This is a genomic window from Nocardioides koreensis (assembly GCF_039531775.1).
Classification (GTDB): Bacteria; Actinomycetota; Actinomycetes; order Propionibacteriales; family Nocardioidaceae; genus Nocardioides; species Nocardioides koreensis.
Window position 1 is genome coordinate 1 of the sequence record NZ_BAAAQR010000005.1, and the last position, 112968, is coordinate 112968.

A 112968-nucleotide genomic window follows, 5' to 3' on the forward strand; every position below is an offset into this window, starting at 1 on the left:
CGCTCAGAAACCGAACGCGCAGCCGCCTACCCCGCCTGGCTGCACACCTACAATCACCACCGCGGCCACACCGCACTCCGCGGCAAGTCACCCATCCAGCTCGTGCCCAACCTGCGTGGACAGAACAGCTAGGCCGCGAGCCCAGGCAAACTGCTACGTTATTCCAAAGATCTTTGGAGGATGCGGTGGAGCGCAGCGTGCAGCAGGACCAGCTCTTCAGCGAGCTGGCGGTCGTCGGCAAGGCCTTCGGCAGTGCCAAACGACTGGTGCTGGTGGAGCTCCTCGCCCAGGGCGAGCGCACCGTCGAGGCCCTGGCCGCAGCTGCGGGCATGGGCCTGAGCACCGCCTCGGCGCACCTCCAGGTGCTCAAGCTCGCGAACGTCGTGCAGACCCGCCGGGAGGGCACCCGCATCCACTACCGCCTCGCTGGCGACGACGTCGCTGCGTTGTACGACGCGATGCGGACCGTGGCCCGCACCCGCTCGGCCGACGTCGGTCGCGCCCTCGACGCCTACCTCAACGTGCCGGACGCGGACGAGGTCGCGCTCGTCTCCCGCGACGAGCTGACCCGGCTGCTGGAGACCGGCCGGGTCGACGTCATCGACGTGCGCCCGCGCGAGGAGTTCGTCGCGGGCCACATCCCCGGCGCGCGCAGCCTGCCCTTCGAGCAGCTCACCGCCGCCGCGGAGTCCCTGCGCACCGAGGCGCCCGTGGTGGCCTACTGCCGCGGCGCCTATTGCGTGCTGGCGCACGACGCGGTGCGGTTGCTCGGTGGCGAGGGCATCGCGGCGCGCCGCCTCGAGGACGGCATGCTCGAGTGGCGCACGCACGGCCACCCGGTGGAGGTCGGCGCCTGATGCTCGCCGCCCTTCGTGCGTGGCCACCACGCCGGTGGCTGACCGCTGTCGCGACCACCGCCGGCTTCGTCGTGCTGGTGGCCGTGCCGACCGACCTCCTCGACACCCCGCTGTTCAGCCGGGCGGTGCCGCCGACGTGGTGGGCCTGGCCGTCGCTGCTCGTGTCGGCGGCGCTGGCCGGGCTGCTCACCGCGTCGTACGTCGCCCGTCCCTCGAGCAGTCCCGCCGATCGCCAGCAGGCCCGCGGAGGGTGGGCCGGGAGCGTGCTCACGTTCTTCGCCGTCGGCTGCCCGGTGTGCAACAAGCTGGTGCTGGTGGCGCTCGGCAGCGCCGGCGCCCTGACCTGGTTCCAGCCCGTCCAGCCGCTGCTCCAGGTGGCGGCCGTCGTCCTCCTGGGCTGGGCCCTGCGCGCCCGGCTCCGCGGCGAGCTCTCCTGCCCGACCGACCCCGATCGAGAGGCGCTCCATGTCTGACCGTCGCAAGAGCCCGGCCATCCCCCTGGTCGTCGCCGTGGTGGCAGCGATCATCACCGCCGGCATGCTCGTCAACAGCTGGGGCTCCGACCAGTCCCCGGACGAGTCGGCGCCGGCACCCGCGCCCACCGCGGACAGCTCCAGCACGGACAGCGACGACCCGTTCGCCGACATCGTCCGCCGCGACGAGGGTGACCCGCTGGCCAAGGGACCGGCGGACGCTCCGGTCGTGATGATCGCCTACTCGGACTTCCAGTGCCCATACTGCGGCAAGTTCGCCCGCGACACCGAGCCGGTGCTGGACCAGAAGTACGTCGATGACGGCACCCTGCGCATCGAGTGGCGCGACTTCCCCTACCTCGGCAAGGAGTCCGACCTCGCGGCCCGCGCCGGACGGGCCGCCGCCATCCAGGGCAAGTTCTGGGCGTTCCACGACGCGATGTACGAGCACCAGCTCCCGCCCAACAGCGGTCACCTCGACGTCGACCACCTGGTCGGCGTGGCGCAGGACCTCGGCCTGGACCCCGACCGCTTCCGCAACGACATCGACGCCGACGAGACCCGCTTCGCCGTCGGACGCGACTTCGAGGAGGGTCGGCGGATCGGCGTGACCGGCACCCCGGCGTTCATCATCAACGGCAAGCCCGTCATGGGCGCCCAGCCCACCGAGGTCTTCGAGTCGATCATCGAGAAGGCGGCCGCGGAAGCCGGACGATGAACGACGTCGGCCTCCTCGCCGCCTTCGCAGCCGGGCTGCTGGCGCTGCTGTCCCCGTGCAGCGCCCTGCTGCTCCCGTCGTTCTTCGCCTACGCGTTCGCCAGCACGCGGGCGCTGCTCGCCCGGACCCTGCTCTTCTACCTCGGACTGCTGCTGACCCTCGTCCCGCTCGGCACCGGGGCGGGCGCCGCGTCGTCCCTGTTCTACGGCCACCGCTCGCTGCTGATCAGCGTCGCCGGCTGGGCGATCGTCGGGTTCGGCCTGCTGCAGATCGTGGGCAGGGGGTTCACGATCCCGTACGCCGCGGCGCTGCAGGGCGCCCTCGCCCGCCGCGGGGGCACCGGCTGGCTGTCGACCCTCGCCCTCGGCGCGGTCTACGGACTCGCCGGCTTCTGCTCGGGTCCCGTCCTGGGCGCCATCCTCACCGTCGCCGCCACCCAGCCCACCCCGTGGCAGGGCGGCTTCCTCCTGGCCGTCTACGCCCTCGGCATGGCGGCACCCCTCTTCGCCCTCGCCGCGCTGTGGGACCGCTTCGACCTCGGCCGCCGGCGCTGGCTGCGCGGCCGGATGCTGACCCTCGGTCCGGTGCGGGTTCACACGACCTCGCTGGTGGCCGGGCTCCTGTTCGTCGCCATCGGGGTGCTCTTCCTGCGCTACGACGGGACCGCCGGCGTCGTCGGGCTGTTCGGGCTCGGCGACACCACCGACCTCGAGTTCGACGCCCAGCAGGCCGTCACCCGCTGGACCTCCCACGTCCCCGCCTGGGTCGTGCCCGTCGCGGTCCTGGTGGTCGCGCTCGCCGTCGCCGGGCGCCGGCTCCGCGCCCCGCGGGACCGGTGAGACCTACAGCAGCCGCGAGAACAGCCGACACACGGAGTTGCGCACCCGCTCCCAGGTGCTGAGCGCCGACAGGTCGGCGAGGGTGACCTCGGAGCAGTGCTCGAGGTCCCGCTCGTACTGGTCGGCGCAGCTCCGGGCGATCTCCCCGGAGTAGAACACCGAGACCACCTCGTCGTGCAGGATCAGGCTGCGGATGTCCCAGTTGCAGGTGCCGATGATCGCCACCTCCGCGTCCACGGTGACGGTCTTGGCGTGCAGGAAGCCCGCGTCGTACTTGAAAACACGCACCCCAGCCGCCAGGGCGGTCGGGAAGTACGCGTGGGCCGCGTTGAACGGCAGCTTCTTGTCGGGCAGGCCGGTCATCATCAGCCGGACGTCCACGCCGCTCGAGGCCGCGACGCACATGGCCGTGAGCAGCGGCTCGTCGGGCACGAAGTACGGCGACTGGATCCAGGCGCGCTCCCGGGCGGTGGTCAGCGCCACGACGAAGACGTCCCGGATGGTCGGGAACGGCGTGGACACGCTCGAGTGCAGCACCTGCACCGGGATCCCCTCCCCCGCGGTCGCCGGGGCCGGCGGGGCCCAGCCGGCGAAGAGGTCCTCGTCGCGTCCGTTCATCGACCAGGTCGCGGCGAACAGCTGGAGGTACGGCGCGACGACCGGGCCGGTCATCCGGAAGTGGGTGTCCCGCCAGGTGTCGAAGCGGCGGCCGCCGTCGACGTACTCCTGTCCCATGTTCATGCCGCCGGAGTAGACAACCGCGCCGTCGATCAGCGCCATCTTCATGTGGTTGCGGTAGTTGAGCTGCCGCGCCCGCTTGTAGCACGGCACCACGGCCGCCCCGGCCTCGGCGAGGCGCTCGAGCTCCTGCTTGCGGTACGGCAACGAGCTGAGCCAGTCGTAGATGACGTTCACCCGGACCCCGGCCGCCAGCCGGTCCAGGAGGATCTCGGTCACCTCCGCGGTCAGCTCGTCCTGCTCCCAGATGAGGTACATCAGGTCGATCCGCTCCCGCGCGCCGCGCAGGTCGACGAACAGGTCGCGGAACTTGTCCGCGCCCGTGAAGTAGAGCCGCACGTCCTGCGCCGGCAGCGGGACGGTGCCACCCTCGCGTCGGCCGGCGGACTCGACGCGCTGCCCGGGCGACCCGCTGAGCGTCGCCACGGCGGCCGTGGAGAACCCCTGCGCCGAGGCCAGGACCGGGTCGAGGCTGCGCTCGCTCCGCGCCTCGACGCGCTCGCGCCGCTCACTGTGGCGGCGGGACTCGCGGCGGTGGTTGCGGCCGATGAAGAAGTACGCCACGACGCCGAGGACGGGGATGAGCAGGATGACGAACAACCAGGCCAGCACCACGCTGGGGTCCCGGTCGTCGGTCAGGAGCGCGGCCACGACTCCGACGATCACGACCGCGAGGACCGTGACGACGACGATCGTGACGACGGTCAGGATCACGGGTCCAGACTCCGCGACCGGTCCGGCCCGCGCATCATCCGTCACGGGTGACCACTCGAGCCGCAACGTGGGGCACAGTGAGCACGGGTTCCGCCACCGGGAGGTCGAGTTGTCCGACGCGCTCGCGACCGACCTCTACGAGGTGAACATGGCGCTCGCCTACCTCGACACCGGCATGACCGGGACCGCCACGTTCAGCCTGTTCGTGCGCCACCTCCCACCGGACCGCGGGTTCCTGGTCGCGGCGGGCCTGGAGTCCGCCCTCGACCACCTGGCCTCGTTCCGCGTCGACGACGAGGACGTGGCCGCGTTCGCCGACGCCCTGGGTCGCCCACCGTCCGAGCTCGAACCCCTGCGGGGACTCCGGTTCAGCGGCGACGCCTGGGCCGTCCCGGAGGGCCGGATCCTGTTCCCGGACACCCCGCTGCTCGAGGTGACGGCACCCATGCCCGAGGCGCAGCTGGTGGAGACCCACCTGCTCAACCAGCTCAGCCACCAGAGCGCGCAGGCCAGCAAGGCCGCCCGGTGCATCCTCGTGGCCGGCGGCCGGCAGGTCGTGGACTTCTCGTTGCGCCGCTGCCAGGGACTCGAGGCCGGCCTGCACGCCGCGCGCGCCGGCGCCGTCGTCGGCTTCGCCGCGACCAGCAACGTCGCGGCCGCCGCGCGGTACGGCATCCCGGCCACCGGCACGATGGCCCACTCGTTCGTGGAGGCCTTCGACGAGGAGACGGAGGCGTTCCGGGCCTTCGCCGGCAGCACGAGCGGGCCGGTCACGCTGCTGGTCGACACCTACGACACCGCGCGCGGCGTCGACCACGCCGTCGAGGTCCTGCGCGGCCTCCCGGACGTCCGCCGGATCGGCGTACGGCTCGACAGCGGCGACCTCGCTGAGCTGGCGCACGCGGCGCGACGGGTGCTCGACCGGGAGGGGCTGCCGCAGGCGCGCATCGTGGCCAGCGGCGGGCTCGACGAGTACGCCATCGAGGCCTTCGTCGCCGCCGGCGTCCCGATCGACGTGTTCGCGGTGGGCACCAAGGTGGGCACCTCCGCGGACACGCCGTACCTCGACGCGGCCTACAAGCTCGTCGAGTACGACGGTCGCCCGGTCATGAAGCTGTCGACCGAGAAGGTGAGCGAGCCGGGCGCCAAGCAGGTGTTCCGGCAGGCCGGCCTCGACGACGTGCTGGGCACGCGGGACGAGCCGGCACCCGCCGGCAGCGAGCCGCTGCTGCTGCGGGTGATCGCCGGCGGCAGGCGGGTCACGCCCCGGCCGTCCGAGGCCGAGGCGGTCGCCGCCGCCCGGAAGCGGTTCCGGTCCGACCTCGAGCAGCTGGACCCCTCGCGGCGCCGGCTGCGCGGCCTCCCGGACCGCCGGATCCCGCGCTCGGCGACGCTCGCCCGGCGGACCGAGCAGGTGCGCGCCGAGCTGCGGGGGCGCGCCTGACGGCGGCGGCCCGACGGCTGCCGCCTAGGCCGTCCGCTCCTCCAGCGCCTCCGTCAGCAGCGCGACGAGCGCCTCGAGCTGCACGTCGGCCGACGAGGAGACCTCCTCGTCCGATCCGTCGAGGGCCCGGGCGGCGAGCCCGGCCTTGCTGTCGATGAGCTCCGCGATCTTCGTGTCGATGGTCTGCGAGGCGATGATGCGCCACGCGGTCACCGGCATGTCCTGGCCGATCCGGTGGACCCGGTCGATCGCCTGGGTCTGCTCCGCGTCGGTCCACGAGAGCTCGGCGAGCACGACGTTCGAGGCGACCTGCAGGTTGAGCCCGACGCCGGCGGCCGTCAGCGAGCAGACCACGACCGAGACGTCGGGGTCCTCGACGAACGCGTCGATGTTCTTCTGGCGCGCCGTCCGGGTCTGGTCGCCGCGGATCGAGGCGTAGCGCATGCCGCGCTTCGCAAACGTCTCCTCGGCCACGTCCATCACGTCGACGTGCTTGGCGAAGAAGACGACCTTGCCCACGCTGCGCGCGAGCTGCGCGGCGTAGTCGGCGGCGAGGCCGGACTTCGCCTGGCCGATGCGGCGCATCATGCCGAAGACGTTCTCCTCCGACTTCGACGTCGTGGTGTCCTCGCGCTCCCAGGTGGCGACCCGGCGGACGAGCTCGTGGTCGATGCCCTCGACGACCGCGCCGGACTTCCGCGTCGCGAGCGCGTTGTCGTAGCGCTCCACCAGCCGGCGGGCGAGCTCGCGCTCGGCCTCGCGGATCGAGCGGCCGGCCTCGTCGTCGAGCTCGACGGGCAGGTCGGCGATGCGGCGGGCCGGGATGTCGGCCGCCACGTCCACCTTGCGGCGCCGGACGATGCCCATGTCGATGACGCTGGCCCGGGCCGCGGGGTAGAACCCGAAGTCCGCCGGCGTCAGGCCGGTCTCCTCGAGCCGGTCCATCAGCTCGGCGAGCGGCTTCTTGTCGTCGATCCAGCCCAGGAACTGCCAGATCGCCCGGAAGTCCTCGATGTCGTTGATCAGCGGGGTCCCGGTGAGCGCCATCAGCAGGGGTCGCACGGTACGGGACCGGACCCGCTCTGAGAGCTGCAGCACGTGCTGCGAGCGCTGGGAGGTCTTGTTCTTGATGAAGTGCGCCTCGTCGACGACCATCCCGCGGAAGCCGAGGTCGCCGAGCCAGCCGACGTGGCGGTCGAGCACCTCGTAGTTGACGACCACGATGTCGGCGAAGCCGTCGATGGTGTCGCCGTCGCCGTGGATCACGGTCGCCGGGCGGTTCGGGGTCCACAGGCCGGCCTCGCGCGCCCAGTTCATCTTGACGACGTTCGGCACGACCACGAGCAGCGGGTAGGCGTCCACGGCCTGGGCTGCGAGCAGCGCCTGGGCAGTCTTGCCCAGGCCGGGCTCGTCGGCTAGCAGGAAGGTCCGGTGGCCGTCGGCGGCGGCGGCCACGACCTGGGCCTGGTGCGGCATCAGCTCAAGACCGCCCGGCGAGCGCTGGTGGGTCGGCTCGGGCAGCTTCATGCACGAGGAGGCGCCACCGGAGGCGTTCTCGAACGACCGGAACAGCGGGCCGAGCAGCTCCCAGGTGGCCAGCCGGCGCGGCCCCGCCGGACGCTTCGGCGCGTTGGAGAAGTCGGGGGCGAGGAACGGGTTGGCCAGCTGGCGGGAGATCACGGCCTGCGGCACGACCCGACGCTGGGTGGTGGTGGCGACGGGCGCGGGCTCCACGGGCGCGACCACCTCGGGCACCTCGACGCCGGCCGCCCGCAGCATGTCGCGCTTCAGCGATCCCGCGGCGTCGGAGACGACGACGTCCTCGGCCAGCAGCTGCAGCAGCGAGGTGTCGCGGGCCGCGGTCTTCGCGAGGATCGTGGCAATCCCGTCGAGGCGCTTGAGCTGCGCGGCCCGCTGGGCCTCGGTGCTGTCCTGGTCGGTCTTGACCTGGGCCCGCTCCTCGCGGACCAGCAGGGCGACGACCTGGAACTTGGTGCGGTTGCCCGGCGACACGGGTCCGCGCTGGGCGGCCGCCTCCACCTCGCGCACGGCGCGGGCGAGCACCGGGATGATGCCTTCGTTGTCGAGGTCCCGCACGCGTCGTTGCTGACGCGGGGCGGTACGACGAGCGCCGGTCTGGCGCTGGCCTCGTCGGGCCAAGGACTCCTCCTCTGGAGCGCCCGGCTCGGGCTTCCGCGACGGGATCGGAACACCCGCTCACGGCCCCGGCCGGGACATCGTGCGTCGAGCGGAGCAGGCCTGGTGGCCACCCCGCGACTCGGTCCCACGGATCTGCGAGAGATCGACGTGTCGGACCCGGACGGTCCGCCCACGATGTGGGACCTGCGACCGTCGGTCGACGGTGCTGGCTCCACTGTAGCGCGCGGCGACCGATCGGGTCAGGAGGCGTCGGTGATCGCGAAGATCGAGGAGAGCTGGGTCTCGGGGTGCTTGGTGATGACCAGCAGCTCGTCCATGTGCGGCTCGAGCCCGGTCACCTTGTCCAGCGGCACGCCGATCACCAGCTGGAAGCCCAGCCCCTTCCAGGCACCCACCGCGCGCCCGGCGAACTCCGAGTCCGCCTTCACGAACCCCTCGTCGAGGAACACCGGCGCGAACCGGGGCCGCGACCGCATCTCGTCACCGAGCCGGAAGCGCAGCGCGGAGCCCACGATGAACGCGACGAGCTCCTGGCTCTCGCCACCGCTCTTCTCCCCCAGCGTCCGGTACGTCGCCTTCAGCTCGCCGGTGAGCCGGTCGTACCGCTCGGCGCTGATCTCGACGTGGCGGCGTACGTCGAGCAGCCGGTCGCGGTCGGAGCCGCGGTCGCCGTCGTACGCGTGCTCGGGGCGGCGCAGCTGGTCCATGAAGCGGCGCAGCTGGGTGAACCGCGCCTCCATCTGCTCCTCGGTCAGGTCGCGGGTCGTCCCCCGGGAGAGCTCCCGCAGGTCCCGCACGAAGACCTGGACGTGCGCCGGGGCGAGCCTCCGCAGCCGGATCCGGAGCCGGTCCTTCGCGGCCCCGAACTCCAGCCGGCGCAGGATCGCGTTGATCGGCTCGAGCCGGTCCTCGATCTCCTCGACCGACGCCGACATGGCGCCCGCGAGCGGCACCAGGTCCTGGCCGCTCCACTCGGTCAGCCGGCGGCGCCACTCCGAGCGTCGCTGGGCCAGGCCGGTCGCCTCGATGTCGGAAAGGATCCGGGCGAAGTCCGGGTAGGACTCGACCCCCGTCCCGAGGTTGGGGTCGGCCCACTGCAGCTGGTAGGCGCGGAAGATGCCCGCGAGCTCCCGGTCGACGTTCTCGACCTCCACCTGGGCGGTGGAGACCGCGGCGTTCAGCCGGGCATGCAGGCGGCCGGCGTTCTCGTGGAACCGGGCGAGGTCCTCGGGGTCGTCCGGCGCGGCCGCGGCGGCGAACTCCTCGTCCAGCCGGGCCGCCTGCTCCTCGGCGAGCGCGACGCGCCCGGACCGCTCGATCCGCTCGAGCTCGTCGTTGACCTGGTCCTCGGACTCGACCAGCTCCCCGTGCTCGGTGTCGAGACGGACCTTGAGCTCGTCGAGCTGGAACCGGTGGCGACGGGCCTCGTCCAGCTGCGTCTCCAGGTCGGCGATGTGCTGCTCGAGGGTGTTGAGCTGGTCGTCCGCGGTGAGGATCTCCTCGCGGCGCCGCTCGAGGTCGGCGATCCGGCTGTCGCAGGACGCCACGTCGAGGTCGTCGAAGCCGTGGCCGCGGACCGCGTCGTAGGCGACCCGGCGCTGGTCGAGCAGGTGGGTGGCGGCCTCGACCTCGTGCAGCCGGTCGTCGAGCCCGGTGAGCGAGGCCTCGATCGCGGCGAGCTCCTCGTCGATCTCCGCGAGCGAGTCGGCGTTGCTGAAGCCGATGATGTTGCGGCGGTCGCCCCGGCCGTGCGAGCCACGTCGTCCCGACCGGGTCTGGCCGGCCGGCGTCACGCGGAAGCCGCCGCCGGAGAGCTCCTCGGGCGACTCCACGCACAGCGCGTTGCGCGGGGGCTCCGCCAGGTGCCGCTGCACCCAGCCGCGGAACGGCGAGTCCTGGAGGAGCAGCTTGCCGGCCACCCGGTCGGTGTCCGCGGCGGCCGGGGGGTCGAGGTCGAGCTCGGCGCCCTCGAAGGTCAGCCGGCCGCGCAGGTGCACCGAGTCGATCGACGCCGAGAAGTGCTCGAGCCGGTCCAGCGGCACCAGCATCAGCCGGGCGGTGCCGGCCAGCACCGTCTCGATCGCGAGCCGCCAGCGGGACTCCTCGGGGGCCACGTCGATGAGCTCCGCGACGAACGGCAGCTCCGCCGGCGACAGCCCGCTGGCTCGCGCCACCTCGGCGCGCAGCGCGTGCAGCTGCTCGGGCACCCGGCCGGCCCGTCCCTCCAGCGAGGCGCGCTCGGCCTCGAGCTCCTTGCGCCGCGCCAGCAGCGGGTACCGCGAGCCCATGACCTCGTCGCGCTCGGAGACCAGCCCGGCCGCCTGCTCCGGGTGCTCGGCCAGCCAGCGCTCGGCCCGGGCGACCAGCCCGGTGAACGCCTCGCGGGAGCCCAGCGCCTCCTCCTCGTCGTCCGGCAGCGCGACCATCCGCGCCAGCAGCCCGTCGCGGCGGCCGAGGCGCTCCTCGCGGAGCAGCTGCTCCCGCTCGATGTCGACGGCGAGCCGCTCCAGCGTGGCTCCGCCGGCGGCCCGGTGCTCCTTCTTGGCGGCCTCCAGGTCGGTGTCGAGCGCGGTCAGCGTCCGGCCGCTCGCCTGGAGCTCGCCGGCCACCCGGGTCCGTCCCTGCCGGTTGGCCTCCACCGCCGCGCCGAGCAGCCGCGCGTGGGTGCGCAGCAGCCAGAGCCGGACCGGGGTGTCCCCCTGGGCCGCGACGCCGAACGCGTCCAGCTCCTCGGTCCGCGCCAGCGCGGCCACCTTGCGGTCGTGCAGCTCGGTGATCGGCGCCAGGAGCTCCTGCTTCTGCTCCTCGGTCCGCATGGCCGTGTAGGCCGACTCCAGGTCGTCGAAGTGCTCGACGGCGCGGTCGGCGGCGGCGAACGTGGTCGGCCGCTCGAGCACCATCTCCTTGTAGAGCTCGTCGACGCTGCGCACCTGGTTGCCCGCCTGGATGCGGGCCAGCAGCCGCAGCGCCTTCGCGCCGTCGCCGTTGGCACCGATGCCCAGCCGCGCGTGCAGGATCGCGGCGAACTCGGCGTACGTCCGGTGGACCCGCACCCCGGGGTAGAGCTTCTTGAGGGTGTTGGCGTGGAAGCGGTCGGGCACGGCCGACTCGAGCGTGGCCAGGTCGACCGGTGCGTCGAGCGTGGCCAGCTGCATCTGCACCTCGCTCGAGCGGGTGGCCCGGCGCGGCACGTAGTAGGTGCGCAGCGCGGTGAACCGGCGCTGCTGGTCGTTGACGAACGTCATCGAGACCGCGCCCCAGGTGTCGCTGCCCTGCCCACGCAGCAGCGACTCGACCGGCCGGCCGGTGCGCGGGTCGTCGACCACGTCCACCGCGCCGCGCAGGTAGGAGAGCAGGTTGCGCTGCCCGACCCCCCGGGCCCGGCCCGCGACGGCGTCGTTGGAGGCGCCGTTGAACTTGGTGTCCGAGGGCATCATCAGCGCCGTGTAGGCGTCCAGCACGGTGCTCTTCCCGACGCCGGAGGCCCCCGAGATCATGGTGGCGTCGCCGTGCAGGTCGACCTCGACGCGACCCGAGAAGCCGCCCCAGTTGACCAGCTGGAGGTGCTCGGCGCGCCACTGCAGCGTGTCGTCGGACGGGGTCGCGACGACCCCCTGCTCGAACAGGCCGTCGCCCTCCAGGGCGGCGTCGGTCGTGGTGTCGACGTCGGTCGTCATCCCTGCTCCTCCTCGTCCTGCTCCGCCGGCTCGGGCTCGTAGCCGCCGAACAGCGGGTCCTCGGCCTGCTCGGGCTCGTTGGTCTGCTGCAGGCTCACCAGCAGCTCCCTGAGCAGCTCGAGCGGGAGCAGCGGCTCGATCGCCTCGCTGATCTCGAACCGGTCGTCGGTCGGCGCGCCGATGAGCAGCCCGGCCCGGTTGACGTTGCCCACCGCGTTGCGCGCCCGCTTCTCGTCGCCGGCCACGTCCGTCGCGTGGGGCGGGCGGAAGCCGGCGACGTACTCGACGATGTCGTCCCGGTCGACGAAGACCCGCGCCTCGCCGGCCGAGGCGGCCGCCCGGAAGCGGTCGCGCAGGTGGACCAGCACGATCGTCTCCTCGCGGCTCCAGGCGGCGTCGTAGAGCAGGGTGGGGAACTTCTGGCCGGTCTCGGACACGGCCTGCCGCTTCCACGCCACCTCGCGGACCGGGTCGATCTGCAGCTCGAGGAAGAGGTCGTTGAGCCGCCCCCGGATGACCCGCTCGTTCTCGGTGAGCGCGCGCCAGTCCCGCGGATGGGTGCGGGCGCTGATGAAGCGCTGCTTGAGCAGCGTGACGAGGGCACGGCGCTCGTCGTGCTCCAGCCCGCCCTCGTCGCCCTCGAACAGCGAGACGGACGTGGTCGCCTCGCGCCCGGGGTCGTCGGGGTCCAGCGCCGCGAACTCCTCCGTCCCGGGGTCGCCGGCGACGTCGTCGTGCTCGTCCTGGAGGGTGCTCATCGTCGGTCCTTCGGCCTGGAGGGGAGGTCGGGGTCGTCGAGCGGTACGCGGGGCACCGCGAAGGTCCGCCCGGAACCGTCCGGGCGCAGGGCGTGGTACCGCTCGAGGGTCGGCTCGGCGGGCAGCTCACGGTCGGCCGCGAGGTGGAGGAGCCCGAAGATCTCCACGGGGCGTCGCAGCGCGGGGTCCAGCGAGTCGAACACCTGGCCCAGCGACGCGGCCGGGTCCAGCGAGGCCAGCGCCTCGTCGAGCCGTCGCCGCAGGGCCGTGATGGAGGGGCCGCCCTGGGCCATCACCGCCGCGAAGGACGGCGGCACGTCGTCGGCGGTGGGCGTGTCCGCGAGCCGGGTCGGCGCCACGTCGTCGGCGGGGTCGTGGAACCGCTCCCGGAAGTGGTCGACGTCCACCCGGGCGGGCAGCAGCGGCAGGTCGAGCGTCGCCCGCGGCCCGGACGTCGCCATCCAGCCCATCAGCCCGGACTCGATCTGCCGCAGCGTCTGCTCCAGCTCACGGTCCCGGGCGGCGTCGTGGGCGACGATGTAGTCCTTGAGCGTCGAGGTGACCCGTGAGCGCTGCGAGAGCACCCGGTCGAGGCCGTCGCGGATCAGCCGCACCGTGCCGCGCAGCTCGGCCCGGTCGCCGTCGGCCAGCAGCCCGTCGGAGAGCGGGTGGTCGAGCAGGGCGCCGAGGTCGTCGCGCAGCTGGGCGACCATCGCGTCGTCGCGGAGCAGCGCGAACGCTCCCTCGAAGGCCCGCCCCTCGGGGGTGGCCGTCAGCAGCGAGTCGGCCCGGGCGAGGTAGGCGTCGATCACCTCGCCGGCCGGCCGGTCCTCGGCGCGGAACGAGGCCAGGATCTCGGCCCGGATCTGGGCGAACCGCTCCTCCACCCGGGCGAAGTCGCTGGGCAGCGCGGAGATCAGCGACTGGAGCTCGGTGAACCCCTCCAGCATGTAGTCCTCCGAGGGCGCCTCCATCTGCTCGCCCTCGACCAGCCGGTCCCGCTCGGCGGCCAGCCGGGCGATCTCGGCGTTGAGGATGCCGACCCGGGCGGAGCGGTCGGGGTTGGCCTCGCTGTTGAACCGCCGCACCGTGGTGAGGATCGTGGCGATCCGGTGCTCGCTGAGCGTGGCGCGGTCGCGCGAGAGCGTCTTCACCAGCTCGAGCGCCTGCTGGGCGTGCGAGGTCAGCGAGTAGACCTCCTGCCCGCTGTCGTCCAGCGCCCGGACCAGCCACTGGCCGCGCATCCACCGCTGGCACAGGTCCCTGCCGCTGCCGGTGGGGACCTCCGCCTCCCCCGTCAGCCGCAGCTCGGCGAGGTGGTCCTCGACCTGGGCGTGCAGCCGGGCGGTCGGGATCGGCCGGTTGTCCCGGCCGAACGCGGACCGGAACACCGCGATGACCACCGGTGCCTGGCGCTGGTGCAGCAGCGTCAGCGTCGGCTGCTCGAACGCGCGACGCACGCGCGCGAGCTCACCTGCGACGTCGCTCATCCAACCCTCCCAGCGCGTCCGGAGTGCCCAGCAGGGCACAGCGGCGAGACAGCATGCCATCGGAGGCGGCCTCCCCCATAGACGGGGTGGAGGCGCGGGCCCGCCCGGCGGGCACTTGGTCACCGTCATCGTGGTCGCCTGCCCCATCCGCCGGGGCGTCCCGGGAGCTGGGATGGACCCGAGCTGGAGGGCGGGTCGTGGACGCAGGTGTACTTCTCTACTGGGTGCCGCTGGGGGCAGGCGGCCACGTGGTCCGCCTCAACGGACGGCTCTACGAGGCCTGGTGCGCCCGGCGGGAGCATCGGCCCCCGACGCCGCTCTTCCACGCCGCGCTCGAGATCCACCTGGACGACTGGAGCTACGCCGTCGAGATGGCTCCTGCCTGGGGGAGCTCTGCCGGTCAGGGTGGCGTCGTCGCCACGGGGCCGGTGGGCCTGCGCCCGCTGGGCCGCTCGCGGTTCTTCCGCTACGAGGTGCGGGCCTGGCGAGGCGGGACGATCCCGGACGCGTCGTACGCCGTGGCGAGTCCGGTGTCGGTCAGTGCGGACCGCGACCGTGCCGCCGCGGTGCTCGACCTCGCCCCGCAGGTACCCGCACTCACCTGGGGTCGTGACGAGCTCGGCACCGGCGAGATGTGGAACTCGAACTCACTGGTCGCCTGGCTGCTCGCCGGCACCGGCCACGACGTGAGCGCCCTCAGCCCTCCCCGGGGCGGTCGCGCCCCCGGTTGGCGCAGCGGGCTCGCACTCGCCACGAACCAGGCCTCCGTCCCGGCGGCGGGGTCGCGACGCGGTCCTACACTGCAAGTGAAGCGCGGTTTCTCGGCTTGTCGGAAGGTCGCGAGCATGGCCCAGGGTGAAGCATCGAACGGCAGGACCCGAGTCGAGTACCTCCTCGGCGTGCCCCTTGACGCGGACGTCGTCCGGCAGTGGCCGCAGATGCGGGAAGCGGTGCACGGGAGCCAGCTGATCGGCGATGTTGAGGGGAGCTTCGAGGAGCTCACGCTCGAGGTGGGGCGGCGTCTCGAGCTCGACGACGTGATCGTCGTCGAGTGGACCTGCAACTACGGGGACGGGCGGCTCTATCGCAACGTCACGATCGGCGAGCTCGAGGGAGGCCGGGCGGTGAAGGTGACCGACTACTGGGGCGAGCCGACCACCACCCCGCAGTGGCGCAGAGACCTGACGAGCCCGCTGGAGATGCCGGCGGACGGGATCTGGCCCGACAACGAGCACCTCGGGCATCATTGACCTCTTCCGAGGACGGGCCCGAGTCGGCGAAGAGACGGTCCGGCGGTTCGACCGGTAGATTCGCGCGATGCCTGACACCCGCCCTCGACGTACCTTCGCCGTCATCAGTCACCCCGACGCGGGCAAGTCCACGCTGACGGAGGCACTCGCCCTGCACGCGCGGGTGATCACCGAGGCGGGAGCCGTCCACGGCAAGGGCGACCGGCGCGCCACGGTGTCCGACTGGATGGCGATGGAGAAGGCGCGCGGCATCTCGATCACCTCTGCCGCGTTGCAGTTCGTCTACCGCGACCACGTGATCAACCTCGTCGACACCCCCGGCCACAGCGACTTCTCCGAGGACACCTACCGCGTGCTGTCCGCGGTCGACTCCGCGGTGATGCTGGTCGATGCCGGCAAGGGCCTGGAGCCGCAGACCCTCAAGCTGTTCAAGGTCTGCGCGCTGCGCGGCATCCCGGTGATCACCGTCATCAACAAGTGGGACCGTCCCGGGCTGTCGGCGCTCGAGCTGATGGACCTCATCCAGGAGAAGATCAAGCTCCGCCCCACTCCCCTCACCTGGCCGGTCGGTGAGGCCGGCGACTTCCGCGGTGTCCTGGACCGCCGGACGGGAGACTTCGTGAAGTACACGCGCACCGCCGGTGGCGCCACCCGGGCCCCCGAGCAGCGGGTGAGCCCCGACCTGGTCGACGAGAGCGACGCGCACGTGTGGGCGGAGGCGGTCGAGGAGCACGAGCTGCTCACCCTCGACGAGGCCGACCACGACCAGGTGCGCTTCCTGGCGGGTGAGACCACGCCCGTGATGTTCGCCTCGGCACTCCAGAACTTCGGTGTCGCGCAGCTGCTGGACCTGTTGCTCGACCTGGCACCGGCCCCCAACGCGACAGCGGGCGTCGACGGCTCGGTCCGTCAGGTCGCCGACGACTTCAGCGCGTTCGTCTTCAAGGTGCAGTCCGGGATGAACACCGCCCACCGGGACCGGCTCGCCTACGCCCGGGTCGTGTCCGGGACGTTCGAACGCGGCATGGTCGTCACCCACGCCACCACCGGGCGCCCCTTCGCGACGAAGTTCGCCCAGTCGGTGTTCGGCCGGGAGACGAGCTCGGTCGAGAGCGCCGAGCCGGGCGACATCATCGGCTTCGTCAACGCGCAGGCCCTCCGGGTCGGGGACACCGTGTACGCCGGGGACGCCATCGCGTACCCACCGGTACCCAGCTTCGCCCCCGAGCACTTCGTGACCGCCAGCGCCGGCGACATCGGCCGCTACAAGCAGTTCCGCCGAGGCATCGAGCAGCTGGACCAGGAGGGCGTCGTGCAGGTGCTGCGGTCCGACCTGCGCGGAGACCAGAGCCCCGTCCTGGCGGCGGTCGGCCCGATGCAGTTCGAGGTGGTCGAGGACCGGATGACCAACGAGTTCAACGCCCCGATCCGGTTCTCCCGGCTCGACTACCAGGTCGCCCGACTGACCGACGCCGCCGGCGCCGCGGCGCTGGCCGGGATCCGTGGTGTCGAGGTCCTCGAACGCAGTGACGGCACTCGCATGGCGCTGTTCGTCGACCAGTGGCGCGCCAAGGTCACCGCGCGGGACAACCCCGACGTCATGCTCGAGTCCCTGCCCGCCGGTGGCAGCTGAACGCCGCCGGGTCCCGCCGCGGGGATGGCCACCCCGCCGTTGCTCCGTCGAGAGCAGCTGCGTCGAGGTCTCACCGGCACGCGACGCCCGACCTGCGGGCGGACATGTGGTAGCCCGGTCCCCTCACGCGGATGGCGGTGAAGAACTGGCTGCCGCAGAGTTCCCGAGGTTGCGCCAGGCGCACGGTGACCCGGTACGTGGTGTAGTGACCGTCGGCGCAGTCCGGGATGCAGTCGTTGACGTGCGCGATGCCATCGCCAGCCGCTCGGCGGTCGTCCCAGACGGTCCACTGCATGCCTCGGACGTACAGCGATCCGTCAACGGACGGGTTCAGTCGGCCTGGCTTGTACGCGCGGGTGCTGACGCCGTACTGGGCGAAGTACGTCGTCTGGTTCGTGGGCCGGTCAGTGACGTGGGCATGGTGGGGGGCCGAGCTCTGGCAGGCGACCGCCGAGGCTGCCGCAAGAAGTAGGCAGGCCGGTGCGCCGAGCAGATGGCGGAAGGTCGAGGTGCGCATGGTGGGGAGCTCCGGATCCGGGCGTCTCGTCGCCTGCACGGGTCGTGAGCTCGCGGTGCGCCTGATCAGGCGCCGTGTCTCCGTCGGGTGCTGCGCCGGACACTTCCGTTATACCGCGGCGCAGGCAGGACGCGTCTCGGCGAGCCCGGTGCTGGGCATCCCAGCTGCTGAGCTCGCGACGACGGGCGGAGTCGGGTCACGTGTTGGACCTGGCCGGTCCGTGGCTCCACGCCCAGCGCTGTGCCGTCGACCGTTCAGGCACAGTCTCTGCAGAGGTCGGCCGCCGGTGAGGAACGCCGGGAGTCGTGCTGGACGAGGAAACATGCAGCGCAGGTGAACTCGTCGGCCTGCTTCGGCGTCACCTCGATGGAGAGGGTCTCGTGGGAGAGATCCGCGCCGGGCAGCTCATACGACTCCGCTGACTCGGTCTCGTCCTCGTCCACCTTCCCTGAGGTCTTGTCCTGATCACCCGAGGTCAGGCGACGGGCCTCCAGGCTTTCTTCCTTCTGTTCCTCTTCTGTCTTGCGGGATGCGTCGTAGTCGGTTGCCATGTGCAGGTTCCTCTCGGGGCGGAACCGCGAATGCTAGCCCCCGACGCCGTCGTGGCCTGCAATCACGGCGCCGGTGAGACGGCCTGCCTGCGCGCTGCGACCGGCCGGTGGTGGTCCGACTCTCCGCTGCTCCGGGCTGGTGCAGAAGATCTCGGAGCGGTACAGCGAACCGACGACGCCTTCATCGAGGTCCGGCCGGTGAACCTGGAAGACACGTCCAGCAGGCCCGCCGTGGTCCTGTTCCGTCGGGTTCTCGTTGGTTCCACCCATGAAACCGGTCCGAGTGGAGATGACGCCTTCGGGCTCGGCTGATCAATGGCGGAGCGACCAACCCGACGACCTGAACCCGCAGGCTCATCCGGGCGTTGCGTGCGACGAGTGGAGAAGTGCCACGATGACGTCGTGACGCTCCACGCCGTGCTCGAATCCACCGAGTCCGAGTCATGACCGCGCTGAACCGCTTTCCGGAGCTCGGTGTGCCGGATCGCGCGGCCCTGGATGCTTTGCTCGACTCGCAGTGGGCGGGGGTGCTGTGCTGCGCGGTGGACGGCGAGCCGCTCGCCGTTCCGATGTTGTACGCCCGGGACGGGGACCGCGTCCTGCTGCATGGCTCGACCGGCGCGGGCGCGCTTAGACACGTCGCGGCCGGGGCTTCCGCCGTGCTGACCGTGTTCACCCTGGACGCGCTCGTGGTTGCGCCGACGACCTTCGAGTCGTCGGTCAACTACCGCTCTGCCACGGTCCGCGGACGGCTCAGTCCGGTCGAGGACCGGGACGCTGCGCTCGACCTGTTCAGCGACGTGGTCATTCCCGGGCGGATCCACGAGGTGCGGCGTCCCAGTCGCAAGGAACTGGCCGCCACTGAAGTGCTGTCGCTGCCCATCGCCGAAGGGCACTGGTTGCTCAAGGTCGCGAGCGGCTGGCCGGCGACGCCTGAGGAGGCAGGCGCCGACCCCGGCGTATGGAGCGGGGTGGTGCCGGTCCGACGCGTCCTGGACCAGCCGGTGCCGGCGCCATGGGCGTCGAATCTTCCTGTCCCGACATCGTTGCGCAGGCTGCTCGAACAGCACGGTGAGACGGACGAGCCCGGCGTGGACTGAGCCCGCCGGGAGTTGCGGCGCACCCATTTCCCATGGCATCGGGTGCGCGTCGATCGTCTGGGGCCTGACTATTTCGGTCATTGCCGGGTGCCGACTGGCCTCCCCATGAGCGTCGAGCCCCGCGTGTTCCCAGTGACCCGATGCGGCATGGCGTTGTCGCGGGACGACATTGGTTCGCGGCGGATCCGCACGTCCACAGCGCAGGGAAGTCACCCGACGCGGGCTCTTGGCGTGCGGCCCGGTCCGGGGGTAGGGGCCTCACGGTGACTCGAGCTCGTCCATCGCGTGGTCGAAAGCGCGGCCAGCCGCCCGCCACGGTCCCGACGGCCCGTCATCACCGGCCAACCCGAGCAGGAGCGGGGTCAGGTCAGCGCTGAACCCCTCGCTGGCCTCGCGCGGAAGCAGCGAGGGCAGGTTGTCGATGGCGATGACCTCCAGCGGCGCGGTGGCGTGCTCCGAGGTGCCGCCATGCAATCGCCGTACCGGCTCCAGCCACGTGGTGATCTCGGTGTTCACCGGAAGCATGTTGGTGGGTCCGGTGACATCGCAGGTCACGTCCGCGAGCACCCGCAGCCGGCGCTCCTGGTCCAGGTCTGCCTGCTCCACGAACGGAGTCGTCGGGGTGTGCGTGACGACGCAGTTCACCAGCAGGTCGTGGCCCAGCAGCGCCTGCTTGTGCAGGTCCCGCGTCTCCTGGCGATCCCACCGGGTGGTCGGCACGCCGGCATTCATCAGCGCCTGCCGGGCGCCGCGACCGGATCGCCCGAGCGCCCCGGTGACCAGCGCCAGCAACTGGTCGGCCCCCGCCTTACCGGCCCCCTCCAGCTCGGCGTCGAGCTCGTGCTTGGCCATCGGGGCGAGCGGCGCGGCCAACCTGCCGGCCAGGTGCAGCACGCCAAGTGCCGCGCCCACGTAGCCGGCCCAGTAGCCGAAGGCGACCACCCGCCTGCCGCCGTGGTCGATGAGGTACTCGATGTCGAGCAGCCGACCTCCGCCGCAGCGAAACCGCTCGAGGGTGCGCCGGGCGTCCTCCTGGCCCTTGAACGCGTGCGCGAAGTAGATGTGCCGGTGGAACAGCGACGCCGGCTCGTCGGAGAGCTCCTTGATTCCGAGGACGTAGGCGTCACGGGGAGCGTCGGGCCACGTGCCCTCGGCCACGACGGACGCCCCGGCCGCGGCGTACTCCTCGATGGCGAAGATGCGTTGGGGCGATTCCTCGACGGTCACCTCGAACCCCGCGTCCAGCAGCACTGGAACGTCGCCGGGTACGACGGGCGCACGCCGCTCCGTGCCGCGGGACTCGGACCGGATCCACACATGGACAGGCTGCATGCGGCAAGGATCGCACTGTCGGGCGCGGAGAACGCGCGACCCCGGTCCTGGTCGTGGCCCGAGCGTCGGTCAGGTGCCGTCCTCGCTGAGGGTCGTGGGCGGCAGCCAGTCAGCCCCGAGGAGCTGGGCGAGGTCGGCGAGACCGGTGGTGTCGCTTCCCACCGTGTCGGAGGCTGCGGCGATCCGCTCCACCATCACCTTGCCGACCTGCTCCTCGACCGTGCCCTCGGCGTACGCGATGTGCCACGGTGAGACCTGGTGGTCGCGGTGGGTGCGGCCGGTCACCTGCCGTCCGGCGATTCCCGAGAAGCGGGCCTGGTGGAAGACGCCGACCCGCGGCTCGGTGCTCGCCCGGCGGCCGTCGGCGAGGGTCTCGCCGGCGTGCAGGCTGATCGACGCGACCGTGGTGAACACGCAGACCTTCGCCTGCCCGGTCTGGAACCGGAGCCGCTCGGCCTCGGAGTCGAACCGGCCGCGGCCGTAGATCGTGGCCACTTCGATGCCGGTGTCACGCAGCCGGTCGGCGATCGGGTCGGCGGCGGTCGCGACGAACTCGACCGAGCAGGCCACCTGTCGCTCGGCCTGGACCTGCTGGGCGATCCAGGCGACCGTCGAGTCGACACGGATCAGCCCGGCCTTCTGCCGGAAGCGCAGCAGCGCGGCCCGGCCCTTCGCGACACTGCGGCCACGTCGCGCGATTTCCATCTCCCGACAGAACTCCCCCCACTCGGCCTCGTACGCAGTCCGCTCCGCCGGCGTGAGCGCCACCGGCATTCCGGAGATCGGCACCGGCCCCCACGGCGCGGCGCGGTGCAGCATCGCCGGGGGCCGCTCGTCGGCGAGCCAGCCACGCACCAGCTTGAGGTCCGCGGCGCGCCGCGCCGCGTCGGTGGTCCATGTCGCCCCGTAGCGCCCCTGCTCCACCCCGACGCCGTGGCGTTCGAGCGCGGTGGCAAACGCGGCCCCGGGCTGCGCCGCCGACGTCCACTCCTGCATCGGCTCGCCGAGCACCTGCGCATATGCCGGAGCGAGGTAGGGCAGCTCCAGCGGCGTGTGTCCGGGCGTCGCGGTCGTCGCGATGACGAACGGCGCCTTGTCGTGTGGCCGCCCATGCCCCGAGATCCGTGCCCAGTGCTTCCACCGCTTCGTCGTCGTACGTCGCAGCGCGTGGGCCTCGTCCGCGATGATCACGTCCCACGTGTGGTCCTTGACCTTCTCCAGCCGGTCCCACGTGATCACGACCCATTCCAGACCCCCGTCGCCCAACGCCGTGATCGTGCGGCACCAGTGGCCGATCGTGATCGCGGCGGGCCGGTCGGCCACGACGAGCACCCGTCGCGCCCCGCGGAGGTCGCCCACCGCCGTCGCCCCGAGGACCGCGGCGATCGTCTTGCCTACGCCGGGCTCGTCGGCCAGCAGGAACTGCCGTCCGCCCGCCGCGGCGCGCGCCGCGATCGCATCGGCCGCTTCGAACTGGATCCTCCGGGGCTCGAGCGCGTCGGTCGGCTCTGGGCTGGGCGTCGGGTTGCCGGGGTTGAGGGTGTTCTCGATGAACCGACCGAGCGTGTACGGCCCCGCCGCGTAGGGCGTGAGGTGCGCGGGCAAAGCGGGCCCGACGTACAGGTGGGTCTTGACGGCCGGGTGCCAGGTGGCGCCATCGACCTGTGTCCCGTAGGGGACGTCGAGCACCCACAGCCGCTCGCCCGGCCCGGCGGCCGGCAACGGCCGCTGTCGCGTCCCGCTCCGGCGCGGTGACGCGCTGCGTCGACGAGCACTGGATGGACGACGACCGGGCATCCCCGGACGCTATCGGGGTCTCCCTCTCGAAGAGCGCCGCCTCGCCCACGTCCGCTCGTGGGGACGTGAGCCCACAACGCCGGTCTGTGTCAGCGGGGAGATCACAGCGGCTGCCGGGCTCCGGCTTCGGCAGATGGAGCGGACGCGAGGATTTGAACCTCGACTCCTTCCCTGGAAGGGAAGCGTGCTGCAACTACACCACGTCCGCGAAGCCAGCCTCTGACGAGCCTGACGCACTCGTAGTATGGACCAGCAGACTGCGAGCGGGCGGAGTGGGTCGGATCGTGACGGCAAGCAGAGGTAGGCCGTTGACACGACATGACGGTCAGGAAGTCGTGGATGCTCCCGAGACCGGCGGATGGCGTGCGGCCTTCAGCCCGATTCTCGCAACGAAATACCGCCGTTCGGTGCCCCGGCGGAGCCCGAAATAAGTCACTGCCGCTTCTGAATCAGTACGACGTAGGCCAAAGCGACGCCCAGGCCTGCAACGATCGGACCGAACGACTGGGCGATGCCCGAGGCTGCGAAAGTCCAGATCGCCCCGAGGACAATCATTGCCAGCGCGACCAGCGACCACAGGATCTTCATCGCGACGTTCGGGCTGCCGTAGCGGTTCCCCAGATCTGGCTTGTTCATCGCGGCAAGGCTAGCCCGGTCAGCTACATCCAACCGCCGTCGCGCGCCTGATCAGTCCCCGATGGCCACGTCGATCACCGGCCTTGCGTCCGGCTCGCGGCTAGTCGACGATTCCGGTAGGACCTACGCCTTGGCGGCCGCCAGAAGCGCTCAGGTTGTCGACTCGAGGGTCGCGCGGATCCGCTGTGTCACGGGACGGAACTTCGCCATGGTTGAGACGAACCAGTCGAGGAACTCGCCGCGTGAGTCAGCGTCTAGTACGTCGCCATGAAGCCGGTCGATATGGATGCGGCACGCCTTCTTGCCGGGAAGCGGGTCGAACTGAATCGACCCACCGAACCCGTCGTCCAGCAGCTGGCGGTGCTCGGTGAACCGCTCGAACTCCGCCAGGTTTGCCGCGGCATCCGGACCGCCAAAATACAACTCAACGCGAGGGCCAGTGCTCGTGAACGCCATCCCGTACCAGGTGGTAGATGTGCCATACGGCAAGGTGATCCAAGACTGTGTCGAGCCTGCCGTCGATCTGGTCCACGTTGGATACTCGGCGCGGATTTTGGCGAGCATTTCGCTCCAGGACTCCTGATACGCCAAGGATTTCAGAAAGAGTGTGACTGCTCAGGCTCTCCGCATTGGATTCCATCGGGTTCCTCTCGAACGCCAATCCGTCTCGCCCACGCTGTCACGTTCGAATGGCGTTGACGCGGGAACGCGCCAGTCCCGTCGGCTGAGTGAGGCGTCCTGCAGGGGGCGGTATGGCGCAGGTTGCGGAGCGCCCTCTCCGCGGCTAGATCCGGTCGCGTGTGTGCCGTGCGTTCTAGCCTGTCTGAATGCGACGCTTTGACGACGAGGACCTGACCACGGCGGAGTTCCGCGAATGCGACCTGAGTGGGGCGCGAATGGTCGGTGTTGTCATGCAGAACGTTGAGATCGACGGCCTCGTCACCAACCTCAAGGTCAACGGTGTCGAGGTGATGCCGTACGTCGAGGCGGAGCTCGACCGCCGCCACCCGGTGCGGCTGCTCATCCGCTCCGATGAGCCGGGTGACCTGCGAAAGGCGTGGCGACAGCTGAGGGATGACTGGGCCACGACACTCGAGCGAGTCCGGTCCATGCCCGAGGGCAGTGAGCATCAGGGTGTCGACGGCGAGTGGTCGATGGTCGAGACCCTGCGGCACCTGGTCTTCGTGCACGACTCGTGGTTCCGGCGCTGCGTGCTTGGGCTGACCGAGCCGTTCACGGCGATGGGACTGGCAACTCCGTTCGTGCCGGATCAGGAGGAGCTGGGTCTCGACCAGTCGGCCCGGCCGGGTCTCGACGAAGTGCTCCTCGTGCGCAACCGGCAGGCGTCGGAGATCGAGGCGTGGCTGGCCGAGGTCACACCCGAACAACTCTCACAGCCCGCGCCGGTCCCGGACGACGACAGATGGCCGCCGTATGCCAAGGGCCGACGCGTGCAGCAATGCCTCGTCACTGTGCTCAACGAGGAACGGGAACACCACGGTTTCTGCATGCGCGACCTGGACAAGTTGTCGCGGCGGGGGGCCTTGTAGAACGTCTCGAACCATCACCGCACACGATGTCGCGGCTCGTATCTCGTACCCCTGGTCTTCGGTTCGCTGGACATCAGCACAGGTGGATGTCTTCAGCAGCTCGAGGGCACAATGCCCCGACACGAAACAAGGGAACGATCATGGCTCAGGGAACCGTCAAGTGGTTCAACGCCGAAAAGGGTTTCGGCTTCATCGCGCAGGATGGCGGCGGCGAGGACGTATTCGTCCACTACTCCGCTATTCAGTCCGGCGGCTACAAGTCGCTCGACGAGAACCAGAAGGTCGAGTTCGACCTCGCCCAGGGCCCCAAGGGCCCGCAGGCTGAGAACGTCCGCGTCTCCTGATTTCACCACGAAGAGCCCCGACCCGCATGTGCGGTCGGGGCTCTTCGTGCGTTGGTTCGGGACCGCGCGTCCAAGCGGCGGAAGGACGCACCTGTCGGAACCGCACTCAACGCGGCTGTCCGGATGAACGAACGACGACCAGCGCGTGGCGATCAGTCGCGCGTGAGTCCCCGGGCGCGAGCCTGCAGGACGAGCGCACACACGACCATGGGGACGACTGCGAACCAGTAACTGCCCGGGAAGTCCGGGGTGTCGGCCCACATCGCCGAATAGATCCAAGACCCCATCATCAGGAGAACCTCGGCCGCTGAAGCGGCCAGCAACGCGAACGCGAACGCGAACGCCGAGAGGACGCGAGCCGCCACCAGCTTCGTGTTCTCGGTCTGAGCCACGTGAAGTTCGGTCGTTCTGTCTGCCATGGATCCTTCTCGGGGTATCTGCATAGCTGGGACTTCTCTGGCCAGGGGCACGCAGAGTATCCCCGTCCCAGGACGCCGCATCGATATAAACGACGCCGACAGGCCTGGCGCAGATCGCAGAAGCGGACGCTATGCCGGGCCCGAACAGGGGCATGAGAGTCCGGGATCAGCAGCCGACCCAGTCCGGCCGTCCACTCTCGTGGAAGGCACCGTTGGAGTCGGTCCAAGAGACATCGAGCGGGACCGACACGTCCCACCCGTCGTTCAGCGTGCATCCGATCTGCGCCTGCAGCGCAAGACACCTGACTTCCTCGGTCGCTACCCGCGAGCGACCCGCCCTGAACCCGACGAAGGCGACCGCCACAAGCAACAGGACGAGACCCAGGACTGCCCAGCGATACCGAACCAGCACCTCACCTAACGCTGTCGTCGCCATGAGCGGAGTGTGGCAGCCCGGCGCGCCCTGCGTCCGCTCATCGGCTATGAGCGGATGGGTCGACGCGACCCGCAGGCGGCGTATAGACGCACCTCCGGTTGTGCCAGCGGCAGCTGCTACCCGATTCGGGCGATGTAAGTCACCCGCTTCGGCTTGCGACTATGGCTTCTACCGCCTGCCAGGAGGAGAGTCGATCATGGACTTGCGCCGGACCGGCCGAATCTTCGGATGGCTGTTCATTGGGACCTTCGTTACGAGCATTCCCGCGCGTCTTCTCTTCATCGACGGGGCGGGTGCAAGCTGGACGAACATGCGATTCGTCGCCGCAGATGCCTCCTCCACGAGTCTGAAGTGGGGTGCGCTTCTCGAGTTCGGCCTGATCGTCACTCAGCTCGGGACGGCTCTTGTGTTGTATCCGATCGCTCGTAGGCAGAGCGAGACGATCGCGCTCAGCTACGTGACCGCCCGCACCATGGAGTCAGTATTTGCCGCCATCGGCCTCGTCAGCATGCTCTCGCTGGTATCGGTCATCAGCGCCATGAACGGGGCGAGCGGCATCGAGGCGGTCGCGCTCCAGGCCCAGGGCGACAGCCTCGCGCACACCTACGAGTGGGCCTTCGAGTGGGGGCCCGGACTCGTGGCCGGCATCGGGAACGGGTTGCTGCTCGGCTACCTCATGTACACCTCTGCCCTCGTGCCCCCGCGGCTGGCCCTGTTGGGTCTGATCGGCGGCTCGATACTGATCCTGTCCTTCCTGATGATCCTGGCTGGGGTCTACAAGAACGGCGAGGGACCCTCGGGCCTGCTGACGCTCCCGGAGGCCGCCTGGGAGCTCTCGCTCGGCATCTACTGCGCCTGGAAGGGATTCCGTTCGTCGAGCCCACTGGCCGAACGGGTCCGCAAGAGCGAGGCGCTCCTACCCGGCTGACGGCGCAGGACGACTCACACGTGGCGCTTTGACCGGTCTCACCATCGCGAGCATCGTGCGACCGATGCCGCGCCGTAGGCCGGCGCCCATGGGAGCGGTGGCGCGGCGGAGCCGCAGAAGGAGGCGGACACGGCGGAAAGACGCACGTTCCAGAACGCGCGGATCGGGGCTACTTGACCGCGAGCACGTCGATCGGCTTGATGTCGGCGGCGGCCGCCAGCAGGTCCGAGCCGACTTCCTGGAGCGCCGCCGGGATCTGGCCGTTCACGTGTGCCTCGCGCGCCTCCTCGCTCTCGAAGGTGTCGAAGATCCCGTATGTCGTGTCGTCGAGTCGGAATGCGTACCAGTTGACGGTGCCCGCTTCTTGTGCGGCCAGCTCGCGGCCCTGCTTCAGGAACGCACCGAGCTCGTCGCCCTTGCCGGGCTTGGCATTCAAGATCGCGAGCAGCCCTCGGTCGACGGTCATGGGATGGGTCCTTTCGTCGGGATGTACTCGACGCTACGACCGCAGTGGTCGTAGGCAGGCGTTACCGCTGATCACACCCGGCGGCCCGCCGGCGCGTTCGGCTCCTGCGTCGACCTTTGAATACCCCCACCGTCGCGCGCCTCGGCGTACCGCGAGCCATACCTGGAGCGACGCCCCGATCCGACACCTCGACCACGCCGAGGACCACGCCCACGGTGGCCCCACCGACGCCGTGTACGGCCAGGGGCTCGGCGAGACCTGCAGGCCGCCGGCCCGGGTCGACATCGCCTACCGAACCGCGGGGGTGCGCAACAGCTCGGTGACCCGGCTGTGCGCGTTCCTCCAGGTGGTGCGGGTCAGCCAGTCGTTGGGCAGGGAGAGTCGGAGCACCTTGTGCCAGGCGCTGGCGACCTGCTGCGGCAGCGGGGCGCTGTGATACCGCAGCTCGAAGCGATCGAAGAGCTCGCGCACCCGCGGCGCGATCTGCCGGTACCTGTTGGACGGCAGGTCCGGGAACAGGTGGTGCTCGATCTGGTGGGAGAGGTTCCCGCTGAGCAGGTGGACCAGAGAGGGCCCCGAGATGTTGGCCGAGCCCAGCATCTGGCGCAGGTACCACTCGCCGCGAGTCTCATCGGGATCGAGGTCGTCGTGCTCGAAGGTCTCGACGCCCTCAGGGAAGTGGCCACACATGATCACCGAGTGGCTCCACACGTTTCGGACCAGGCCTGCGGTGAGGTTGGCGGTCAGCGTGGAGCGGAACCCCGGCCCGGACAGCGCGGGGTGGACGAGGTAGTCCTTCATCGCCTGGCGGCGCACCTTGCGCAGGGTCTTGCCCAGACGGCTCCTGAGCTCGGGGGTGACCCCGCGCTTCTGCCGCAGGGTCTCACCGAGATCGAGGTCGTACATCGCGATGCCGTACTCGAAGATGCAGGCGTTGACGAGGTTCCACAGCGGCTGCGCCAGATGACGGCGCTGCCAGGGCTGGTCCTCGTCGACCCGCATGATGCCGTAGCCGAGGTCGTTGTCCTTGCCCAGGATGTTGGTGTAGCGGTGATGCGTCTCGTTGTGCGTGCGCTTCCACTCCGAGGCCGGCGTGGCGTGGTCCCACTCCCATGTCGTCGAGTGGATCTTCGGATCGCGCATCCAGTCCCACTGGCCGTGCAGGACGTTGTGGCCGATCTCCATGTTGTCCAGGATCTTGGCCAGCGCCAGCCCGAGGGTGCCCAGGATCCAGGCCGGCCGGTGGCGGGAGAACAGGAGGACCACCCGGCTGCCCAGCTCCAGCGCGCGCTGCGCGCCGATGAGTCGCCGGATGTACCGCGCGTCGATGGCGCCCCGGCAGTCGATGACGTCCTGCCTGATCCTGTCGAGCTCGATCGACAGCTGCTCGATGTCGTCGGCCGACAGGTGACCGATGGGGTCGACCCGTCTTCTCTCCACTGCGGTCACCCGGCGTCCGTACCCGCCTCGGGACGACTCACGCCCACTCGCCTCCCGGGTTGGGGGTCAGGCACGGCCGCGGCGCTGGCGCACCTTGGCGATGGCGCCGTTGATCCGAGCCTTGTTCTCCGGCTTGCGCGACTCGTCGTACAGCTTCTTGGCGATCCCGGCGATGGCGGCGACTCTCATCAGCTTCATGGCTCCTCGTACCGCCTCCGGGCCTGCGACATGCGCCTCATCGGTCGAGACGCCTGACACAGCGAAAGCCCATGTGGCTGGTCGAGCTGTCCAAGGTCTGCGGTTGACGGGCTGCGGGCCGGTACCTCAGGCAGTAGCTGGGGGCGCACAGGTGGGAGCCGCCCTTGATGACGTTGCGGACCGGCGACGTCTGTCTCTCGGCCTCGTGCCCCTGGCCCTCGATCGAGGATCGCCCGGAAGGCCCGCAGCACTGATGGCCGGAAGACCTGCTCGCGCCGCTGGCCATGGCGTGGTCCTGCGTGAAGCGGTCGGCGGTCCACTCCCAGACGTTCCCGCACACGTCGACGAGGCCGTAGCCGTTGGGAGGGAACGCCCCGACGGGCGAGGTGCGCTCATAGCCGTCGGTCCGGAGGTTCTCGTGCGGGAACCTCCCGTGCCAGGTGTTGGCCATGATCCGGCCGTCCACCAGGAAGTCGTCTCCCCAGGCGTACGTCGCCGCGTCGAGGCCGCCGCGGGCGGCGTACTCCCACTCCGCCTCGGTGGGGAGTGCCTTTCCGGCCCACGAGGCGTAGGCCACCGCGTCGAGGTGGGAGACGTGCGTGACCGGGTGCAGCTCGCGGCCGTGCAACGTGGACCCCGGACCCTCGGGGTGGCGCCACTGCGCCCCGGGAACCCACGACCACCAGGCCCGGAAGTCATCCAGCGACACCGGGTGGCCCGGCGGCGTGAAGACCAGCGAGCCCGGCACCAGCTGGTCCGGCGACGCCTCCGGATAGTCCTCCGGGTCGGGTGGAACCTCGGCGGTGGTGACGTGCCCGGTGTCCTTGACGAACCGCCGGAACTCGGCGTTGGTCACCGGATGGACGTCGATCCAGAATCCACCGACCTCTCGCCGGTGCACGGGGCCTTCCTCGGCGTAGTGGTCGGCGGAGCCCATCGTGAACTCGCCGCCGGGGATCCACGCCATGTTCTTCGGTCCGAACGACACGTTCAATCGTGACACGTCCCTGGCCCGGGTGATCTCGTCTCGACGGGGTGATGCCAGGACCGTGGCGGAGTGCGCAGAGTGGCGGATCGAGGCGATGTCCGCCTGGCGTGCTCGCATGAGCCCGTCAGCAGTCCCTGGGTGACCCATGACGCAACGGAGGAACCGATGGCCAAGCCATTCGCCGGCAAGATCGCCCTCGACATCCGGGACTCCGAGCCGGACTGGGCACCGTACGTCGCGCCGAAGGCCCCCGAGCACGCCCCCAACGTGCTGCTGATCGCGTGGGACGACGTGGGCTACGGGACGATGGACGTGTTCGGAGGACCCGTGGAGACGCCCACGATGCGCCGCATCGCGGACGCCGGGGTGCGGTACTCCAACTTCCACACGACGGCGCTGTGCTCGCCGACCCGGGCCTCCCTGCTGACCGGACGCAACGCCACCTCGAACGGCATGGCCACGATCGCGGAGTTCAGCTCGGGGTTCCCGGGGATCTCGACCCGGATCCCGTTCGAGAACGGGTTCGTCTCGGAGGTGCTCGCCGAGCGCGGCTACAACACCTACTGCGTCGGCAAGTGGCATCTCACGCCCGGCGAGGAGACCAGCATGGCCGCGTTCAAGGGACGCTGGCCGCTGGGCCGGGGTTTCGAGCGGTTCTACGGGTTCCTCGGTGGGGAGTCGAGCTGCTGGTACCCGGACCTCGTCCACGACAACCACCAGACCGATCCGCCGGCCACGCCCGAGGAGGGCTACCACATCGCGAAGGACCTCTCCGACCGCGCGATCCAGTTCATCGGCGACGCCAAGGTGGTCGAGCCCGACAAGCCGTTCTTCATGTACCTCTCGCTCGATGCCGCGCACGCCCCGCACCACGTCTTCCGGGAGTGGGCGGACCGGTACCAGGGCCGGTTCGACCAGGGCTACGAGGCCATCCGCTCGGAGATCCTGGAGCGCCAGAAGGAGCTCGGCATGATGCCGGCGGACACCGAGCTGTCCGGCATCAACCCCCACGGCGAGCCCGCGGCCACCGGCCCGGACGGCCAGCCCTGGCCGATGCTCGACACCGTCCGCCCCTGGGACTCGCTGAGCCCGGACGAGCGGCGGCTCTTCGCACGGATGGCCGAGGTCTTCGCCGGCTACGTCTCCTACACCGACGACCAGGTGGGCCGGGTCATCAGCTTCCTGGAGGAGTCCGGCCAGCTCGACAACACCCTCGTCATCGTCGTCTCCGACAACGGGGCGAGCGGCGAGGGCGGCCCGAACGGCACGTTCAACGAGTGGCGCTTCTTCAACGGCCTCGACACGCCCACGGAGCTGTCCCTGGAGCACATCGACGACCTCGGCGGGCCCTCGTCGTACAACCACTACAACACCGGGTGGGCGTGGGCGTTCGACACCCCGTTCCCCTACTGGAAGCGCTGGGCCGGGTACGAGGGCGGTGTCGCGGACATGTGCGTGGTCTCCTGGCCCGCGAGGATCCCGGCCCAACCAGACGTCCGGCACCAGTACATCCACGCCGTCGACGTGGTCCCCACGATCTACGACCTCCTCGACGTGGAACCGCCCGCCGTGATCAAGGGCCATCCACAGAGCCCGATCGAGGGCGAGAGCTTCGCCTCGTCGCTGACCGACGCCGGCGTGCCGGGCAAGGCGACCCAGTTCTACGCGATGCTCGGACAGCGCTCGATCTACCACGACGGGTGGCTGGCGTGCACCGTGCACCCGCCGCTGAGCGGGTGGGGCAGGTTCGAGAACGACGTGTGGGAGCTGTACGACCTGGTCCACGACCGCGCCCAGGCGCACGATCTCGCCGAGCAGGAGCCGGCCCGCCTGGAGACCATGAAGAGCCTCTGGTTCTACAACGCGGGCATCTACCACGGGCTGCCTCTCGACGACCGGACCGCCCTCGAGCAGACGCTGGCCGAGCGCCCGCACGGCACGCCCCCGCGGGATCGCTACGTCTACTACCCGGACTGCGCCTCGGTCCCCGAGCAGTCCGGCGTGCTGATCGGCGGCCGCTCCTACACGCTGGCAGCCGGGGTCGAGGTGGACAGCACCGACGCCGAGGGCGTCCTGTACGCGCACGGCGGCGTGGCCGGCGGGCACAGCCTGTACGTGAAGGACCGGCGGCTGCACTACGTCTTCAACTGGGTCGGGACCCACCTCCAGACCGTGCAGGCGGACCGGGACATCCCGGTCGGCAAGCACCTGTTCACCGCCGACTTCACCGCCAAGGGTCGCAGCGACGACCCGGCCATGCCCGGTGCCGCCGGCACCGTCACGCTGTTCATCGACGACGAGCCGGTCGGCAGTCGGGACATCGTCACCCAGCCCGGACTGTTCTGCGCGGTCGGGGACGGCATCTGTGTCGGCCGCGACGACGCCTCACCGGTCACTCCGGACTACACCGCACCGTTCCGCTTCACCGGGGGCCGGATCGAGAAGGTCGTCGTCGACGTCTCCGGCGACCGCTTCATCGACCACGAGGCCCAGGTCCGAGGCTGGTTCCTCCTGGACTGACTGTCGTCCCCGATGGGGGACCCGTCATCCGAGTCGGGTAGGCGAGGACGACGAGCACTGGCGCCCGGACTCGCCGAGTCGTAGATTGCTGGAAAGCCAGACAACCTGGCCGACCGACCAGCCACCGACTGCCTCGTCGGCCCGGCGGACCCGAACGGGGAGGGTTCCCGGCCCCCGGACCACCCGACAGCCGCGCACCACGGGGATGCGACGTGCCAGATGACGGGCCCGACCGGACTCACTGACCGCCTCAGGCGACGGGTCACCCTGCGCGGGGTCGTGCAGGGCGTCGGCTTCCGCCCCCACGTCTACTCGCTCGCCCGCTCCCTCGACCTGGCCGGTGCCGTCCGGAACACCGCCGACGGGGTGGTGGTCGAGGTCGAGGGCCGCGCCGCCGACGTCGACGCCTTCTGCGACCGGGTGGCCGCGGAGGCGCCCCCACTGGCGGTCGTCACCGACGTGTCGGTCGGCGACCTGCCCACGTCCGGCGGCACCTCGTTCACCATCGGGGACTCCGAGCGGTCCCCCGGCCGCACGTTCGTCTCCCCCGACGTGACCATCTGCGACGACTGCCTCGAGGACCTCGTGGACCCGGGGAACCGCCGCCACCGCCACCCGTTCGTCACGTGCACGAACTGCGGGCCCCGCTTCACCATCACCACGGGCCTCCCCTACGACCGGCCCACCACCACCATGGCCGGCTTCGCCCTGTGCGCCGCCTGCGCCGAGGAGTACGCCGACCCGGCCGACCGGCGGTTCCACGCGCAGACGGTGTGCTGCCCCGGGTGCGGCCCCCGACTGTCCCTGGCGCGGCCCGGCCGCGACACGACGTACGACGAGGCGGCGCTGGCGGAGGCGCGCAGCCTGGTCGCCGCCGGGGCGGTCCTCGCGGTCAAGGGCATCGGCGGCTACCACCTCGTCTGCGACGCCACCAGCGAGCCCGCGGTGAGCACGCTGCGCAAGCGCAAGCAGCGCGGCGACAAGGCCTTCGCGCTCATGGTCCGCACGCTCGAGGACGCCCGGGGCCTGGTCGCCCTGGACGCCGCGGAGGCCGACCTGCTGGCGAGCCGGGCGCGCCCCATCGTCCTCGCGGCGCGTCGTCCGGACGCCGCGGTCGCTGCGGCCGTCGCCCCCGGCAGCCGCGACCTCGGGGTGATGCTGCCCTACACGCCCCTGCACCACCTGCTCCTCGGCCTGCCCGGGGACGCCCCCGGACCGGCGGCGCTGGTGATGACCAGCGGGAACCTCGCGGGCGAGCCCATCGTGATCGACGACCGGCAGGCGCGGCGGCGGCTGGCCACCCTCGCCGACGCCTGGCTCGCGCACGACCGCCGGATCCACGTGCCGTGCGACGACTCCGTCAGCCGGGTCGTCGCCGGGCTCGAGTCCCCGGTCCGCCGGTCGCGTGGACAGGCGCCGCTGCCACTCGACCTGCCCTTCGAGGCCCCGGCGGCCCTCGCGGTGGGCGGCGACCTGAAGAACACCTTCTGTCTCGCCGAGGGCCGGCTGGCCTGGATGTCCGGCCACGTCGGCGACATGGACGACCTCACCACGATCGACGCCTTCACCGGCGCCACGGAGCACCTCCAGCGGCTCACCGGTGTCGCTCCGGTCGCGCTCGCGGCTGACCGGCACCCGGCGTACCGGTCCCGCCAGTGGGCCCGGGCGCACGCCGACGGCCGCGACGTCCTCGAGGTCCAGCACCACCACGCGCACGTGGCCTCGACCATGGCCGAGCACGGGGTGCCGTCCGGGGTCCGGGTGCTCGGCGTCGCCTTCGACGGCACGGGGTACGGCGACGACGGTGCGGCGTGGGGCGGGGAGTTCCTGGTCGCGGACTACGCGTCGTACGAGCGGCCCTCCCACCTCGGCTACGTCCCGCTCCCCGGCGGCGACGCCGGCGTCCGCAACCCCTGCCGGATGGCGCTCGCCCACCTGCGCGCCGCCGGCGTCGACTGGGACGACCGGCTGCCCTGCGTCCGGGCCTGCGCCGACGACGAGCTGGCCCTGCTGCAGCGGCAGCTCGAGACCGGGCTGCGGTGCGTGCCGACCTCGAGCATGGGCCGGCTCTTCGACGCCGTCGCCTCGATCGCCGGCATCCGCCACCGGATCGGCTACGACGCCCAGGCGGCGATGGAGGTCGAGTCGCTCGCCCGCACGGCCGACGGCTCCCGCGGCTACCGGTTCGGCCTCGACGGGGAGACCGTCGACCCGGGCCCGGTGGTCGCCGCGGCGGTGTCCGACGTGCTCGCCGGCGTGGAGCCGGCCGTCGTCGCCGCCCGGTTCCAGCAGGGCGTGGTCGACCTCGTGGTGGCGGTGCTCGACCGGCTCCGCGAGGCGACCGGGCTCGACCGGGCGACCCTCAGCGGCGGGGTGTTCCTCAACGCGGCACTCACCGCCGGGTGCGCCCGCGCCCTCGACGACGCGGGCTTCGAGGTGCTCCGGCACCACCGGGTCCCGGCCAGCGACGCCGGGCTCGCCCTCGGCCAGATCGCGGTGCTCGCGCACCGCACCAGCTCGTCCGACAGGCAGCGACCCACGCTGCCGGAACAGGAGACGCCATGTGCCTAGCCGTCCCGGGACAGGTCCTGGAGATCACCGAGCGCGACGGGACACGGATCGCGCAGGTGGACTTCGGCGGGGTCACCAAGGAGGTCTGCCTGGAGTACGTCCCCGACCTCCAGGTGGGCGAGTACACGATCGTGCACGTCGGGTTCGCCCTGCAGCGGCTCGACGAGCAGTCCGCCCTCGAGACGCTCGAGATCTTCCGGCAGATGGGTGAGCTCGACGCCGAGTTCGGGGACCACTGGGGCAGAGCCGCCGAGCAGGCCGGACTCCCCCGACCCGACCAGGACATCTCCCAGCAAGGAGGAGCGCTGTGAAGTACCTCGACGAGTTCCAGGACCCCGCGCTGGCCGAGCGGCTGCTCGACGACATCCGGGCCACCGTCACCCAGCCCTGGGCGATGATGGAGGTCTGCGGCGGGCAGACCCACTCGATCATCCGGCACGGGCTGGACCAGCTGCTGCCGGAGGGCATCGAGCTCATCCACGGCCCCGGCTGCCCGGTCTGCGTCACCCCGCTGGAGGTGATCGACAAGGCGCTCGAGATCGCGGCGCGGCCCGACGTCATCTTCTGCTCCTTCGGCGACATGCTGCGGGTCCCCGGCAGCGAGAAGGACCTCTTCCGGGTCAAGAGCGCCGGGGGCGACGTCCGGGTCGTCTACTCCCCGCTGGACGCGCTCAACCTGGCCCGCGAGAACCCGGACCGGCAGGTGGTCTTCTTCGGCATCGGCTTCGAGACGACCGCACCGCCCAACGCGATGACCGTCTACCAGGCCAAGAAGCTCGGCATCGAGAACTTCAGCCTCCTGGTCAGCCACGTCCGGGTGCCGCCCGCGATCGAGGCGATCATGACCTCGCCGGTCTGCCGGGTGCAGGCGTTCCTCGCCGCCGGTCACGTGTGCACCGTGATGGGGATGGGTGAGTACCCCGGCCTCGCCGAGCGGTTCGGCGTACCCATCGTGGTGACCGGGTTCGAGCCGCTGGACATCCTGGAGGGGATCCGGCGCTCGGTGCACCAGCTCGAGGAGGGGCGGCACGAGGTCGAGAACGCCTACCCCCGGGTCGTGGCAGCCGACGGCAATCCGGTGGCCATCAAGATGCTCGAGGACGTCTTCGAGGTGGTCGACCGGTCCTGGCGTGGCATCGGGATGATCCCGCAGAGCGGCTGGCGGCTCTCCGAGCGCTATCGCGAGTACGACGCCGAGGATCGTTTCCGGGTCGGGGACATCCACACCCAGGAGTCCACGGTCTGCCGCAGCGGCGAGGTGCTGCAGGGGCTGATCAAGCCGCACGAGTGCTCGGCGTTCGGCACGCTGTGCACCCCGCGCAACCCGCTCGGGGCGACCATGGTGTCCAGCGAGGGCGCGTGCGCGGCGTACTACCTCTACCGGCGGATGCAGCTGCCCGCCTCCGGGGACGCCCGGGAGGTGAGCTCCGTTGGCTGAGCCCTTGACCCTCCAGGACATCCGGGGCGCCGAGGCACCCGGGGACGAGCCCAGCTTCGAGGGCTGGACCTGCCCGCTGCCGCTGCGGGACAGCCCCACCATCGTGATGGGCCACGGCGGCGGCGGCGCGATGTCCGGCGAGCTGGTCGAGCACGTCTTCCTGCCGAGCTTCGCCGACGCGTCGCTGGCGCAGCTCGGCGACTCCGCCGTGCTCGAGCTGCACGGCGGCCGGATGGCCTTCTCGACCGACTCCTTCGTCGTGCGCCCGCTCTTCTTCCCCGGCGGCTGCATCGGCGACCTGGCGGTGAACGGGACCGTGAACGACCTGGCGATGAGCGGCGCACAGGCGCTGTTCCTCTCGGCGGCGTTCATCCTCGAGGAGGGCACCGACGTCACCCGGGTGGGCGCGGTCGCGCAGCGGATGGGCGCGGCGGCGACGCAGGCGGGTGTCCGGATCGTCACCGGCGACACCAAGGTGGTGGAGTCCGGCCACGGCGACGGGGTCTACATCAACACGGCCGGGATCGGCGTGGTGCCCGAGGGCGTCGACATCCGCCCCGACCGTGCCGAGCCGGGCGACGTGGTCATCATCAGCGGCCACATCGGGGTCCACGGGATCGCCATCATGAGCGTCCGCGAGGGACTCGAGTTCGGCACCGAGGTGCTCAGCGACAGCCAGCCGCTGGGCGGCCTGGTCGCGGCGATGCTGGCGGTCACCCGGGACCTGCACGTGCTCCGCGACCCGACCCGCGGCGGGGTGGCGACCTCCCTCAACGAGATCGCCAGGTCCTCCGGCGTCGGCATCAGTCTCGACGAGCGCAGCCTGCCGGTCCCCGAGGTGGTCGCCAACGCCTGCGCCTTCCTCGGCCTCGACCCGCTGCAGGTCGCGAACGAGGGCAAGCTCCTCGCCTTCGTGCCCCGCGAGCAGGCCGACGAGGTGCTCGCCGCGATGCGGGCCCATCCGTCCGGCTCGGACGCCGCGATCATCGGCGAGTGCGTCGAGGACCACCCGGGCATGGTGTCGGCGCGGACCGGCTTCGGTGCCGCCCGGGTCGTGGACCTGCCGATCGGCGAACAGCTCCCGCGGATCTGCTGACATGAAGTTCCTCGTCCTCTGGCAGCTCGAGCAGGCCCTGCTCTCGGACGCGATGGTGCGGGCCATCGCCCGCATGCCGGAGTACGGCGCGCGGCTCGAGCGCGAGGGCAAGGTGCTGATGAGGCAGCACATCGTCGGGGCGCACGGAGGCGCCTGGATCTACGACGTCGACTCGCACGAGGAGTTCGAGAGGCTCCTCGCGACGGCGCCCGTCTTCAACTTCGCGAGGTACACCCTCCACCCCCTCGCCGACATGACCGGAGGCGGAGATGACAGCTGAGGCGAGCCGGAGGCTCACGTCCTACGAGGAGCTGGGGGCGCACCGTCACCTGGTCGTCAGCGAACGGCTGCGGCTGCGCCGGCGCGAGCTCGGCCTGACCCAGAAGGAGGTGGTGAGCCGGCTGCGCCGGATCGGGGTGGCCACCACCAACAAGGCGCTGTCCAGCCTGGAGCACGGCGCCGGGCTGGACGTCGGGAAGCTCCCGGAGATCGCCCGCGCGCTCGAGTGCTCGCTGACCTACCTCGTGGGGCTCACCGACGACCCCACCAGCTGGGAGCCGGACTACGAGCACTGGCCCGGGCGGCGGCGCACCGTCCCGCGACCGGCCGCCGCCCGCGCGGCACCGTCCGGGGTGCCCCGGATCCTCGGCCCGCTCGGGTGAGGGCCCGGCCGACCCTCACATCCGGCGGATGGCCAGGTAGCGCTTGATGTCGGGCATCGACGCGGCGACGACCGCGGCGGCACCCGCCCCGACGAGCAGCAGGAACAGCTTCCTCACGTCATCCTCCTCAGCTCCCGGTCGACCACCCGGCAGACCAGCTCTGCAGCGGGCTCCACGGCCGCCCGCACCTCCCCGGTGAGGCCGATCCCCTCCTCCAGCGAGCCCGGCTGGCAGCCCACCACGACGATCCGGTCCACCGACCCGCCCAGCGTCGGGACCAGGGTCATCACCCCGCCCGGCGAGAGGTCGTGCGCGTCGAGCATCACCTCGGGCAGCGGGTCCTGACCGTCCCGACTCGACGACAGGTCGGGCTCGATGACGTAGAGGGTCCCGGCCGGCCCGTCCTGCTGGGCCACCGTGTCGACCAGGACCAGCACGTCGTACCCGTTCAGGAGCTCGTAGACGAGGTGCACCGAGCGGATCCCGAAGTCCTCGACCCGCACCTCCTCCGGCAGGCCCTGCCCGCGCGATGTCCGACCTCTCAGGGCCGCCGCCACCTCGGTGCCGAAGCCGTCGTCACCCAGGAAGATGTTGCCCACGCAGGCGACCAGCACGCGCGCCATCAGCCACCCACCCCCGACGGTGGTTCCTGGGTAGGCGACGAAGGAGCCGTGTCGAAGGGCTCGACCTCGTCGGGCGCGAAGTAGAGGAACCGGCCGTGCGCGGCCTTGAGGTCCGAGCCGGGGTCGTCGTCGACGGTGACGGCGAGGTGCTGGTGGCCGTCGACGTCGTGCAGCACGGCGGCCACCGTGGCGGGACGCCCGGCGAGGAACAGGTCGTGGGCATCCGCCCGGCGCGCGCCGGGCCGCAGCAGCACCCGGCTGCCGCGCCGGACCTCGACCGGACCGATCCGGACCGCGTCGTGCTCGGGGTCGACCGAGCCGTCCGACCCCGGGTCCCACCAGGGCACGTCCGGTGGCGCCGCGGGCTCGGTGACTCCGGCGGTCATCGCGTCGACGTACCGCACCGTCCCGTGCAGTCGCTCCCACAGCTCGGGGGGCATGTCGTCGACTTCGCGCAGCAGCGCCGCGGTCCGCGGGTCGGTGCCGCGGACCTCGCGCTTCTCCTCCTCCGACAGCGTCATGGTGCGCAGGCTCAGCAGCTCGTCGATCTCGAGGGCGTCGAAGAACGAGGTCTCGCTCTGCGGCGCCAGCTCGGGGTGGTCGTAGAGGATGATCGGCGAGGCGAGCACGACGTGCGCCTGGCCGACGGGGCCGGCCAGGACCGGGAAGAGGCCGTCGTTCACGCACTCCCCCACCAGGCCCGAGGCCCACTCCGCCGGCTCGAGCTGAGAGACGAACGACGCGTCGGGGCTCTCGAGCAACAGGTGGCAGGCGACCAGGGCGCGCCGCAGCCACGCCGGCCGGTCCGGCGCCGGGGTCGCCGGCGCGCCGGTCGCGTTCGCGACCCGCACCGACACCAGCCGCACCGGGTACGGCGAGACCGGGCGGACCGTCGAGACGTCGACCCGGACCCGCAGCGGCTCACGCACGCGGACCAGTCGTCCGGCGCCGTCCGGCAGCTCCTCGGTGGTGGTACCGCCGGGCACGTCCACCGTCGTCGACAGGCCCGCGTCGAGGGGCACGTCGAGCGCCACCTCCTGCTCGCGCGCCTCGTCCCAGGGGACGTACGTCGCGTCCCCGGCGTCGAGCCGGTCGACCCGCTCGCCGTCGGGGCCCTCGACGTACCGCTGCTGGACCTGGAGGAAGCGCACCGTCACCCGTAGCGAGGGGTCGCGCCCGTCGAGGACGACGTCGGTGCGGCAGCCCGCGCGCTCCGAGGGGTCCGCCGCGACCGCGTCCTCGGGCATCAGCACACCCCACTGCCAGCGCACCTGGTTCTTCGACGAGGAGGCGCGGTACGGGTAGAGCACGTAGCCCTCGTAGAGCACCGCGTCGGCCACCGCGCGCGCCGCGTCGAGCCCGCTCATGGCCCGTCCGGCTCACCGTCGAGCAGGCGGGCGACCACGTCGTCCCAACCCAGCAGGCCGTGCCGGCCCCGGTACTCCGCCAGCCGGTCGTACGTCGACCGGTGCACCCGCAGCCAGGCCTGGTCGGGAAAGTGCGCGTCCATCGCCTCGCGCCAGACCGCGACCGGCAGCCGGGCCGTGGCCTCCTTGTGCCAGGGCACCGGCTGCACCGCGATCGAGCCCGGACCGCCGGTGAACACCTGGCCGCTGAAGAGCAGCAGCAGCGGCACCTCCCCCTGGTCGAGGCCGGCGAGGAACTTGTGCGCGGCGACGTCGACGTCGTAGCTCACCGGGAGCGCGAGGTCGAAGGAGCACTCACCGGTGAAGCCGGGCAGCACCTGCGCCAGGAACGCGAGCTGCAGCGGCTGCATGGTCCGGCCCCAGCGCGGCCGGTCGCCGAAGAGGTCGACGACGCGCGCCGCCTCGCGGTCGTCGTAGGAGCGACGCAGCGGCTCGATCCGGACCTGGCAGCGCAGGGCCAGCGCGTGGACGCGGACGCCGGAGCGCTCCTCGGCGCGCATCCGCAGCACCACCGTCGGCCCGGCGGCGTACCGGTCGGCGACCACGTCGCTGCAGGTGAAGTCGACGTCGACCGGGGCTGCCGGACGGGACGCCGGGCCGGGCGCGGTCATCGGGCGCCGTCCCGGGCGATGGGGGCTGCGCGCGCCTCGAGCGCGGCGAACCAGGCGTCGATGTCGCGCCAGACCTCGGGGCCGCCGCCGAGCCCGGTCCAGGAGCGCCGGACGATCCCGACGAGCTCGTAGCAGACGTCGATGGGGACCAGGTGGCAGGAGAACTCCCCGTCCTGGCGGCGCAGCAGCGCCCCCTCGACGTCGGTGCGGAGCCGGCCGAGCACGGGGTTCTCGCGGACGACGTCGACCCACGCGACCAGGTCGAGCAGGGACTCGGTGGCACCCGCCGGCCCGGGGTAGAACGCGAGCGTCTGCTCGGCGCCCGACTGCTCGAAGAAGAACGCAACGTCCACCGGGATCCGCAACGCGTCCCACCGGACGTCGTCGAGGACCAGGTCCGCAACGCGGAAGACCTCCTCGCCGACGCCCCGGTAGCGACCGCCGCCCGCTCCTTGCGGGGCGAAGAGCAGGTAGCAGGGCCGGCACACGCACAGCAGCCGGTGCTGGTCGACGTCGGCGACGTGCCCGTGCCGCTCCCCGATCCCGGCCGCGCAGAACTCGCAGCGCTCCTCGGCAGCCGGCGCGGCCGGCTTCGGGGCGCTGATCCGGCGCAGTGAGCCGAGCCCGCTCATCGGGGGCTCCCCCGGCTCATGCGACCACCCCGCCCGGTGCGGTCGCGGGCAGCGACACCTTCCAGGCCCCCCGTTCGGGCAGCAGCGGCAACGGGGTCAGGTGCTCCCCGCCCGGCACGAGCGCACGGCCGGCGAGTCGTACGTCGTACTCGTGCCGGGCGGGGCAGGTCAGCCGGTCGCCGGCGAGGGACCCCGCGGACAGCGCGGCCCCGCAGGCCGGGCACCGGTCCAGGTAGGCGACGAGGGTGCCGTCGAGGTTGGCGACCAGGACGGCGTGCCCGGCGACGTCGACCGCCGCCGTCGTGCGCGGGGGCACGTCGAGGTCCAGGTGCTCCCAGCCGGACCGGTCCGGCTCGGCGTGGGCGCGGAACGGCTCGATCTGCAGCAGCGCCGGCCCAGCCTCGACGCTCCCCTCGACCATGCCCTCGGCCTCGACCGCCACCACGTCGGGTGCGGCCACCAGGATGGCGTCCTCGATCGCGCTCCTCACGGTGAGCGCCGAGGAGGGGCAGCCGTCGCAGCTGCCCTCCAGCCGCAGGTGCACGACCCCGCGCTCGTCGACGCCCGACAGCGAGACGCCGCCGGCGTGCGAGCCGAGGTAGGGCCGGACCCGCTCGAGGGCCTGCTGGACCCGGGTGTCGACGTCGTCGGGATGCAGGTCGTGGAGCACCAGCAGGTTGCCGACCACCTCGTCGTCGGCGAGCCGGCGCACGGTGGCGTCGTCGACCGACCCGAGGATCCGGCCGAGCCCCTCGCCGTAGAGCGCCAGCACGCACTGCACCAGCTCCTCGACCCGCTCCATCACCGGCGCCGGCGCGCCGTTGCCGAGCTCGTCGAGCAGGGTGTCGATGCGCTCGCTGACCTCACGGACCGACAACCGCTCCATGGGGCTCTCCCTCCTCGAGGCCGGGCGCGAGCGAGTCGAGCCAGGCGTACCAGTCCCGGACCCGCTCCCCCGTCCGCACCGACAGCGGCAGGACCGTCACGTCCCGGTTGAGGCTGCGCGCCTGCTCGTGCAGGCGGGGCAGGTCGAAGTCGACGTAGGGCAGCAGGTCGATCTTGTTGACGACGACCAAGTCGGCGGCGGCGAACATCGTGGGGTACTTCAGCGGCTTGTCGTCGCCCTCGGTCACCGAGATCACGACCACCCGGGCGTGCTCGCCGACGTCGAAGAGCGCCGGGCAGACCAGGTTGCCGACGTTCTCGACGAAGAGCAGCGAGCCGGGCTCGGGGTCGAGGGCCTGCAGCGACCGGCCGACCATGTCGGCGTCGAGGTGGCAGCCGGAGCCGGTGTTGACCTGGATCGCGCGGGCGCCCGCCCGGGTGATCCGGTCGGCGTCGAAGGCCGTCTCCTGGTCACCCTCGACGACGCAGATCCGCCGGCCCTCGCCGAGCTCGGCGATGGTGCGCTCCAGCAGCGAGGTCTTGCCCGCACCGGGCGAGCTCATCAGGTTGACCGCGGTCATCCGGCGTACGGCGAGGAAGCCGCGCACGTGCTCGGCGAGGTGGTCGTTCTTGGCCAGCAACCGCTCCTCCAGCACGAGCGTCTCGTGGTCGTGCTGGTGGTCGTGGTCGTGGGCGCCGCTGCCGCCGCCGCACCCGCAGGTCAGGCACATGACGTCTCCCGGACCAGCTCGACGCGGGTCAGCGTCAGCTCCTGGCCGGCCACGATCGCGACGTCGGCGCTGCCGCAGCCGCACACCAGCAACAGGTCCTCGGTCGCCGACTCCGCTCCGCAGGTCCGGCACGAGATCCGCCCGGGCACGCGTTCGACCAGCAGGGCGGCTCCGTCCAGCGGCCCGCCGGACGTGACCACGTCGAAGCAGAACTCCATCGCCTCTGGCACCACCCCCGACAGCAGGCCGACCCGCACGTGGACCGCGCTGACCCGGCGGCCGGCGGTCGCGTCCGCGACCCGGTCGACGAGGCTCTGGGTGAGGGTGAGCTCGTGCACGGACGCCCCTCAGTACGGCTTGACCGGCATCGACGGGGTGTGGAGCTGCTCGACGACCCGACCACCACCGGTGTACATGTGCACCCCGCAGGGCAGGCACGGGTCGAAGCTGCGCACCGCGCGCATGATGTCGATCCCCTTGAACGTCTCGGGCGGGTTCTCCTCGAAGATCGGCGTGTTCTGGACGGCGTCCTCGTAGGGGCCCGGGGTGCCGTAGGTGTCCCGGACGCTGCCGTTCCACGGGGTCGGCGGGTACGGGTGGTAGTTGGCGATCTTCCCGTCGCGGATCACCATGTGGTGGCTGAGCACCCCGCGCACCGCCTCGGTGAAGCCGACCGAGACCGCGGTGTCCGGGACCTCGAACGACGTCCAGGTGTCGGTGCGCCCGGCCCGCACCTCCGCCAGCGCCATGTCGGTGAAGTGCAGCGCCAGCGCCGCGGCGTACGCCTGGAAGTAGGTGCGCGCCCGGTTCCGCTCGATGGCGTTGCTCCACCTCGGCACCTTCCACTCGAAGGTGACCTCGGGCTTCAGCGCGGTCCGCGGCAGGTTGATGACCACGCTGTTCCCGGTGGCCTTGACGTAGCCGCAGTCGACCAGGCCGCTCAGCGCCGTCGACCACAGCCGGGCGATCGGGCCGCCGCCGGTGTCGAGCGCGAGGTGGTCGGTCCCGTCGAACCAGCGCGGCGACATCGTCCAGGAGTACTGGTTGTCGAAGTCGCGCTTGGCCGGCTTGGGGATCGTGTGCTGGTTCCAGGGGTGGCGTACGTCGACGGGGTTGCCGAGCGGGTCGCGGTCGACGAAGACCTCCCGGCCGCTCTTCACCCAGTCCTCGTAGTAGGAGCTGCCGAGCAGGATCCGGATGCCGAGGTTGATGTCCACGAGGTCGTTGGTGACCAGCCGGCCGTCGACGATCACGCCCGGGGTCACGAACATCCGCTTGCCCCAGTCCGACATGGTGGCGTAGCGGAAGTCGCAGTAGGCCGGGTCGTTGAGGCTCCCCCAGCAGCCGAGCAGGATGCGCCGCTCACCGACGTGCTCGTAGCCGGGCAGCGCCTCGTAGAAGAAGTCGAAGAGGTCGTCGTGCAGAGGGACGACCTTCTTCATGAACTCGACGTACCGCATCAGCCGGGTCAGGTAGTCGGTGAAGAGCTGGATGGTCGCGGTCGTGCCCACCCCGCCCGGGTAGAGCGTCGAGGGGTGCACGTGCCGCCCCTCCATCAGGCAGAACATCTCGCGGGTGTAGCGGCTGACGTGCAGCGCCTCGCGGTAGAAATCGCCCTCGAGCGGGTTGAGCGCGCGCATGATGTCGCCGATGGTCCGGTAGCCGTGGATGTCGGCGTGCGGTGCCTCGGTGGTGTTCGCCCGATCCAGGACCCCCGGGTTGGTCTCCTTGACCATCCGCTCGCAGTAGTCCACCCCGACCAGGTTCTCCTGGAAGATGTTGTGGTCGAACATGTACTCGGCGGCCTCGCCGAGGTTGATGATCCACTCACCGAGGTGCGGAGGCGCGATGCCGTAGGCCATGTTCTGGTTGTAGACCGAGCAGGTCGCGTGGTTGTCGCCGCAGATGCCGCAGATCCGGCTGGTGATGAAGTGCGCGTCGCGCGGGTCCTTGCCCTGCATGAAGAGGCTGTAGCCGCGGAAGATCGACGAGGTGCTGTGGCACTCGCGGACCTCCTTCTGCTTGAAGTCGATCGAGGCGTAGATCCCGAGGCTGCCCACGATGCGGGTCACCGGGTCCCACGACATCTCGACGACGTCGGTGTCCTGGGTGGAGGTCTTCTGGGGCTCGGTCATCGTCATGGCTGGTCGCTCCTCACCAGGTCCTGGTGAAACCGGTCTTGAGCTCATGGCCCCGGGTCCGCCAGCGGGGCTCCTTGTCGAGGGTGTCCATGGTCAGGCCGCGCAGCCGCTTGACCGCCGTCCCGTAGATCGCGCTGCCCTTCGAGGACAGCTTGGCCCCCGGCGGCTCGTCCATGAACGGCATGAACTTGTCGGGGAAGCCAGGCATCGTGCAGCCGATGCAGATGCCGCCGACGTTGGGGCAGCCGCCGATGCCGTTGATCCAGCCCCGCTTGGGCACGTTGCACTTGACCACCGGTCCCCAGCAGCCGAGCTTGACGATGCACTTCTCCGACCCGTACTCGGTCGCGAAGTCGCCCTGCTCGTAGTAGCCGGCCCGGTCGCAGCCCTCATGCACGGTCGCGCCGAACAGCCAGCGCGGACGCAGCGCCTCGTCCAGCGGGATCATCGGTGCCTGGCCGGCGACCTGGTAGAGCAGGTAGGTGATCGTCTCCGAGAGGTTGTCGGGGTGGATCGGGCAGCCCGGCACGCAGACGATCGGCAGGCCGGCCTTGGACTTCCAGTCCCAGCCGAGGTAGTCGGGCACCCCCATCGCCCCGGTCGGGTTGCCGGACATCGCGTGGATCCCGCCGTACGTCGCGCAGGTGCCGACGGCGATCACGGCGGTCGCCCGTGGCGCCAGCCGGTCCAGCCACTCCGAGGTGGTCATCGGCTGCCCGGTCATCGGGTTGTTGCCGAACCCGCACCAGTAGCCCTCGTCCTTGATCGCCTCGTTCGGGATCGAGCCCTCGACGACGAGGACGAACGGCTCGAGCTCCCCGCGGTCGGCCTTGTGCCACCACTCGATGAAGTTGTCGGCACCCTGCTCGGGCCCGCACTCGAAGTCGATCAGCGGCCAGTGCACGGCGATCTTGGGCAGGCCCGGGAGCGCCCCGAGCACGATCTCCTCGATGCTCGGCTGGGTCGCCGCGGTCAGCGCGACGGAGTCGCCGTCGCAGCTCAGGCCGCCGTTCATCCAGAGGATGTGGACCACACCCTCGTCCGTCTGGGTCTCGGGCTCCGCCACGCTCGTCATCTGTCCATCCTGCGCAGATCGGGCCCCCGGGTCAGCGGCCACGGCCGCCTCACTTTCGCGGCAATCCCCGAGTCCGCGATCCCACGAACTCGCGACCGTCGCCGGGGCTTTCGCCTCTGTCAGCCGTCGGACCGCGGTGCTGCGCTGGCACGACGGGGCCACGCAACTGGGAGGAGGAGCGCATGTCCACGACGCTCGAGAGGAAGCGCAACATCGACACACCTGACGAGACCCGTCCGTTCAAGGCGCACGGTCGCATGGACGTCGTCACCCTGGGCGACTTCACCCTCGGCCGCGGTGTCTTCGAGGCCGGCTGGCGCTGGTCGGAGGACGTCAAGCCCATCGCCGGGACCGAGAGCTGCCAGACCCGGCACACCGGGTTGTGCCTCTCCGGGCAGATGACCATCCGGTACGACGACGGCACCGAGCTCGACATCGGCCCCGGCGACGTGCTGGTGATCGAGCCCGGCCACGACGCCTGGGTCGTCGGTGACGAGCCCTGCGTCATGTTCGACACCGGGGTCGCGGCCTACGCCAAGCCCCACTGACCGGCGGCCAGCAGCCGCCACCCGGGCCTTCCTGGGCGGCGGCTCCTCGTCAGTCCGCCGAGGCCCGGAAGCGCTCGATCGCGGCGATGATCTCCGGGCGCAGCCGGGCGGCCGGGATGACCGCGTCGACCGAGCCGACCTCCACCGCGCGGTGGATGTTGTGGATCCCGTCGAACTCGGCGGCCACCTCGCTGATCTTCTCGGCCCTCGTCGCCGCCCGCAGCTCGGCCTGCTCGACCACGAGCGCGCTGCGCTCGGAGCCCGAGGCCTCCGCGATCCGGGCCTCGAGCTCGCGCATCGCCGGGCTCGCCGCGGTCCGCTTCTCGACCTCCCCGGTGAACACGACGGCGGCGGCGGGTGCCCCGCCGATCACCGAGGCGTAGGAGCCCTCAAGCGCCAGCACCGTCATGTTCGGGTTCAGCGCCTTGGAGAACACCACGAACGCGCCGCCGTGGTAGCGGGAGATGACGCAGAAGACGATCGGGCCGCGGAAGTTCACGATCGCGCGGCCGATCTCGGCGCCGTACTCCAGCTGCAGGTTGCGCATCGAGTCCGGTGACCCGTCGAACCCGGAGAGGTTCGCGAGCACGACCAGCGGCCGGTTCCCGCTGGCGGCGTTGATCGCCCGGGCCGCCTTCTTCGACGACCGCGGGAACAGCGTGCCCGCCGTGTAGGTGTCCGGGCCGTCGGTGGGCGGGAAGCCGCGCCGGCGCACCGGCCGGGACTCGATCCCGAGCAGGCAGACCGGGTGGCCGCCGAGGTGGGCGTCCTGGACGACCGCGGTGTCGGCGTCGGCCATCCCGGCCCAGCGCTCGAGCGTGTCGTGGTCCTGGTCCGCCACGGCCCGCATGACGGTGCGGATGTCGAACGCCTTCTTGCGGTCCGGGTTGGTCTCGGCGGAGAAGATCTCGCCGACCGTGCGGAAGTCGCTGCCCTCGGCGTCGTGCGGGTACGCCGAGATGTCGCGGTCCGCGGGGTCGGTGGTGACCGCACGGCGCGGGCCGGCCTCGCCGGGCACGACGTAGGTGTGCTCGTAGTGCGCCGTCAGCACCTCGACCGCGCCGGCGAGGTTCGGCGCCCAGTACTGCGCCTGCCCGTTCGGGCCCATCACCCGGTCGTAGCCGCCGATCCCGTAGTTGTCCTCCGCGGACACGCCTCCGGAGAAGTCGAGCGACTGCTTGCCGGTCAGGACCATGGCGCTGTCCGGCGTCATCACCAGGATGCCCTTGGTGTGCATGAGCATCGTCGCCTCGGCGTTCCAGTACGGCTGGGCGCCCACGTTGATGCCGGCGACGACGACGTTGATCTCGCCACCGGCCTGCGTGAACTCGACGATCCGGCGCAGGGCCGCGGCGACCCAGTCCATGTTCTCGGTCCCGGAGTCCATCGAGATCCGGGCCCCCGCCGACAGCGCGAACCACTCGACGGGGACCTGCATCCGCTCGGCGAGGTCCAGGGCGGCGATGACCCGGAGGCACTCCGGCTCGGAGACCGAGCCCAGTGACCGGGTGGGGTCACCGCAGAGCACGACCCGGGTGACGCCCTCGGGGTGGATCGGCGTCGGCGTGGTGACGACGGCGGCGAGGATGCCGGCCTTGTTGAGCCCGCGGGGCCGGTCGACCGGCACCAGGACACCGGTGTCGTCGAGGTCGTGCTCCACCAGGGTGCCCCCCGGGCCGGTGAGCACGGTCTCGAGCTCGTAGGGGTACACCAGGCCGCGGCGCCGGGCGCGCACGACCTTGGCGGCGTAGTCGTCCAGCGGCGGCAGCAGCTCGGTGGGCGGCAGCTCGACCGAGGACACCACGCCCGCGCCCGGCTGGGCACCGAAGCGCACGACCACGGGGACCGGGCCCTCGGGCCCGGCGACCCGACCCTGGGCGAGGACCTCCTCGATGCCGGCGCCGTCGGTCAGCGGCCGGATCTTGTCGCCGAGGGCCTGCAGGCCGTCGGCGTCGATGTCGACGACCGGCCAGACGTGCACCCACACGTGGTTCATGTCGAGCTTGGCCCCGGCGGCACCCCGGCCGACGCGGGCCCGCCGGATCGCCTCGAGGCAGTTCTCGACCGCGCGCTCGGCGTGCGGCAGCCCGGTGACCCGGCCCTCCTCGTCGCGGACCACGGCGAGCTGGCGCACCTGGGCCAGCGCCACCAGGCGCCGGTCCGCCGGGTTCTCGCGGGCCACGCACTCGTAGAGCAGGACGTCCTCGGGGGCCTCGATCCGGGTGACGTGGAAGTTGCGCAGCCGCCACAGGTTCAACCGGCGGCCCACCATCGGGTGGACGCCGCGGGTCAGGTCGTCCTCGACGACGCCCTCGTCGGTGGGCCGGAAGGCGTAGTAGCCGACCGGACGGCCGCCGCCGGCGCACACGGCGACCGAGACCCGGCGTACGTCCCGGGCGAACGGCAGCGCCTCGACCAGCGGCCGGAGCTGCTCGCTGGCGGCGTCCGCCGACTCCGGGGCCTCGGGCCAGTGCAGGTACAGGTCGACCACCGCCTCGTCCCCGGGCGCTCGCTCGGCGAGGTGGGTGGCGACCGAGGTGGCCAGGTCCCCGGAGGCGTCGGCCAGCTCGGCCTTGGTGCCGACCGTCGAGACCACGCGCGTCGGGCGCTCGTCGAGGGTGTAGTCGGCCACCACGAACGGGCGGCCGTTCTCGATGGTCCTCAGGTCGTGCAGGTCGAAGTCGCGGTAGTGCCGGCGGACCAGTACCTCGAGCATCGGTTCCTTCGCGGGCACGCCGTCCTCGAGCCGCTCGGCGAGGAACCGGACGATCTGCTCGGGGATCGCGGCCAGCGCCTCGATCCGGTCCGCGCGGTCGGCCAGGCCACCGTTGGCCACCAGCGCGTTGAGCTCGTCGCGCACGCCCGCGAGCACGTCGGCGCGCTCCGCGTCCACGGCCGGCTGGTCGAACCACCGGAACCGGACGCTGCGGGCGAGGTCACCGACCACCGGGTAGCGCAGCTGGGTGGCCCGGCCGAGCCGCTCCAGCAGCTGCCGGGCCGCGACCGCGAGCTCGCCGGCCGGCGGCGTCTCGTCGATCCAGCGGCCGAGCACCGCGGAGGCCAGCGCGACCTCGGGGGCCGAGCGCTGCTGGGCCAGGAAGATGCGGAAGACCGCCTCCTCCATGGCCGGCGTGCGCTCGAGGCCCTCCACGCCGTAGTGGCTCAGCACCCGCAGCAGCCGGTCGTGGAACTGCTCGGGCAGGCCACCGCGCTCGACGTCGAGGCTCTGCAGGAAGGTGTGGAAGTGCTCGCGGGAGCTGTGCACCCGGAGCTCGGTGTGCCGCTCCTCGTCGGCCGGGCGGTTGCGGCTCAGCTCGGCGAGGTCGGCGAAGGCACCGAGGAGGGTCATCTCGTCGGCGAGGACGGCGACGCCCTCGGCCCGGAGCTCGCCGCGGGCGGCGAGGTACTCGGTCAGGGCGCCGTCCTGGTCCTGCGGCGGCACGTCGTACCCGAGGACGATCGCGCTGAGGGCCGCGCGGGCCCGCTCCGCCCGCACGGCGGCCGACTGTCCGTCCTCCGGCGCCGGCAGGTCGAGCGAGGGCCCGTCCTGGGCGACGACCGCTTCCTCGGAGCCGTCCCCGAGCGGCTCCAGCCGGACCAGGGCGGCCCCGGTCTCGACCTGGCTGCCGGTGATCACCAGCAGCTCCTTGACCCGGGCGGCGAACGGCGCGTAGAGCACCGTCTCCATCTTCATCGACTCCAGCACGAGGACCGGCGCACCGGCCTCGACCTCGGCGCCGACGGCCGCGGGCGTCGCGACGACCAGCGCCGGAGCCGGGGAGCGGAGGACACCGCCCTCGTCGCGGCTGACCCGGTGGACCACACCGTCGACCTCGACGAGGGTGCTGGGGCCGTGGGTGGCGGTGACGAGGTGGTAGCGGCGACCGCCGACGACGAGACGGCGATGGAACTCGTCGATCTGCTCGAGCCGCACGTCGACGGTCTGCTCGCCACTGCCCGACCCGACGGTCACCCGGTAGCGCGACGGCCCGGTGTTCACCGTCGAGACCTGGTACGTCGTGCCGCGCAGCTTGAGCTCGACCGGACGGCCCGCCTGGTGCTGTGCCTGGGGCCGGCCGCCGTGGGCGGTCTCGAGCAGCCGGGCGACCTCGAGCCGCAGCCCGTCGACGTACGCCTCGATGGCGGCCGCGACCACGGCGATGCCGGCGTGCGCCTGGGCGACGAGCCGGCCCTCGCCCCGGACCCGGTCGATCCAGCTGGTGTCGGCCCACCCTCCGGTGCCGTCGACGACCTCGGGCTGGGCGAGCAGGTCGAGCACGAAGCTCTTGTTGGTGGTGCCGCCCTCGATCACCACGGTGGTCTCGGTCATCGCCCGGCGCAGCCGTGCGAGCGCCTCCTCGCGGGTGCGGCCGTAGGCGATGATCTTGGCGATCATCGAGTCGAAGTCGGGCGGGATCGTGTCGCCCTCGGCGACACCGGTGTCCACCCGCACCCCCGGGCCCGACGGCAGGTCGAGCCGCACGATGCGACCCGGTGCGGGCGCGAAGTCGCGGTCGGGGTCCTCGGCGTTCAGGCGCGCCTCGACGGCGTGCCCGGCCTCGCCGGGCTTGGGGCCCTCGAGCCGGCCGCCCTCGGCGACGTGGATCTGCGCCTTGACCAGGTCGACGTCGGTGGTGGCCTCGGTGATCGAGTGCTCGACCTGGAGCCGGGTGTTGACCTCGAGGAACGCGAAGGTCTTCTCCCCCGGGTGGTAGAGGAACTCCACGGTGCCGGCCCCGACGTACCCGACGGCGAGGGCGAGCCGCTCGGCGGCGGCCTTCAGCTCGTCGGTCTGGGCCGGGGTGAGCAGCGGCGAGGCCGACTCCTCGATCACCTTCTGGTTGCGGCGCTGGATCGAGCAGTCGCGTACGCCGATCGCCCAGGCGGTGCCGTGCCCGTCCGCGATCAGCTGCACCTCGACGTGCCGGGCGCCGGTCATCAGGCGCTCCAGGAAGACCGTGCCGTTGCCGAACGCGCGCAGCGCCTCGTCGCTGGTGCGCTGGAAGGCGTCCTCCAGCTCGGCGGCCGACGTGACCTTGCGGATCCCTCGGCCCCCGCCCCCCGCGGTGGCCTTCAGCATCAGCGGGTAGCCGACCTCCTCGGCCGCCGCGAGCGCGTCCTCGAGCGTCTCGACCGCTCCGCGGCTCCAGGGAGCCACGGGCACGCCCACCTCCTCGGCGATCAGCTTGGAGCCGATCTTGTCGCCGAGCTTGCGCATCGCCTCGGCGCTGGGGCCGATGAACGTGACCCCGAGGCGGTCGCAGAGGTCCACGAACGCGGGGTCCTCGGCCACGAAGCCCCAGCCCGGCCACACCGCGTCGGCCCCGGACTCGACCAGGGCCCGCTCCAGCACGGCCAGGTCGAGGTACGGACGCGCCGACGCCGGGCCGAGGTCGTAGGAGAGGTCGGACTCGCGCACGAACATCGCGCCGCTCTCACCCTCGGTGTGCAGTGCCACGATCTGGATCGGCCCCTCGCCCGCGGCGTTGATCTCCCTCACCGCGTGGACCAGCCGCATGGCGGCCTCGCCGCGATTAGCGATCGCGATGCGTGTGAACGACATGCACACCTCCGGGGGAAGACCGACGGGACCAGCTGCTAGTCCCTCGTGCAACCTGTCACGAGTCGAGGGTTACGAGCGAGTCACATCGCGCCCGGCGCGTCCGTCACGAGTCGAACCCCAGCCCGATCCGGTCGAGGATCCGCAGCCAGAGGTTGCGGCGGCCGGTCGCGTCCTCGCGGGCCAGCGACCACCGGGTGGCCTGGATGCCCAGCCAGGCCAGCGGCTCGGGCGGGAAGGGCAGCGGCCGGGTGCGCACCATCCGCAGCCGGGTCCGCTCGGTGTCGGCCCCGTCGAGCAGGTCGAGCATCACGTCCGCGCCGAAGCGCGAGGCGCCGACACCCAGCCCGGTGAAGCCGGTCGCGTAGGCGATCCGCCGGCCGCGGGTGACCCCGAAGAACGCGCAGAACCGGGTGCACGTGTCGATCGCCCCGGCCCAGCGGTGGGTGAAGCGGACGCCGGCGAGCTGGGGGAAGGTCTCGGCGAAGTGCCGGGCCAGCGTCTCGAAGCTCGCGGCCCGGTCCTCGTGGCCGGCGTCGACCGAGCGCCCGTAGTGGTAGACCGCGTCGTAGCCACCCCACAGGATCCGGTCGTCCGGGGTCAGCCGGTAGTAGTGGAACTGGTTGCCGCTGTCGGAGACGCCGACCCGGTCGGTCCAGCCGATCGCCTCGACCTGCGCGGCCGTGAGGGGCTCGCTGGCGAGCACGTAGTCGTAGACCGGCACGATCGAGAGCCGCAGCCGCCGCAGCAGCGGGCGGAACACGTTGGTGGCCAGCACGACCTGCTGGGCGCGCACGTGCGCCTGGCGCGTGGAGACGACCACGCCACCGCGCTCGCTCCGGACGGCCTCGACCGGGGTCTGCTCCGCGATCCGCACCCCCAGGCCCTCGGCGACGCGGGCCAGCCCCCAGGCCAGGCGAGCCGGGTCGAGGGTCGCGCAGTCGTCCCGGGAGACCCGGCCGGCGAGGTACGTCGGCGAGTCGACCACCCGGCGTACCTCGTCGGCCGCGAGGAAGCCCGGGACGTCCGGCTCGAGGCCCGCGACCTCGTGCGGCCGGGTGGCGACGGCGAGCGTCCCGGAGCGGTCGAAGCCGCAGTCGATGCCGTGGCGCTCGATGGTGGCCGCGATCTCGTCGAGGTTCCGGAGGCCGAGGCGCGCCAGCTCGTCGTACTCCTCGGGCCAGCGTTGCCTCCCGTTGGCCTCGCCGTGCGTGAGGCTGGCCTCGCAGAAGCCGCCGTTGCGGCCGGTGGCGTGCTCGGCGATCCGGTCGGCCTCGAGCAGCAGCACGTCGCGGTCGGGGTGACGCTCCTTGGCGCGCACCGCCGCCCACAGCCCGGTGAAGCCGCCCCCGACGACCACCAGGGGGACGCGCAGGCCGGCGTCGGCCGCGGTCAGCCGCGGCCGCGGCGCGGGCCGGTCCGGGGAGTCCAGCCACAGCGGGCGGAGCGCGGACGCCGCGAGTGCCGCCCGCGCCCCGCCCGGATCAGGCATCCGAGCGTGCCCGGGTGAGCGCGCGGTCGAGCATGCCCAGCCCGGTGCGGGCCTCCTCCGCGGAGATGGTCAGCGGCGGCACCACGTGGAGCCGGTTGAAGTTGGCGAACGGCAGCAGCCCCTCCGCCCGGCACGCCGCCAGGACGGCGGCCATCTCCGGGCTGGAGCCGCCGTACGGCGCCAGGGGCTCGCGGGTCTTGCGGTCCGCGACCAGCTCCAGGGCCCAGAACACCCCGGTGCCGCGCACCTCCCCGATCCAGTCGTGCCGGCCGGCGAGCTCCTCCAGGCCGGGGCCGAAGACCTCCTCGCCGAGGGCCGCGGCGTGCTCGACGACCCGCTCCTCCTCCATCACCTCGATCGTGGCGACGGCCGCCGCGCAGGCGAGGGGGTGGCCGGAGTAGGTCAGGCCGCCGGGGTAAGGCCGCTCCGCGAAGGTCCGGTAGATCGGCTCGCTGATCGCGACGCCGCCCAGCGGGACGTAGCCGGAGTTCACGCCCTTGGCGAAGGTGAGCAGGTCGGGAACCACCTCGTCGTGCTCGACCGCGAACCACCGGCCCGACCTGCCGAAGCCCGACATGACCTCGTCGGCGACGAGCATGATCCCGTGCCGGTCGCAGATCTCGCGGACGCCCCGGAGGTAGCCCGGCGGCGGGACCATGATGCCGGCGGTGCCCGGGATCGACTCGAGCACGATCGCCGCGATCGTGCTCGGCCCCTCCAGCGCGACGACCTGGTCGATGTGCGCCAGCGCGCGCTCGCACTCCTCGGCCTCGGTGGTGGCCGAGAATGCGCTGCGGTAGAGGTACGGGCCGAAGAAGTGGACGGTGCCGGTGGAGGCGGTGTCGTTGGCCCACCGGCGCGGGTCGCCGGTGACGTTGATGGCGAGCTGGGTGCCGCCGTGGTAGCTGCGGTAGGTCGAGAGCACCTTCTGCCGGCCTGTGTGCAGCCGGGCCATCCGGATCGCGTGCTCGTTGGCGTCGGCTCCCCCGTTGGTGAAGAAGATCCGGTCGAGCCCGTCGGGCGTGTGGGAGGCGATCAGCCGGGCCGCCTCGGAGCGGGCACTGTTCACGGTCGACGGGGCGATGGTGCACAGCGTCGCGGCCTGCTCCTGGATCGCGCGCACGATCCGCGGGTGCTGGTGGCCGAGGTTGGTGAACACCAGCTGCGAGGTGAAGTCCAGCAGGCGGTTGCCGTCGCCGTCCCAGAGCCACGACCCCTCGGCCTTGGTCACCACCATCGGGTCGAGCTTCGCCTGGGCCGACCAGGAGTGGAAGACGTGGCGTCGGTCCAGCTCGTAGGCGCGGGCGACGTCGTCGTGGGCGGTGGGCGTGTCAGTCATTGCGCGGGAACCCCAGCTCGAGGCCGCCCTCGGGACGGGCAGCCGGGTTGATCCAGCGCGAGGTCACGACCTTGCCGCGCGTGAAGAAGTGCACGCCCTCGGTGCCGTGGGCGTGGGTGTCGCCGAACAGCGAGCGCTTCCAGCCCCCGAAGGAGTAGTAGGAGACCGGCACCGGAATCGGCACGTTGACGCCGATCATGCCGACCTCCACCTCGTTCTCGAAGCGCCGTGCGGCGCCGCCGTCGTTGGTGAAGATCGCCGTGCCGTTGCCGTACTGGTTGCTGTTCACCAGCGCGAGGGCCTCGTCGTACGAGCCCACCCGGACCACGGAGAGCACCGGGCCGAAGATCTCCTCGGTGTAGATCTCCATCTCGGGCGTCACGTGGTCGAAGAGCGTCGGGCCGAGCCAGAACCCGTCCCGGTCGCCCCGGGCCTCCACCTCCCGGCCGTCGACCACGAGCTTGGCGCCCGCCTGCTGACCGGACTGCACGAAGCCCGCGACGCGGTCGCGGTGCGCGCGGGTCACCAGCGGGCCCATGTCGGACTCCCGCTCCTCGCCGCCGGAGTCCTGGCCGGAGCGTCCGTCGCCGATCACGAGGGTGCGGGTCCGGTCGGCGATCCGGGCCACGAGGTCGTCGGCGACCGGCTCGACCGCGACCAGGACGCTGATCGCCATGCAGCGCTCGCCGGCGCTCCCGTAGCCCGCGTTGACCGCGGCGTCGGCGGCGAGGTCGAGGTCGGCGTCGGGCAGGACCACCATGTGGTTCTTGGCGCCCCCGAGCGCCTGCACGCGCTTGCCCGCACGGCTGGCCTGCTCGTAGACGTACTCCGCGATCGGGGTGGAGCCGACGAAGCTGATGGCCGCCACCTCGGGGCTCTGCAGCAGCGCGTCGACGGCGACCTTGTCGCCCTGCAGCACGTTGAAGACGCCGTCGGGGAGGCCGGCCTCCTTCCACAGCTCCGCGAGCCAGAGCGCCGCCGAGGGGTCCTTCTCGCTGGGCTTGAGCACCACGGTGTTGCCGGACGCGATCGCGACCGGGAAGAACCACATCGGCACCATGGCCGGGAAGTTGAAGGGGCTGATGATGCCCACGACGCCGAGGGGCTGACGGGTCGAGTGGACGTCGACGCCGGTCGAGGCGCCGGCCGAGTGGCCGCCCTTGAGCAGGTGCGAGATGCCGCACGCGAACTCGACGACCTCCTGACCGCGGGCGATCTCACCGAGGGCGTCGGAGTGGACCTTGCCGTGCTCGGCGGTGATGATCTCGGCCAGCTCCTCCTTGCGGGAGTTCAGCAGCTCGCGGAAGGCGAACATCACCTGCGTACGCCGCGCGAGCGAGGTCTCGCGCCAGTCGCGGGCCGCGCGGGCCGCGGCCGCGATGACGTGCTGCGCGTCGGCCTCGCTCGCCAGCGCGACGTGGCCGGTGACCCGGCCGGTCGCGGGGTTGGTGACGTCGGCGGCCCGGTCCGAGGCGCCGGCGAAGGGGGCACCGTCGGCCCAGTGCCCGATGGGGGTCACGGTCGTGCTCGTCATGGCATCTCCTCCTCGATGGTGCGTCCATCCTGTCTCGGCGTCACGGCCGGAAGGGGCGACAGAATGTACGATCAGCAGACATTCCCCGACGATCTGTCGGATCGAACGACCGGAGTCGCCCCGTGCCCGACGTGACCGTCCGCGACGTGCTCGCCCTGCCCGTGATCCGCAGCGCCGGGCCCAGCGTGCTGGCCGGCGAGGACGAGCTGGACCGGCGGGTGCGCTGGGTGCACGCGACCGAGCTCGCCGACATCGCCCCGCTGCTGCGCGACGGCGACCTGGTGCTGACCACCGGCATCGCGCTGCCCGAGGGCGAGCGCGGCCTCACCTCCTTCGCCGAGAGCCTCGGCGAGGTGGGGGCGGCGGGGCTGATGGTCGAGCTGGGCCGGCGCTGGCAGCACGAGCTCCCCACGCCCCTGGTGACGGCCTGTCGACGCATCTCGCTGCCGCTGGTCCAGCTGGCGCGGGTCTCGCGGTTCGCGTCGATCACCCAGGCCGTGGGCGAACGCGTCGTGGACGAGCAGCTCGCCGAGCTGCGCGACGCCGAGCGCGTGCACGAGACGTTCACCGCGCTCAGCCTCGCGGAGGCCGACCCCACCGAGATCCTCACCGCGGTGCAGCGGCTGGCCGGTGCGGCCGTGGTCCTCGAGAGCGAGCAGCACCAGGTCCTCGACTACCTCGCCGGCCCCGACGACGTGGCGGGGTTCCTCGACGACTGGCAGGCCCGCTCGAGCCGGGTCGAGCTGACCGGCCGGACCGTGTGGGACGAGCAGCAGGGCTGGCTGCTGACCCGGCTCGGGCCCCGCGAGCGCGGCTGGGGACGCCTGGTCCTCCAGGCGCCGACCCCGCCCTCCCAGCGCGAGATCGCCCTGGTGGAGCGGGGCGCCGCCGCCCTGGCGCTGCACCGGCTCCACGACCGCGACCGCGACAACCTGGTCCGGCGCACGCACCACGAGCTGCTGCTGGCCCTCCAGGCCGACCCCACCGCCGAGGACGTCGTACGACGGTGCGAGCTCGCGGGCTTCCCCACCGGCGGACGGGGCTACGTCGGGCTGACGATCCGGCCCCGGCCCGCGATGGACGGCACCGGCGCCGCGAGCCGGCGCGCGTCGGGTGGCGAGGTGCTCGCGGCCGTCGTCCACGCCGCGCACGAGGGCAGGACCCCGGCCCTGATCAGCGAGATGGACCACGACGTGCGCGTGCTGCTGGCGGTCCCGCCCGCCACGGAGGCGGCGACGGTCGAGCGGCTGGCGGCCGAGCTGGCGCGCCGCCACCCGGTCGTGGTCGCCGCCGGCCGCGGCGCGGCCTCCCTGCGCACGGTCGACCGCACGCTGCGCGAGTCCCGCCAGGTCGCGGACGCGGTCCGCCCCGACGCCGGCGAGCGGCTGGTGCACCGGCTCGAGGACGTCCACCTGCGCGGGCTGCTCGCGCTCTTCGGCGACGACGACCGGCTCGGCCTCTTCGTCGCGCGCGAGCTCGACCCGCTGCGCCGGCACGACGAGCAGCACGGCACCGCGCTGCTGGAGGCGCTGCGGGCCCTGGTGCAGCACCCCGCCAGCAAGTCCGACGCGGCCGCGAGCCTGCACCTGTCCCGTCCCGCGTTCTACGCGCGGCTGGCGAAGATCGAGTCGCTGCTCGGCGCCCGTCTCGACGACCCGGACATCCGGGTCTCCCTGCACACCGCGCTCCTCGCCGACGAGCTCGGCCGCGGCGGGTGAGGTACCTCCGTTCGGGGAAGCGCCCGATGTACGACGCACGGGAGGCCCCGGACCGCTACCGTGAGGAGACCGGCGTTCAGCGGAGGTCGTCATGCGCGTGCTCTTTGCCGACGCGGTCGGGGGCTCGACCGTCACCGACCTGGAGGCGCGCGGCCACACCTGCGTCGTCGACGCCGCGCTCCAGGCGGGAGACCTGGCCGACCGGGTCGCCGGCTTCGACGCGCTGGTGGTCCGCAGCACCAGGGTGCCCGCCGCGGTGTTCGAGGCCGCGGACCGGCTGGCCCTGGTGATCCGGGCCGGCGCCGGCACCAACACCATCGACACCGAGGCGGCCGCCGCCCGCGGGGTGCTGGTCGCCAACCTGCCCGGGCGGAACGCCGCCGCCGTGGCGGAGCTGACGATGGGCCTGCTGCTCGCCATCGACCGGCGGATCGTCGACGGCACCGTCGACCTGCGGGCCGGTCGGTGGGAGAAGAAGACCTACAGCGCCGCGCGGGGGCTGCTCGGCTCGACGATGGGCATCCTCGGCCTCGGCGCGATCGGGCTGGAGGTGGCCCAGCGCGCCCGGGCCTTCGGGATCGACGTACGCACCCTGGCGAAGCCGGACCGCAGCGCGGACGTCGCGGCGCGCGCCGAGGAGCTGCGGATCGGCATGGTCGACTCGCTCGACGAGCTGCTCCCGGCCTGCGACGTGGTCTCCCTGCACCTGCCCTCGACGGCGGGTACGACGGGCCTGGTCGACGAGGCGTTCCTCGCGCGGATGCGGCCCGGCGCCGTCCTGCTCAACACCTCGCGCGGAGACCTCGTCGACGAGCAGGCGCTGCTCCGGGCGCTGGACGAGCACGACCTCCGTGCCGGGCTGGACGTGTACGCCGACGAGCCCGGGGCGGGGTCGGCCGCGTGGACCTCGCCGCTGGCGCAGCACCCGCGCGTGGTGGGCACCCACCACATCGGCGCCTCCACCCAGCAGGCCCAGGACGCGATCGCCGCGGGCGTCGTCGAGCTCGTCGACGCGTTCGTCCAGGGTGAGGCGCGCAACTGCGTCAACCTGACGCCGAGCCGGATCGGGTCGGCGACCCTCACCGTGCGGCACCTGGACCGGGTCGGCGTCCTCGCCCACGTCCTGGACCGGCTGAGTCGCGCCAGCCTCAACGTCGAGCACATGGAGAACCGGGTGTTCCGCGGCGGCGGCGCGGCGGTCGCGACGATCGACGTCGCCGGGTCGGTGCCCGAGGACCTGCTGGCCGACCTCGGCGGGCTGCCCGACGTGCTCGGGGTCTCCGCGACCAGCATCGACGGCGCGGGATGAGCGATGCCGCCGACCGGCTCAGGAGGCCTCGGTGAGCTTCAGGACGTCGAGGAGGGTGCGGGCCGCGGCCCCGCCCTCGGCCTGCGCGAGCGCGAGGGCGCCGCGGACGTCGAGGTCCGCGGCGAGCGCGGCGAGGACCGCCTGGCGGCCGGAGTCGCCTCCGGGGCGACCGGCGGCCGCGTAGAGCCGCTCCAGCTCCTCGGCCGCGGCGGGCACCATCTCGGGCAGGAACTCCCAGTGCTCCGCCCAGGGCCGCATCAGCAGCATCAGCCGGAGCGCCGCTCCCGACGCCTGCTCGAGCAGGTCGCCGACGAGCACGAGGTTGTGGGTGGACTTGGCCATCTTGACGCCGTCGTGGTGCACGGCCCCGACGTGCAGGTGCCGGCGCGCGAACGGCGCGACGCCCGTGGCGGCCTCCACCATCGCGGCCTGGTAGGCGTGGTGCGGGAAGGTCAGGTCCTCGCCGCCGACCAGCACGTCGATGCTGCTGCCGAAGGTCGCCCACGCCATCGCGGCGCACTCGGCGTGCCACCCCGGCCGGCCCCAGCCCCAGGGGCTCGGCCAGGCCGGGTGCTCGGGAGGCGAGGGCCGCCACACCGGCACGTCGTACGCCGACTCCCGCCCGTCGTCGCTCTGGTCGCCGAACTCCGCGGAACGGCGCAGCGCCTCCTGCTCGCCGAGGCCGCTCGCCACCATGGTGGCCTCGCCGCGGAAGAAGACGTGGCCCGACCGCTCGTAGGCGTGACCGGTGCGCAGCAGCGCCGCCGCGAGCTGCACGACCTGCTGCACGTGGGTCCGCGCGTGCGGGGTGTGGTCGGGCCGCGCGACCTTCAGAGCACGCATGTCCCGGTCGAAGAGGAACTCCTGGGTCAGTGCGAACTCGTCGTAGGCCCGGCCGCTGCGGATCGCCGCGTCGGTGAGGACGTCGTCGACGTCGGTGACGTTGCGGCAGGTCTCGACCGCGACCCCGAGGGCGTGGGCGACCGAGGCGACGGCGTCGGACCAGACGAAGGTCGCCGCGTGACCGAGGTGCGTGACGTCGTACGGCGTGATGCCGCACGTGTAGACGCGGGCGGTCCCGACCAGAGGGAGCGCCGTCCCGGCCAGGGTCAGGCTGCTGCTGAGGACGGGGTCGGTGTCGACGGCGGGGACGCGGCCCGAGAGCCCGATGACGCCGGAGCTGATGCGTGAGGAGACCACGTGCCGATCATGCCAGCGGGGTCAGCGGCCCGCCCACCACCGCGGCAGCTCGGCGAGCGAGTCGAGCACCGCGTCGGGCCGCACGTCGCCGTCCAGGTCGGCGGCCGAGAACTTGCCGGTGCGCACGAGGATCCCGGTCAGGCCGGCCCGCTGGGCACCCTCGACGTCGGTGCGGATGTCGTCGCCGACCATGACGACCTGCTCGGGGGTGAGCCCGAGGTCGTCGACCGCGGCGCCGTAGAACACCGGGTCCGGCTTGCCCAGCACGACCGCGCCGCGGCCGGTGGCGTACTCCAGCGCCCGGACGATCGGGCCGGCGTCGAGCCGGAGCCCGTCCTCGGCGCGCCAGTAGCGGGTCAGCCCCAGCGCGACCAGGGGCGGTGCCGCGTCGTCCATCAGCAGCCGGAAGGCGCGGTTGAGGGTCGCGAAGTCCCAGCCCGCGCCGAGGTCGCCGACGACCACCGCCCCCGCGCCGGCGGCCGCGCCGGCGGGGAGCGGGTCCAGCGCGGAGAACTCCGTGGCGGTGGCCTCGGGCACGAACAGCGCCGGGCGCGCCACCTGGTGGTGCCGCAACCAGGCCACCGCCGCGACGGCCGGGGTGAGGACCTGGTCCGCGGTGGCGGCGACCCCCAGGCCCGTCAGCTTGTCGACGATGGCCTGACGGGGACGCGAGGTGGTGTTGGTCAGGTAGCGGTGGGGCACGCCCTCGCGCGCCAGCCAGTCGACCGTCGCCGAGGCGCCGGGCACCGGGTCGTCACCGACGTAGACGACGCCGTCGAGATCCAGCAGCACCCCGCGCACGCCGTCACCCGCCTCTCACCGGGCCGCCGCCGGGAGCGCGGCCACCACCGCGTCCACGGCGGCGTCGAGGCCGTCCCGCACCGGCTCCGACAGCGGAGCACCCAGCTCGATGACCAGCGCTTCCACCCCCACGAGCGTGAGCCGCCGCGGCAGCCGCCCCAGTGCCCTCGCCAGCTCGACCGCGTCGGCGACACCGAGCCCGTGCGAGCCCAGCGCCGCAGCGTCCCGGGGCAGGGGGGCGGCACCGACCCGGACGACGCGCACCGCACCCGGCCGCCCGCCCCGGCTCCTCGCGGCGTCCACGACGACCACGTCGTCGTGTCCGGCGAGGTGCTCGACCAGCGCGAGCGGCTCGTCGTACGTCACCACCTCGACGCCCGGCAGCCCGAGCTCCGCGACCCGGGCGGCCACCAGGGGTCCGACGCCGTCGTCGCCCCGGGACCGGTTGCCGATCCCGACCACGAGCGCGCTCACCCCTCCTCCACCGTGAGCTCGAGGAAGTGCGTCGCGCAGGAGATGCACGGGTCGTAGTTGCGGATCGCCTGCTCGCACTGGCGGGTCAGCTCCTCGGTGTCGAGGTGCAGCCGGTCCTGCACGAAGCCGCGGAGGTCGGACTCGATGCCGGCCTGGTTCTGCGACGTCGGCGGCACGATCTGCGCATCGAGCACGGTGCCGTCCGGCGCCAGCTCGTAGCGGTGGTAGAGCGTGCCGCGCGGCGCCTCGGTCGCGCCGTGGCCGACCCCGGCGCGCGGCGGCACCGGCACGGACGGAGCGCCGCCGTCGGACCAGCCGTCGATGATGCGCAGCGCCTCCTCGCACGCCACCACGAGCTCGACGGCCCGCACCACGATGGACCGGAACGGGTTGCGGCAGGTCGTCCCCAGCCCCGCGGCGTACGCCGCCTCGCGGGCGGTGGGCGGGAGCCGGTCGTGGTTCAGCGAGTAGCGGGCGAGCGGCCCCACGGCGTACGGGCCCGGGGTGTCCCGCAGCCGCGCGTGCAGGGCGTGGGAGTGCGGTACCTGCTCCTCGGCCACCCAGTCGCCAAACGCGCTCACCGCGAAGTCGCGCCCGCTGCTGGTGACGAAGGACCCGTCCTCGATCGGGTAGTCGCGCTCGGAGCGGAGCGAGACGTACTCGTGGTCCTGCTCGAAGTCCGGGAAGTCGAAGCCGGCCGCGAGGCTGACGGTGGCGAGCGCGTCGTCCAGGGCGCGCTCGAGCTGGGGGCGCAGCGCCCGCAGCTCGGCCCCGGTCGGCAGCCGGTAGAAGCCGCCGACCCGGACGTTGACCGGGTGCACGGCGCGGCCGCCCACCAGCGTCATCAGGGCGTTGCCGGCCTTCTTCAGCCGCAGGCCGCGCTCCACGACGTCGCGGTGGTCCGCGGCCATCTCGACGGCGCCGGGGTAGCCGAGGAAGTCCGGGGCGTGCAGCAGGTAGACGTGCAGCGTGTGGCTCTCGATCCACTCCCCGCAGTACAGCAGCCGGCGCATCAGGCCGATGTCCTCCGGGATGCTCACCCCGCACGCGTCCTCGATCGCCCGGCACGCGCTCATCTCGTAGGCGACCGGGCAGATGCCGCAGATCCGGGAGGTGAGGTCCGGCGGCTCCGTGTGCCCGCGACCCCGCAGCATCGCCTCGAAGAACCGCGGTGGCTCGTAGATCCGGAGCTGGACCTCGGAGACCTCGCCGTCCGTCACGACCACGCGCATGGCGCCCTCGCCCTCGACGCGCGCGAGCGTCTCGGCCGTCAGCTCCCGTCCCTCACCCGCGCCCTTGTGCGTCACGACGCCTCCTCCCCGTGGGGTGCGTGCCGTGCGCTCTCCTCGGCGAAGGCCGGTGCCGCGGCGTTGAAGGTGCGGAACACCCGGTGCAGGTCCCGCTCGGGCATCCCGAGCTCGGTCAGCCGGCCGCTCAGCGATCGGGTGTTCGTGGTGTCCGCCGGCCCGAAGCAGCCGTAGCAGCCGCGGTCGTACGACGGGCAGAGGGCGCCGCACCCGGCGTGCGTGACCGGCCCGAGGCAGGGGGTCCCGTGCGCGACCGTGACGCAGACGTTCCCCCGCCGCTTGCACTCCACGCAGACGCTCTCCGCGGTGATCCGGGGCCGGCGCCGCTGCAGGAACGCCGCGACGACCTCGAGCAGCTGGACGCGGTCGATCGGGCAGCCGCGCAGCTCGAAGTCCACCGGGACGTGGGCGGCGATCGGGGTGGAGGTGGCCAGCGTCTCGACGTACTCGGGCTGCGCGTAGACCGCGGCGCGGAACTCCGCCACGTCGGCGAAGTTGCGCAGCGCCTGGATGCCGCCCGCGGTGGCGCAGGCCCCGATGGTCACCAGCCGCCGGGAGCTCTGCCGCACCTGCCGGATCCGCACCGCGTCGTCGGCGGTCGTCACCGACCCCTCGACCAGCGAGAGGTCGTAGGGGCCCGCGACGACCGCGCGCGTCGCCTCGGGGAAGTAGGCGATCTCGACCTCCTCGGCCAGCTCGAGCAGCTCGTCCTCGCAGTTCAGCACGGTGAGCTGGCAGCCGTCGCAGCTGGCGAACTTCCACACGGCCAGCGTCGGCCTCGCCGCGTCGGCACCCATCACAGCTCCCGTACGCCGAGCTGCCGCCGGACCGCGTCGAGGGACAGCACCGGGCCGTCGACGCAGAGGAGGTACTCGCGCAGCTGGCAGTGGCCGCACAGGCCCACGCCGCAGCGCATGTTGCGCTCCAGGGACAGCCGCACCCGGCCCGGTGGCACGCCGCGCGCGACCAGCCCCGCGGCGACGAAGCGCATCATCACCTCGGGGCCGCAGACCAGCGCCAGCGTCCGCCCCGGGTCGAACGCGGCGCCCCCGAGCAGCTCGGTGACCAGGCCGACCCGTCCCGTCCAGGAGGTGGCGGCCCGGTCGACGATGACCGCCAGCTCGATGTCCGACCCGGACGCCCAGGCGAGGAGCTCCTCGCCGAAGAGCACGTCGGCCTCGGTCCTGGCCCCGTGCAGCACGTGGACCATGCCGAACCGGTCCCGGGACGCGACCAACTCCAGCACCGCGGCCCGCAGCGGGGCGAGCCCGATGCCGCCGGCGATGACGAGGACGTCACCCCCGGCGCCGTCCGAGACCCCCCAGCCGTGCCCGTAGGGGCCGCGGACCCCGAGCACGTCGCCCTCCCGGGCCGCGCAGAGCGTCCGGGTCACCCCGCCGACGTCACGGATCGTGTGCACCAGCCGGTCCGGCCGGCCCGGGTCACCGCTGATCGAGATCGGCACCTCGCCGACCCCGAACGCCTGCAGCATCGTGAACTGGCCGGGCGCGAACGGCAGGCCCTCGCCGTCGAGCGCCGCGAGCTCGAGCGTCATCGTGTCGTGCGTCTCCCGTCGGGTGGCGAGGACGCGGAACGGCCGGGGCAGCATCGGGTCCGCCGCGGCAGCGACCCGCGCGGCGGCCTCAACCGGCACGGCCGGCCCCGTAGAGGTCGAGCAGCCGCACCCGCGCCGACTGCAGCCGGTGGTACATCACGCCGGCGACCCGCTGCATCAGCGCGTACCCCAGGGCCGGGTCCTCGTCGCACTTCGCGCGCAGGCAGGTGGCGTCCACCGCGACCGCGGACACCTCCTGCACCGCACGGGCGTCGAAGAACCAACGGTACGGCGGGACCAGCCAGGACCAGCCGACCACCCCGCCCTCCTCGACCGTCTCGACCACCATCTCGGCCTGGCCGGGCACGTGCACGTCGAGCGCCACCCGGCCCCGGCGTACGACGAAGAGGCGGTCGGCCGGCTCGCCCTCGTGGAAGAGGTACTCCCCCGCCCGGTAGTGCACGTTGGTCGAGCACCCGACGAGCATGCTCACCGTCGACTCGTCGAGCCCCGCGAAGAACGGGTGCTCGGCCAGGAGGTCCTGGAGCGACCGCACCTCAGCTCCCCTCGTCCGGTCCCGGAGACGGCCGCGGGTCCGCACGGATCGCGGCCACCTCCTCGGTGATGTCGATGCCGACCGGGCACCAGGTGAGGCACCGCCCGCAGCCGACGCAGCCGGAGGTCCCGAACTGGTCGATCCACGACGCGAGCTTGTGGGTCATCCACTGCCGGTAGCGGGACCTCGTGCTGCTGCGGACGCTGCCGCCGTGCAGGTAGGAGAAGTCGGAGGTGAAGCAGGAGTCCCAGACCCGCAAGTGCTCGATCCGCTCCCCCGACAGGGAAGTGTGGTCCTCGGTCGAGGTGCAGAAGCAGGTGGGGCAGACCATCGTGCAGTTGCCGCACGACAGGCACCGGGAGGCGACGTCGTCCCAGCGGGGGTGCTCGGCGTTGTCGTAGAGCAGGGAACGGATGTCCGTGGTGTCCATCGTGCGGCCCATCCGCTGCGTCGACCGCTCGACGACCGCGTCGGCGGCCCGGACCTCACCCGTCCCGGCCGGTCGCGAGGTGAGCTGCGCGAGCACCTCGGCGCCCCGGTCGGTGCCGGCCCGGGCCAGGAAGGTGTGCCCGTCCCCCAGCAGCTCGGTCAGCGCGAGGTCGTAGCCGGCGTCGGCGCGGGGGCCGGTGCCCATGGAGACGCAGAAGCAGGTGCCGCTGGGGTCGGAGCAGGAGACCGTGACCAGGAAGGCGTCCTTGCGGCGGGCTTCGTAGTGCTCGTCGCGGTGGGCCCGTTCCCGCAGCACCCGGTCGTGGACGGCGACGGCGTGCAGGTCGCAGGCGCGGATGCCGAGGACGGCGTACGGCGGGTCGCCCAGTCCGCCGTTGCCCTCGGCGGCGTGGATGGTGAAGCCGCCATCGGGGGCGCGGCTGCCCGCCCAGACGAGCTCGCGGGACGGGAACAGCACGGACTTCCAGCTGATCGCGTCCGCGGCGTACCCGAACAGGGCCTCGTCGTCGCGTCGCCGCAGCCGGTAGCTGCCCGGCTCCTGCGTGTCACCCCAGCCGCGGGGCAGGTCGTCGAGCGAGGCGACACGGCCCGGGACCACGGCTCCCTGGCGGAGGGTCGGGCCGAGGACGGTGTAGCCCCGGCCCGCCAGCAGGTCGATCAGCTCCTGCAGGCCGTGCAGGTCCAGGGTGACCGCGGGCTCCACGCCGGCAGGCTCCGCATTGGTCATGCCGGGCTCCTCTCATCGAGGCTTCCTCGTCAGTCTGGGGAGGCGCAGGGTCGCGTGACAAGGGACCTGTGGCCGGAGTGCGGGCGCCGGTGACGAGGGGTCAGATCCAGGGATCGGTGATCTCGCGCAGCGCCTCGAGGCTGCGGCGCAGCTCGGCGCTCCGCCGCGCGCCGAGGTGCCGTTCCCACTCCGCCTCGATCCGCTGCTGCTCGACGAGCGCCACGGCCACCGCCTCGCGCCCCCGCGGGGTGATCCGGATCAGCCGCGCCCGGCCGTCGCGGGGGTCCGCGACCCGCTCGACGTACCCGGCCCGCTCCAGCTCGTCGACCAGGAAGCCCGCCGCCTGCTTGGTGACCTGGGCCGCCCGGGCCAGCTCGGTCAGCCGGGAGCCGCCGGCGTCGAGCCGCTGGAAGACGCGCGCCTGGGCGAGCGTGATCGGGTGGCCGGCGGCGACCACGGCGGCGAGGACGCGCTGCTCCATGTGCCGGTACGGGATCAGCATCAGCACGCCGACGCTGATCGGGGTGCCCTCGGGTTCGATGATCGTCACGGAAGGCCTCTTGTCAGGGGGTGGCGGCCCGGTCCATTCTAGTCAAAGAACTTGACCAATTTGGGTGGACGCCATGGACGCAGAGAACTGGGACCTGATCCGCACCGAGCGGCTCACCCTGGCCGACCTCCTGGAGAGCCTCGACGACCAGCAGTGGCAGACCCGCTCGTTGTGCACCGAGTGGACCGTGCACGACGTGGCGGCGCACCTGCTGATGACCCCGGCGGGCCAACCCCGGCCCTGGGCGATGACCAAGGCGCTGGTGCGGGCCCGCGGCCACCTGTGGACCGCCGGGCGCGACGTGGCCATCGCCTTCGGACGCCGCCCCCACGCGGAGCTGGTCAGCGGCCTGCGTGCCCACGCCGCCTCCCGGACGAAGCCCGCGTTCGTCGTCGACGCGAACATCCTGCTCGACCTGCTCGTGCACGGTCAGGACATCGCCGTCCCGCTCGGCGTCGTCCGCGAGGTCCCCCCAGCCGCCGCTCGTGCCGGGCTCGACCGCGTCTGGTCGACGGGCTGGCCGTTCCACGCCCGCCGCCGACTCGAGGGGGTGCGGCTGCGCACCGACGACGGTTCGTGGCAGGCCGGCGCCGGCCCGGAGGTCGTCGGTTCGGCGGCCGCGCTGCTGCTGCTCACGACCGGGCGCACCGCCGCCGCCCTGCCCCTGCTCGACGGCCCCGGCCTGCCCGTCCTCCAGCGTCGTCTCGCGCCGACCGGCCGAGGGTGAGGAGCGCCGGCCCGAGCAGCACCTCAGCTCGGGACCACCGGCACTGGCCGCCTCGTCCCGCCCGCGGTGCCGTGGGAGGGACGCGGAAGGGAGCCAGGTCATGAGGGTCCTCACGGTGTACGCACACCACAACCCACGCTCTTTCTGCCACTCCGTCCTGGAGCGGTTCACCGAGGGGCTGACGGACGCCGGCCACACCAGCGAGGTCGTCGACCTGTACGCCATCCGCTTCGACCCCGTGTTCCGTGATCGGGACGTCGGGAGCTACATCGGTGCGGACGTCCCGCCGAGAGTGCTGGAGCACATGGACCTGCACCAGCAGGTCATGGACAGCTGTCACGGACCGCTGCAGCGGTGGCTCGCGGAGCGCGCCCTGCGCGGCAAGTCCCCTGCGGAGATCGCCGGGCTGATCCGGAGCAGGATGCCGAAGGACGTGAAGGCCCAGCAGGAGAAGGTCGCCGCCGCCGACGCGCTCGCCTTCATCGCGCCCGTGCACTACTGCAACCTCCCGGCGATCATGCGCGGCTGGATCGAGCGCGTGTTCACCTACGGGTTCGCGTTCGGGCTCACCGAGGCGGCCTGGAACGGGGACGTCGAGGGCCGGCAGCCTCTCCTGCACCATCGACGGGCTCTCATCATGACCTCCACGCTGTTCGACGAGGCCGCCTATGACGACGGCATCCGGGACGCGATGGGCAAGGTCATCTCGGACTGGGGCTTCCGCTACCCCGGCATCGCGGACGTCGAGCACGTCTACTTCTACGCCGCCTCGTTGGCGACACCCGAGACCATCAAGGGCTTCCTCGAGCGGGCCTACGACCTCGGTCGACACTTCGAGCGTCCCACCACGGACCCGGCAGCACCGGCACCCGCCTCGCCATGACCCCGGAAGCCGGTTCGTCCGGCACGGCCGGCGCCACGTTCCTCGCCTTCGTCGAACCCGTGCCGGGCAGGCTGTACCCGCTGGTCGCGACGCTGCAGGAGCTCCAGCGCCGCGGGCACCGGGTCATCGTCCGGACGGGCCCGGCCGAGGTCGACCTGCTCCGCTCGGTCGGCATCGAGGCCGAGGTCCTCGCCCAGGAGCTCGCCGCGTTCAACCCGACGGACTGGCAGGCTCGCACCCGGTTCGGGGCACTGCTGCGCGCCCTCGACGAGTTCGGGGCCCGCGCCCGCCCCCAGGTCGCGGATCTCGGCGCGGCCATCCACGCGCACCAGCCGGACGTCGTCATCCTCGACGAGACCTCCTGGGGTGCCGCTGCGGCAGCGGAGCACTCCGGGCGGCCATGGGCGTTCTCGGTGCCCTCCCCGGTCCCCCTCGGATCCCCCGGCGTACCGCCGTTCGGGCTGGGGATGCGCCCCCGCGACGACCTCGTCGGGCGCGTCCGCGACCGCGTGGTCCGGCCGCTCACCGTCGGCACGCTGGCGCGTGTCATCGCCCGGCACGTCAACCCGCTCCGCGTGGAGCTCGGCCTCAGGCCGTTGCACCGGCTCGACGAGTTCTACCTCGCCGCGGACCTGCTCCTGAACTACACCGCGGAACCGTTCGACTACCCGCGCACCGACTGGCCGACCAAGGTCCGGCGGGTCGGGCCCGGCCTGTGGGAACCGCCCTCCACCGCGCCACCGTGGCTCGACGAGCTCGGTCGGCCGATCGTGCTGGTCACCTGCTCGACCGCGTTCCAGAACGACGTACGCCTCGCCGAGGCAGCGTGCGTCGCGTTCGCGCACGAACCCTTCGACGTGGTGCTGACCACCGGCGAGGTCGACGTGTCCGCAGCCACCGTCCCCGCGAACGTCCGGGTCGAACGGTTCGTGCCGCACTCGGCGGTGCTCGACCGGGCGGTCTGCGTGGTCTGTCACGCGGGCATGGGCATCACCCAGAAGGCCCTCGCGCACGGCGTTCCCGTGGTCGCCGTCCCTTCGGACGGGACCAGCCCGAGGTCGCGCGTCGCGTCGAGGTCGCCGGCGCGGGGGTCCGGCTGCCCGTCCGGAAGCTGGACGCGGAACGGTTGCGCAGGGCCGTGCACGACGCCCTCGCGCTGCGCCCCGGCGCCGAGCGGATCGCGGCCGCGTTCCGGGCCGCGGGTGGTGCCCCGGCGGCCGCCGACGCACTCGAAGTGCTGACGGCCGCGCGAGCTGCCGGCGGCTGAAAGGCGGAGACGGATCACGGCTCCGTCCGGCGTCCCGAATCGAGTCAGGTGCCGCCGAACGGGTAAGCAGGAGGCGTGAGCTACGACGCGACCGACCACTTCGTGCACGTCCGGGGCGCCACCGAGCACAACCTGAGGAACGTCGACGTCGACATCCCCCGGGACGCGATGGTCGCCTTCACCGGGGTGTCGGGCTCCGGCAAGTCCTCGCTCGCGTTCGGCACGCTGTACGCCGAGGCGCAGCGTCGCTACTTCGAGTCGGTGGCGCCGTACGCCCGCCGGCTGTTGCAGCAGGTCGGCGCTCCGCACGTGCAGGAGATCACCGGCCTGCCGCCGGCGGTGGCCCTGCAGCAGCGGCGCGGGGCGCCCAGCTCCCGGTCGACGGTCGGCACCATCACCACGCTGTCCAACCTGCTGCGGATGCTCTACTCCCGCGCCGGGACCTACCCGTCCGGGGCCGCCCGGCTCGAGGCCGAGGCGTTCTCGCCCAACACCGCGGCCGGCGCCTGCCCCCGGTGCCACGGGCTGGGGGTCGTGCACGACGTGACCGAGGAGCTGCTCGTCCCGGACCCGTCGCTCAGCATCCGCGACGGCGCGATCGCCGCCTGGCCCGGCGCCTGGCAGGGCGCCAACCTGCGCAGCGTCGTGAGCGGGCTGGGGATCGACATCGACAAGCCGTGGCGCCGGCTCAGGAAGTCGGACCGGGACTGGTTGCTCTACACCGACGAGCAGCCCTCCGTCCTGGTCGAGCCCGAGCGGGACCGCGTCGACCACGGCTACTACGGCACGTTCTGGAGCGCCCGCAAGCACGTCATGCACGTCCTCGCCGACTCCAGGAGCGACCGGATGCGCGAGCGGGCGCTGCGCTTCGTCCGGAGCGTGCCCTGCCCCGCGTGCCAGGGCAGCGGACTCCGGCCGGAGGCGCTGGCGGTGTCCTTCGCGGGCCACTCCATCGCCGAGGTCAACGCGATGTCGCTCCTCGACCTCGTGACGCTGCTGCGGCCGGTCGCGGAGCTGGCCGGGGCCGGAGCAGCCACCTCGTCCGCCCGGTCCGGGGAGGCGACCGAGGTCGCGGTCCGGATCTGCGGCGACCTGGTCGCGCGGGTCGCGGTGCTCCTCGACCTAGGCCTGGGCTACCTCAGCCTCGCCCGCAGCTCGACCACCCTGTCGCCCGGCGAGGCCCAGCGCCTGAGGATCGCCACCCAGCTCCGGTCGGGGCTCTTCGGAGTGGTCTACGTGCTCGACGAGCCCTCCGCCGGCCTGCACCCGGCCGACGCGGAGCCGCTGCTGGACGTGCTGGACCGGCTGAAGGCCTCGGGCAACTCGCTGTTCGTCGTGGAGCACGACATGGACGTCGTACGACGGGCCGACTGGGTCGTGGACATCGGCCCGGGCGCGGGCGAGGGCGGCGGGCGCGTGCTGTACTCCGGGCCGGTCCCCGGCCTCGAGGAGGTCGAGGAGTCGGCCACCAGCAGCCACCTCTTCGGCCGCACCCGACCGCTCGACCGGAGCCCGCGGCCACCGCAGGGCTGGCTGCACCTGCGCGGCGTCTCCCGCCACAACCTGCACGACGTGTCCGTCGACGTGCCGCTCTGCGTGCTGACGGCGGTGACCGGGGTCTCCGGCTCCGGGAAGTCCACGCTGGTCACGCAGGTGCTCGCCGAGGTGGTGCGCAGCCACCTCGGGCTGGCTCCCGAGGAGCCCGGTGAGGCGGAGCTCGAGGTCGACGTCCAGGACGCGTCGGGGCTCGAGGCCTTCGACCGGCTGGTGCTGGTCGACCAGCGACCGATCGGCCGCACCCCGCGGTCCAACCTGGCGACGTACACCGGGATGTTCGACGCGGTGCGCAAGTTGTACGCGGCGACCGACGAGGCACGGGCGCGTGGTTACTCGGCGGGGCGGTTCTCCTTCAACGTCGCCGAGGGCCGGTGCGAGACCTGCCAGGGCGAGGGGTTCGTCGCCGTCGAGCTGCTGTTCCTACCCGGGACCTATGCGCCCTGCCCGACCTGCCACGGTGCGAGGTACAACGCCGAGACGCTCGAGGTGGCCTACCGCGGGGCCGACATCGCGGAGGTGCTGGCGATGTCGGTCGACGAGGCCGCCAAGTTCCTCGCCGACGTCCCGGCTGCCTCCCGGAGCCTCGAGACGCTCCGGGACGTGGGGCTGGGATATCTGCGGCTCGGCCAGCCGGCGACCGAGCTCAGCGGCGGGGAGGCCCAGCGGATCAAGCTGGCCACCGAGCTGCAGCGGGCCCGCCGCGGCCACGCGCTCTACCTGCTCGACGAGCCCACGGCCGGGCTGCACCCCGCGGACATCAGGCTGCTGCTGCACCAGCTGCACCGGCTCGTCGACGCCGGCAACACGGTCGTCCTGGTCGAGCACGACCTCGACACGATCGCCACCGCCGACTGGGTCATCGACCTCGGACCCGCCGGAGGCGACGCGGGCGGCCGGGTGGTCGCCACCGGCTCGCCCGCCGAGCTCGTCGAAGCCCCGGACAGCGCCACCGCGCCCTACCTCGCCCGGCGGCTCGCCCGCCCCTGAGCAGCTCGGCCGACCGGCCAGGGTGGCCCCGACGAGGCGGATCTCAGGGGAAGTCGGGCGGCGGGGGCCCCGGTGACACGCGGCCCTGCAGGAGCGCGTCGACCGACGCGGCCAGCTGCTCCAGGCCCCAGGCCAGGTCGGCGTCGCTGATGACCAGCGGCGGTGAGACCCGGATGGACGACCCGTGGGTGTCCTTGGCCAGGACTCCGCGGGACGCCAGAGCCTCGCACAGCTGTCGTCCGCTGCCGAGCGCGGGCTCGAGGTCGACGCCCGCCCACGACCCGCGGACGCGGACCGCCTCCACCCCGTGGCCGACCAACGCAGCGAGTCCGGACCGCAGCGCGGCCTCGTGACCGGCCGCGAGGCACTGGGGCTCACCGGTCGCCAGGAGCCGGACCACCTCACGGCCGACCGCGACGGCGAGCGGGTTCCCGCCGAACGTGCTGCCGTGGCTACCGGGGGTGAACACGCCGAGGACGTCGCGATCCGCGACGACCGCCGACAGCGGGACGATGCCGCCGCCGAGCGCCTTCCCGAGGACGTACACGTCCGGCGTGACGCCCTCGTGGTCGCACGCGAAGGTGCGCCCGGTCCGCCCGAGCCCGGACTGGATCTCGTCCGCGATCATCAGCAGGCCGCGGGCGTCGCACAGGTGGCGTACGTCGGTGAGATAGCCCTCGGGCGGGAGGATCACGCCGGCCTCCCCCTGGACGGGCTCGAGCAGGACGGCCACGGTGCTGTCGTCCACCGCGTCGGCCAGCGCCGCGACGTCGCCGTAGGGGACCGTGCGGAAGCCGGGCGTGTAGGGGCCGTATCCGGACCTGGCCGTCTCGTCGTCGGAGAAGCTCACGATGCTGATGGTCCGACCGTGGAAGTTGCCCTCCATGACGATCACGGTCGCCTGGTCCCGGGGCACGCCCTTCACCTCGTAGCCCCAGCGGCGGGCCGCCTTGAGGGCGGTCTCGACGGCCTCGGCGCCGGTGTTCATGGGCAGCACCATCTCCTTGCCGGCCAGCGCCGCCAGCTCGGCGCAGAACGGCCCGAGCAGGTCGTGGTGGAAGGCGCGGCTGGTCAACGTGATCCGCTCGAGCTGACGCCGTGCGGCCTCGACCAGCGCCGGGTGCCGGTGCCCGAAGTTCAGGGCGGAGTACCCGGCCAGGAAGTCCAGGTACCGATGCCCCTCGTCGTCCCACACCCAGGCTCCCTCGCCGTGGGACACCATCACCGGAAGGGGGGCGTAGTTGTGCGCGCCGTGGGCGAGCTCCAGCTGGATCGGGGTCATCGGGTCTCCTTCCGCCGCCGTCCCACGCGGCGGGCCCGCAGCACCGTGTCGTGCAGGGTGACCGGGTGGCCGTCGGGGTGGTGACCGGGCCGGGGCCGCGCCTCGGCGGTGACGACCTCCCACGACCCCGGTCCGCCGCGCAGGTCGTCGGCGAGCTCCTCGGCGGTGAAGAACAGCTCCGGGTGAGGCGGGCGGGGGACCACCCCCAGGTCACTGGGGTGGTGGGCGGCGACCAGGAACGTCCCACCCGGCGCCACGGCCGCGGCGAGCCCGGCGTACACCTCACGACGGTCGGCGGTGTCGAGGTGCACGAAGGCGACGCTCACCAGGTCGAACGCCTCCGCGGGAGGCGTCCACGCCAGCAGGTCGCGGTGCTCCCACGTGGTCCGCGCGTCCAGTCCGGTCTCCCGCGCCCGAGCGGCCGCCCGGCCGAGGGCGACCCGGGAGACGTCGACGCCGACCACGTCCCAGCCCTGCTCGGCGAGCCACAGCGCGTCGCCACCCTCGCCGCAGCCGACGTCCAGGGCCCGGCCCACGGGCAGCCCGACGACCTCGTCGCGGACCACCGCGTTCACGTGTCCGCTCCACAGCGCGGTGGACGACCCGTACCTGTCGTCCCAGAACGCCGCGTCCCAGCGCGGCGCCTCGTCCGGGTCGGACGCCTGGCTGTGCGTGTGCTCGTGCGTCATGCCGCTCCTTCGGTCGATCGGTTGTCTCGTCAGCCGGACCGGGCCGTGAGGCGCCGGAACGCGTCGGCGAAGCCGTCGACGATCTGCTCGTGCTCGGGCACCAGCACGGCGTCGGCGGCGATGCCGACGAACACCTTGCCGTCGTAGCTGTAGATCGTGAAGCTCATGACCTGGTCGGCGGTGAGCGGCGCCCAGCCCATCATCCCCTCGACCTTCTCCCCCGCCACGTACAGCGCCATCGGGGGACCGGGCACGTTGGTCAGCACGCCGACGGCGCGGTTCGCGAGCAGGTCGATCGTGGCCCGGTAGAGCCTCTTGCTCATCCGGGAGATGGCCGCCTGGACACCGAAGTCGACGATGGCCTCGTGACCGCTCTTGATCCGGCCCATCCGGCGCCGGACCACCTCGAGCGTGCGCAGCGGGTCCTCGATGTCCGTGGGCAGCTCGAGCTGCACGAGCGCGAAGCTGTTGCCGAGCACGAGCGGCAGGTCGGGGTCGAACGGCTTCAGGTTGACCGGGACGTCCCAGGTCACGCTGTCGCAGGCGACGTGGTGCGTGTGCAGGTAGGCGCGCAGCGACTCGGCCACGCAGGTGACGAGCACGTCGTTCACGGTGGCGGCGTTGGCGTGCGCCACGGCCTTCACCTCGTCGAGGGGCAGCGGCGGTGACCAGGCGATCGCCTTGTGCGCGCCGACGGTGCCCGTCCACCCGGTGGTGTCGTTGCGCGTGCCGAGGACGAGCTTGCGGGCGGTGTCCATGTCCCCCGGCAGGGCGGAGAGCAGCGACCCGGACAGCGTCACGACGCTGTGGGCAGCCCCGACCGGGTTCGTCACCGCGCCCCGGGCCAGGCGCAGCGACCTGCTCGCCACGCTCGTCCCCTGCGACCGCGCCGGGCCGGCCGGCGAGGGGTGGTCCTGCCGGCGTTCCATCCGCTCGCCGGCGACGGCACCGTCGGGCGTGGCGTCGAAGACGCTCAGGGCCAGCTGCACCATGCGGATGCCGTCGGCGATGGCATGGTGCCCACGGAACAGCACGGCGCTGCCGCCGTGGAAACCGTCCACGAGGACGGCCCTCCACAGGGGCTCGCGCCGGTCGAGCGGCACGGTGCGCTGCGAGGCGATCAGGTCCTGCAGCTCGGCGTCGCCGCCGGGCTCGGGCAGCACCACCTGCTCGTACCGCGCCTCGAGGTCGGCGTCCGGCTGCTCCTCCCAGTACCAGGCCCCGTCCTCGCCGCGGACCACCACGCTGCGGAAGACGGGGTAGCGGTCCCAGAGCCGTTCCCGGGCCACGTCCCGGTAGCGGTCCCAGTCGATGGGGGCGGCCGTCCAGAAGAGGCTGTCGACCACCATCAGGTTGCCGGGCTTGTCCATCTCCAGCCACAGCGCGTCCTGCACGCCCAGCTTCTGCCGTTCACCCATGACCGCTCGCTCACGCCGTAGTGGATGCCTCATGTTCGACAACGCGCCACCCGTCCGGCAGGGGCGAACGTCACGAGCCGACGGGCGCGAGGATGCTGGAGCCACCTGACTCGACACCCCGACGACCCCGGAGACCCATGTCCTACTTCAAGCGGACCGGCGAGCACACCTTCCACGCGACCGAGCACGTCAGCGGAGCGTGGGACCCGGACTTCCAGCACATCGCCCCCGCCCTCGGCCTCCTCGTGCACGCCGTCGAGGGCGACCGGGACCGGCGCCGCGGCGACGGCCTCGTCCTCGGACGGCTGTCCTACGACATCCTCGGCACGGTCCCCGTGGACGGGTTCGAGATCAGGGTCGACGTCGTGCGTCCGGGCCGCACCATCGAGCTCGTCGAGGCGCGGTTGAGCCACCACGGCCGGGACGCCGTGCTCCTGCGGGCCTGGCTCCTGCAGGCCCGGGACACCACCCACCTCGGATCCAGCCTCCTGCCCCCGATCGCGCCGCCCGCGGAGATGACGTCGTGGGACCCCACGACCGTGTGGCCGGGCGGCTTCATCGCCTCGGCCGAGGTCCGGCGCGACCAGGTCGAGCCCGGGCGCGCGTCGTTCTGGGTCCGCACCGACGTGCCACTCCTCGAGGACGAGGAGGCGAGCGCCCTCGCCGGCGCCGCGGGCCTCTTCGACATCGCCAACGGCATGACCGTGCTGGCGTGCCCCCAGGACGTCGCCTTCCCGAACATCGACCTGACCGCCCACCTGTTCGCCGAGCCACGGGGCGGCTGGCTCGGCTTCGACACGACGGTCTCCTTCGGCCCCGGAGGGCTCGGCCTCACCAGCAGCGTCCTCCACGACGTCGGTGGACCCATCGGGACCCTGTCGCAGGCCCTGACGGTCCGTCCCGGCTGACCGTCCGGTGGGCGGCGCTACCTGCGGTCCCGGATCGCACCGCCGTGGACGGTCAGAGCCAGGACGATGAGGACGTCCAGGCCGATCACCAGGGCCGACCAGAAGGGGTACGCCGCGAGGAAGCCGAAGTTGACGATCGCGCTGGTGCAGGCGATGACCGTGCCCACGACGCGCGCCCACATCGTCCCGGCGAGCAGGAAGGCACCGGTGAGGACCGCCAGGGCGCCGACGAGGACGAGCACCCAGCCCCACGTCGTGAAGCTGACGTCCACGGCCAGGTCGGCCGTGCGGCCCGGGTAGTAGTCGTCGCGGACCAGGGCGACGATGCCCTGGACGAGGTGGAACGAGCCGGCCAGCATCAGCATCAGGGCCGCGAACGTCATCCAGCCGGCCCAACCGGTGTAGTCGGAGGCCATGGCCTGCGGGCTCCGGGCGGGGCGCGGGGCGTGGGCGGACTGGGCCAGCTGGGCCGCCTGCCTCTGGGTCGCGTAGTCGGTCATCGGCCTGCCTCCCGGTTCGGACCTGGTGCGACTCAGCCTGTGCCCGACCCCTGCCGGCCGCATCACCCGGCGCGGACGACCTGCGCCGCGCCCGTCCCGGACGGAGGCCGCGCTAGTCGGCCGCCGGCCGCTCGAAGATCAGCTCGTAGAACCGTGAGGCACCGAACGCAGCCACACCCGGGGCGAAGATCTGCACGAGTCGCCAGCCGTCGCGCGCGTGCTGGTGCACGACGTCCTGGTAGACCTCGGCCTTCCGCGCCTGGTCGGCGACCCCGAAGACCGCCGAGGCGCGGGTCTCCCCGAGCCGCACGAACTCGTACTCGTAGGTGGTCATGACTGATCCCCCTTCACGGGTCGCCGATCTTCATGCTGGGTCGCGAGGTCGGCACCGCGACAAGGGGCATTCGTCCCGCGTGGGCCGCCGGCAGCCGTCAGCCGGCCCGGCAGACCTGCACAGAACCTTCACGAGTCGTCCCCCACTCCCGACCACTCCGGCTCCTAGGCTCGCGCCATGCCAGTCAGCGCAGCGACCTCCAGGATCCTCGTCGTCGAGGACGACCCGGTGATCAACCAGGCGGTCACCGACCGGCTGCAGGGCTCGGGGTACGACGTCGTCCAGGCGTGGGACGGGCCGGCCGCGGTCACGCTGTGCGCGGACGCCGCGCCGGACCTGGTCGTCCTGGACGTGATGCTTCCCGGGTTCGACGGCCACGAGGTGTGCCGGCGGATCCAGGCCGAGCGTCCGGTCCCGGTGCTCATGCTGACGGCACGCGACGACGAGGCAGACCTGCTGGTGGGGCTCGGCGTCGGCGCCGACGACTACCTCACCAAGCCGTTCCGGATGCGGGAGCTGGTGGCCCGGGTCGCCGCGCTCCTGCGGCGGGTCGAGCGGGCCCGGGAAATGGCCGCCCACTCCCCCACCGACCTGGGCGACCTGCGGGTCGAGGCGGCCTCTCGCCGGGTCTGGGTCACCGACGCGGAGGTGCACCTGACCCCGACCGAGTTCGACCTGCTCCTGTGCCTGGCCGGCACCCCGGGCACCGTCTGGACCCGCGACAACCTCTACGCCGAGGTCTGGGGGTGGCCGGGCGCCTCCGGGACCCGGACCGTCGACAGCCACGTCAAGGCGCTGCGCGCCAAGATCGGTGCCGACCGGGTGCGCACCGTGCACGGCGTCGGCTACGCGCTCGAGCCGGGGAGCACCACGTGAGCAGCCCGTTGCTGGACCAGGTCACCTCTGTCAAGGTCAAGCTCGGGCTGCTCGTCGCGGCCAGCGTCACGGTGGCCTCGGTCGTCGCCGCGATCGGCGCCGGCGGCGGGGTGCCGTTCTGGCTCAGCGTCCCGGTCACCGTGGCCCTGGCCCTCGGGGTGACCCAGCTGCTGGCCGTGGGGATGACCTCGCCCCTGCGCGAGATGACTGCCGCGGCCCGCCGGATGGCCCGGGGCGACTACTCCGGCCGGGTGACCGCGACCTCGAGCGACGAGGTGGGCGAGCTGGCCCGGGCCTTCAACCGGATGGCCGAGGAGCTGGCCGCCGTCGACCGCCAGCGCCGCGAGCTGGTGGCGAACGTGAGCCACGAGCTCCGCACGCCGCTCGCGGCCCTGTGCGCCGTGCTCGAGAACCTCGTCGACGGGGTCGCCGAACCGGATCCCGGGACCCTGCGGACGGCGCTCGCCCAGGCAGAACGACTCGCCGCCCTTGCCGGCGACCTGCTCGACCTCGCCCGGGTGGACGCCGGCAAGGCGCCGTTGTCCACCACACGGGTGCCGGTCCCGGAGCTGCTGGAGCGCGCCGTGGCCGAGGCCCGCGTGGCCGGTCGTGAGGTGCGGTACGACGTCCGCGTCACGCCCCCCGGGCTCACGGTCGCGGCCGACCCGGCGCGGCTCCACCAGCTGGTCGCCAACCTGCTCGACAACGCCTCCCGCCACAGCCCCGCCAACGGGCTCGTCCGGATCACCGCGCACGACACGGCGACGGGCTGGCGGCTGGAGGTCGCCGACGAGGGGCCCGGCATCCCCGCCCCCGACCGGGACCACGTCTTCGAGCGGTTCGGGACGCTGTCCGAGGCCGACGGCGGCGGCGGCACCGGCCTGGGCCTCGCGATCGCCCGCTGGGTGACGGACCTCCACGGCGGCAGCATCCACGTCGTCGAGCCCGATCCGGGCGCCTCCGGCGCCCGGATCCGCGTCGAGCTCCCGCAGGAGCCACGGCAGCACACCGACGTACCCCGGAGCCCCCAGGAGCCAGTCATGACGAACCCGGTCCCCACCTCCGCCGTACCGGCTCACGCGGCGACGCCGTCCACCGAGCCCGAGCCCGCGATGGACGCGCTGTTCGGCAGGTTCTGGCCGGACGCCGGCGTTCCCGGAAACGCGCGGGCGGTGCTGTACAGCCTCGGGGTGGGCCTGCTGGCCGGAGTCGTGCTGCCCTTCCGGGACCTCGGGCTCGGCACGTTCGCGGTGCTCATGGCGGCCGGAGGCGTGACCCTCGCCTCCAGCGCCCACCGCCGGTCCCCCTTCACCCTCGCCTGTGCCGCGCTGTGCGCCCTCCTGGCGGCCACCGTGGTCGTCCGCGACGCCGACTGGATCGTGGTCCTGTGCCTCCTGGCGGGTGGTGCGGTCTGCGTGGCCGGGCTCGTGAACGGCCGCACCCTGCCCGCCTTCGTGCTGGCCGGGATCGCCTGGCCGCTCGCCGGGCTGCGCGGGTTGCCGTGGCTGGCTCGCTCCGCGCGCGCCACGACCGGTCTCGGGAGCAGCGCCGCGGCGCTGCGCACCGCGATCTGGTCGCTGCTCGGGGTGGTCGTCTTCGGGCTGCTGTTCGCCTCCGCCGACGCGGTCTTCGCGGAGTGGGCCGGCGCGGTCGTCCCGGATCTGCGGCTCGACTCGTTCGTGCTGCGGGCGTTCCTCACCGTCGCGGTGGGCGGCGTGGTGCTGGCGGCGACGTACCTCGCCCTGAACCCGCCCGTCGTCGAGCCGACCGCGGGACCGCCGCGGCCCGTCGCGCACCGCTACGAGTGGCTGGCCCCGGTGCTCCTGGTCGACGGCGTCTTCCTGGTGTTCCTGGCCGCGCAGGCGACCGTGATCTTCGGCGGTCACGACTACCTCGAGCGCACCACGGGGCTCACCTACGCCGAGTACGTCCACCAGGGGTTCGGCCAGCTCACGGTCGCCACGGCCCTCACCCTGCTCGTGGTGTGGGCGGCCGCGCGCAAGGCTCCGCGCGCGACGGGCGCGGACCGGGTCTGGCTGCGTGGGTCGCTCGGCCTGCTCTGCGTGCTGACCCTGGTCGTGGTCGTGTCCGCGCTGTACCGGATGCACGTCTACCAGGAGGCCTACGGCTTCACCCGGCTGCGCCTGCTGGTCGACGTGTTCGAGAGCTGGTTGGGGCTGCTGGTGCTCGGGGTGCTCGCGGCGGGGCTGCCGCTGCGGGCGGCCTGGCTGCCGCGCACCGCCCTGCTCAGCGGCGCCGGACTCCTGCTCGCGCTGGCCGCGGTCAACCCGGACGCCTGGATCGCGCAGCACAACCTGGACCGGTACGACGCGACCGGCAAGGTCGACTGGTCCTACCTCCAGGGGCTCTCCGCGGACGCGGTGCCCGTGCTCGCCAGCCTGCCGGACGACGTGGTCGGGTGCGCGCTGGCGGGGCACGAGCCCGGCACCGACGACTGGCTGGAGCTCAACCTCGGGAGGCATCGCGCCGAGACCGTGATGCGGGGCGTGTCCGGGGTCGAATCGGGGCAATCCGAAAAAAGATGTTTCGAGGCCGGTTTGCTGGGTAGGTAGGTGTCGGGAGAAGACGGGGGCATGAGGAGTTGGAGGGCTCTTTTGTCAACGTACTACCCGACGGCTGACGCCGCCGGCCACCGGTTGCACGCTTGGTCCGTCTTCGGGCCACCCGTCGACAGATGCGAGGGGTTGGTCGGTCGGGACGGATAGCCACGATGGATACAGCTGCCCTGCAACGCAGTTGGGACCAGGTGACGAGGCACGGGCACGACGTTGCCCTGCACTTCTACTCGCACCTCTTCGTGTCCCACCCCGAGGTACGACCGATGTTCCCGCTCGCCATGTCGCACCAGCGGGACAAGTTCGTGAGCGTGCTCGGACGCGTCGTCAGCCACGTCGACCAGCTCGAGAACGATGCGAGCTACCTGGCTCATCTCGGTCGTGACCACCGCAAGTACGCGGTCATCATGGAGCACTACAACGCGGTCGGCGCCTCGCTGTTCGCGACCCTGAGACACTTCCTCGGAGACCAGTGGGACGAGAACCTCGCCGCGGACTGGGCCGCGGCGTACCAGGTGATCGCGAGGATCATGTTCGAGGCGGCCGACACGGCCGCCGAGACCAGCCCGGACTGGTGGGACGCCGACGTGGTGTCGGTCGAGCGCCGGATGATGGACCTGACGCTGGTCCGGGTCCAGCCCCGACGCGAGCTGCCCTACCTGCCCGGCCAGTCGGTGTCCATGGAGATCCCGCAGCGCCCCCGGATGTGGCGCTACTTCAGCCCTGCCAACGCCCCGCGCCGGGACGGATCGATCGACCTCCAGGTCCAGCAGATCGACGGCGGGCAGGTGAGCACGGCCCTGGTCCGGACCCTGAAGGCCGGCGACACGGTGAAGCTCGGAGCGCCGGTCGGCGACCGCCTGACGCGCAAGGACCACGACACCACCGACCTGCTCATGGTCGCGGGAGGAACGGGCCTGGCTCCGCTGCGGGCCGTCCTCGAGCAGACCGACCGTGAGTGGCAGCGGTACGGCGCCGCCCCGCGCGTGCACCTGCTCCACGGGGTGCGGATGCCCTGGCACCTGCACGACCGCGCACGCCTGCGGGACCTGGCGAACGACCGCCCCTGGTTCGACTACACCGAGGTCGTCTCGGACGACCCGTCCTACCCGGGCACCCGCGGGAAGGTCGGCACGATCGCGGCGCGGCAGGACCTGATGGGCCGCACGGCCATGGTCTGCGGCGGTCCGCAGATGGTCGCGCACACCCTCGAGCAGCTGACCGCCGCGGGCATGGCCCCCGAGAACATCAAGTACGAGCACTTCTACTACGCGGCCGCGAGTGAGCACAGCCCGCAGGCCGTCCTCAGCAGGTCGGGAGACAACCAGTGACGAACAACGTGAAGTACCGATCGCCCGCGTCCATCCGCAACGAGGACTTCCCGCGGCGGATGCGAGGACTCGACGCGGACCAGGTCTACGAGTACCTCGACCTCCTCGCCGACCAGGTGGAGGCCGCGGACGGCGAGCGACGCGCGATGCGTGAGGAGAACGAGCGCCTACAGGCCGAGCTGCAGCGGCTGCGCTCGGAGATGGCCGAGCTCGAGGGCGCGGGCGACCGCGTCAACGGGCAGGTCGTGGAGCTGCTCAGCCAGGCGCAGCTGGTGGCCGAGGAGATGGTCGAGGACGTCAGCCGGGACGCCCGGGACAGGCTGGGTCAGGCACGCGAGCAGGAGCGCAAGATCCTCGAGGAGGCCATGGAGACCGCGGAGCGGACCCGCCGGGACGCGGAGGCCCTGATCCGGTGGACCGCACCGGGCGCCGGGGGCGGCTCGGGCGACGGCACGCGCGGGCACGAGGCCGGTCGGCACTCGGCTCCCGACGTCGCCGCGGCGGCCGCCGAGCTCGAGCAGGTCCGGTCCTTCGCGCGCGCGGCCCAGGCGCAGATGCAGTCGATCATGGAGTCGTTCTCCTCCGAGGTGGGTCGGCTCGGGGCCCCTCCGCAGATGAGCGAGTCCGGCCTCTCGGTGGCCCACCAGAACGGCTCCGGCGCCTACGACGTGAAGGGGCACGGGGAGCCACGGAGGAACGCCCGGGACCCCTGGGCCTGACCGGTGCGGAAGCCCAGCCGCCGCCGAGCATCCGAGCTCAGGGCGGCAACGACCACGCGCGCCCGGAGCCGGCGTACGGCGACCCTCGCCTCGGTGCTCGCCCTGGCGGTCGCGGTCGTCGCGGGAGTCGCCTGGAGCCGGGTCGGCGGCGTGGAGCCGACCGGGCGGACGACGTACGTCACCGTGTCCATGACCCACATGCGCTACTCACAGCCGACCATCGAGGTCCCGGCCGGCAACCGGCTCGTGATCAGCCTGCGCAACGACGACGAGGACATGGTCCACGACCTGGTCCTGGAGACCGGTGAGAAGAGTGGCCGGCTCGGGCCGGGCGAGTCGACCCGGATGGACGTGGGGGTCGTCGAGCACGACGTCGCGGGGTGGTGCTCGATCTCGGGCCACCGGCAGATGGGAATGACCCTGGACATCGTGGCGACCGGGTCCGATGCCGAGCCGGCTTCCGGTGACTCGACGACGACGTCGGAGGGCGACGCCGCGGACGACCTGGACCTGCTGGGTGATCCCGGGTCCGACGTCACGCCGTACGACGCCGCGCTGCCGCGGCTGCACCAGCTCGACAAGGGCGAGGTGCACCGGATGGACCTGACCATCTCCGAGGAGGAGAAGGAGGTGGCACCCGGGGTCCGGCAGAAGGTGTGGACCTTCGGCGGCTCCGCGCCCGGACCCGTCCTGCACGGCGAGGTCGGCGACACCTTCGTGGTCACGGTGACCAACAAGGGCAGCGAGGCGCACGGGATCGACTTCCATGCCGGTTCGCTCGCCCCCGACGAGGTGATGCGCCCCATCCCGCCGGGCGAGTCACTGGTCTACCGCTTCACCGCCACCCGGGCGGGGATCTGGATGTACCACTGCTCGTCGATGCCGATGTCGGTCCACATCGCCAACGGCATGTTCGGCGCCGTGGTGATCGAGCCCCCCGACCTGCCGGAGGTGGACCGCAGCTACGTCCTGGTCCAGTCGGAGCAGTACTTCGGCCCCCAGGACGGGAGCGCCGACCCGGAGAAGGTGGCGGGCGAGCAGCCCGACACGGTGGTCTTCAACGGCTACCCCAACCAGTACGACCACAGCCCGCTGCGGGCGAGGGTCGGTGAGCGGGTCCGGATGTGGGTGCTCGATGCCGGCCCGAGCCGCGGCACCGCCTTCCACGTCGTCGGCACCCAGTTCGACACGGTCTACTCCGAGGGCTCCTACCTGCTGGACCACGGCGACGGCGGCAGCCAGGCCCTTGCCCTGGCGCCCGCGCAGGGCGGCTTCGTGGAGATGACCTTCCCGGAGCCGGGGCACTACCCGTTCGTCTCGCACGTGATGATCGACGCCGAGCGCGGCGCGCACGGGCTCTTCGCGGTCACCAGGTAGCAGCGCCGCCGAAGCGCGACACGGGTCGGTCCGGCGAGCGAGGATGGGCGCATGACGCCCGTCGACACGACGTCCCTGCGCGCCGAGCTCGCGGCCCGGCTGTCGCTGCTCTACGGCGCCGAGGTGCCGGCGTACACCACGCTGGTCGAGGTCTCCCACGAGGTGAACCGTCGCGTCCTCGAGCGCGACGGCGCGGCGGCCGAGCGGCTCGGCAGCATCGAGCGGGTCACCGCCGAACGGCACGGCGCGATCCGCGTCGGAAGTCCCGAGGAGATGGCCCAGGTCGCCCGCGTCTTCGGGGCGCTGGGGATGCGACCCACCGGCTTCTACGACCTGCGGGACGCGCACCCGCAGCCGATCCCGGTGGTCTCGACCGCGTTCCGGCCGATCGACCGCGACGAGCTGGCCCGGAACCCGTTCCGGATCTTCACCTCGATGCTGGTGCCGGAGGACCGCCGGTTCTTCGACGCCGATCTGGAGCAGCGGCTGAAGGCGTTCATCGGCGCCCGTCGACTGTTCCCGGACGAGCTCCTGGAGCTCGCCGACAGGGCGGAGGCCGGAGGAGGCCTGGATCGGCCCGACGCGGACCGGTTCCTCGACCTCGCCTCCGGGGCGTTCGCCCTCTCCCCCGAACCGGTGGACCGGGCCTGGTACGCCGAGCTCGCGCGGGTCTCCGGCGTCGCCGCCGACATCGGCGGCGTGACGACCACGCACATCAACCACCTGACCCCGCGCGTCCTCGACATCGACGACCTGTACCGGAGCATGCAGGCGCGCGGCATCGCCATGATCGACCGGATCCAGGGCCCGCCGCGGTGGGAGGGCCCCGACGTGCTGCTGCGGCAGACCTCGTTCCGCGCACTCGACGAGCCCCGGCTGTTCCGCGACCCCGACGGGAGCGTCTCCGAGGGTGCGTTGCGGGTGCGGTTCGGCGAGGTCGAGGCCCGTGGCATCGCGCTGACACCGGCCGGCCGCGACCTGTACGACGCCGCCGTGGTGGCCGTGGACCAGCGAGCCGGCGCCGACGCCCGGGACCGCGACGAGGTCGCGGTCGAGGTGTGGCGGGACCTGATGCCGCCGACCGAGCGCGACCTGCGGGAGCGGGGCCTGGGCTTCTTCACCTACCGGGTCCGGGACGACCGACCGGCCGGAGCACCGCCGGGGTCGCCCGCCGAGCTCGTCGACGGTGGCTGGCTGGAGCCCGAACCGATCGTCTACGAGGACTTCCTGCCCCGCTCCGCTGCCGGGATCTTCGCCTCGAACCTCGCCGACGGCGGCGTGGTGGCCGACGCGCAGGGTGGCGCCGAGCGCGACGCCGACTGGCTCGCCGAGCGCCTCGGGCGCTCGGTCAGCTCCCCCGAGGAGCTCTACCGGGCCGAGAGCGCCGCGTCCCTGGAGGCGGCCGGGCGCCGGCTCGGCGTGGACCTGCCATGACAGCGCACCGCACGCTGCCGGGCGCCGCCGACGTGGTGATCGTCGGTGGCGGCGTCATCGGCCTCAGCACGGCGTACCACCTGGCCCGGGCCGGGGTGGATCGGGTGGTGCTCCTGGAGCGCGACGGCTTCGGCAGCGGCTCGACCTGCAAGGCGGCCGGCGGGGTCCGGGCGAACTTCTCCGACGAGGTCAACGTGGTCCTGGGCCTGCGCAGCCTCGAGGCGTTCGAGACCTTCGCCGCCGACCTCGACCAGGAGATCGACCTCCACCAGCCCGGCTACCTCTTCCTGATCGACAACGAGACCGACCTGGAGCTGTTCCGCGCCAGCCGCGAGCTGCACCGCTCCCGGGGCATCGTGAGTGAGCTCCTCGATCCGGAGGAGGCACGACGGCTCTCCCCCCTGATCTCGACCGAGGGCCTGCTCGCCGGGCTCCACACCCCGCGGGACGGCCACTGCACGCCGGAGTCGGTCGTGCTCGGCTACACCCGGGCCGCTCGACGCGCGGGCGCGACGCTGGTGTCCGGCTGCGAGGTCACCGGCATCGCGACCGAGGGCGACCGGATCACCTGCGTGAGCACGACGGGCGGCGACATCTCGACCGGGCACGTGATCTGCGCGGCCGGCGCCTGGTCACGCCACATCGGCACGATGGTCGGCGTCGACCTCCCGGTCACGCCCCTGCGCCGACAGCTGGTCGTCACCGAACCCGTCCCCGGCCTCGGTCTGGACCTGCCGTTCACGATCGACTTCACGACCTCGATGTACTTCCACAAGGAGGGCCCGGGGCTGCTGCTGGGGATGCCGGAGAAGGCGGACTCCTGGTCCTTCGACCTGACCCGGACCACCGAGTGGCTCGTCGAGCTGGCGGAGGCGATGCAGCGGCGTACGCCGTCGCTGGGCGACGTCGGCCTCACCCGGGGCTGGGCCGGGCTCTACGAGATGACCCCGGACCACAACGCCCTCATCGGCCGCGCCTCCTCTGTCCCCGGCTTCTGGTACGCCACCGGGTTCTCCGGCCACGGCTTCCTCATGGGTCCCGCCGTGGGCGAGGTCATGCGTGACCTCTACCTGGGCCACACTCCCTTCGTCGACGTCAGTGGCCTGAGCGCCGACCGGTTCCGGGGCAGTGACGTCCGCCCCGAGATCAACGTCGTCTGACCCGCTTCACCCACCCGCAAGGAGTACTCATGTCCCGCACCGAGATCCCCGGCTCCGACGTCCTGGGCCCCCAGGCACTGGCCGCGGCCCGACGCTGCGGTGTCGAGGTCGACGCCGTCACCGGCGAGGCCGCGCACCGCTCCCCCGTCAACGGCGCCTCCCTGGGCGGCGTCCGCTGGAGCTCACCGGCCGAGGTCGACACCGCCGTGACCCGCGCCCACGAGGCCTTCCTCGCCTGGCGCCGGACCCCGGCGCCGGCGCGGGGAGCGGTGGTGAAGCGCTTCGGCGAGCTGCTGACCCAGCACAAGGCAGACCTGGGCGAGCTGATCAGCCTGGAGGTCGGCAAGATCACCTCCGAGGCGCTCGGTGAGGTGCAGGAGATGATCGACATCTGCGACTTCGCGGTCGGTCTTTCCCGGCAGCTGTACGGCCGCACCACGGTGTCCGAGCGGCCCGGCCACCGGCTGATGGAGACCTGGCACCCGCTGGGCGTGGTCGGGGTGATCAGTGCCTTCAACTTCCCGGCCGCCGTGTGGTCGTGGAACACCGCGATCGCGCTGGTCTGCGGCGACGCCGTCATCTGGAAGCCCTCGGAGCAGGCTCCGCTGACGGCCTGGTCCTGCGCGGCCCTGCTCGACCGGGCCCTGGTCGAGCACGGAGCACCACCAGCCGTCTCCCAGGTGGTCGTGGGCGGACCCGAGATCGGCGAGGAGCTCGTCGACCACTCCGGCGTGGCGCTGGTGAGTGCGACCGGGTCCACCCGGATGGGCCGGACGGTGGGCCCGCGGGTCGCCAACCGCTTCGGCCGGTCCCTGCTCGAGCTCGACGGCAACAACGCCGCGATCGTCGCACCCTCGGCCGACCTCGATCTGACCCTGCGCGGCGTGGTGTTCGCGGCGGCGGGCACGGCAGGTCAGCGCTGCACCACGATGCGGAGGGTCATCGCCCACCGCAGCATCGCCGGGCAGCTCACCGAGCGGCTGGCCGCGGCGTACGCCCGGTTGCCGATCGGCAACCCGATGGCCGAGGGGACCCTGGTGGGCCCGCTGGTCCACGGGGCGGCGTACGAGGCGATGACCAAGGCGATCTCGCGCGCCGAGAGCGAGGGCGGCCGGGTCGTGGCCGGCGGCGAGCGCGTGCTGGCCGAGGCGGCCGAGCAGGCGTTCTACGTGCAGCCGACGATCCTCACCATGCCCGACCAGACCGAGGTGGTCCGGTCCGAGACCTTCGCCCCCCTGCTCTACGTGATGACGTACGACGAATTCGACGAGGCCATCGCCCTCAACAACGCCGTGCCGCAGGGGCTCTCCTCCTCGGTCTTCACCTCCGACCAGGCCGAGGCCGAGCTGTTCGTCTCCGCCGAGGGCTCCGACTGCGGCATCGTCAACGTCAACATCGGCACCTCGGGGGCCGAGATCGGCGGCGCGTTCGGTGGCGAGAAGGAGACCGGTGGCGGCCGGGAGTCGGGTTCGGACGCGTGGCGCGCCTACATGCGACGGGCGACGAACACGATCAACTACTCCGGTGAGCTGCCGCTCGCGCAGGGCGTCGACTTCTCGGTCTGACCGACCGGCGACCGACCAGCGGCTGCGCCGGACCTCTGGCCCTGACCGGGCGCACCGCGGAGGGGTCACGATGTGGCCGTGACGAAGGATCCTGAGGCGGGCGCAGGGGCAACTCGTGGTCGGCCGGCACGGCTCCCGCCGCGGTGGTTCGTGCAGGCCTTCTGGCACGGCCACCGTGCGCTGGTGCGCGCGACCCGCGGCCGGTTCGGCCTGTGGCGGCCGAAGCCGGGCGGATGGGGCACGTTGCGGCTCACCACGACGGGCCGACGCACCGGGAGGACACGGCAGGTCGTCGTCGGCTACTTCGTCGACGGCCCCGACCTGGTGACGATGGCGATGAACGGGTGGGGTCCGGCCGAACCCGCCTGGTGGCTGAACCTGCAGGACCATCCCGACGCCATCGTCCAGACCCGCGACGGCGTACGACCGGTCCACGCGCGTCGCGCCGAGGGAGCCGAGCGCGAGCGGCTGTGGTCCCGCTGGGCCGAGATCGACGACAACCTCGACGACTACGCCGCACGGCGACCGACCGAGACCGCGGTGGTGGTCCTCGAGCCACGCGACGCCTGACGCTGCTACCCCAGGGTGCCGCCGACGTAGAACGCCGCCACCAGGGCGGCCGTGGCCACGACCGCGCCGACGAGCATCCCGACGCCGAACCGGTGCCACTCCGGGACCGCCCACAGCATGCACGCGACCAGGGCCACGGCGATGCCCGCGACCGCGATCCCGAGCAGCAGGTCGTTGACCCAGGCGGCGAAGACCAGGCTGCCGGCGACGACGCCCATCAGTACGCCGGCGGCAGGGCCCGCCGGCCTGCTTCCCACCACCCGAAGTGTCTCCCTCACGACTCGATTATGGTCTCCGGGTGAGCGATGACTGGAGGTCCGTGACGGTCGAGAGGGCGCGATCCCTGATCCTGGGGGCCGCTCCCGACATCGTCGAGGAGGCCAAGTGGCGCAAGGCGTCGAACCCCGACGGTGTCCCGACCTTCTCCTGCGACGGCCTCGTCTGCACGGTCGAGACCTACAAGGACCAGGTGAAGCTCACGTTCGCCAAGGGCGCTTCGCTCGACGACCCGTCCGGGCTGTTCAACGCCAGCCTTGATGCCGGCACGCGCCGCGCCATCGATCTCCACGAGGGGGACGTGCTCGACGAGACCAGCTTCGCCGAGCTGGTCCGGGAGGCCGTCGCCCGCAACCGGGCCTGAGGCCGCGCCGTCAGGCGATGGGGGTCAGGCGTGTCGGATGGTCTGCCAGGACTCCCAGGTCGCGTGCAGGATCAGGGCGGTGATCACCAGGCCGATGACGGGGTCCGCGATCGGGAACCCGAGGGCGATGAAGATGGTGCCGGCGATGATGCCGCCGCTGACGTAGCCGTCGGCGCGGGCGTGGTTGCCGTCGGCGATCAGGGCGGGTGAGTCCAACCGCTTGCCGGCTCGCCAGCGGATGACGGCGGCGATCTCGTTGCCCAGCACCCCGATGACGCCGGCCAGCAGCAGGCCCACAGGTGGGTCGGCGTCTGGGGGTGCAGGAACCGGTGGACGACCTCGACCAGGGCGAGTACCGCGCTCGCGAGGATGACGGTGACGATGCAGTAGCCGGCCCACCGCTCTGCGCGGCGGCTGCGCAGGAGGAAGGCGATGCCGAGGGGGATGGCGGTCAGTGCGTCCCCGCCGTTGTGGATGACGTCGGTCAGCAGGGCGACGCTGTCGCTGAGCAGGTACACCAGGAGCTGGGCGACGGTGGCGACCAGCAGCACGACCAGGCTGAGCGTGACGGCCCTGACGCCGGCCCGGGAGCGAACGATGGACGCGTCGACCAGTCCGTGGGAGTGCCCGTGATGGCTCTCGTCGTGGTCATGGCCGTGGGACTCCTCGCCGACATGTCCGGTGCCGGGGTGTGGGTCGCTCACGGGCCTGAGTATCTGCGTGGCCGTGCAGGTGGGCAATCTGTGCCGGACTGTCCCGGGGCCATGGCGAACACCCCATTGCTCTGATTACCGTGGAGGAGTCTCGACCGGCAGGGCCGCGGGAGGTGGGCCACGTGAATCGAACCAGCGCACGGTGGTTCCTCGTCGCGTTTGCCGTGATCGGGGTCCTGACCGTCATCGAGGGCATCAACGACGGCTTCACCGTCCTCAACTGGGTCGTGGTCGCGGTGAGCGTCCTGTTCGCCGGCCAGGCGGCGTGGACCCTCGCGCGCGACAGGTCGTCCCGCGCGTGATCCTCACGAGCAGCCCGGACTGACAGGCCTCCTTCATCACAGCTGATTCAGTCGCGGAGAACTGAACGCCTACGTGTACCGCTGAGGCGTGAGGTGGCCACTGCGGTCCGTGCTCTGGATGCTGCACGCGAAGGCCCCGGCCCACCCTACTGGTCGGTCTGATGCGCTCAGCCAGAGTCGGCGTTGGACCAGTCGATAGGTGGCAGGCCAACTTCGCCGAGCAATTCGTTGGTCCTCGAGAAAGGCTTGGTGCCGAAGAACCCGCGGTAGGCAGACAGCGGCGAGGGGTGGGCGGCCTCGATCACCCTGTGGCGGGGGTTCTGGATGAGCTTCTTCTTCCTACGTGCGTCCTTCCCCCACAGGATGAAAACCACGCGCTGGTCCTTGTGGTCGAGCCCGCTGATCACCGCGTTGGTGAAGGTCTCCCACCCTTGGCGGCGATGTGATCCGGCCTTGCCCGCACCCACCGTGAGGGTCGTGTTGAGGAGCAGGACGCCTTGTCTCGCCCATCCCTCCAGGCTGCCACTCGACAGCTCCGCGCCCACATCGGACTTGAGCTCCTTGAGGATGTTGACGAGAGACGGTGGCTTCTTGGTGAGGTTGTCGGGCACCGAGAAGCACAGTCCGTGCGCCTGACCAGGTCCGTGGTACGGGTCCTGGCCCAGGATGACGACGCGAGTGACGTCGTACGGGGACAGCTCGAAGGCTTTGAACACCTGTTGGGCTGGCGGGTACACCGGGTGGTCGGCGCGTGCAGCGTCGACGTACTCCATCAGCTTCGGCCAGTACGGCTCGTAGGGCTCGTCGCTCAGCACCTCGCTCCAGTCCGAGGGCAGTCCGGCTGCCTCTGCCCGGGTCTCAGCCCCGACCCATTCCGTCTCGCCGGGCAATCCGGAGATCTCGTACACATCGCCGTGGTTGGGCACGATGAGCACGCTGCCACCGACGAGCGGCTCGCCGGTGACCAGCGGATCGACGTAGTTGACGATCCAGAGCCCCCACTTCAGATTGCGGAAGCTCATGGTCGGGTCGGCGACCGGACCGGTGTCGCCGCGAGTCTGCAAGTACGCGTTGGCACGCTCGATGGCCTCCCCCAGAGGCAACACCCACCCGACAGGTTCGGAGGGGAGATGATCACGCATGGCTACCTTCCTCCGCTCCGTCTTGGCGAGGAGAGAGCGAGCCCTGCTTGTCGCGACCGAAGGTCAACTCCGCCGTGGTAAGCGCGTCCGTCGTCCGTGCGCGCCCTTCCCCGCTGGGCGCAGACCTGGCCGATGACGCGGCTGCGCGCCGCGGAATCCTCCGATGCTCCATGTTCATGGGCTCCTCTTCCCCGACCCCGCGTCGACACCGGAACTGTTGGTGAGAGACGTAGATGTCCGGTTCTGTCGTGTCTACGTCTCTCAAGTCTGAATCCCGGACCCGACAGTAGTGTCCGCACCCGACACGACCAGCCCGCGCCGATGAGTTCTGCAGCCCGGCGTGGTCTACGTTGACCCGACGTCGAGCACCCCGAGGAGTGCACCGTGGCCAGGATCGTGTCGAACTTCTTCATCTCGATGGACGGCGTCGTGGAGCGGCCGGACCAGTGGCACTTCCCGTACTTCGACGACGAGATGGGCCGGGTCGTCGGCTCGGGCATGGAGACGCAGCAGACGTTCCTCATGGGCCACAGGCTGTACGGCGAGTGGTCGGCGTACTGGCCGGGCCAGGGTGACGAGGTCCCGTTCGCCTCGCACATCAACCAGATGCCGAAGTACGTCCTGTCCCACGAGGACTTCGAGCCGACCTGCTCGACGAGCTCGCACTGCTCGTGCACCCGATCGCCGTCGGCACCGGTCAGCGGCTCTTCGAGAACACCGGGACCGTGCCCCTCGAGCTCCTGGAGAGCCGCACGCTGCAGACCGGCGTGATGCTGGTCCGCTACGCACCCGCCGTCTCCTGACCGGCCCGGCGGAGAGCCGGACGGTTCACCTGCGGACGCGGTAGCGCAGGCGAAGGACCCGGTTGCCGGGGACGACGACGTACGGGTCGGTCCCCGGCACGCTTCTTCGCCTCCTCGACCGCGGCGGCGACGTCTTACTCATCGGGGCTTCGTCGCGTGCTGGGGTCGGAGACGAGGGACGAACCGCGGCGTGACGGCTGCGTACGCGGAGTACTGCGGCAGCGACCGGGTCAGGTCCCGCTCCTCCAGCCGCACGCCGACCAGGACGTAGGCGCAGCCGAGCCCGGCGAAGAGCAGGTGCCCGACCGTCATCGTGGGGGCGGCCAGGAAGGCAGGGAAGAAGCCGAGCATCATCGGGTGTCGAACCAACCGATGCGGCAGCGGCAGGGCGAACGCCGGGGCCTGCTCGGCGAGTCCGCGCAGGTGGCGCGCGACCTGGCGGAGGCCGACGAGGTCGAGGTGGTCGATCGCGAAGGTCATCGCCAAGACCCACAACCACCCGACCGCGCAGAGCGCCCAGAGCAGCACCCCAGCACCCGGGCTCGGCACGTCCCAGACCACGCCCGGAATCGGGCGCCACTGCCAGCACAGCAGCGCCAGCACCGCCGAGGCGGCGAGCACGTAGGTGGAGCGCTCGACGTGCGGGGGCACCACCGAGGTCCAGCGACGCTTGAAGGCGGGACGCGCCATCACGCTGTGCTGGACGGCGAAGAGCCCGAGCAGCGCCACGTCGACCGTCACTGCCACGGCGGCTCCGGCGGAGGGTCCCCCGTGGTCGACGGTGCGGGGAACGGCGACGTCGGCGAGGAAGGCGACGGCGTACCCGAAGACCGCCAGGAAGGCGAGGTAGCAGATCAGTGCGTACCCGGCGGCCAGGACCGCCCTCACCGTGGCGCGGGTCCTGACCTCGTTCGTCTGTGCGGTGGTGACCATGCACCCAGCCTCGGCCCCGCGCGGCGCCGGTGTCAGGCGGGGAACTACCCCACCTGACGACTTCGGACGGCTGGCGCCCTCCCCGACGGTTGCCGCACGCTGGAGCCAGCCGACCGGAGGGAGACGCGGGTGCAGCAGCGACTGGCCACGACCCGCACGGACCACGGGGTGCAGGTTGCCTACGCGAGCGCCGGGCACGGGCGACCCCTGCTGTTCGTGGGCGGCTGGCTCAGCCACCTGGAGCTCAGCTGGGCGCTCCCGGCCGAGCGCCAGATGCTCGAGGGCCTGGGGCAGGGTCGCACCCTGCTGCGCTACGACCGGCCGGGGTGCGGCCTCTCGGACCGTACGTCGCCCGTCGAGCCGTCGCCCGACAGCGAGCTCGACGCGGTCGCCGCCGTCCTGGTCGCCGCGGGCATCGAGCGCACGGACGTCGTGGCCAGCTCGCTCGGCGTACCGCTGATGGTCGAGTGGGCGGCGCGGCATCCGGGGACGGTCGACCGTCTCGTGCTGTACGGCGGCTGGGCCCGCGGAGCGGACCTCGGGACGACCGAGCTCCGGGAGCACGTCATCGGGCTGGTGGCCGCCAGCTGGGGCCTGGGCGCCGACGTGCTGACCGACATCTTCGCGCCCGAGGCGTCGGCCGGGACCCGCGCGGCCCTGAGCACCTACCAGCGCGAGGCATCCTCGCCGGAGACCGCCGCTGCACTGCTGCGGCTGTGCTACCGGATCGACGTCACCGAGTCGCTGGGCCGCGTGCGCTCCCCCACCCTGGTGGTCCATCGCGAGCAGGACCGGGCGGCTCCGCTGGCACAGGCCCAGCTGATCGCCTCGACGGTCCCTCGCGCCCGGCTGCAGGTGCTGCCGGGACGGTCGCACCTGCCGTTCGTCGGCGACGCCGGGCTGCTGGTCGGCACCATTCGGACCTTCCTCGGCCTCCCGGTCGACGTCCCGACCACGGCGCCGAGCCTGACCCCACGGCAGCGGGAGGTCGCCGGCCTGGTCGCGGACGGTCTCACGAACCGCGAGATCGGCCGGCGCCTCGGGATCGATGAACGCTCGGCCGAGGGCCACCTCGAGCGCATCCGCCTCCGCCTCGGCGTCCGCTCCCGTGCCCAGGTCGCCGCCTGGTGGGTGGCGACCACCCACGACTGATCCGGCCGGCGCCGAGACCACCGGTCTGGCCGTGCCGGCGCCGATCTGGACAGGAGGAACCCGGCGGGTCGACGATGACTAGAACGCTCCCGCCCTCGGCTCCGGAAGCTTCGGGGGGCGGGTTCATCGCGCGTCACCCCGGCGCTCCGCCCCTCGCAGAACATCGACAAGGCATGGCCGACCGGGCCTGCCGCGACGCGAGGAGGACAGATGGACAACGTGGCGACGATGAACCGCATGTTCGAGCTGCTCAACGAGGGCGACATCGACGGGTTCGGCGACCTGTTGACGGAGGACTTCGTCGAGCACGAGGAGACTCCTGGACTGGAGCCCACCAAGGAGGGGGTCAAGCAGCTCTTCCACATGTACCGGGCCGCCTTCCCGGACCTGCGCATGGACGCGGAGGAGCTCCTCCCGAGCGGGGACAAGGTCGTCGGCCGCATCAGGGCGACGGGCACGCACACGGGCGAAGGCTTCCTGGGCCTGCCCGCGACCGGCAAGCAGGTCAGCATCCAGCTGATCGACATCATCCGGTTCGACGATGACGGACGTGCCTGCGAGCACTGGGGGGTCCAGGACGAGCTGAGCTTGATGCAGCAGCTGGGCGCGATCCCGGCCGTGGCGCCGCCCGCGTGATCGGACCGTCGAGCACCGCAGGGGATCTACAGTCGGCAGGGTGACGGAGCTCCCTGTCCTGGAACCCGACGAGCAGCGCATCCTCGGCAGCCTGCTGGAGAAGCAGTCCACCGTGCCGGCTTCGTATCCGCTCACTGCCAACGCGCTGCGGGCTGCCTGCAACCAGACCAGCAACCGGGAGCCGGTCGTCGAGTACGACGAGCAGGTCGTCGCGCACACCGCACGGGCGCTCAAGGAGCGGGGGCTGCTGCGGATCGTGTGGTCCGACACCGGGCGGCGGACGCTGAAGTACCACCAGACCCTCGATGAGCGGCTGGAGCTCGAGCCGGACGAGCGAGCCCTCCTGACCGTGCTCCTGCTCCGGGGGTCGCAGACGCCCGGCGAGCTGCGCACGCGCACCGAGCGGTTGCACCCCTTCGCCGACCGGGGACAGGTCGAGGCCTGCCTGCGCCGGATGGCCGGTCGACCTCGGCCACTGGTGCGGGAGCTCGAGCGTCGGCCCGGGCAGCACGACCGGCGCTGGGTCCACCTCCTCGGACCGGTCCCCCAGGAGGCTGCTACCGCGGGTGCTGCCGCCGTCGATCGGGACGCGGTGATCGCGGGCGGTGCGGACGTGCGTGACGACCGCGTGCGGGCGTCGTACGACGCCGTCGCCACCGCCTACGCCGACCAGCTCGTGGACGAGCTGCGCGGACTGCCGTTCGAGACCTGGCTGCTGGACCGGGTGCTCGCGCACGCGGACGGGAACCCCGTGGTCGAGGTCGGCGCGGGGCCGGGGCACGTCACGGCGTACCTGGCCGACGGAGGCGCCGAGGCGACGGGGATCGATGTCTCGCCTGCGATGGTGGGCGAGGCGCGCCGACGATTCCCGGGTGGAAGCTTCGAGGTCGGCGACCTGCGGCGACTCAGCCGTCCCGCCGCGAGCTCGGGCTGGGCCGCGGTGCTGGGGTGGTACTCGCTCGTCCACCTGGCGGCCTCCGAGCTGCCCGAGGCGATCGCGGCCCTGGTCCGCCCCCTCAGCCCCGGCGGATGGCTGGTCCTCGGCCTGCACGCCGGGACCGAGGTCCGCCATCTCGACGAGTGGTTCGGCCACGAGGTCGACCTCGACTTCGTGCTGCACGAGCCGGCCTCCGTGGTCGGGGTCGTGGAGGCCGCCGGCCTCGTCGAGGTCGAGTGGTACCTGCGCGGGCCCGTGACCGCGAGAGGTGAGACGACCCAGCGGCTCTACGTCATCGGTCGCCGGCCGACGTAGCCGCGGTTGCGGCCGACCGGTGAGGTCACTCGACCGCCGGGATGGTCGCCACCGCCCCCAGGTCGACGAGGGTCTTGCGTCCCTCGTCCCGCTGCGCGGGATCGGCGGCGCCGGCCAGGACGACCGCTCGCTCGTAGCGTTCCCCGATCCGTGCCCAGGCCGCAGCGGCTTCGGCGGTGTGCCCCGCGAGCGTCGGCGCCCATGGACCCGGAGGGTCGGGAGGTGCTGCGATCGGCACGTCGGCCCGGCGAAGGTAGGCCGTGAGCTCGGCCGCGACCCCGGCGTACCCCTCGGCCGTCACCCGACGCAGGGCGTCCGTCACGGCGGGTGTGGCCTCGGCCAGTGATCCGTCGAGCCACCCCAGCTCCGCGGCGGCGACCTCGAGGACCCCGGTGACGAAGGGGCTCTGCGTCCGGCGCCGGTCCGCTGCTGCCGCGGCCAGGATCGCACCCGCCTGCGGCTCTCCTCGACGGGCCAGCAGCCGGGCCAGGATGCTGCGCGCCAAGGGGGCCATGATGCCGGGCTCGCCCGGTTCGCGGAGCAGCTCCTCGAGCTCGTCCACCGCGGAGTCCCAGGCCCCACTCGACGCTCGGGCTGCGGCCCGGGTCAGACGCAGCCGGTACCGGCCCGCGAAGAACTCGCACTCCTCCGCCAGGGTCAGCCCCGTCGCCACCAGGCGCTCGACGTCCACGGGGCGTCCGGCGCGGAAGGCGGAGCCGGCGGCATTGACCAGGCAGCGCACACGTGTCTCGATCCGGGGGTCGCTGACCGCCAGCTCCACGGCCTGCTCGAGGTCCTCGAAACCGCTGAGGTCGCCGCGCGACATCCGGGCTTCGCCCCGGTAGCACAGCGACCGCGCGACCAGCTCCGGCCTCTCGAGGTCGAGAGCGATGGCCAGGGCCTCGATCGCAGCCTGCTCGGAGACGGTCGACGGCTGGGCGACGACCGAGACGGACGGCAGGTTGCTGTGCGCGCGGGCCAGCTCGGTCAGGGCCGCCGCCAGGCGCGCCCGGTCACCCTCACGCCGCGACACGTCGACGGCCCGCTGCGCCGCCCTGCGCGCCTCTTCCGGCCCCCGCGCGAACATCGCCGCCCGCGCCAGCACCGGAAGGGCGTCCATGAGCACGGACCGGTCGCCGGCACGGTCCGCCAGGGTCACCGCGGTCTCTGCACAGGTGAACGCTGCCTCGAAGCGGTTCACGACGTACGACGAGTAGCTCCGCTCCCACCAGAGCCTCGCCGTCAGGTGGTCGGGCAGGGTGTGCGAGCTCTCCAGGACCAGACGGAGGATCTCCGCACACTGGCGGTGCGCCCCCTGGCGCGCCGCCTCCGCGGCTGCCTCCGGACCGATCGTCACCAGTTCCTCGTCACGCCCTCCGAGTGCCGCGTGGTGGACCAGCCGGGCCCGGGACGCCCCCGGAACGTCGAGGAGCACGTCGAGGACCTCGCGGTGGGCGGCCCGTCGCTCCGTGGCGGTGAGCGACGACTCCACGGCCCGCCGGGCCAGCTCGTGGCGGAAGGAGAGGCCGTCGGGATCCCCCAGCAGGACGCCCGACGCCTCTGCCTCGACGAGCGTCTCGCTGCCGGAGGTGAGGGCCTCGGCGAGCCACCTCTCAGCGGTTCCGGGGACCACGCTGAGCTTCCGCAACAGCTCGCGGACCTCGGGTTGCAGGACGGCGATCCGTCCCAGGACGGCGTCGCGCACCGTGACGGGGACCGCGTCGACGCCGGCCGCGACGACCTCGGTGACGAAGAACGGGTTCCCTCCGGTGATCCGGTGCACCTCGGCGGCCTCGTCGTCGCTGAAGCCGCCGAGGTCCCGGACAGCCGCCACGGAGAGGGCCCCGAGCGGCAGCCGCACGACGTGCTCGCCGAGCAGCGTCCCGAGAAGTCGCGTCAACGGGTGGTCGCCGGCGAGGCCGCTGCTGCGGAAGGTCGCGACCAGGACGACCGGGATGTTCGCGACCCGGCGAGCGAGGTACCTCATGGCGTCGAGCGTCGCGTCGTCCGCCCAGTGGAGGTCCTCGACCACGGCGACGGACGGCCCCCGGCCCAGGAACGCCAGGAGAGCGGGAAGCACCTCCGGCATCGTCCCGGCCTCGACGACGGCGCGGAGGCCCGAGTCGCGCGCGGCCGGCTCCGCGGCCATGTCCTGGAAGGGCCCGAGGCTCCGTGGCGCCACCAGGTCGTCGCAACCGCCGACATGCACGGTCACGTCAGCCGCGAGACCGTCGATGAAGGCCCGGACCAGCGCGGACTTGCCCACCCCGGCCTCACCGGAGACCAGCACGACAGTCCCGCGACCCGACTCCGAGGCTGCGGACACGCACGCGCGCAGTGACTCGAGCTCGCGGCTGCGCTCGAACAGCGCATTCGCTGGCGGGACGCCGAGCCTGGCCGGTGCGAGTTCCTCGTCACGTGTGTCCAGCGCCAGCAGGGCGTCGCGCAGTGCGAGCGCGCCCGAACCGGGCGCGACCTGCAGCTCCTCCGCGAGCACCCGCTCCATCGAGGAGAAGGCCCGCAGACCGGCGGCGCGGTCGCCACGACGCAGGGCCGACCGCAGCAACCCCAGGTGCGCCGCCTCGTTCACGGGGTCGAGCCTCAGCAGCTCCTCCCACAGCCCCGCCGCAGCCAACAGCTCGGCCACCAACGCCTGATGACGTTCGCGGTGGTCCTCGACCCACTCCTCCAACGAGTCGGGAAGGAGGCGGGGCGGCTGGTCCCCCACCAGGCGCGCGCAGGCACGGGAGTCGGGTGGACGCTGGTCGAGCGCCCTGCGGGCCGCCGCCTCGAACTCCACGGCGTCGACCCTGAGCCGGTGTCCCGCGGCCAGGGTGACGACGTCATGGCGCAGCTCGAGGACCCCCGGGGCGGGTCCGAGCGCCTTGCGCGCGAAGTGAGCTGCCTTGTGGAGCCGTGGCAACGCCTGGTCCAGCGGGAGGTCCGGCCACAGTGCGTGCATCACGCGCTCACGGTGCAGACGGGCACCCGGTGTGAGGGCGAGGAGCTGGATGAGCTCAGCCGACTTGCGTCGGTGCCAGGCCGCTCCGTCGACAGGCACACCGTCCAGCCGGACGGAGAACCCGTCGAGGAGCCGCACATCGACGTCCACTCACCCATGCTAGTGAGCAGCCTGCGAGGGTCAGCGCGAGAGGAACCTCTCGAGGCCCCCGAGGTCATCGGTGTTGATCTGGTCGACGCCGGCCTGGACGAGCTGCCGCCAGATGGCGGCGCGGGCCGGACCGGGCTCGTCCGGAGTCTCCCAGAAGCGCAGGCGGAACCCGTCGGCGTGGGCCGTGGCCACGAGGTCGCGCAGCCTCTGCTTCTCCCCGGCGGGCATCGGGCCGTTCCCGTCCCAGGTGAACGTCCTGGTCCAGTCCACGCTCACCAGCGGCACGAGGGACGCCGGCTCGTGGCTGAGCAGGTCGCTGAGCCGCCCGTCGTAGCCGGCGTACCGCAGGGGCTGGGCCGCCATCATCGCCCGGTCCCGACGGCCGGTGACGACCGCGGTCACCGCCCGGCGATGGGTCTGGTCACCGGTGTAGCTGGTCATCAGCCCGGGGTGCCTGCGCAGGGCGCGGTCGAGCGCGGCGTACGTCGGCCCCGCCTTCGACTTGACGTCGATGAGGAGCTCGAGGCTGCCGTGCCAGCCCGGGTAGATGCTGTCGCCGTTCATCCACTGGAGCCGCTCGAGCGGCGAGAGGTAGAGCCGCTCGAGGGACCGGACCGGGAGCACGTCGTCGCGGTCGTGGGCGACCAGCAGCTTGCCGTCGACGAGCCAGACATCGGCCTCGATGCTGGTGAATCCGTGGTCCAGGGCGTCGAGGAGCGGCCACGCGTGGTCGTAGTCGTTGTGGGCGTGGGCCAACGGGAGGGGTCGGACGTCCTCGTCCCCGACCTGGTGGAGCCGTTCCGGATAGGTCGTGACGAGCCCGTCGACCTCGTCGGCGATCAGCTCGTCCAACGGCCCGACGCCGGCGGCCGCCTGCGTGGCCCCGATGACATCGAGCACGCAACCGACGGTCACGAGGACGGCGACGCCCAGCTCGGCAGCGCGCCGAAGTCGGGATCGGTGTTTCCGGGGGCGGGAGGCTCGGTCGTCGCCCGAGCGCATCACCGGGTGCAGGGTGCGAGGTGGTCGGACCTACCGGCGGGGGCGGGGGCGGGGGGTCCGGCGACCGCCGGTGCCGCCCCGAGAACGTGGTGGAGCATGCGGGAAGTCATGGTCTCCTTTCGAGGAATGCACCGGAAGGGTGCCCCTCGGCAGGGCCCGGGAAACCACTATGCCTCGACGAGCAACACCAGGGTCTCGGGCAGTACGCCGTCGTACGCCATCGCGTCGGCCGCGCTCTCGGACTGCATCGCGGCGTTGAAGGCGTCCATGTCGGCAACGTCCATGAGCACCGCGACGTGCTTCGGGTTCTGGGGGTCGACGAACGTGCGGATGTTGGTGACCCCGAGGGGCCCGAAGAACTCCTCACGCTTCGGGGACGCCAGCCAGTGGTCGTGGTCCTTCACGTCGTGGTGACCGAGCAACGTCGGCATAGCTCCTCCTCGGCGTCCAGGGCCGACGGGGCGTCGAGCCCTGTGGCTCGACGCTATACGCCGGCCGTCACGTGCGCATCGGCCAAACCTGTCAGTTGGTCCCTAGCCCTGCCGGCCGCTCGAGGATCCGAGGTGCGGAGGTGGGACGATGCGGCGGTGAGTGACTTTCTCGGCGAGCTGCAGGCGTGGCGCGACGCACGGGAGGAGAGGCTCCGGGACCCGCGCGGGTGGCTGGCCATCACGGCGATCCACTGGCTGACGGTCACGCCGCAGCGCTTCGACGACGTCCCCGGCGAGTGGTGCGGAGACGAGCACGGCGCCACCGTCACGCTCGGTCACGGGGAGACCCTCACGGCTGGGAGCACCGTCCTCGCCGAGGGTGTGCACCAGCTAGGGCCCCTGGACGAGACCGGGCTGACGGTCGCCTTCGGCCACGCCGTCGCACAGGTGGCCGAGCGCGACGGCCGCTTCATCGTGCGCCCCCGGCACCCGGACTCTCCGAACCTGCGCGCCTACGGTGGCACTCCCTATTACCCACCCGACCCCGGCTGGAGGTTGCCGGGCCGTTTCGAGGCCTACCCCGAGCCCGAGGGCGAGGCCGTCGGTGAGGTCGCCTTCGAGCACGACGGCACCGAGCATCGGTTGATCGCCTGGGGAGAGGACGACGGCTGCCTGTGGATCCTGTTCCGTGACGCCACGTCCGGCATCACGACCTACCCGGCCAACCGCCAGCTGCTCACCGCACCGCCGTCCCCCGACGGCGTCGTGCACCTCGACTTCAACCGGGCGATCAACATGCCGTGCGCCTACACCGACTTCGCCACCTGCCCGCTGCCACCGGCGGCCAACACGCTGACGTTCGGGGTCGAGGCGGGCGAGCAGACGCCGGCGAACCGGGCCTAGGACGTCGACGGGAGGTTGCGCAGGATCAGTGCAGCCTCGTCGTTCTCGGGGTCGAGGTCGAGGGCCCGTCGGAGCAGGCGTCTCGCCAGGTCGAGGTGCCCGTCGACCTGGTGCGCCCAGCCGGTCATCGTCCAGGCGGCGGACGAGTCCGGACGCAACGCGGTCCACCCTCGCAGGAGGGGCCAGACCAGGCTCGTGCGGTGCAGCTCGATCGCTCCCCACACGGCGTTGACGAGCTCCTCGTCGTCCATGTCGTGCTCGGCCTGCTCGGCGGCGGCCAGTCGCTGGAATGCCGCCACGCCCTCACCCAGCTCCTCGGGGGTCGCACCGGAGGCCACCGAGAGGGCGGGATCGGCGAGGGCGACGTCGAGGGCCGCCACGGCGATGGCCGAGGTGGGGACGGTGTTGGAGTTGGCCAGGACGACCACCCCGGTCCGCCGCTCGGGCACCAGCACGAGCCTCGAACCGAACCCGGGGTCGGCACCGCTGTGGCTCAGCGTCCGGTGCCCGCGGTAGCTGCCCACGAACCAACCGAGCGCCGCGGCTTCCTCCCACGGAGGGTCACCCACCGGTACCGCGGGCCGCCACACCAGGTCGAGCAGCCCGGGATCCAGCCGCGCCCCCTCGGCCGACTCGAGGTGGGCCTCCATCCACCGGCACATCTCGACCAGGTTGGAGTGCAGGGTCGAGCTCGGGGCGTGACGCCTGGTATAGGGATAGGCGCCCTCGGGGACCGTCAGCGGCCTCCCCACGTGCGGTGAGGCGGCCAGGTGTCCGGGCACCTCGGCACGCAGGAAGGTGCTGACCCGCATCCCGAGCGGGGCCAGGACCTGCTGCCGGACGGCCTCTTCGAACGTCGTACCGGTGACCCTGGACAGCAGCAGCCCGAGGAGCTCGAACCCGGCATTGGAGTAGGAGAACGTCGAGCCGGGCTCCGACTGCAGCCGCCAGCCCGACAGGCTGCGTGCGAGGTCGCTGAGCGCGTCGTCGCCCAGCTGTGGGTCGTGCCACCCGTAGTCCGCGACGTCCGGGAGTCCGCTCGAGTGGCTCAGGAGTCCTCGGGCCGTGACCTCCCGTTCCCGGCCGTCGGCCAGCGTGAGCTCGGGCACCCAGGTGACGATCGGCGCATCCAGGTCGAGCACCGGCCCGCCGGCGTCCCGAGCACTGGCCAGCGACACGATCGCCGTCGCGACGAACGGCTTGGACACCGACGCCAGGTGGAACATCGTCTCGGGCGTGACCGACGCACCGGTGCGGACGTCACGGACGCCGAAACCGCGCGAGACGACCTCTCCCTCGCGCACCACGGCCACGGCCAAGCCTGCCACGTCGTGCGAACCGAGCAGGGTCTCGACGGGCGGCCACAGCCATTCCTCCCCCCTCGCCCCAAGGTGCACCGGACCCCCATCCACGTCCCGACCCTACGCGCGCTCTTCGCCGCACGACCCCCGATGAACAGGTTTGGCGGCACCCCGGCGCGGGAAGGCTGCGGGACACGGAAGCTCGGGGCGGGGCGTTCAAGGAGGAGGGGGACGTTGTCCGTCAGTCCGGTGAGGCTGACCGTCATCGGCGCCAACGGCATCGTGGCGAGGGGCGTCGCTGCGCTCGCAGCGGAGTTCCCCGACCGGCTTCGCATGGTGCCCTACCCCTGGCCACCGGCCGCGCAGGACCCAGACGTCGTGCTCTACGACGCGGTGGGGCTCCACACCGGTGACGGCCACGACCTGGACCTGCTGGTCAGCGAGACCGCGGCCGCCGTCCTGGTCCTCGCCCGGGAGGCCCGGCCCGACCTGACCGGCTGCGCCCTCGCGCGCGGCGCCGACGGATGGGTGTCGTTGGAGGCGGACGACGACGAGCTCCTCGCCGCGATCGAGTCCGCGGCCGCGGGGTCCCTCGAGCCGGAGAGCGGCACCCCGGACGCTGCCGACTCGGGGCTGCGCCTCCCGGAGGGCGTGAGCCTGTCGTCGCGGGAGGCCGAGATGCTGGGCTACATCGCCCAGGACCTTCGCAACACCGAGATCGCCGAGCGCTGCTTCCTGAGCGTGAACTCGGTCAAGACCTACATCCGCAGTGCCTACCGCAAGATCGAGGTCAACAACCGGGCACAGGCCGTCCTCTGGTGGGTCCAGCACGGCGCACCCCAGCCGTAGAGCGCGACCTCCGCAGGTCAGATCTCCGGCTTCCCCGCAGTCGCTTCAGGGGCGTAGAGCGCCGTCATCCGGCCCTCCGGGTCGAGCCGCTGCAGGAGCGCATCCGCGATGCCGTGCAGCTGCGCGACCTGCTCGGAGGTGAGAGCGTCGAACACGTTCTGCCTGACGCCCTCGACGTGCCCCGGAGCCGCGGCCACGACGGCGTCGTAGCCGGCGCCGGTGAGCCGGGCGTTGGTCGCGCGCTTGTCGGTCTCGCAGGGGAAGCGGTGCACCAGCCCCCTGCCCTCGAGGCGACGGACGACGTGGGAGAGCCGCGGCAGCGTGGCGCTGGTCAGCTGCGCCAGCGAGGTCATCCGCAGGGTCCGTTCGCTCGCTTCGGAGAGCATCGCGAGGACGAAGTACTCGAAGTGGGTCAGTCCCGAGTCGCGCCTGAGCTGGGTGTCGAGCACCCCCGGCAACAGCTCGACGACCGCGACGAGCCTGACCCAGGCCGCGCGCTCGTCCTCGTCGAGCCACCGTGTCTGCATGCTCACACCCTACCAAATTGGTTGACGGAACAACTATCGCCATGACAGTGTTACTTGAAGCATCAACCACTTAGCCTCTCGAGGAGACAGTCATGACCAGCATCTCGATCATCGGCACCGGCAACATGGGCCGGGCCATCGCCGCGGTCGCCGAGCGCGGCGGGCACGACGTGCAGCAGCTCGCGCACTCCGACAGCGACGTCGCGGCCACCGGGGACATCGTCGTCCTCGCCGTGCCGCACACCGCTGTCCGCGAGATCCTCGAGCAGCGCCGTGAGTCGCTCGCCGGCAAGATCGTCGTCGACATCACCAACCCGCTGGACTTCACCACCATGGACTCGCTGGTCGTCGCCCCCGACAGCTCCAAGGCAGTCGAGATCGCCGCGGCCCTCCCCTCCTCCCGGGTGCTCAAGGCGTTCAACACCAACTTCGCCAGCACCCTGGCCGAGGGAACGGTCGGCCCCCTCAGGACCACCGTCCTGATCGCCGGCGACGACGACCGGGCGAAGGCGGCCCTGTCCGAGGTCCTCACCTCGGGTGGGCTCGAGGCCATCGACGCGGGCGGACTCGACCGCGCCCGTGAGCTCGAGGCGATCGGCTTCCTGCAGATCTCGCTCGCCGCGCGCGACACGCTCTCCTGGACCGCCGGCTTCGGCGTCGTCGTCTGAGCCACCCACCTGACCCCCACTCACGAAAGGAACGTCATGACCATCCAGGCCGTCCGCCTCAACCACGCGGTGCTCTACGTCGCTGACCTCGAGCGCAGCATCGCCTTCTACCAGGCCGCCTTCGGCGTCACCGTCGTGGCGCGCGAGCCCCGTGCGAACGCGGCGTTCCTCCGGATGCCGCGCTCGGGCAACCACCACGACCTCGGCCTCTTCGGGGTCGGTGCCCAGCCCCCGCGCCAACGGGGAACGATCGGCCTCTACCACCTCGCGTGGCAGGTCGACACGATCGAGGACCTCGAGCAGGCCCGGATGACCCTGGCGAACCTCGACGCCTACACCGGCGAGTCCAGCCACGGAGCAACCAAGAGCATCTACGGCAAGGATCCCGACGGCAACGAGTTCGAGGTCATGTGGATGCTGCCCAAGGCGAGCTGGGGCGAGTACGAGAACGCGGCGCCGGTCGAGCGCCTCGACCTCGCAGCCGAGGTCACCCGCTGGGGCAACACCCGCACCGCGGCCGAGCTCGTTCCCCTGGAGGCATGATGAGCACCCCCTTCGAGGCGCCCGTGGTCGCGTTCCACGGCGCCGACGACCCCGAGCAGCCGCTCGTCGTGCTGCTCCACGGCCGCGGGTCGCACGAACGCGAGATCATCTCGCTCGCTCCGCACCTCCCGCCGGGCGCGACGTACGCCGCCGTGCGGGCCCCGATCGCCGAGGGCGGCGGCTATGCGTGGTTCGCCAACCGCGGGATCGGCCGCCCGGTCGCCGAGTCCCTCGCCGCCACCATGGCGTGGTTCCGCACCTGGCTCGACGAGATCGCTCCGGACGGACGACCGGTGATCCTGGTCGGGTTCAGCGGCGGTGCCGCGTTCGCCGGCGGGCTGGTGCTCGCCGACCCGGGGCGGTACGCCGGCGCGGCGATCCTCTACGGAACCCTCCCCTTCGGCGCGGGCGTGCCCACCACCCCCTCGCGCCTGGCGCAGGTCCCGGTGTTCGCGGCCCAGGGCGACAGCGACCACGTGATCCCGCGCGAGCTGCTCGATCGCACCTGGAGCTACCTGCACACCGAGTCGGGCGCACCGACCCAGGGTCACCGCGACCCCGGCGGACACGGCATCACCCCCGCCGCGCTGCATCAGCTCGTCGGGTGGCTGCACGCGCGCCTGGAGCACGTGCGCGCCCACGAGGCGATCCCGGCCGGCGTCCTGCCCGACGTCGAGTGGCCGACCGTGCCCGGTGGGCGACTGCCCGACCGCGCCGGCCGGCGTCCGGAGGTGTCCTGGCAGATCCCGCAGCAGCAGCTCTCCGACACCTCCCCCGCCGCGATCCAGGAGCGGCTCTTCGCCCGGAGCTCGAGCCTGGCCGGGGTCACCAGCGGCCCCTCGCGGATCTCGGTCCCCGGTGCCCGCGGCCTGGTCCTCGGTGGGGCGGCCGGTCCGGACGAGGCGTTCCTGGTCCCGGAGGTCCGCGAGTTCGCGCACCTGCATCCCGAGTACGACGGCTCGCTGCACCTGGCCCTGCCGCCCGCCCAGGCCGCGGACCTCGTCGCCCACGGCTGGGGTACGCCGCACCCGTGGGCCGGCAGCCGCCTGACCCTCGGCTTCACGATGGTCTTCGGGCCGCGGGACGAAGAGGAGCTGGAGGTCGTCGCCGGGATCGTGTCCGCGAGCCACGCGTACGCGTCGGGCACCGTGCCGACGCCCGCCTGAAGCGACGGACCGGGAGCGCGGTTCCGGTCGCGGAGGCCCCCCGGCGCGCGCCAGAATCGTCTGCGAGCCGGGTCCCCGGCCCGAACTCCCGTCCCCCCAGGGGCCGGCCGCCCGGAGGAGCTGCCCGATGCCGGTGAGCTGTCGCTGCAACGAGGTGCACCACCGGCGCCGCGTGGTGCTGACCGGGGGGCCGGGAGCCGGGAAGACGGCGCTGCTGGAGCTGGTCCGGCACTCGGTCTGCCCCCATGTGCACCCCCTCGCCGAGTCGGCGGGGGTGGTCTTCGGTGGCGGGTTCCCGCGGTCCGAGGAGCCGGTGGCCCGCAAGGCGGCGCAGCGGGCGATCTTCCACGTGCAGCGCGAGCTGGAGGTCATCGGTGACACCCACAACGCCGCGCTGGTGCTGTGCGACCGCGGCACCGTGGACGGGCTCGCCTACTGGCCGGGTCCCCCCGCGGAGTTCTGGTCCGCGCTCGGCACCCGGCGCGAGGACGAGCTGGCTCGGTACGACGCGGTGATCCACCTCCGCACGCCCACCGCCCGGCTGGGCTACAACCGCACCAACCCGCTGCGCACCGAGAGCGCGCGGGTGGCCGCCCTGATCGACGACCGCCTGCTGGAGGCCTGGGAGGGCCACCCGCGGCGGGTGGTCATCAGCTCCGAGAGCACCTTCCTGCACAAGGCCACCCACGCGCTGGAGGCGCTGCGCGAGGAGCTGCCCACGTGCTGCGCCTCCGGTGGCCTGCCGTTCCCCGGCTCGCCGTGAGGGGCTCTCGCGCTCACCGGCTGTCGACCAGCACGCACCGGGCAGCCCGGACGCTGCACCGGGCCATCCGCTCGGCACCGTCGCGCACCACCGGGGAGACCAGACGGTCGTCGTCCTCCCACGCCCACGCGCGGACCCGGAACGCCCAGCCGTCGGGTGCGCTCAGCGTCGCCTGCCGCGAGCCGTCCACGGCCTGGGTCCGGAGCGTGGGGATCGCGGTGATCTCGCCGCCGGTGGTCCCGGCCGGCGTCCAGGCCAGCCACGTCCCGCCCGGGCTGACGAGGAGGTCGTCGTGGTTCGGGACGGGGCCGATCCGGGTCAGCTCCCCGGTGTCGGAGAGCTGCGCGAGGTAGGGCTCCCCCACCGTGGCGTCGACGGCACCGGCCGCGCCGTCGTTCACGATCAGCCCGGCCGGGGTGTTGGCGAGGACCTGCTGCCCCGGGGCCGTCTCGGACAGGTCGACGGTGCTGTTGTCGACGAGCGGCAGCCACAGCACGGCGGTGTTCGTCCCCTGGGCGATCACCCGGCCGTCGTCGGTGACCGCCCGGACCCGCACGGTGCTGCCGTCCTGCGGGTCGCCGAGGTCGATCGGGACGCCGCCCAGCCCCTCCCCGTTGAACCCGGTGTCGAATCCGCTCAGCGTGCCCCGGCCGTTGTCGGCGAGCACCTCCCCGACGTACTTTCCGTCGGGCGAGAGGACGGGGGGTACGTCGAGCCGGGCCTCGATCGCCATCGGCTCGGCGTCCCGGCCCCACCACCAGGTGTTGTCGGTGCGCAGCGCGAGCCAGCCGGCGTCCCCGGACTGCACCGACCACCAGGTGCCGGGCACCTGCGCGCCACCGACGTACAGGTGCTGGTCGAGCACGTAGGGCACCGTCGGCGCCGACCTCGGGATCCGCTCGACCGATTCCGTCCGGGTCGGCGAGGGCGGTGTCGGCTGCGGCTCCCGGCCGCCGCGGGCGCTCGCCACGACGACGACCGCACCGGCGAGGATCAGGACGACGGCGGCGGCGACCAGCAGCGGCTGCCAGTGCCGTGGTGAGCGGGGCTGCTCCTGCGGCAGCGACGGCATGGGCGGGACCGTCAATCCGTCGGCCACCTCGTGCAGCTCCCGGCCCAGGGCCTCTTCGACGTCGACGAACATGTCAGTCCCCCCTCCCGTCGGTGTCGTCCGAGCCGATCGCGGCTCGCAGCGCCTTGAGGGCGCGGTGTGCAGTGGACTTCACATTTCCTCGCGAGCAGCCCAGGGCGTCCGCGATCTCCTGCTCGCTCAGGTCCTCGTAGTAGCGGAGCACGATCACCGCCCGCTGGCGCGGCGGCAGCGACTTCACGTGCGGCCACAGCAGCATGCGTTCCTCGGGCCCACCGGCCGGCGGGTGCGCCGGCTCGGGTGGTGCGTCCGTGAGCAGCTCGAGCCGGCGCGCCTTCGGGCGCCGCTGGGACAGGTAGGTGTTGGTGAGCATCCGGCGGACGTACGCCGTCGGCGAGTCCGAGGCCCGCACCCGCGCCCAAGACCCGTACGCCTTCAGCAACGTCTGCTGGGCGAGGTCCTCCGCGTCGGCGTGGTTGCCGGCCAGCAGGTAGGCGCAGCGGTAGAGCGACGGCCAGGCCGCGGCGGCGTACTCCTCGAACGTCGGCGCCGCCGCGCTGCTCGTCACGGTGTTCAGCATCGGACACCTCCCCTTCTGCCCCCTCTGACTCCGCCAGTCCGCGGAAGGTTGCGTCGATCGGGCTACTGATCCGGACCGCCCGGCCGCCGCGCAGGCCGGCACTTCACCCGTTCGGGGGGTTTTGCCGCGGCGCCCGGCGGAAACGAGCCACGTGCCGGCGGCCTTGCTCGAGGGGCTTCGGGGGCTTACGCAGTCCGTGGACAGCGTGCCGCGCGAGCAGGGCCCCGGCACTCCCCTGACTGGTCCTGGCCGGACCGGGGACCCCGGCTCGACGCGCCCGCACATGACCAAGGAGAACGACCCATGACCACCGACGCCATCGTGCTGCTCAAGGACGACCACAAGGAGATCCTCAGCGTCTTCCGCGACTTCGAGCAGGCCGGCGAGAACGCACTCAAGACCAAGGGTCGGCTGGTGGACCGGATGATCGAGCTGCTCACCGTCCACACCTACATCGAGAACGAGGTGATGTACCCGCGGGTGCGCGAGCTGGTCCCCGAGCTCGAGGACGACGTGCTCGAGTCCTACGAGGAGCACCACGTCGCCGACGTCCTGGTGGTGGAGCTGGCCGCGATGGATCCCTCCGACGAACGCTTCACCGCCAAGACCACGGTCCTGATCGAGAACGTCCGCCACCACATCCATGAGGAGGAGGACGAGTGGTTCCCGCAGGTCCGCGAGGCCCTGGGCCGCAAGACGCTCCAGGAGATCGGCGCGGAGATGGCCGAGGCCCGGGAGAAGGCGCCGCGTCGGCCGTCCCAGCCCAGCGCTCTGAAGAAGACCATCGACGCGATCATCTCCTGACCGTCGCCTGACCGCCCTCGGAGCTTCCCCGGCTGCGATGAGTTTCCTCCGCACGCGAGGTCCACACCGTCGAAGGTCCACATCTGGCGAGGGGAGCAACCAGTGGTGACTCAATTGGTCCGGGTGCACAACGTCACGGTGTCCAGTGACGGGTACGCCTCCGGTGACGGCCAGAGCCTGGAGCGTCCGTTCGGGCACGCCGATCCGACGGCCCTCTTCGCGTGGGCCGGCGCGACCGCCAGCTGGCCCAACCGGACGGAGCCCGGTGGCAGCCGCGGCCTGGACGACTACCTGGTGCGCGACTTCCACCGCAACGTCGGCGCCGAGATCATGGGCCGCAACAAGTTCGGTCCTCAGCGCGGACCCTGGGTCGACCACGACTGGCAGGGCTGGTGGGGTCAGGAGCCGCCGTTCCACACGCCGGTCTTCGTCATGACGCACCACGAGCGACCGTCCTTCACGCTGTCCGACACGACGTTCCACTTCGTCGGCGGGCCGCCGAGAACAGTGCTCGACCGCGCTCTCGAAGCCGCCGACGGCAAGGACGTCCGGCTCGGCGGCGGCGCCGACACCATCCGGCAGTTCCTCGACGCCGACCTCATCGACACGCTGCACGTCGCCGTCGCCCCCGTGGCGTTCGGCCGCGGATCCCGGCTGTGGGGCTCACCCGACGAGCTCCTCGACCGCTACCACCGTGACGTCGTGCCCAGCTCGAGCGGCGTGGTCCACCACCTGTTCTGGCGACGCTGAAGGTCCGTCACGAGAGGCCGTGCTGCGGGAAGCGGGACTGGTCGAGGTTCGCCGGGAACAGGGGCTGGATGCCCTGCACACCGAGACAGCACGGGAGTCGCGCGCCTCGAGGACCGGTTCGAGACCGACGTGGACGACCTGTGGTCAGCCCTCACCGATCCCAGCCGTCTCGCCCGCTGGCTCGGCGAGGTGGAGGGCGATCTGCGGCCGGGCGGCGAGCTCCGGGCGCACGACATCGCCTCGGAAACCTGACCGGAAACTGCCCCGACATTCAGCGCACGCGATGGTTCCCGGCTTGACGAAGCGCCTCCCGCCGGGCGTCGTACTCCTGCTCGTCGATCTCCCCCCGCGCGAAGCGTTCGTCGAGGATCTGCAGCGGATTCCTCGACTCCCCCGTCGGTCCGCCCCACGAACCACCGCTGCCGAAGCCGCGGAACATGGCCACCAACGCGAAGATCACCCCGCCCCAGAAGACGAGCATGATCACGGTCATGACCAGCCAACCGCCCCAGCCCGGCGTGCCGTAGTCCCAACCCATCATCGGTCTCAGCTCCTTCGTCCGACCTGTCTCCAGCGTGGCGCGCGACGCTGACCGTGCGGTCGCGATCGTGTGAAGGTTCCCTGAAGATCGACGCCGCAGACCGGCGAGACAGCGGAGTACCGCGAGCGGCGCTGCCACCATGGGGTCATGAGCGATGTCTCCGATCCCTGCGTGACGCCCGGTGGCGCACGGCCGGCCTCGGGGACGCGCGCGATGGTCGTGGAGGACGAGGTCGAGCTCGCGACCCTCCTCGGCAGCTACCTCGAGCGTGACGGGTTCGAGGTGACCGTGGTCCACGACGGGTTGTCGGCCGTGGCCACCGCGCGGGAGGTCGATCCCGACGTCCTCGTGCTGGACCTCGGCCTGCCCGGGCTGGACGGAGTGGAGGTCTGCCGACAGCTGCGCACGTTCTCCGACGCCTACGTGGTGATGCTGACCGCGCGCAGCGACGAGGTGGACACCCTGATCGGGCTGTCGGTCGGTGCGGACCACTACATGACCAAGCCGTTCAGTCCGCGGGAGCTGGTGGCCCGCATCCAGGCGATGCTGCGCCGCCCGCGTGCCGGCCACCAGGCCGAAGCCGTGGTGGCCAGCCGGACTTTCGGCGACCTGGAGATCGACCCGGCCGGTCGCGATGTCTGGCTCGGGGGCCGGCCGGTGGCGCTGACGCGTACTGAGTTCGACCTGCTGGCTGCGCTCTCCGGACACCCGCGGATGGCCTTCAGCCGACGACAGCTGATCGATGCGGTCTGGGGTCCGAGCTGGGTGGGTGACGAGCACCTCGTCGACGTGCACGTCGGTCACCTGCGCCGCAAGCTCGGTGACGACGCGGCCGCAGGGCGGTACGTGCGCACCATCCGCGGGGTCGGCTACCGGATGGGCACGGGCCGGTGAGCAGCACCGCTCGCACGCGCCCGGGGTTGGCGGGTCGCCTGCTGGTCGGTCAGGCCCTGGTGCTGCTCGCCGGTGCCATGACGACGTGGTTCGTCGCCTCGATCGTCGGTCCGGGCATCTTCCACGAGCACCTCATGCGCGCCCACGTCGGTCACACGGCGGCGGAGGCCCGGCACGTCGACCGCGCCTTCACCTCCGCGCTGCTGATCTCGATCGGGATCGCGACGCTCACCTCGGTCGCGGCGGCCCTCGCGGTGTCCTGGTACTTCAGTCGTCGGGTGCACCGGTCGATCACCAGCGTGGCGGACGCGGCCGGGCAGATCGCC

The 112968-nt window shown here is 72.2% G+C and carries 108 protein-coding genes, 1 tRNA gene and 2 pseudogenes (1 of these 111 only partly in view); 53 read left to right on the plus strand and 58 right to left on the minus strand.

From position 1 onward, the window contains the following. The 5 genes and pseudogenes from ABD268_RS09690 to ABD268_RS09710 all read left to right on the plus strand — a co-directional run. Nucleotides 1–132 (plus strand): annotated as a pseudogene (locus ABD268_RS09690) (IS481 family transposase); the annotation flags it as partial. A gap of 53 nt (nt 133–185) precedes the next feature. After that, entirely contained in the window at nt 186–857 is a 672-nt protein-coding gene (locus tag ABD268_RS09695) for a metalloregulator ArsR/SmtB family transcription factor (RefSeq protein WP_344150703.1), read from the plus strand. Continuing rightward, a complete protein-coding gene (locus ABD268_RS09700) occupies nt 857–1330 on the plus strand; it encodes a hypothetical protein (protein ID WP_344150705.1) in 474 nt (157 codons plus the stop codon). The genes ABD268_RS09695 and ABD268_RS09700 overlap by 1 nt, the downstream gene beginning before the upstream one ends. Beyond that, nucleotides 1323–2048, plus strand: a complete 726-nt coding sequence (locus ABD268_RS09705; RefSeq protein WP_344150708.1) for a DsbA family protein — start codon at nt 1323–1325, stop codon at nt 2046–2048. Before ABD268_RS09700 ends, ABD268_RS09705 begins: the two co-directional genes overlap by 8 nt. Further along, complete coding sequence (locus ABD268_RS09710; RefSeq protein WP_344150711.1) at nt 2045–2887, plus strand: cytochrome c biogenesis CcdA family protein; 843 nt, start codon at nt 2045–2047, stop codon at nt 2885–2887. The genes ABD268_RS09705 and ABD268_RS09710 overlap by 4 nt, the downstream gene beginning before the upstream one ends. A 3-nt stretch (nt 2888–2890) precedes the next feature. Here the strand turns inward: ABD268_RS09710 and cls are convergent, their stop codons facing one another. Beyond that, entirely contained in the window at nt 2891–4339 is a 1449-nt protein-coding gene (gene cls / locus ABD268_RS09715; RefSeq protein WP_344150714.1) for a cardiolipin synthase, read from the minus strand. A 109-nt stretch (nt 4340–4448) separates the two neighbouring features. Between cls and ABD268_RS09720 the strand changes: the two genes are divergently transcribed. Beyond that, the gene (locus tag ABD268_RS09720; protein WP_344150717.1) at nt 4449–5783 is read left to right on the plus strand and encodes a nicotinate phosphoribosyltransferase; all 1335 of its coding nucleotides are present in this window, start codon (nt 4449–4451) and stop codon (nt 5781–5783) included. Between the two features lie 24 nt (nt 5784–5807). Here ABD268_RS09720 and ABD268_RS09725 read toward each other — a convergent pair whose 3' ends face one another. The 4 genes from ABD268_RS09725 to ABD268_RS09740 form a co-directional block, all read right to left on the minus strand. Then, the gene (locus ABD268_RS09725) at nt 5808–7943 is read right to left on the minus strand and encodes a DEAD/DEAH box helicase (RefSeq protein WP_344150720.1); all 2136 of its coding nucleotides are present in this window, start codon (nt 7941–7943) and stop codon (nt 5808–5810) included. A gap of 239 nt (nt 7944–8182) precedes the next feature. Next, entirely contained in the window at nt 8183–11620 is a 3438-nt protein-coding gene (locus ABD268_RS09730) for an ATP-binding protein (protein WP_344150723.1), read from the minus strand. Beyond that, the gene (locus tag ABD268_RS09735) at nt 11617–12378 is read right to left on the minus strand and encodes a DUF4194 domain-containing protein (protein WP_344150726.1); all 762 of its coding nucleotides are present in this window, start codon (nt 12376–12378) and stop codon (nt 11617–11619) included. The genes ABD268_RS09730 and ABD268_RS09735 overlap by 4 nt, the downstream gene beginning before the upstream one ends. Further along, the gene (locus tag ABD268_RS09740; RefSeq protein WP_344150729.1) at nt 12375–13868 is read right to left on the minus strand and encodes a DUF3375 domain-containing protein; all 1494 of its coding nucleotides are present in this window, start codon (nt 13866–13868) and stop codon (nt 12375–12377) included. Before ABD268_RS09740 ends, ABD268_RS09735 begins: the two co-directional genes overlap by 4 nt. 197 nt (nt 13869–14065) lie before the next feature. Here ABD268_RS09740 and ABD268_RS09745 point away from each other — a divergent pair, with 197 nt between their 5' ends. After that, a complete protein-coding gene (locus ABD268_RS09745) occupies nt 14066–15118 on the plus strand; it encodes a nuclear transport factor 2-like protein (protein WP_344150732.1) in 1053 nt (350 codons plus the stop codon). 67 nt (nt 15119–15185) lie between these two features. Then, on the plus strand, nt 15186–16751 hold the full coding sequence (locus ABD268_RS09750; protein WP_344150735.1) for a peptide chain release factor 3: 1566 nt from the start codon (nt 15186–15188) through the stop codon (nt 16749–16751). A gap of 70 nt (nt 16752–16821) precedes the next feature. On the opposite strand, the gene ABD268_RS09755 is transcribed toward ABD268_RS09750, so the two are convergent. Together ABD268_RS09755 and ABD268_RS09760 are read right to left on the minus strand one after the other, a co-directional pair. Continuing rightward, a complete protein-coding gene (locus tag ABD268_RS09755; protein WP_344150738.1) occupies nt 16822–17268 on the minus strand; it encodes a hypothetical protein in 447 nt (148 codons plus the stop codon). Nucleotides 17269–17522: 254 nt separating this feature from the next. Beyond that, a complete protein-coding gene (locus tag ABD268_RS09760; protein ID WP_344150741.1) occupies nt 17523–17819 on the minus strand; it encodes a DUF4193 family protein in 297 nt (98 codons plus the stop codon). Nucleotides 17820–18262: 443 nt separating this feature from the next. On the opposite strand from ABD268_RS09760, the gene ABD268_RS09765 reads away from it, so the two are divergent. Continuing rightward, entirely contained in the window at nt 18263–18919 is a 657-nt protein-coding gene (locus ABD268_RS09765) for a pyridoxamine 5'-phosphate oxidase family protein (RefSeq protein ID WP_344150744.1), read from the plus strand. A 258-nt stretch (nt 18920–19177) separates the two neighbouring features. Here the strand turns inward: ABD268_RS09765 and ABD268_RS09770 are convergent, their stop codons facing one another. The 5 genes from ABD268_RS09770 to ABD268_RS09790 all read right to left on the minus strand — a co-directional run bounded on the left by ABD268_RS09770 (nt 19178) and on the right by ABD268_RS09790 (nt 23275). Further along, nucleotides 19178–20251, minus strand: coding sequence for a saccharopine dehydrogenase (locus tag ABD268_RS09770; protein ID WP_344150747.1), 1074 nt, complete (start codon nt 20249–20251; stop codon nt 19178–19180). Nucleotides 20252–20320: 69 nt separating this feature from the next. Next, a complete protein-coding gene (locus ABD268_RS09775; RefSeq protein WP_344150750.1) occupies nt 20321–21940 on the minus strand; it encodes a DEAD/DEAH box helicase in 1620 nt (539 codons plus the stop codon). Between the two features lie 242 nt (nt 21941–22182). Beyond that, nucleotides 22183–22256, minus strand: a tRNA-Gly gene (locus tag ABD268_RS09780). 224 nt (nt 22257–22480) lie between these two features. Then, nucleotides 22481–22684, minus strand: a complete 204-nt coding sequence (locus tag ABD268_RS09785) for a hypothetical protein (RefSeq protein WP_344150753.1) — start codon at nt 22682–22684, stop codon at nt 22481–22483. Nucleotides 22685–22834: 150 nt separating this feature from the next. Continuing rightward, nucleotides 22835–23275 carry a DUF4268 domain-containing protein gene (locus ABD268_RS09790; protein ID WP_344150756.1) on the minus strand — a complete coding sequence of 147 codons (441 nt, stop codon included), beginning with the start codon at nt 23273–23275 and terminating at the stop codon, nt 22835–22837. Nucleotides 23276–23511: 236 nt separating this feature from the next. Here ABD268_RS09790 and ABD268_RS09795 point away from each other — a divergent pair, with 236 nt between their 5' ends. After that, the gene (locus tag ABD268_RS09795; protein ID WP_344150759.1) at nt 23512–24234 is read left to right on the plus strand and encodes a DinB family protein; all 723 of its coding nucleotides are present in this window, start codon (nt 23512–23514) and stop codon (nt 24232–24234) included. A gap of 140 nt (nt 24235–24374) precedes the next feature. Further along, on the plus strand, nt 24375–24578 hold the full coding sequence (locus ABD268_RS09800; RefSeq protein ID WP_344150762.1) for a cold-shock protein: 204 nt from the start codon (nt 24375–24377) through the stop codon (nt 24576–24578). A 152-nt stretch (nt 24579–24730) separates the two neighbouring features. Here ABD268_RS09800 and ABD268_RS09805 read toward each other — a convergent pair whose 3' ends face one another. Both ABD268_RS09805 and ABD268_RS09810 read right to left on the minus strand, forming a co-directional pair. After that, on the minus strand, nt 24731–24997 hold the full coding sequence (locus ABD268_RS09805; RefSeq protein ID WP_344150765.1) for a hypothetical protein: 267 nt from the start codon (nt 24995–24997) through the stop codon (nt 24731–24733). A 166-nt stretch (nt 24998–25163) separates the two neighbouring features. Continuing rightward, nucleotides 25164–25433, minus strand: coding sequence for a hypothetical protein (locus ABD268_RS09810; RefSeq protein WP_344150768.1), 270 nt, complete (start codon nt 25431–25433; stop codon nt 25164–25166). A 196-nt stretch (nt 25434–25629) separates the two neighbouring features. On the opposite strand from ABD268_RS09810, the gene ABD268_RS09815 reads away from it, so the two are divergent. Further along, on the plus strand, nt 25630–26361 hold the full coding sequence (locus ABD268_RS09815) for a DUF4386 domain-containing protein (RefSeq protein ID WP_344150771.1): 732 nt from the start codon (nt 25630–25632) through the stop codon (nt 26359–26361). A gap of 169 nt (nt 26362–26530) precedes the next feature. Here the strand turns inward: ABD268_RS09815 and ABD268_RS09820 are convergent, their stop codons facing one another. From ABD268_RS09820 to ABD268_RS09835, 4 genes are all read right to left on the minus strand, one after another. After that, a complete protein-coding gene (locus tag ABD268_RS09820; RefSeq protein WP_344150774.1) occupies nt 26531–26827 on the minus strand; it encodes a putative quinol monooxygenase in 297 nt (98 codons plus the stop codon). A gap of 288 nt (nt 26828–27115) precedes the next feature. Further along, complete coding sequence (locus ABD268_RS09825; RefSeq protein ID WP_344150777.1) at nt 27116–28276, minus strand: fatty acid desaturase family protein; 1161 nt, start codon at nt 28274–28276, stop codon at nt 27116–27118. A gap of 57 nt (nt 28277–28333) precedes the next feature. Continuing rightward, nucleotides 28334–28465 carry a hypothetical protein gene (locus ABD268_RS09830; protein WP_344150780.1) on the minus strand — a complete coding sequence of 44 codons (132 nt, stop codon included), beginning with the start codon at nt 28463–28465 and terminating at the stop codon, nt 28334–28336. A 37-nt stretch (nt 28466–28502) separates the two neighbouring features. Continuing rightward, complete coding sequence (locus ABD268_RS09835; RefSeq protein WP_344150782.1) at nt 28503–29453, minus strand: formylglycine-generating enzyme family protein; 951 nt, start codon at nt 29451–29453, stop codon at nt 28503–28505. Between the two features lie 165 nt (nt 29454–29618). Here ABD268_RS09835 and ABD268_RS09840 point away from each other — a divergent pair, with 165 nt between their 5' ends. The 7 genes from ABD268_RS09840 (at nt 29619) to ABD268_RS09870 (ending at nt 37740) form a co-directional block, all read left to right on the plus strand. After that, nucleotides 29619–31973, plus strand: a complete 2355-nt coding sequence (locus ABD268_RS09840; RefSeq protein WP_344150784.1) for an arylsulfatase — start codon at nt 29619–29621, stop codon at nt 31971–31973. A gap of 219 nt (nt 31974–32192) precedes the next feature. Next, nucleotides 32193–34544 (plus strand): carbamoyltransferase HypF, encoded by a 2352-nt coding sequence (gene hypF, locus ABD268_RS09845; RefSeq protein ID WP_344150787.1) that lies wholly within the window; start codon nt 32193–32195, stop codon nt 34542–34544. Continuing rightward, complete coding sequence (locus ABD268_RS09850; RefSeq protein WP_344150792.1) at nt 34535–34855, plus strand: HypC/HybG/HupF family hydrogenase formation chaperone; 321 nt, start codon at nt 34535–34537, stop codon at nt 34853–34855. Before hypF ends, ABD268_RS09850 begins: the two co-directional genes overlap by 10 nt. Beyond that, nucleotides 34852–35982, plus strand: coding sequence for a hydrogenase formation protein HypD (hypD, locus tag ABD268_RS09855; RefSeq protein WP_344150795.1), 1131 nt, complete (start codon nt 34852–34854; stop codon nt 35980–35982). The genes ABD268_RS09850 and hypD overlap by 4 nt, the downstream gene beginning before the upstream one ends. Then, nucleotides 35975–37078: a hydrogenase expression/formation protein HypE gene (gene hypE, locus ABD268_RS09860; protein ID WP_344150798.1), complete on the plus strand. Its 1104-nt coding sequence runs from the start codon at nt 35975–35977 to the stop codon at nt 37076–37078. The genes hypD and hypE overlap by 8 nt, the downstream gene beginning before the upstream one ends. A gap of 1 nt (nt 37079) precedes the next feature. After that, entirely contained in the window at nt 37080–37358 is a 279-nt protein-coding gene (locus ABD268_RS09865) for a muconolactone Delta-isomerase family protein (RefSeq protein WP_344150801.1), read from the plus strand. Continuing rightward, nucleotides 37348–37740 carry a helix-turn-helix domain-containing protein gene (locus tag ABD268_RS09870; protein WP_344150804.1) on the plus strand — a complete coding sequence of 131 codons (393 nt, stop codon included), beginning with the start codon at nt 37348–37350 and terminating at the stop codon, nt 37738–37740. The genes ABD268_RS09865 and ABD268_RS09870 overlap by 11 nt, the downstream gene beginning before the upstream one ends. A gap of 15 nt (nt 37741–37755) precedes the next feature. On the opposite strand, the gene ABD268_RS22815 is transcribed toward ABD268_RS09870, so the two are convergent. The 10 genes from ABD268_RS22815 to ABD268_RS09915 are packed head-to-tail and all read right to left on the minus strand — an operon-like array spanning nt 37756 to nt 45865. Beyond that, nucleotides 37756–37857 (minus strand): DUF6893 family small protein, encoded by a 102-nt coding sequence (locus ABD268_RS22815; RefSeq protein ID WP_425573707.1) that lies wholly within the window; start codon nt 37855–37857, stop codon nt 37756–37758. Then, a complete protein-coding gene (locus ABD268_RS09875) occupies nt 37854–38363 on the minus strand; it encodes a hydrogenase maturation protease (protein ID WP_344150807.1) in 510 nt (169 codons plus the stop codon). The genes ABD268_RS22815 and ABD268_RS09875 overlap by 4 nt, the downstream gene beginning before the upstream one ends. Then, a complete protein-coding gene (locus tag ABD268_RS09880; protein ID WP_344150810.1) occupies nt 38363–39730 on the minus strand; it encodes a hypothetical protein in 1368 nt (455 codons plus the stop codon). The genes ABD268_RS09875 and ABD268_RS09880 overlap by 1 nt, the downstream gene beginning before the upstream one ends. Then, complete coding sequence (locus ABD268_RS09885; RefSeq protein ID WP_344150813.1) at nt 39727–40401, minus strand: DUF6084 family protein; 675 nt, start codon at nt 40399–40401, stop codon at nt 39727–39729. The genes ABD268_RS09880 and ABD268_RS09885 overlap by 4 nt, the downstream gene beginning before the upstream one ends. After that, nucleotides 40398–41033, minus strand: coding sequence for a DUF5947 family protein (locus tag ABD268_RS09890; RefSeq protein WP_344150816.1), 636 nt, complete (start codon nt 41031–41033; stop codon nt 40398–40400). Before ABD268_RS09890 ends, ABD268_RS09885 begins: the two co-directional genes overlap by 4 nt. A 16-nt stretch (nt 41034–41049) precedes the next feature. Beyond that, the gene (locus ABD268_RS09895; protein WP_344150818.1) at nt 41050–41919 is read right to left on the minus strand and encodes a NifU family protein; all 870 of its coding nucleotides are present in this window, start codon (nt 41917–41919) and stop codon (nt 41050–41052) included. Then, nucleotides 41897–42649 carry a hydrogenase nickel incorporation protein HypB gene (gene hypB, locus ABD268_RS09900; RefSeq protein WP_344150821.1) on the minus strand — a complete coding sequence of 251 codons (753 nt, stop codon included), beginning with the start codon at nt 42647–42649 and terminating at the stop codon, nt 41897–41899. The genes ABD268_RS09895 and hypB overlap by 23 nt, the downstream gene beginning before the upstream one ends. Further along, nucleotides 42640–42987 carry a hydrogenase maturation nickel metallochaperone HypA/HybF gene (locus tag ABD268_RS09905; RefSeq protein WP_344150824.1) on the minus strand — a complete coding sequence of 116 codons (348 nt, stop codon included), beginning with the start codon at nt 42985–42987 and terminating at the stop codon, nt 42640–42642. The genes hypB and ABD268_RS09905 overlap by 10 nt, the downstream gene beginning before the upstream one ends. 9 nt (nt 42988–42996) lie before the next feature. Beyond that, nucleotides 42997–44790 (minus strand): nickel-dependent hydrogenase large subunit, encoded by a 1794-nt coding sequence (locus ABD268_RS09910; RefSeq protein WP_344150827.1) that lies wholly within the window; start codon nt 44788–44790, stop codon nt 42997–42999. Nucleotides 44791–44803: 13 nt separating this feature from the next. Next, the gene (locus ABD268_RS09915) at nt 44804–45865 is read right to left on the minus strand and encodes an NADH-quinone oxidoreductase subunit B family protein (protein ID WP_344150830.1); all 1062 of its coding nucleotides are present in this window, start codon (nt 45863–45865) and stop codon (nt 44804–44806) included. 182 nt (nt 45866–46047) lie between these two features. On the opposite strand from ABD268_RS09915, the gene ABD268_RS09920 reads away from it, so the two are divergent. Then, nucleotides 46048–46413: a cupin domain-containing protein gene (locus tag ABD268_RS09920; RefSeq protein ID WP_344150833.1), complete on the plus strand. Its 366-nt coding sequence runs from the start codon at nt 46048–46050 to the stop codon at nt 46411–46413. A gap of 49 nt (nt 46414–46462) precedes the next feature. Here the strand turns inward: ABD268_RS09920 and ABD268_RS09925 are convergent, their stop codons facing one another. The 4 genes from ABD268_RS09925 to ABD268_RS09940 form a co-directional block, all read right to left on the minus strand. Next, nucleotides 46463–51976, minus strand: a complete 5514-nt coding sequence (locus ABD268_RS09925; RefSeq protein ID WP_344150836.1) for an ATP-binding protein — start codon at nt 51974–51976, stop codon at nt 46463–46465. A 103-nt stretch (nt 51977–52079) separates the two neighbouring features. Next, on the minus strand, nt 52080–53465 hold the full coding sequence (locus tag ABD268_RS09930; protein ID WP_344150839.1) for an NAD(P)/FAD-dependent oxidoreductase: 1386 nt from the start codon (nt 53463–53465) through the stop codon (nt 52080–52082). After that, nucleotides 53458–54804, minus strand: a complete 1347-nt coding sequence (locus tag ABD268_RS09935) for an aspartate aminotransferase family protein (RefSeq protein WP_344150842.1) — start codon at nt 54802–54804, stop codon at nt 53458–53460. Before ABD268_RS09935 ends, ABD268_RS09930 begins: the two co-directional genes overlap by 8 nt. Then, on the minus strand, nt 54797–56338 hold the full coding sequence (locus tag ABD268_RS09940) for a CoA-acylating methylmalonate-semialdehyde dehydrogenase (RefSeq protein WP_344150845.1): 1542 nt from the start codon (nt 56336–56338) through the stop codon (nt 54797–54799). Before ABD268_RS09940 ends, ABD268_RS09935 begins: the two co-directional genes overlap by 8 nt. Nucleotides 56339–56460: 122 nt before the next feature. Here ABD268_RS09940 and ABD268_RS09945 point away from each other — a divergent pair, with 122 nt between their 5' ends. Next, entirely contained in the window at nt 56461–58056 is a 1596-nt protein-coding gene (locus ABD268_RS09945) for a PucR family transcriptional regulator (protein WP_344150848.1), read from the plus strand. Nucleotides 58057–58147: 91 nt separating this feature from the next. Then, nucleotides 58148–59365, plus strand: a complete 1218-nt coding sequence (locus ABD268_RS09950) for an NAD(P)-dependent oxidoreductase (protein WP_344150851.1) — start codon at nt 58148–58150, stop codon at nt 59363–59365. A gap of 18 nt (nt 59366–59383) precedes the next feature. Here the strand turns inward: ABD268_RS09950 and ABD268_RS09955 are convergent, their stop codons facing one another. From ABD268_RS09955 to ABD268_RS09995, 9 genes are all read right to left on the minus strand, one after another. Beyond that, on the minus strand, nt 59384–60565 hold the full coding sequence (locus ABD268_RS09955; RefSeq protein WP_344150854.1) for a cysteine--tRNA ligase: 1182 nt from the start codon (nt 60563–60565) through the stop codon (nt 59384–59386). 21 nt (nt 60566–60586) lie between these two features. Then, nucleotides 60587–61366, minus strand: coding sequence for a TIGR01458 family HAD-type hydrolase (locus ABD268_RS09960; RefSeq protein WP_344150857.1), 780 nt, complete (start codon nt 61364–61366; stop codon nt 60587–60589). A 15-nt stretch (nt 61367–61381) separates the two neighbouring features. Further along, a complete protein-coding gene (locus ABD268_RS09965) occupies nt 61382–61840 on the minus strand; it encodes a hydrogenase maturation protease (RefSeq protein ID WP_344150860.1) in 459 nt (152 codons plus the stop codon). Continuing rightward, nucleotides 61837–63147, minus strand: a complete 1311-nt coding sequence (locus ABD268_RS09970; protein ID WP_344150863.1) for a Ni/Fe hydrogenase subunit alpha — start codon at nt 63145–63147, stop codon at nt 61837–61839. The genes ABD268_RS09965 and ABD268_RS09970 overlap by 4 nt, the downstream gene beginning before the upstream one ends. Next, entirely contained in the window at nt 63144–63944 is an 801-nt protein-coding gene (locus ABD268_RS09975) for an NADH-quinone oxidoreductase subunit B family protein (RefSeq protein WP_344150866.1), read from the minus strand. Before ABD268_RS09975 ends, ABD268_RS09970 begins: the two co-directional genes overlap by 4 nt. Beyond that, on the minus strand, nt 63944–64801 hold the full coding sequence (locus ABD268_RS09980; protein ID WP_344150869.1) for an FAD/NAD(P)-binding protein: 858 nt from the start codon (nt 64799–64801) through the stop codon (nt 63944–63946). Before ABD268_RS09980 ends, ABD268_RS09975 begins: the two co-directional genes overlap by 1 nt. Continuing rightward, nucleotides 64791–65258 (minus strand): cyclic nucleotide-binding domain-containing protein, encoded by a 468-nt coding sequence (locus tag ABD268_RS09985; RefSeq protein WP_344150872.1) that lies wholly within the window; start codon nt 65256–65258, stop codon nt 64791–64793. Before ABD268_RS09985 ends, ABD268_RS09980 begins: the two co-directional genes overlap by 11 nt. Before the next feature lies 1 nt (nt 65259). After that, entirely contained in the window at nt 65260–66435 is a 1176-nt protein-coding gene (locus tag ABD268_RS09990) for a 4Fe-4S dicluster domain-containing protein (RefSeq protein ID WP_344150875.1), read from the minus strand. 100 nt (nt 66436–66535) lie between these two features. Further along, nucleotides 66536–66985, minus strand: coding sequence for a MarR family winged helix-turn-helix transcriptional regulator (locus tag ABD268_RS09995; RefSeq protein WP_344150878.1), 450 nt, complete (start codon nt 66983–66985; stop codon nt 66536–66538). A gap of 73 nt (nt 66986–67058) precedes the next feature. Between ABD268_RS09995 and ABD268_RS10000 the strand changes: the two genes are divergently transcribed. The 4 genes from ABD268_RS10000 to uvrA all read left to right on the plus strand — a co-directional run bounded on the left by ABD268_RS10000 (nt 67059) and on the right by uvrA (nt 72406). Then, nucleotides 67059–67712 carry a maleylpyruvate isomerase family mycothiol-dependent enzyme gene (locus ABD268_RS10000; protein ID WP_344150881.1) on the plus strand — a complete coding sequence of 218 codons (654 nt, stop codon included), beginning with the start codon at nt 67059–67061 and terminating at the stop codon, nt 67710–67712. A gap of 100 nt (nt 67713–67812) precedes the next feature. After that, complete coding sequence (locus ABD268_RS10005; RefSeq protein WP_344150884.1) at nt 67813–68595, plus strand: NAD(P)H-dependent oxidoreductase; 783 nt, start codon at nt 67813–67815, stop codon at nt 68593–68595. Then, the gene (locus tag ABD268_RS10010; protein ID WP_344150887.1) at nt 68592–69836 is read left to right on the plus strand and encodes a glycosyltransferase; all 1245 of its coding nucleotides are present in this window, start codon (nt 68592–68594) and stop codon (nt 69834–69836) included. Before ABD268_RS10005 ends, ABD268_RS10010 begins: the two co-directional genes overlap by 4 nt. A gap of 101 nt (nt 69837–69937) precedes the next feature. Then, nucleotides 69938–72406, plus strand: coding sequence for an excinuclease ABC subunit UvrA (gene uvrA / locus ABD268_RS10015; protein ID WP_425573708.1), 2469 nt, complete (start codon nt 69938–69940; stop codon nt 72404–72406). 43 nt (nt 72407–72449) lie between these two features. Here the strand turns inward: uvrA and rocD are convergent, their stop codons facing one another. Genes rocD through ABD268_RS10030 form a run of 3 tightly spaced genes read right to left on the minus strand, consistent with a single transcriptional unit; the run spans nt 72450 to nt 75795 of the window. Next, complete coding sequence (rocD, locus tag ABD268_RS10020) at nt 72450–73688, minus strand: ornithine--oxo-acid transaminase (protein ID WP_344150890.1); 1239 nt, start codon at nt 73686–73688, stop codon at nt 72450–72452. After that, entirely contained in the window at nt 73685–74377 is a 693-nt protein-coding gene (locus tag ABD268_RS10025; protein WP_344150893.1) for a class I SAM-dependent methyltransferase, read from the minus strand. Before ABD268_RS10025 ends, rocD begins: the two co-directional genes overlap by 4 nt. Nucleotides 74378–74406: 29 nt before the next feature. Next, nucleotides 74407–75795, minus strand: a complete 1389-nt coding sequence (locus tag ABD268_RS10030; RefSeq protein ID WP_344150896.1) for a WS/DGAT domain-containing protein — start codon at nt 75793–75795, stop codon at nt 74407–74409. Between the two features lie 137 nt (nt 75796–75932). Between ABD268_RS10030 and ABD268_RS10035 the strand changes: the two genes are divergently transcribed. Next, complete coding sequence (locus ABD268_RS10035) at nt 75933–76703, plus strand: thioesterase family protein (RefSeq protein WP_344150899.1); 771 nt, start codon at nt 75933–75935, stop codon at nt 76701–76703. Nucleotides 76704–76720: 17 nt separating this feature from the next. On the opposite strand, the gene ABD268_RS10040 is transcribed toward ABD268_RS10035, so the two are convergent. Together ABD268_RS10040 and ABD268_RS10045 are read right to left on the minus strand one after the other, a co-directional pair. Further along, entirely contained in the window at nt 76721–77203 is a 483-nt protein-coding gene (locus ABD268_RS10040) for a DUF7144 family membrane protein (RefSeq protein ID WP_344150902.1), read from the minus strand. A 112-nt stretch (nt 77204–77315) separates the two neighbouring features. Beyond that, the gene (locus tag ABD268_RS10045) at nt 77316–77537 is read right to left on the minus strand and encodes a DUF4177 domain-containing protein (protein WP_344150905.1); all 222 of its coding nucleotides are present in this window, start codon (nt 77535–77537) and stop codon (nt 77316–77318) included. Nucleotides 77538–77714: 177 nt separating this feature from the next. Here ABD268_RS10045 and ABD268_RS10050 point away from each other — a divergent pair, with 177 nt between their 5' ends. The 9 genes from ABD268_RS10050 (at nt 77715) to ABD268_RS10090 (ending at nt 89145) form a co-directional block, all read left to right on the plus strand. Then, nucleotides 77715–78413 carry a response regulator transcription factor gene (locus ABD268_RS10050; RefSeq protein ID WP_344150908.1) on the plus strand — a complete coding sequence of 233 codons (699 nt, stop codon included), beginning with the start codon at nt 77715–77717 and terminating at the stop codon, nt 78411–78413. Further along, nucleotides 78410–80986 carry a DUF4153 domain-containing protein gene (locus tag ABD268_RS10055; protein ID WP_344150911.1) on the plus strand — a complete coding sequence of 859 codons (2577 nt, stop codon included), beginning with the start codon at nt 78410–78412 and terminating at the stop codon, nt 80984–80986. The genes ABD268_RS10050 and ABD268_RS10055 overlap by 4 nt, the downstream gene beginning before the upstream one ends. A 158-nt stretch (nt 80987–81144) precedes the next feature. Further along, nucleotides 81145–82320 carry a globin domain-containing protein gene (locus tag ABD268_RS10060; protein ID WP_344150914.1) on the plus strand — a complete coding sequence of 392 codons (1176 nt, stop codon included), beginning with the start codon at nt 81145–81147 and terminating at the stop codon, nt 82318–82320. Next, complete coding sequence (locus ABD268_RS10065) at nt 82317–83039, plus strand: DivIVA domain-containing protein (RefSeq protein WP_344150917.1); 723 nt, start codon at nt 82317–82319, stop codon at nt 83037–83039. The genes ABD268_RS10060 and ABD268_RS10065 overlap by 4 nt, the downstream gene beginning before the upstream one ends. 93 nt (nt 83040–83132) lie before the next feature. Next, nucleotides 83133–84416 (plus strand): multicopper oxidase domain-containing protein, encoded by a 1284-nt coding sequence (locus tag ABD268_RS10070; protein WP_344150919.1) that lies wholly within the window; start codon nt 83133–83135, stop codon nt 84414–84416. Between the two features lie 51 nt (nt 84417–84467). Next, complete coding sequence (hglS, locus tag ABD268_RS10075) at nt 84468–85850, plus strand: 2-oxoadipate dioxygenase/decarboxylase (RefSeq protein WP_344150922.1); 1383 nt, start codon at nt 84468–84470, stop codon at nt 85848–85850. Next, nucleotides 85847–87010: an NAD(P)/FAD-dependent oxidoreductase gene (locus ABD268_RS10080; protein WP_344150925.1), complete on the plus strand. Its 1164-nt coding sequence runs from the start codon at nt 85847–85849 to the stop codon at nt 87008–87010. The genes hglS and ABD268_RS10080 overlap by 4 nt, the downstream gene beginning before the upstream one ends. A 29-nt stretch (nt 87011–87039) precedes the next feature. Next, nucleotides 87040–88575: an L-piperidine-6-carboxylate dehydrogenase gene (gene amaB / locus ABD268_RS10085; RefSeq protein ID WP_344150928.1), complete on the plus strand. Its 1536-nt coding sequence runs from the start codon at nt 87040–87042 to the stop codon at nt 88573–88575. Between the two features lie 78 nt (nt 88576–88653). Next, complete coding sequence (locus ABD268_RS10090; protein ID WP_344150931.1) at nt 88654–89145, plus strand: nitroreductase/quinone reductase family protein; 492 nt, start codon at nt 88654–88656, stop codon at nt 89143–89145. A 5-nt stretch (nt 89146–89150) separates the two neighbouring features. On the opposite strand, the gene ABD268_RS10095 is transcribed toward ABD268_RS10090, so the two are convergent. After that, on the minus strand, nt 89151–89423 hold the full coding sequence (locus tag ABD268_RS10095; RefSeq protein WP_344150934.1) for a hypothetical protein: 273 nt from the start codon (nt 89421–89423) through the stop codon (nt 89151–89153). Nucleotides 89424–89443: 20 nt separating this feature from the next. On the opposite strand from ABD268_RS10095, the gene ABD268_RS10100 reads away from it, so the two are divergent. Beyond that, entirely contained in the window at nt 89444–89785 is a 342-nt protein-coding gene (locus ABD268_RS10100; RefSeq protein WP_344150937.1) for a DUF1801 domain-containing protein, read from the plus strand. Between the two features lie 24 nt (nt 89786–89809). Here ABD268_RS10100 and ABD268_RS10110 read toward each other — a convergent pair. Beyond that, a pseudogene (locus ABD268_RS10110) lies at nt 89810–90489 on the minus strand (cation diffusion facilitator family transporter). Between the two features lie 131 nt (nt 90490–90620). Here ABD268_RS10110 and ABD268_RS10115 point away from each other — a divergent pair. Further along, entirely contained in the window at nt 90621–90800 is a 180-nt protein-coding gene (locus tag ABD268_RS10115) for a hypothetical protein (protein ID WP_344150946.1), read from the plus strand. Nucleotides 90801–90967: 167 nt separating this feature from the next. On the opposite strand, the gene ABD268_RS10120 is transcribed toward ABD268_RS10115, so the two are convergent. Next, complete coding sequence (locus ABD268_RS10120) at nt 90968–91942, minus strand: uracil-DNA glycosylase (RefSeq protein WP_344150949.1); 975 nt, start codon at nt 91940–91942, stop codon at nt 90968–90970. Nucleotides 91943–92613: 671 nt separating this feature from the next. Here ABD268_RS10120 and ABD268_RS22820 point away from each other — a divergent pair. Then, nucleotides 92614–92745 (plus strand): dihydrofolate reductase family protein, encoded by a 132-nt coding sequence (locus tag ABD268_RS22820; protein ID WP_425573709.1) that lies wholly within the window; start codon nt 92614–92616, stop codon nt 92743–92745. Between the two features lie 138 nt (nt 92746–92883). Here ABD268_RS22820 and ABD268_RS10130 read toward each other — a convergent pair whose 3' ends face one another. Beyond that, nucleotides 92884–93678: a methyltransferase family protein gene (locus tag ABD268_RS10130; protein ID WP_344150955.1), complete on the minus strand. Its 795-nt coding sequence runs from the start codon at nt 93676–93678 to the stop codon at nt 92884–92886. A gap of 129 nt (nt 93679–93807) precedes the next feature. Here ABD268_RS10130 and ABD268_RS10135 point away from each other — a divergent pair, with 129 nt between their 5' ends. The 3 genes from ABD268_RS10135 (at nt 93808) to ABD268_RS10145 (ending at nt 96718) form a co-directional block, all read left to right on the plus strand. After that, complete coding sequence (locus ABD268_RS10135) at nt 93808–94830, plus strand: alpha/beta fold hydrolase (protein WP_344150958.1); 1023 nt, start codon at nt 93808–93810, stop codon at nt 94828–94830. A gap of 210 nt (nt 94831–95040) precedes the next feature. Continuing rightward, the gene (locus tag ABD268_RS10140; protein WP_344150961.1) at nt 95041–95466 is read left to right on the plus strand and encodes an ester cyclase; all 426 of its coding nucleotides are present in this window, start codon (nt 95041–95043) and stop codon (nt 95464–95466) included. 40 nt (nt 95467–95506) lie between these two features. Then, complete coding sequence (locus tag ABD268_RS10145) at nt 95507–96718, plus strand: DUF480 domain-containing protein (RefSeq protein WP_344150964.1); 1212 nt, start codon at nt 95507–95509, stop codon at nt 96716–96718. A gap of 25 nt (nt 96719–96743) precedes the next feature. Here ABD268_RS10145 and ABD268_RS10150 read toward each other — a convergent pair whose 3' ends face one another. The 3 genes from ABD268_RS10150 to ABD268_RS10160 all read right to left on the minus strand — a co-directional run bounded on the left by ABD268_RS10150 (nt 96744) and on the right by ABD268_RS10160 (nt 101263). After that, nucleotides 96744–99830: an ATP-binding protein gene (locus tag ABD268_RS10150; protein WP_344150967.1), complete on the minus strand. Its 3087-nt coding sequence runs from the start codon at nt 99828–99830 to the stop codon at nt 96744–96746. 30 nt (nt 99831–99860) lie between these two features. After that, a complete protein-coding gene (locus tag ABD268_RS10155; RefSeq protein WP_344150969.1) occupies nt 99861–100730 on the minus strand; it encodes a phosphatidylinositol-specific phospholipase C/glycerophosphodiester phosphodiesterase family protein in 870 nt (289 codons plus the stop codon). A 269-nt stretch (nt 100731–100999) separates the two neighbouring features. Next, nucleotides 101000–101263 carry a hypothetical protein gene (locus tag ABD268_RS10160; RefSeq protein WP_344150971.1) on the minus strand — a complete coding sequence of 88 codons (264 nt, stop codon included), beginning with the start codon at nt 101261–101263 and terminating at the stop codon, nt 101000–101002. 156 nt (nt 101264–101419) lie between these two features. Between ABD268_RS10160 and ABD268_RS10165 the strand changes: the two genes are divergently transcribed. After that, a complete protein-coding gene (locus tag ABD268_RS10165) occupies nt 101420–102166 on the plus strand; it encodes a DUF1684 domain-containing protein (protein WP_344150973.1) in 747 nt (248 codons plus the stop codon). Here ABD268_RS10165 and ABD268_RS10170 read toward each other — a convergent pair. Beyond that, nucleotides 102163–103578, minus strand: a complete 1416-nt coding sequence (locus ABD268_RS10170) for a serine hydrolase domain-containing protein (RefSeq protein ID WP_344150976.1) — start codon at nt 103576–103578, stop codon at nt 102163–102165. The genes ABD268_RS10165 and ABD268_RS10170 overlap by 4 nt on opposite strands. Nucleotides 103579–103701: 123 nt before the next feature. Here ABD268_RS10170 and ABD268_RS10175 point away from each other — a divergent pair, with 123 nt between their 5' ends. Continuing rightward, on the plus strand, nt 103702–104316 hold the full coding sequence (locus tag ABD268_RS10175) for a response regulator transcription factor (protein ID WP_344150978.1): 615 nt from the start codon (nt 103702–103704) through the stop codon (nt 104314–104316). Between the two features lie 17 nt (nt 104317–104333). Here the strand turns inward: ABD268_RS10175 and ABD268_RS10180 are convergent, their stop codons facing one another. After that, complete coding sequence (locus tag ABD268_RS10180; RefSeq protein ID WP_344150980.1) at nt 104334–104843, minus strand: MarR family winged helix-turn-helix transcriptional regulator; 510 nt, start codon at nt 104841–104843, stop codon at nt 104334–104336. 92 nt (nt 104844–104935) lie between these two features. On the opposite strand from ABD268_RS10180, the gene ABD268_RS10185 reads away from it, so the two are divergent. The 4 genes from ABD268_RS10185 to ABD268_RS10200 all read left to right on the plus strand — a co-directional run bounded on the left by ABD268_RS10185 (nt 104936) and on the right by ABD268_RS10200 (nt 107983). Continuing rightward, nucleotides 104936–105511, plus strand: a complete 576-nt coding sequence (locus tag ABD268_RS10185; protein WP_344150984.1) for an NADPH-dependent F420 reductase — start codon at nt 104936–104938, stop codon at nt 105509–105511. A 36-nt stretch (nt 105512–105547) separates the two neighbouring features. Beyond that, complete coding sequence (locus ABD268_RS10190) at nt 105548–106054, plus strand: VOC family protein (RefSeq protein WP_344150987.1); 507 nt, start codon at nt 105548–105550, stop codon at nt 106052–106054. Beyond that, entirely contained in the window at nt 106051–107220 is a 1170-nt protein-coding gene (locus tag ABD268_RS10195) for a luciferase domain-containing protein (protein ID WP_344150990.1), read from the plus strand. The genes ABD268_RS10190 and ABD268_RS10195 overlap by 4 nt, the downstream gene beginning before the upstream one ends. Nucleotides 107221–107347: 127 nt before the next feature. Then, a complete protein-coding gene (locus ABD268_RS10200) occupies nt 107348–107983 on the plus strand; it encodes an ATP/GTP-binding protein (RefSeq protein WP_344150993.1) in 636 nt (211 codons plus the stop codon). A gap of 13 nt (nt 107984–107996) precedes the next feature. On the opposite strand, the gene ABD268_RS10205 is transcribed toward ABD268_RS10200, so the two are convergent. Together ABD268_RS10205 and ABD268_RS10210 are read right to left on the minus strand one after the other, a co-directional pair. Then, nucleotides 107997–109127, minus strand: coding sequence for a hypothetical protein (locus ABD268_RS10205; RefSeq protein WP_344150997.1), 1131 nt, complete (start codon nt 109125–109127; stop codon nt 107997–107999). 1 nt (nt 109128) lies between these two features. Beyond that, complete coding sequence (locus ABD268_RS10210; protein ID WP_344151000.1) at nt 109129–109653, minus strand: SigE family RNA polymerase sigma factor; 525 nt, start codon at nt 109651–109653, stop codon at nt 109129–109131. A 303-nt stretch (nt 109654–109956) separates the two neighbouring features. Between ABD268_RS10210 and ABD268_RS10215 the strand changes: the two genes are divergently transcribed. From ABD268_RS10215 to ABD268_RS10225, 3 genes are all read left to right on the plus strand, one after another. After that, a complete protein-coding gene (locus ABD268_RS10215) occupies nt 109957–110457 on the plus strand; it encodes a hemerythrin domain-containing protein (RefSeq protein WP_344151003.1) in 501 nt (166 codons plus the stop codon). Between the two features lie 105 nt (nt 110458–110562). Beyond that, a complete protein-coding gene (locus ABD268_RS10220; RefSeq protein WP_344151006.1) occupies nt 110563–111207 on the plus strand; it encodes a dihydrofolate reductase family protein in 645 nt (214 codons plus the stop codon). A 129-nt stretch (nt 111208–111336) separates the two neighbouring features. Beyond that, nucleotides 111337–111459: an SRPBCC domain-containing protein gene (locus ABD268_RS10225; RefSeq protein WP_344151009.1), complete on the plus strand. Its 123-nt coding sequence runs from the start codon at nt 111337–111339 to the stop codon at nt 111457–111459. 19 nt (nt 111460–111478) lie between these two features. Here ABD268_RS10225 and ABD268_RS10230 read toward each other — a convergent pair whose 3' ends face one another. Beyond that, nucleotides 111479–111748, minus strand: coding sequence for an SHOCT domain-containing protein (locus tag ABD268_RS10230; protein ID WP_344151012.1), 270 nt, complete (start codon nt 111746–111748; stop codon nt 111479–111481). A gap of 147 nt (nt 111749–111895) precedes the next feature. Between ABD268_RS10230 and ABD268_RS10235 the strand changes: the two genes are divergently transcribed. Together ABD268_RS10235 and ABD268_RS10240 are read left to right on the plus strand one after the other, a co-directional pair. Further along, nucleotides 111896–112642, plus strand: coding sequence for a response regulator (locus tag ABD268_RS10235; protein WP_425573710.1), 747 nt, complete (start codon nt 111896–111898; stop codon nt 112640–112642). Next, nucleotides 112639–112968: the beginning of a sensor histidine kinase gene (locus ABD268_RS10240; RefSeq protein WP_344151015.1), read on the plus strand. It continues 783 nt past the right edge of the window; 330 of the gene's 1113 nt are visible here — the first part of the coding sequence; the start codon lies at nt 112639–112641; its stop codon lies beyond the right edge, outside the window. The genes ABD268_RS10235 and ABD268_RS10240 overlap by 4 nt, the downstream gene beginning before the upstream one ends.

Bases quoted from the DNA above. Each gene is read 5' to 3' on its own strand.
- ABD268_RS09700 (WP_344150705.1), top strand. From the start codon at position 857: ATGCTCGCCGCCCTTCGTGCGTGGCCACCACGCCGGTGGCTGACCGCT.
- ABD268_RS09705 (WP_344150708.1), top strand. From the start codon at position 1,323: ATGTCTGACCGTCGCAAGAGCCCGGCCATCCCCCTGGTCGTCGCCGTG.
- ABD268_RS09710 (WP_344150711.1), top strand. From the start codon at position 2,045: ATGAACGACGTCGGCCTCCTCGCCGCCTTCGCAGCCGGGCTGCTGGCG.
- ABD268_RS09730 (WP_344150723.1), bottom strand. From the start codon at position 11,620: ATGACGACCGACGTCGACACCACGACCGACGCCGCCCTGGAGGGCGAC.
- ABD268_RS09735 (WP_344150726.1), bottom strand. From the start codon at position 12,378: ATGAGCACCCTCCAGGACGAGCACGACGACGTCGCCGGCGACCCCGGG.
- ABD268_RS09740 (WP_344150729.1), bottom strand. From the start codon at position 13,868: ATGAGCGACGTCGCAGGTGAGCTCGCGCGCGTGCGTCGCGCGTTCGAG.
- ABD268_RS09750 (WP_344150735.1), top strand. From the start codon at position 15,186: ATGCCTGACACCCGCCCTCGACGTACCTTCGCCGTCATCAGTCACCCC.
- ABD268_RS09755 (WP_344150738.1), bottom strand. From the start codon at position 17,268: ATGCGCACCTCGACCTTCCGCCATCTGCTCGGCGCACCGGCCTGCCTA.
- ABD268_RS09760 (WP_344150741.1), bottom strand. From the start codon at position 17,819: ATGGCAACCGACTACGACGCATCCCGCAAGACAGAAGAGGAACAGAAG.
- ABD268_RS09765 (WP_344150744.1), top strand. From the start codon at position 18,263: ATGACCGCGCTGAACCGCTTTCCGGAGCTCGGTGTGCCGGATCGCGCG.
- ABD268_RS09770 (WP_344150747.1), bottom strand. From the start codon at position 20,251: ATGCAGCCTGTCCATGTGTGGATCCGGTCCGAGTCCCGCGGCACGGAG.
- ABD268_RS09785 (WP_344150753.1), bottom strand. From the start codon at position 22,684: ATGAACAAGCCAGATCTGGGGAACCGCTACGGCAGCCCGAACGTCGCG.
- ABD268_RS09795 (WP_344150759.1), top strand. From the start codon at position 23,512: ATGCGACGCTTTGACGACGAGGACCTGACCACGGCGGAGTTCCGCGAA.
- ABD268_RS09800 (WP_344150762.1), top strand. From the start codon at position 24,375: ATGGCTCAGGGAACCGTCAAGTGGTTCAACGCCGAAAAGGGTTTCGGC.
- ABD268_RS09805 (WP_344150765.1), bottom strand. From the start codon at position 24,997: ATGGCAGACAGAACGACCGAACTTCACGTGGCTCAGACCGAGAACACG.
- ABD268_RS09810 (WP_344150768.1), bottom strand. From the start codon at position 25,433: ATGGCGACGACAGCGTTAGGTGAGGTGCTGGTTCGGTATCGCTGGGCA.
- ABD268_RS09815 (WP_344150771.1), top strand. From the start codon at position 25,630: ATGGACTTGCGCCGGACCGGCCGAATCTTCGGATGGCTGTTCATTGGG.
- ABD268_RS09820 (WP_344150774.1), bottom strand. From the start codon at position 26,827: ATGACCGTCGACCGAGGGCTGCTCGCGATCTTGAATGCCAAGCCCGGC.
- ABD268_RS09830 (WP_344150780.1), bottom strand. From the start codon at position 28,465: ATGAAGCTGATGAGAGTCGCCGCCATCGCCGGGATCGCCAAGAAGCTG.
- ABD268_RS09840 (WP_344150784.1), top strand. From the start codon at position 29,619: ATGGCCAAGCCATTCGCCGGCAAGATCGCCCTCGACATCCGGGACTCC.
- hypF (WP_344150787.1), top strand. From the start codon at position 32,193: ATGACGGGCCCGACCGGACTCACTGACCGCCTCAGGCGACGGGTCACC.
- ABD268_RS09850 (WP_344150792.1), top strand. From the start codon at position 34,535: ATGTGCCTAGCCGTCCCGGGACAGGTCCTGGAGATCACCGAGCGCGAC.
- ABD268_RS09865 (WP_344150801.1), top strand. From the start codon at position 37,080: ATGAAGTTCCTCGTCCTCTGGCAGCTCGAGCAGGCCCTGCTCTCGGAC.
- ABD268_RS09870 (WP_344150804.1), top strand. From the start codon at position 37,348: ATGACAGCTGAGGCGAGCCGGAGGCTCACGTCCTACGAGGAGCTGGGG.
- ABD268_RS09875 (WP_344150807.1), bottom strand. From the start codon at position 38,363: ATGGCGCGCGTGCTGGTCGCCTGCGTGGGCAACATCTTCCTGGGTGAC.
- ABD268_RS09880 (WP_344150810.1), bottom strand. From the start codon at position 39,730: ATGAGCGGGCTCGACGCGGCGCGCGCGGTGGCCGACGCGGTGCTCTAC.
- ABD268_RS09885 (WP_344150813.1), bottom strand. From the start codon at position 40,401: ATGACCGCGCCCGGCCCGGCGTCCCGTCCGGCAGCCCCGGTCGACGTC.
- ABD268_RS09890 (WP_344150816.1), bottom strand. From the start codon at position 41,033: ATGAGCGGGCTCGGCTCACTGCGCCGGATCAGCGCCCCGAAGCCGGCC.
- ABD268_RS09895 (WP_344150818.1), bottom strand. From the start codon at position 41,919: ATGGAGCGGTTGTCGGTCCGTGAGGTCAGCGAGCGCATCGACACCCTG.
- hypB (WP_344150821.1), bottom strand. From the start codon at position 42,649: ATGTGCCTGACCTGCGGGTGCGGCGGCGGCAGCGGCGCCCACGACCAC.
- ABD268_RS09910 (WP_344150827.1), bottom strand. From the start codon at position 44,790: ATGACGATGACCGAGCCCCAGAAGACCTCCACCCAGGACACCGACGTC.
- ABD268_RS09915 (WP_344150830.1), bottom strand. From the start codon at position 45,865: ATGACGAGCGTGGCGGAGCCCGAGACCCAGACGGACGAGGGTGTGGTC.
- ABD268_RS09920 (WP_344150833.1), top strand. From the start codon at position 46,048: ATGTCCACGACGCTCGAGAGGAAGCGCAACATCGACACACCTGACGAG.
- ABD268_RS09925 (WP_344150836.1), bottom strand. From the start codon at position 51,976: ATGTCGTTCACACGCATCGCGATCGCTAATCGCGGCGAGGCCGCCATG.
- ABD268_RS09930 (WP_344150839.1), bottom strand. From the start codon at position 53,465: ATGCCTGATCCGGGCGGGGCGCGGGCGGCACTCGCGGCGTCCGCGCTC.
- ABD268_RS09935 (WP_344150842.1), bottom strand. From the start codon at position 54,804: ATGACTGACACGCCCACCGCCCACGACGACGTCGCCCGCGCCTACGAG.
- ABD268_RS09940 (WP_344150845.1), bottom strand. From the start codon at position 56,338: ATGACGAGCACGACCGTGACCCCCATCGGGCACTGGGCCGACGGTGCC.
- ABD268_RS09950 (WP_344150851.1), top strand. From the start codon at position 58,148: ATGCGCGTGCTCTTTGCCGACGCGGTCGGGGGCTCGACCGTCACCGAC.
- ABD268_RS09975 (WP_344150866.1), bottom strand. From the start codon at position 63,944: ATGGGTGCCGACGCGGCGAGGCCGACGCTGGCCGTGTGGAAGTTCGCC.
- ABD268_RS09990 (WP_344150875.1), bottom strand. From the start codon at position 66,435: ATGACCAATGCGGAGCCTGCCGGCGTGGAGCCCGCGGTCACCCTGGAC.
- ABD268_RS10000 (WP_344150881.1), top strand. From the start codon at position 67,059: ATGGACGCAGAGAACTGGGACCTGATCCGCACCGAGCGGCTCACCCTG.
- ABD268_RS10005 (WP_344150884.1), top strand. From the start codon at position 67,813: ATGAGGGTCCTCACGGTGTACGCACACCACAACCCACGCTCTTTCTGC.
- ABD268_RS10010 (WP_344150887.1), top strand. From the start codon at position 68,592: ATGACCCCGGAAGCCGGTTCGTCCGGCACGGCCGGCGCCACGTTCCTC.
- rocD (WP_344150890.1), bottom strand. From the start codon at position 73,688: ATGACCCCGATCCAGCTGGAGCTCGCCCACGGCGCGCACAACTACGCC.
- ABD268_RS10025 (WP_344150893.1), bottom strand. From the start codon at position 74,377: ATGACGCACGAGCACACGCACAGCCAGGCGTCCGACCCGGACGAGGCG.
- ABD268_RS10030 (WP_344150896.1), bottom strand. From the start codon at position 75,795: ATGGGTGAACGGCAGAAGCTGGGCGTGCAGGACGCGCTGTGGCTGGAG.
- ABD268_RS10035 (WP_344150899.1), top strand. From the start codon at position 75,933: ATGTCCTACTTCAAGCGGACCGGCGAGCACACCTTCCACGCGACCGAG.
- ABD268_RS10040 (WP_344150902.1), bottom strand. From the start codon at position 77,203: ATGACCGACTACGCGACCCAGAGGCAGGCGGCCCAGCTGGCCCAGTCC.
- ABD268_RS10045 (WP_344150905.1), bottom strand. From the start codon at position 77,537: ATGACCACCTACGAGTACGAGTTCGTGCGGCTCGGGGAGACCCGCGCC.
- ABD268_RS10050 (WP_344150908.1), top strand. From the start codon at position 77,715: ATGCCAGTCAGCGCAGCGACCTCCAGGATCCTCGTCGTCGAGGACGAC.
- ABD268_RS10060 (WP_344150914.1), top strand. From the start codon at position 81,145: ATGGATACAGCTGCCCTGCAACGCAGTTGGGACCAGGTGACGAGGCAC.
- hglS (WP_344150922.1), top strand. From the start codon at position 84,468: ATGACGCCCGTCGACACGACGTCCCTGCGCGCCGAGCTCGCGGCCCGG.
- ABD268_RS10080 (WP_344150925.1), top strand. From the start codon at position 85,847: ATGACAGCGCACCGCACGCTGCCGGGCGCCGCCGACGTGGTGATCGTC.
- amaB (WP_344150928.1), top strand. From the start codon at position 87,040: ATGTCCCGCACCGAGATCCCCGGCTCCGACGTCCTGGGCCCCCAGGCA.
- ABD268_RS10120 (WP_344150949.1), bottom strand. From the start codon at position 91,942: ATGCGTGATCATCTCCCCTCCGAACCTGTCGGGTGGGTGTTGCCTCTG.
- ABD268_RS10130 (WP_344150955.1), bottom strand. From the start codon at position 93,678: ATGGTCACCACCGCACAGACGAACGAGGTCAGGACCCGCGCCACGGTG.
- ABD268_RS10140 (WP_344150961.1), top strand. From the start codon at position 95,041: ATGGACAACGTGGCGACGATGAACCGCATGTTCGAGCTGCTCAACGAG.
- ABD268_RS10160 (WP_344150971.1), bottom strand. From the start codon at position 101,263: ATGCCGACGTTGCTCGGTCACCACGACGTGAAGGACCACGACCACTGG.
- ABD268_RS10180 (WP_344150980.1), bottom strand. From the start codon at position 104,843: ATGCAGACACGGTGGCTCGACGAGGACGAGCGCGCGGCCTGGGTCAGG.
- ABD268_RS10185 (WP_344150984.1), top strand. From the start codon at position 104,936: ATGACCAGCATCTCGATCATCGGCACCGGCAACATGGGCCGGGCCATC.
- ABD268_RS10190 (WP_344150987.1), top strand. From the start codon at position 105,548: ATGACCATCCAGGCCGTCCGCCTCAACCACGCGGTGCTCTACGTCGCT.
- ABD268_RS10195 (WP_344150990.1), top strand. From the start codon at position 106,051: ATGATGAGCACCCCCTTCGAGGCGCCCGTGGTCGCGTTCCACGGCGCC.
- ABD268_RS10200 (WP_344150993.1), top strand. From the start codon at position 107,348: ATGCCGGTGAGCTGTCGCTGCAACGAGGTGCACCACCGGCGCCGCGTG.
- ABD268_RS10205 (WP_344150997.1), bottom strand. From the start codon at position 109,127: ATGTTCGTCGACGTCGAAGAGGCCCTGGGCCGGGAGCTGCACGAGGTG.
- ABD268_RS10210 (WP_344151000.1), bottom strand. From the start codon at position 109,653: ATGCTGAACACCGTGACGAGCAGCGCGGCGGCGCCGACGTTCGAGGAG.
- ABD268_RS10215 (WP_344151003.1), top strand. From the start codon at position 109,957: ATGACCACCGACGCCATCGTGCTGCTCAAGGACGACCACAAGGAGATC.
- ABD268_RS10230 (WP_344151012.1), bottom strand. From the start codon at position 111,748: ATGATGGGTTGGGACTACGGCACGCCGGGCTGGGGCGGTTGGCTGGTC.
- ABD268_RS10235 (WP_425573710.1), top strand. From the start codon at position 111,896: ATGAGCGATGTCTCCGATCCCTGCGTGACGCCCGGTGGCGCACGGCCG.